Annotated in this window: 99 protein-coding genes, 2 pseudogenes and 1 riboswitch (1 of these 102 running past the window's edge); of the genes and pseudogenes, 31 read left to right on the top strand and 70 right to left on the bottom strand. The window is 65.9% G+C overall.

The window, feature by feature from the left end; all coding sequences use genetic code 11:
- The 5 genes and pseudogenes from ARC78_RS03285 to ARC78_RS03305 form a co-directional block, all read left to right on the top strand.
- A pseudogene (locus ARC78_RS03285) lies at window positions 1-485 on the top strand (TonB-dependent receptor); the annotation flags it as partial.
- Between the two features lie 113 nt (window positions 486-598).
- A complete protein-coding gene (locus tag ARC78_RS03290; protein WP_054658140.1) occupies window positions 599-2,908 on the top strand; it encodes a beta-N-acetylhexosaminidase in 2,310 nt (769 codons plus the stop codon).
- A 327-nt stretch (window positions 2,909-3,235) separates the two neighbouring features.
- Window positions 3,236-4,240: a glucokinase family protein gene (locus tag ARC78_RS03295; protein WP_057505771.1), complete on the top strand. Its 1,005-nt coding sequence runs from the start codon at window positions 3,236-3,238 to the stop codon at window positions 4,238-4,240.
- Window positions 4,241-4,357: 117 nt separating this feature from the next.
- Window positions 4,358-7,123 carry a TonB-dependent receptor gene (locus tag ARC78_RS03300; RefSeq protein WP_054658142.1) on the top strand — a complete coding sequence of 922 codons (2,766 nt, stop codon included), beginning with the start codon at window positions 4,358-4,360 and terminating at the stop codon, window positions 7,121-7,123.
- 112 nt (window positions 7,124-7,235) lie between these two features.
- Window positions 7,236-9,578 (top strand): beta-N-acetylhexosaminidase, encoded by a 2,343-nt coding sequence (locus ARC78_RS03305; RefSeq protein ID WP_054658144.1) that lies wholly within the window; start codon window positions 7,236-7,238, stop codon window positions 9,576-9,578.
- Window positions 9,579-9,803: 225 nt separating this feature from the next.
- Here the strand turns inward: ARC78_RS03305 and ARC78_RS03310 are convergent, their stop codons facing one another.
- Window positions 9,804-10,199: a VanZ family protein gene (locus ARC78_RS03310; protein ID WP_083468419.1), complete on the bottom strand. Its 396-nt coding sequence runs from the start codon at window positions 10,197-10,199 to the stop codon at window positions 9,804-9,806.
- Entirely contained in the window at window positions 10,187-11,371 is a 1,185-nt protein-coding gene (locus tag ARC78_RS03315) for a class I SAM-dependent methyltransferase (protein WP_057505735.1), read from the bottom strand. Before ARC78_RS03315 ends, ARC78_RS03310 begins: the two co-directional genes overlap by 13 nt.
- A 54-nt stretch (window positions 11,372-11,425) precedes the next feature.
- On the opposite strand from ARC78_RS03315, the gene ARC78_RS03320 reads away from it, so the two are divergent.
- Window positions 11,426-12,163: a pteridine reductase gene (locus ARC78_RS03320; protein WP_057505736.1), complete on the top strand. Its 738-nt coding sequence runs from the start codon at window positions 11,426-11,428 to the stop codon at window positions 12,161-12,163.
- Window positions 12,164-12,169: 6 nt separating this feature from the next.
- Here the strand turns inward: ARC78_RS03320 and folK are convergent, their stop codons facing one another.
- From folK to ARC78_RS03390, 14 genes are all read right to left on the bottom strand, one after another.
- Window positions 12,170-12,658, bottom strand: coding sequence for a 2-amino-4-hydroxy-6-hydroxymethyldihydropteridine diphosphokinase (gene folK / locus ARC78_RS03325; protein WP_054657850.1), 489 nt, complete (start codon window positions 12,656-12,658; stop codon window positions 12,170-12,172).
- Window positions 12,659-12,801: 143 nt separating this feature from the next.
- The gene (locus ARC78_RS03330) at window positions 12,802-14,325 is read right to left on the bottom strand and encodes a response regulator (protein WP_054657852.1); all 1,524 of its coding nucleotides are present in this window, start codon (window positions 14,323-14,325) and stop codon (window positions 12,802-12,804) included.
- Window positions 14,326-14,331: 6 nt separating this feature from the next.
- On the bottom strand, window positions 14,332-14,772 hold the full coding sequence (locus ARC78_RS03335) for a response regulator (RefSeq protein ID WP_057505737.1): 441 nt from the start codon (window positions 14,770-14,772) through the stop codon (window positions 14,332-14,334).
- A 10-nt stretch (window positions 14,773-14,782) separates the two neighbouring features.
- Window positions 14,783-16,588: a sensor histidine kinase gene (locus tag ARC78_RS03340; protein ID WP_054657868.1), complete on the bottom strand. Its 1,806-nt coding sequence runs from the start codon at window positions 16,586-16,588 to the stop codon at window positions 14,783-14,785.
- Window positions 16,589-16,741: 153 nt separating this feature from the next.
- On the bottom strand, window positions 16,742-17,098 hold the full coding sequence (locus tag ARC78_RS03345) for a BON domain-containing protein (protein WP_054657854.1): 357 nt from the start codon (window positions 17,096-17,098) through the stop codon (window positions 16,742-16,744).
- A 45-nt stretch (window positions 17,099-17,143) separates the two neighbouring features.
- Entirely contained in the window at window positions 17,144-18,052 is a 909-nt protein-coding gene (gnd, locus tag ARC78_RS03350; protein ID WP_054657870.1) for a phosphogluconate dehydrogenase (NAD(+)-dependent, decarboxylating), read from the bottom strand.
- 8 nt (window positions 18,053-18,060) lie between these two features.
- Complete coding sequence (locus tag ARC78_RS03355; RefSeq protein ID WP_057505772.1) at window positions 18,061-19,275, bottom strand: hypothetical protein; 1,215 nt, start codon at window positions 19,273-19,275, stop codon at window positions 18,061-18,063.
- Between the two features lie 47 nt (window positions 19,276-19,322).
- Entirely contained in the window at window positions 19,323-19,877 is a 555-nt protein-coding gene (locus tag ARC78_RS03360) for a DUF2242 domain-containing protein (RefSeq protein ID WP_054657858.1), read from the bottom strand.
- 113 nt (window positions 19,878-19,990) lie between these two features.
- Window positions 19,991-22,165, bottom strand: a complete 2,175-nt coding sequence (locus tag ARC78_RS03365) for a carboxy terminal-processing peptidase (RefSeq protein ID WP_054657860.1) — start codon at window positions 22,163-22,165, stop codon at window positions 19,991-19,993.
- A gap of 207 nt (window positions 22,166-22,372) precedes the next feature.
- Complete coding sequence (gene lipA, locus ARC78_RS03370) at window positions 22,373-23,383, bottom strand: lipoyl synthase (protein ID WP_054657862.1); 1,011 nt, start codon at window positions 23,381-23,383, stop codon at window positions 22,373-22,375.
- A 16-nt stretch (window positions 23,384-23,399) separates the two neighbouring features.
- Window positions 23,400-24,062 (bottom strand): lipoyl(octanoyl) transferase LipB, encoded by a 663-nt coding sequence (gene lipB / locus ARC78_RS03375; protein ID WP_089153131.1) that lies wholly within the window; start codon window positions 24,060-24,062, stop codon window positions 23,400-23,402.
- 26 nt (window positions 24,063-24,088) lie between these two features.
- Window positions 24,089-24,367: a DUF493 family protein gene (locus ARC78_RS03380; RefSeq protein WP_054657872.1), complete on the bottom strand. Its 279-nt coding sequence runs from the start codon at window positions 24,365-24,367 to the stop codon at window positions 24,089-24,091.
- Window positions 24,368-24,481: 114 nt separating this feature from the next.
- Window positions 24,482-25,459, bottom strand: coding sequence for a CsgG/HfaB family protein (locus ARC78_RS03385; RefSeq protein ID WP_054657866.1), 978 nt, complete (start codon window positions 25,457-25,459; stop codon window positions 24,482-24,484).
- A gap of 368 nt (window positions 25,460-25,827) precedes the next feature.
- Window positions 25,828-27,531, bottom strand: a complete 1,704-nt coding sequence (locus ARC78_RS03390; RefSeq protein ID WP_057505738.1) for a CsgG/HfaB family protein — start codon at window positions 27,529-27,531, stop codon at window positions 25,828-25,830.
- A 430-nt stretch (window positions 27,532-27,961) separates the two neighbouring features.
- Here ARC78_RS03390 and ARC78_RS03395 point away from each other — a divergent pair, with 430 nt between their 5' ends.
- A complete protein-coding gene (locus ARC78_RS03395) occupies window positions 27,962-29,014 on the top strand; it encodes a lipid A deacylase LpxR family protein (RefSeq protein ID WP_054659929.1) in 1,053 nt (350 codons plus the stop codon).
- A gap of 66 nt (window positions 29,015-29,080) precedes the next feature.
- On the opposite strand, the gene ARC78_RS03400 is transcribed toward ARC78_RS03395, so the two are convergent.
- The 8 genes from ARC78_RS03400 to ARC78_RS03435 form a co-directional block, all read right to left on the bottom strand.
- Entirely contained in the window at window positions 29,081-30,295 is a 1,215-nt protein-coding gene (locus tag ARC78_RS03400) for a D-alanyl-D-alanine carboxypeptidase family protein (protein ID WP_057505739.1), read from the bottom strand.
- A gap of 103 nt (window positions 30,296-30,398) precedes the next feature.
- Window positions 30,399-31,670, bottom strand: coding sequence for a septal ring lytic transglycosylase RlpA family protein (locus ARC78_RS03405; protein WP_057505740.1), 1,272 nt, complete (start codon window positions 31,668-31,670; stop codon window positions 30,399-30,401).
- Window positions 31,667-32,803 carry a lytic murein transglycosylase B gene (mltB, locus tag ARC78_RS03410; RefSeq protein ID WP_054660318.1) on the bottom strand — a complete coding sequence of 379 codons (1,137 nt, stop codon included), beginning with the start codon at window positions 32,801-32,803 and terminating at the stop codon, window positions 31,667-31,669. Before mltB ends, ARC78_RS03405 begins: the two co-directional genes overlap by 4 nt.
- Window positions 32,804-33,192: 389 nt before the next feature.
- Window positions 33,193-34,296, bottom strand: a complete 1,104-nt coding sequence (gene rodA / locus ARC78_RS03415) for a rod shape-determining protein RodA (protein WP_057505741.1) — start codon at window positions 34,294-34,296, stop codon at window positions 33,193-33,195.
- Complete coding sequence (gene mrdA / locus ARC78_RS03420) at window positions 34,293-36,347, bottom strand: penicillin-binding protein 2 (RefSeq protein ID WP_057505742.1); 2,055 nt, start codon at window positions 36,345-36,347, stop codon at window positions 34,293-34,295. Before mrdA ends, rodA begins: the two co-directional genes overlap by 4 nt.
- A gap of 2 nt (window positions 36,348-36,349) precedes the next feature.
- Window positions 36,350-36,835, bottom strand: a complete 486-nt coding sequence (gene mreD / locus ARC78_RS03425) for a rod shape-determining protein MreD (RefSeq protein WP_054660445.1) — start codon at window positions 36,833-36,835, stop codon at window positions 36,350-36,352.
- Window positions 36,832-37,923, bottom strand: a complete 1,092-nt coding sequence (mreC, locus tag ARC78_RS03430) for a rod shape-determining protein MreC (RefSeq protein WP_057505743.1) — start codon at window positions 37,921-37,923, stop codon at window positions 36,832-36,834. The genes mreD and mreC overlap by 4 nt, the downstream gene beginning before the upstream one ends.
- Window positions 37,924-38,049: 126 nt before the next feature.
- Window positions 38,050-39,096, bottom strand: coding sequence for a rod shape-determining protein (locus tag ARC78_RS03435; protein WP_005419402.1), 1,047 nt, complete (start codon window positions 39,094-39,096; stop codon window positions 38,050-38,052).
- A gap of 276 nt (window positions 39,097-39,372) precedes the next feature.
- Here ARC78_RS03435 and ARC78_RS03440 point away from each other — a divergent pair, with 276 nt between their 5' ends.
- Window positions 39,373-40,305 carry a carbohydrate kinase family protein gene (locus ARC78_RS03440; RefSeq protein ID WP_054658096.1) on the top strand — a complete coding sequence of 311 codons (933 nt, stop codon included), beginning with the start codon at window positions 39,373-39,375 and terminating at the stop codon, window positions 40,303-40,305.
- A 127-nt stretch (window positions 40,306-40,432) separates the two neighbouring features.
- Here the strand turns inward: ARC78_RS03440 and ARC78_RS03445 are convergent, their stop codons facing one another.
- From ARC78_RS03445 to ubiE, 4 genes are all read right to left on the bottom strand, one after another.
- Window positions 40,433-41,068, bottom strand: coding sequence for an HAD family hydrolase (locus tag ARC78_RS03445; protein WP_054658111.1), 636 nt, complete (start codon window positions 41,066-41,068; stop codon window positions 40,433-40,435).
- 9 nt (window positions 41,069-41,077) lie between these two features.
- Window positions 41,078-41,812, bottom strand: coding sequence for a hypothetical protein (locus ARC78_RS03450; RefSeq protein WP_054658098.1), 735 nt, complete (start codon window positions 41,810-41,812; stop codon window positions 41,078-41,080).
- Window positions 41,813-41,963: 151 nt separating this feature from the next.
- On the bottom strand, window positions 41,964-43,895 hold the full coding sequence (locus ARC78_RS03455) for a M1 family metallopeptidase (protein ID WP_054658100.1): 1,932 nt from the start codon (window positions 43,893-43,895) through the stop codon (window positions 41,964-41,966).
- 143 nt (window positions 43,896-44,038) lie between these two features.
- A complete protein-coding gene (ubiE, locus tag ARC78_RS03460; RefSeq protein WP_054658113.1) occupies window positions 44,039-44,803 on the bottom strand; it encodes a bifunctional demethylmenaquinone methyltransferase/2-methoxy-6-polyprenyl-1,4-benzoquinol methylase UbiE in 765 nt (254 codons plus the stop codon).
- 103 nt (window positions 44,804-44,906) lie between these two features.
- Here ubiE and ARC78_RS03465 point away from each other — a divergent pair, with 103 nt between their 5' ends.
- Window positions 44,907-45,359, top strand: a complete 453-nt coding sequence (locus tag ARC78_RS03465) for a nucleoside deaminase (RefSeq protein WP_054658102.1) — start codon at window positions 44,907-44,909, stop codon at window positions 45,357-45,359.
- A 122-nt stretch (window positions 45,360-45,481) separates the two neighbouring features.
- Window positions 45,482-45,730: a hypothetical protein gene (locus ARC78_RS03470; RefSeq protein ID WP_054658104.1), complete on the top strand. Its 249-nt coding sequence runs from the start codon at window positions 45,482-45,484 to the stop codon at window positions 45,728-45,730.
- Between the two features lie 69 nt (window positions 45,731-45,799).
- On the opposite strand, the gene smeE is transcribed toward ARC78_RS03470, so the two are convergent.
- Window positions 45,800-48,943, bottom strand: a complete 3,144-nt coding sequence (smeE, locus tag ARC78_RS03475; RefSeq protein ID WP_054658106.1) for a multidrug efflux RND transporter permease subunit SmeE — start codon at window positions 48,941-48,943, stop codon at window positions 45,800-45,802.
- A gap of 12 nt (window positions 48,944-48,955) precedes the next feature.
- Window positions 48,956-50,137: an efflux RND transporter periplasmic adaptor subunit gene (locus tag ARC78_RS03480; RefSeq protein ID WP_057505744.1), complete on the bottom strand. Its 1,182-nt coding sequence runs from the start codon at window positions 50,135-50,137 to the stop codon at window positions 48,956-48,958.
- Between the two features lie 225 nt (window positions 50,138-50,362).
- Between ARC78_RS03480 and ARC78_RS03485 the strand changes: the two genes are divergently transcribed.
- Complete coding sequence (locus ARC78_RS03485) at window positions 50,363-51,040, top strand: TetR family transcriptional regulator (protein WP_054658514.1); 678 nt, start codon at window positions 50,363-50,365, stop codon at window positions 51,038-51,040.
- 96 nt (window positions 51,041-51,136) lie between these two features.
- Here the strand turns inward: ARC78_RS03485 and hslU are convergent, their stop codons facing one another.
- The 9 genes from hslU to ARC78_RS03530 all read right to left on the bottom strand — a co-directional run bounded on the left by hslU (window position 51,137) and on the right by ARC78_RS03530 (window position 58,788).
- Window positions 51,137-52,510, bottom strand: a complete 1,374-nt coding sequence (hslU, locus tag ARC78_RS03490) for an ATP-dependent protease ATPase subunit HslU (RefSeq protein ID WP_054658512.1) — start codon at window positions 52,508-52,510, stop codon at window positions 51,137-51,139.
- Between the two features lie 29 nt (window positions 52,511-52,539).
- On the bottom strand, window positions 52,540-53,091 hold the full coding sequence (hslV, locus tag ARC78_RS03495; RefSeq protein WP_054658510.1) for an ATP-dependent protease subunit HslV: 552 nt from the start codon (window positions 53,089-53,091) through the stop codon (window positions 52,540-52,542).
- A gap of 101 nt (window positions 53,092-53,192) precedes the next feature.
- Window positions 53,193-53,405: a DUF3079 domain-containing protein gene (locus ARC78_RS03500; RefSeq protein WP_054658508.1), complete on the bottom strand. Its 213-nt coding sequence runs from the start codon at window positions 53,403-53,405 to the stop codon at window positions 53,193-53,195.
- Between the two features lie 126 nt (window positions 53,406-53,531).
- Window positions 53,532-54,410 (bottom strand): tyrosine recombinase XerC, encoded by an 879-nt coding sequence (gene xerC, locus ARC78_RS03505; protein WP_083468444.1) that lies wholly within the window; start codon window positions 54,408-54,410, stop codon window positions 53,532-53,534.
- 16 nt (window positions 54,411-54,426) lie between these two features.
- Window positions 54,427-55,104 carry a DUF484 family protein gene (locus ARC78_RS03510; RefSeq protein WP_057505745.1) on the bottom strand — a complete coding sequence of 226 codons (678 nt, stop codon included), beginning with the start codon at window positions 55,102-55,104 and terminating at the stop codon, window positions 54,427-54,429.
- Window positions 55,101-55,952 (bottom strand): diaminopimelate epimerase, encoded by an 852-nt coding sequence (dapF, locus tag ARC78_RS03515; protein ID WP_054658506.1) that lies wholly within the window; start codon window positions 55,950-55,952, stop codon window positions 55,101-55,103. The genes ARC78_RS03510 and dapF overlap by 4 nt, the downstream gene beginning before the upstream one ends.
- Entirely contained in the window at window positions 55,945-56,199 is a 255-nt protein-coding gene (gene lptM / locus ARC78_RS03520; protein WP_054658504.1) for an LPS translocon maturation chaperone LptM, read from the bottom strand. Before lptM ends, dapF begins: the two co-directional genes overlap by 8 nt.
- A 51-nt stretch (window positions 56,200-56,250) precedes the next feature.
- Window positions 56,251-56,658, bottom strand: coding sequence for a YbaN family protein (locus tag ARC78_RS03525; RefSeq protein ID WP_054658502.1), 408 nt, complete (start codon window positions 56,656-56,658; stop codon window positions 56,251-56,253).
- An 18-nt stretch (window positions 56,659-56,676) separates the two neighbouring features.
- The gene (locus ARC78_RS03530) at window positions 56,677-58,788 is read right to left on the bottom strand and encodes a S9 family peptidase (RefSeq protein WP_054658500.1); all 2,112 of its coding nucleotides are present in this window, start codon (window positions 58,786-58,788) and stop codon (window positions 56,677-56,679) included.
- A gap of 104 nt (window positions 58,789-58,892) precedes the next feature.
- Here ARC78_RS03530 and ARC78_RS03535 point away from each other — a divergent pair, with 104 nt between their 5' ends.
- The gene (locus tag ARC78_RS03535) at window positions 58,893-60,086 is read left to right on the top strand and encodes a pyridoxal phosphate-dependent aminotransferase (protein WP_096144893.1); all 1,194 of its coding nucleotides are present in this window, start codon (window positions 58,893-58,895) and stop codon (window positions 60,084-60,086) included.
- 75 nt (window positions 60,087-60,161) lie between these two features.
- On the opposite strand, the gene ARC78_RS03540 is transcribed toward ARC78_RS03535, so the two are convergent.
- Together ARC78_RS03540 and ARC78_RS03545 are read right to left on the bottom strand one after the other, a co-directional pair.
- The gene (locus ARC78_RS03540; RefSeq protein WP_054660102.1) at window positions 60,162-62,261 is read right to left on the bottom strand and encodes a prolyl oligopeptidase family serine peptidase; all 2,100 of its coding nucleotides are present in this window, start codon (window positions 62,259-62,261) and stop codon (window positions 60,162-60,164) included.
- 67 nt (window positions 62,262-62,328) lie between these two features.
- Window positions 62,329-62,649, bottom strand: a complete 321-nt coding sequence (locus ARC78_RS03545; protein ID WP_057505773.1) for a hypothetical protein — start codon at window positions 62,647-62,649, stop codon at window positions 62,329-62,331.
- A gap of 138 nt (window positions 62,650-62,787) precedes the next feature.
- On the opposite strand from ARC78_RS03545, the gene ARC78_RS03550 reads away from it, so the two are divergent.
- Complete coding sequence (locus ARC78_RS03550; RefSeq protein WP_054660165.1) at window positions 62,788-63,384, top strand: lipocalin family protein; 597 nt, start codon at window positions 62,788-62,790, stop codon at window positions 63,382-63,384.
- A gap of 96 nt (window positions 63,385-63,480) precedes the next feature.
- Here ARC78_RS03550 and ARC78_RS03555 read toward each other — a convergent pair whose 3' ends face one another.
- Window positions 63,481-64,446, bottom strand: a complete 966-nt coding sequence (locus ARC78_RS03555) for a helix-turn-helix transcriptional regulator (protein ID WP_054660163.1) — start codon at window positions 64,444-64,446, stop codon at window positions 63,481-63,483.
- A gap of 163 nt (window positions 64,447-64,609) precedes the next feature.
- Here ARC78_RS03555 and ARC78_RS03560 point away from each other — a divergent pair, with 163 nt between their 5' ends.
- Window positions 64,610-65,386: a DUF481 domain-containing protein gene (locus tag ARC78_RS03560; RefSeq protein ID WP_054660161.1), complete on the top strand. Its 777-nt coding sequence runs from the start codon at window positions 64,610-64,612 to the stop codon at window positions 65,384-65,386.
- Between the two features lie 103 nt (window positions 65,387-65,489).
- Here the strand turns inward: ARC78_RS03560 and hemC are convergent, their stop codons facing one another.
- The 6 genes from hemC to ARC78_RS03590 all read right to left on the bottom strand — a co-directional run bounded on the left by hemC (window position 65,490) and on the right by ARC78_RS03590 (window position 73,913).
- A complete protein-coding gene (gene hemC / locus ARC78_RS03565) occupies window positions 65,490-66,398 on the bottom strand; it encodes a hydroxymethylbilane synthase (protein ID WP_057505747.1) in 909 nt (302 codons plus the stop codon).
- A 30-nt stretch (window positions 66,399-66,428) separates the two neighbouring features.
- Window positions 66,429-67,157 (bottom strand): LytR/AlgR family response regulator transcription factor, encoded by a 729-nt coding sequence (locus ARC78_RS03570; protein WP_057505748.1) that lies wholly within the window; start codon window positions 67,155-67,157, stop codon window positions 66,429-66,431.
- A 100-nt stretch (window positions 67,158-67,257) separates the two neighbouring features.
- A complete protein-coding gene (locus ARC78_RS03575) occupies window positions 67,258-67,923 on the bottom strand; it encodes an alpha/beta hydrolase (RefSeq protein ID WP_057505749.1) in 666 nt (221 codons plus the stop codon).
- A gap of 51 nt (window positions 67,924-67,974) precedes the next feature.
- Window positions 67,975-69,930, bottom strand: a complete 1,956-nt coding sequence (gene mdoH / locus ARC78_RS03580; protein WP_425480551.1) for a glucans biosynthesis glucosyltransferase MdoH — start codon at window positions 69,928-69,930, stop codon at window positions 67,975-67,977.
- Window positions 69,931-70,829: 899 nt separating this feature from the next.
- On the bottom strand, window positions 70,830-71,153 hold the full coding sequence (locus ARC78_RS03585; protein ID WP_054657908.1) for a DUF3817 domain-containing protein: 324 nt from the start codon (window positions 71,151-71,153) through the stop codon (window positions 70,830-70,832).
- 165 nt (window positions 71,154-71,318) lie between these two features.
- A complete protein-coding gene (locus ARC78_RS03590; protein ID WP_241772650.1) occupies window positions 71,319-73,913 on the bottom strand; it encodes a bifunctional diguanylate cyclase/phosphodiesterase in 2,595 nt (864 codons plus the stop codon).
- Window positions 73,914-74,923: 1,010 nt separating this feature from the next.
- On the opposite strand from ARC78_RS03590, the gene ARC78_RS03595 reads away from it, so the two are divergent.
- The 4 genes from ARC78_RS03595 (at window position 74,924) to ARC78_RS03610 (ending at window position 80,871) form a co-directional block, all read left to right on the top strand.
- Complete coding sequence (locus ARC78_RS03595) at window positions 74,924-76,060, top strand: phosphotransferase enzyme family protein (protein WP_054657906.1); 1,137 nt, start codon at window positions 74,924-74,926, stop codon at window positions 76,058-76,060.
- Between the two features lie 42 nt (window positions 76,061-76,102).
- Window positions 76,103-76,198: riboswitch (TPP riboswitch) on the top strand.
- 70 nt (window positions 76,199-76,268) lie between these two features.
- Window positions 76,269-78,443, top strand: coding sequence for a TonB-dependent siderophore receptor (locus tag ARC78_RS03600; protein ID WP_054657904.1), 2,175 nt, complete (start codon window positions 76,269-76,271; stop codon window positions 78,441-78,443).
- Window positions 78,440-79,006 carry a nicotinamide riboside transporter PnuC gene (gene pnuC / locus ARC78_RS03605; RefSeq protein ID WP_054657902.1) on the top strand — a complete coding sequence of 189 codons (567 nt, stop codon included), beginning with the start codon at window positions 78,440-78,442 and terminating at the stop codon, window positions 79,004-79,006. The genes ARC78_RS03600 and pnuC overlap by 4 nt, the downstream gene beginning before the upstream one ends.
- 620 nt (window positions 79,007-79,626) lie before the next feature.
- Complete coding sequence (locus ARC78_RS03610; protein WP_241772651.1) at window positions 79,627-80,871, top strand: ferredoxin reductase family protein; 1,245 nt, start codon at window positions 79,627-79,629, stop codon at window positions 80,869-80,871.
- A gap of 195 nt (window positions 80,872-81,066) precedes the next feature.
- Here the strand turns inward: ARC78_RS03610 and ARC78_RS03615 are convergent, their stop codons facing one another.
- Genes ARC78_RS03615 through ARC78_RS03625 form a run of 3 tightly spaced genes read right to left on the bottom strand, consistent with a single transcriptional unit; the run spans window position 81,067 to window position 84,217 of the window.
- Window positions 81,067-81,780, bottom strand: a complete 714-nt coding sequence (locus ARC78_RS03615) for an ABC transporter ATP-binding protein (RefSeq protein WP_054657900.1) — start codon at window positions 81,778-81,780, stop codon at window positions 81,067-81,069.
- Window positions 81,773-82,975 (bottom strand): ABC transporter permease, encoded by a 1,203-nt coding sequence (locus ARC78_RS03620; protein WP_057505752.1) that lies wholly within the window; start codon window positions 82,973-82,975, stop codon window positions 81,773-81,775. The genes ARC78_RS03615 and ARC78_RS03620 overlap by 8 nt, the downstream gene beginning before the upstream one ends.
- A 3-nt stretch (window positions 82,976-82,978) precedes the next feature.
- Complete coding sequence (locus tag ARC78_RS03625; RefSeq protein ID WP_057505753.1) at window positions 82,979-84,217, bottom strand: efflux RND transporter periplasmic adaptor subunit; 1,239 nt, start codon at window positions 84,215-84,217, stop codon at window positions 82,979-82,981.
- A 288-nt stretch (window positions 84,218-84,505) separates the two neighbouring features.
- On the opposite strand from ARC78_RS03625, the gene ARC78_RS03630 reads away from it, so the two are divergent.
- Window positions 84,506-85,771: a serine hydrolase domain-containing protein gene (locus ARC78_RS03630; protein ID WP_057505754.1), complete on the top strand. Its 1,266-nt coding sequence runs from the start codon at window positions 84,506-84,508 to the stop codon at window positions 85,769-85,771.
- Between the two features lie 166 nt (window positions 85,772-85,937).
- Here ARC78_RS03630 and ARC78_RS16520 read toward each other — a convergent pair whose 3' ends face one another.
- The 3 genes from ARC78_RS16520 to ARC78_RS03635 all read right to left on the bottom strand — a co-directional run bounded on the left by ARC78_RS16520 (window position 85,938) and on the right by ARC78_RS03635 (window position 87,002).
- Window positions 85,938-86,255, bottom strand: coding sequence for a hypothetical protein (locus tag ARC78_RS16520; protein ID WP_145974269.1), 318 nt, complete (start codon window positions 86,253-86,255; stop codon window positions 85,938-85,940).
- Complete coding sequence (locus tag ARC78_RS16745; RefSeq protein WP_157723016.1) at window positions 86,256-86,423, bottom strand: hypothetical protein; 168 nt, start codon at window positions 86,421-86,423, stop codon at window positions 86,256-86,258.
- 93 nt (window positions 86,424-86,516) lie between these two features.
- The gene (locus ARC78_RS03635) at window positions 86,517-87,002 is read right to left on the bottom strand and encodes a hypothetical protein (protein WP_057505755.1); all 486 of its coding nucleotides are present in this window, start codon (window positions 87,000-87,002) and stop codon (window positions 86,517-86,519) included.
- Window positions 87,003-87,291: 289 nt separating this feature from the next.
- Here ARC78_RS03635 and ARC78_RS03640 point away from each other — a divergent pair, with 289 nt between their 5' ends.
- On the top strand, window positions 87,292-87,750 hold the full coding sequence (locus ARC78_RS03640) for a hypothetical protein (protein WP_054658651.1): 459 nt from the start codon (window positions 87,292-87,294) through the stop codon (window positions 87,748-87,750).
- A 382-nt stretch (window positions 87,751-88,132) separates the two neighbouring features.
- Here ARC78_RS03640 and ARC78_RS16525 read toward each other — a convergent pair whose 3' ends face one another.
- The 4 genes from ARC78_RS16525 to aceE all read right to left on the bottom strand — a co-directional run bounded on the left by ARC78_RS16525 (window position 88,133) and on the right by aceE (window position 94,726).
- On the bottom strand, window positions 88,133-89,077 hold the full coding sequence (locus tag ARC78_RS16525; RefSeq protein ID WP_338062219.1) for an O-methyltransferase: 945 nt from the start codon (window positions 89,075-89,077) through the stop codon (window positions 88,133-88,135).
- 1 nt (window position 89,078) lies between these two features.
- Window positions 89,079-90,407: an ATP-binding protein gene (locus tag ARC78_RS16240; RefSeq protein WP_083468450.1), complete on the bottom strand. Its 1,329-nt coding sequence runs from the start codon at window positions 90,405-90,407 to the stop codon at window positions 89,079-89,081.
- A gap of 10 nt (window positions 90,408-90,417) precedes the next feature.
- On the bottom strand, window positions 90,418-91,524 hold the full coding sequence (locus ARC78_RS16245) for a DNA cytosine methyltransferase (protein ID WP_083468451.1): 1,107 nt from the start codon (window positions 91,522-91,524) through the stop codon (window positions 90,418-90,420).
- Window positions 91,525-92,038: 514 nt separating this feature from the next.
- Complete coding sequence (gene aceE / locus ARC78_RS03655) at window positions 92,039-94,726, bottom strand: pyruvate dehydrogenase (acetyl-transferring), homodimeric type (protein WP_054658645.1); 2,688 nt, start codon at window positions 94,724-94,726, stop codon at window positions 92,039-92,041.
- A 400-nt stretch (window positions 94,727-95,126) separates the two neighbouring features.
- On the opposite strand from aceE, the gene ARC78_RS03660 reads away from it, so the two are divergent.
- Both ARC78_RS03660 and ARC78_RS03665 read left to right on the top strand, forming a co-directional pair.
- Window positions 95,127-95,648: a PadR family transcriptional regulator gene (locus ARC78_RS03660; protein ID WP_057505757.1), complete on the top strand. Its 522-nt coding sequence runs from the start codon at window positions 95,127-95,129 to the stop codon at window positions 95,646-95,648.
- A gap of 94 nt (window positions 95,649-95,742) precedes the next feature.
- Complete coding sequence (locus tag ARC78_RS03665) at window positions 95,743-96,534, top strand: siderophore-interacting protein (protein WP_057505758.1); 792 nt, start codon at window positions 95,743-95,745, stop codon at window positions 96,532-96,534.
- 142 nt (window positions 96,535-96,676) lie between these two features.
- Here the strand turns inward: ARC78_RS03665 and ARC78_RS03670 are convergent, their stop codons facing one another.
- Window positions 96,677-97,462, bottom strand: coding sequence for a porin family protein (locus ARC78_RS03670; RefSeq protein ID WP_054660540.1), 786 nt, complete (start codon window positions 97,460-97,462; stop codon window positions 96,677-96,679).
- Window positions 97,463-97,523: 61 nt separating this feature from the next.
- Window positions 97,524-98,588, bottom strand: coding sequence for a linear amide C-N hydrolase (locus ARC78_RS03675; RefSeq protein WP_054660538.1), 1,065 nt, complete (start codon window positions 98,586-98,588; stop codon window positions 97,524-97,526).
- A gap of 160 nt (window positions 98,589-98,748) precedes the next feature.
- Here ARC78_RS03675 and ARC78_RS03680 point away from each other — a divergent pair, with 160 nt between their 5' ends.
- Window positions 98,749-99,069: a hypothetical protein gene (locus ARC78_RS03680; RefSeq protein WP_057505774.1), complete on the top strand. Its 321-nt coding sequence runs from the start codon at window positions 98,749-98,751 to the stop codon at window positions 99,067-99,069.
- Between the two features lie 98 nt (window positions 99,070-99,167).
- Here ARC78_RS03680 and ARC78_RS03685 read toward each other — a convergent pair whose 3' ends face one another.
- Window positions 99,168-99,890 (bottom strand): YceI family protein, encoded by a 723-nt coding sequence (locus ARC78_RS03685; RefSeq protein WP_096144894.1) that lies wholly within the window; start codon window positions 99,888-99,890, stop codon window positions 99,168-99,170.
- Window positions 99,891-99,977: 87 nt separating this feature from the next.
- Window positions 99,978-100,568 (bottom strand): malonic semialdehyde reductase, encoded by a 591-nt coding sequence (locus ARC78_RS03690; RefSeq protein WP_057505759.1) that lies wholly within the window; start codon window positions 100,566-100,568, stop codon window positions 99,978-99,980.
- Window positions 100,569-100,696: 128 nt separating this feature from the next.
- Between ARC78_RS03690 and ARC78_RS03695 the strand changes: the two genes are divergently transcribed.
- From ARC78_RS03695 to ARC78_RS03710, 4 genes are all read left to right on the top strand, one after another.
- Window positions 100,697-101,668, top strand: coding sequence for a mitochondrial fission ELM1 family protein (locus ARC78_RS03695; protein WP_057505760.1), 972 nt, complete (start codon window positions 100,697-100,699; stop codon window positions 101,666-101,668).
- Window positions 101,669-101,704: 36 nt separating this feature from the next.
- Window positions 101,705-102,550 (top strand): DUF2145 domain-containing protein, encoded by an 846-nt coding sequence (locus ARC78_RS03700; RefSeq protein WP_057505761.1) that lies wholly within the window; start codon window positions 101,705-101,707, stop codon window positions 102,548-102,550.
- A 15-nt stretch (window positions 102,551-102,565) separates the two neighbouring features.
- Complete coding sequence (locus ARC78_RS03705) at window positions 102,566-103,084, top strand: hypothetical protein (protein WP_054660880.1); 519 nt, start codon at window positions 102,566-102,568, stop codon at window positions 103,082-103,084.
- Window positions 103,085-103,254: 170 nt separating this feature from the next.
- The gene (locus tag ARC78_RS03710; protein ID WP_057505762.1) at window positions 103,255-103,824 is read left to right on the top strand and encodes a queuosine precursor transporter; all 570 of its coding nucleotides are present in this window, start codon (window positions 103,255-103,257) and stop codon (window positions 103,822-103,824) included.
- Between the two features lie 40 nt (window positions 103,825-103,864).
- Here the strand turns inward: ARC78_RS03710 and glnE are convergent, their stop codons facing one another.
- Window positions 103,865-106,690, bottom strand: coding sequence for a bifunctional [glutamate--ammonia ligase]-adenylyl-L-tyrosine phosphorylase/[glutamate--ammonia-ligase] adenylyltransferase (glnE, locus tag ARC78_RS03715; RefSeq protein WP_057505763.1), 2,826 nt, complete (start codon window positions 106,688-106,690; stop codon window positions 103,865-103,867).
- A 281-nt stretch (window positions 106,691-106,971) separates the two neighbouring features.
- Between glnE and scpC the strand changes: the two genes are divergently transcribed.
- Window positions 106,972-108,486 carry a succinyl-CoA:acetate CoA-transferase ScpC gene (scpC, locus tag ARC78_RS03720; protein WP_057505764.1) on the top strand — a complete coding sequence of 505 codons (1,515 nt, stop codon included), beginning with the start codon at window positions 106,972-106,974 and terminating at the stop codon, window positions 108,484-108,486.
- A 78-nt stretch (window positions 108,487-108,564) separates the two neighbouring features.
- On the opposite strand, the gene ARC78_RS03725 is transcribed toward scpC, so the two are convergent.
- The 4 genes from ARC78_RS03725 to ARC78_RS03740 all read right to left on the bottom strand — a co-directional run bounded on the left by ARC78_RS03725 (window position 108,565) and on the right by ARC78_RS03740 (window position 110,980).
- Complete coding sequence (locus ARC78_RS03725; RefSeq protein ID WP_057505765.1) at window positions 108,565-108,903, bottom strand: YegP family protein; 339 nt, start codon at window positions 108,901-108,903, stop codon at window positions 108,565-108,567.
- 125 nt (window positions 108,904-109,028) lie between these two features.
- Window positions 109,029-109,289: a GIY-YIG nuclease family protein gene (locus tag ARC78_RS03730; protein WP_054658675.1), complete on the bottom strand. Its 261-nt coding sequence runs from the start codon at window positions 109,287-109,289 to the stop codon at window positions 109,029-109,031.
- 18 nt (window positions 109,290-109,307) lie between these two features.
- Window positions 109,308-109,754, bottom strand: coding sequence for a hypothetical protein (locus ARC78_RS03735; protein ID WP_145974271.1), 447 nt, complete (start codon window positions 109,752-109,754; stop codon window positions 109,308-109,310).
- A 152-nt stretch (window positions 109,755-109,906) separates the two neighbouring features.
- On the bottom strand, window positions 109,907-110,980 hold the full coding sequence (locus ARC78_RS03740; protein ID WP_054658671.1) for a 3-deoxy-7-phosphoheptulonate synthase: 1,074 nt from the start codon (window positions 110,978-110,980) through the stop codon (window positions 109,907-109,909).
- Between the two features lie 369 nt (window positions 110,981-111,349).
- Between ARC78_RS03740 and trxC the strand changes: the two genes are divergently transcribed.
- Window positions 111,350-111,802, top strand: coding sequence for a thioredoxin TrxC (gene trxC, locus ARC78_RS03745; protein ID WP_057505766.1), 453 nt, complete (start codon window positions 111,350-111,352; stop codon window positions 111,800-111,802).
- Window positions 111,803-111,892: 90 nt separating this feature from the next.
- On the opposite strand, the gene groL is transcribed toward trxC, so the two are convergent.
- From groL to ARC78_RS17005, 3 genes and pseudogenes are all read right to left on the bottom strand, one after another.
- Window positions 111,893-113,539 (bottom strand): chaperonin GroEL, encoded by a 1,647-nt coding sequence (groL, locus tag ARC78_RS03750; protein WP_057505767.1) that lies wholly within the window; start codon window positions 113,537-113,539, stop codon window positions 111,893-111,895.
- Window positions 113,540-113,598: 59 nt separating this feature from the next.
- Complete coding sequence (locus tag ARC78_RS03755; RefSeq protein WP_054658669.1) at window positions 113,599-113,886, bottom strand: co-chaperone GroES; 288 nt, start codon at window positions 113,884-113,886, stop codon at window positions 113,599-113,601.
- 347 nt (window positions 113,887-114,233) lie between these two features.
- Window positions 114,234-114,401 (bottom strand): annotated as a pseudogene (locus ARC78_RS17005) (type IV pilin protein); the annotation flags it as partial.
- Window positions 114,402-114,546: 145 nt separating this feature from the next.
- Here ARC78_RS17005 and cutA point away from each other — a divergent pair.
- Together cutA and ARC78_RS03765 are read left to right on the top strand one after the other, a co-directional pair.
- A complete protein-coding gene (cutA, locus tag ARC78_RS03760; RefSeq protein ID WP_054658667.1) occupies window positions 114,547-114,870 on the top strand; it encodes a divalent-cation tolerance protein CutA in 324 nt (107 codons plus the stop codon).
- Window positions 114,871-114,873: 3 nt separating this feature from the next.
- Window positions 114,874-115,343, top strand: partial view of a protein-disulfide reductase DsbD family protein gene (locus ARC78_RS03765; RefSeq protein WP_057505768.1) — the 5' portion only. 1,873 nt of this gene lie beyond the right edge of the window; the window shows 470 of its 2,343 coding nt (coding positions 1-470); it begins with the start codon at window positions 114,874-114,876; its stop codon lies off the right edge, out of view.

The following is a 115,343-nucleotide window of genomic DNA, read 5'->3' on the forward strand; positions in this document are numbered from 1 at the left end:
GGTTAATGGGGGGATTACCCTATGAGGTCGCCGTCCCGGTCAACTCCAACGGCAAGGTCACCGGCGTGGAAGTGGCGTACGAACAGCCGATCGGTGACAACTTCGGCGTCAATGCCAACTACACCTATGCCGATGGCAGCACGTCCCATGTATGGGAAGACGGCAGCAGCAACCTGCTGGGCACCTCGAAGAACACCTACAACGTGGGCGGTTACTTTGAAAATGACACGTTCGGTGCCCGCGTCAGCTATACCTATCGCTCGGCCTTCCTGATCGGCCTGAAGGGTGCCAGCCCGTACTACCAGGACGAGTTTGGCACCCTGTCGCTGTCGCTGAGCTACAAGGCAACCGATTGGCTGAGCGTGAGCTTCGATGCGCTCAATCTCAACAACCCGACGCTGAAGTACTACCAGAGCAGCAACATCCCGAGCGCGTTCTACGAGAACGGCCGCCAGTACTATCTGAACTTCCGTTTCAAGTACTGATCTATCCCGGCGCGCACCATCGCCGGTGAGTGTGATGCGCCGGGCCTGGATCATTCCGGGCCCGGCGTTTTTTGTTTAGTACCCTCTCGAACCACAAGAACGGAGCTCCGCCCATGACGAAGTCCCCTCCCGCGCGCAACCGCGCCCCCTGGCTTGGCAGCTGCGTATTGCTGGGCCTCACCGCGTTGCACGCGCATGCAGGCGACCTCGGCGCCCCGCTCCAGCTGATTCCGCTGCCCGCCAGCTACCAGGCGGTGGAAGGAAAAGACTTCGCCATCGGTCCTGCCACCCGCGTAGCCGGCAGCGATGCCACCTCGCGCCGCGTCGCCAGCCAGTTCATCAGCCTGCTGAAACAAAATGGCGGCCCCACGCTGGCCGTGAGCGACAAGGCCAACAAGGCACAGATCCGCTTCCATCTGGACGCTTCCGTGGCGACCGGAACCGAAGGCTATGCAGTGAAGGTGTCCAGCAATGGCATCGACGTCAGTGCGCGGGATGAGGCCGGGCTGTTCTACGGCGCGGTGACCGCCGCACAACTGCTGACCGGCGACAAGACCGGCCAGGTTGCCGCGGCCACCATCGAGGACGCGCCCCGCTTCGGCTGGCGCGGTTTCATGCTCGATTCGGCCCGCCACTTCCAGAGCATCGACGAGATCAAGAAGCTGCTCGATGCGATGGCCCAGCACAAGCTCAACACTTTCCACTGGCACCTCACCGATGACCAGGGCTGGCGCATGGAGATCAAGCGCTACCCGAAGCTGACCGAAGTGGGCAGCTGCCGCGTGCCGCTGGGCGATGCCGGCCGCAACGAGGAGACCGGTGAGCCGCGCACCTACTGCGGCTTCTACACCCAGGAGCAGATCCGCGAGATCGTCGCCTATGCCGCCGAGCGCCACATCCGGGTAATCCCGGAGGTCGACGTGCCGGGCCACGCCACGGCGGCCATCGCCGCTTATCCGGAGCTGGGCGTCACCGACCAGAAGCTGGTCATCGACAACCAGTGGGGCGTGTTCCCCAACCTGTTCAACACCGAAGAAAGCACCCTGCAGTTCCTGAAGAACGTGCTGCTGGAAGTGATCGGGATGTTCCCGGCCGAATACGTGCACGTCGGCGGCGACGAAGCGGTCAAGGACCAGTGGATCGCCTCCGCGCGCGTGCAGGCGGACATGCGCGAACTCGGCCTGAAGGACGAGATGGAAATGCAGAGCCACATGATCAAGCGTCTGGAGAAATTCCTGGAGCAGCATGACCGGCGCCTGATCGGCTGGGACGAGATCCTCGAAGGCGGCCTGCCGCCGGCAGCGACGGTGATGTCCTGGCGTGGCACCGAAGGCGGCCTGAAAGCGGCCAGCGAAGGCCATGACGTGGTGATGTCACCGGTCACCCATATGTACATGGACTACCTGCAGACCGAATCGCCGAACGAGCCGCCAGGCCGTCCGACCACAATCACCCTGCAGAAGGCCTACGAATTCGAACCGGTGCCGGCGGAACTGGCAGCCGACAAGCGCTCCCATATCCTCGGCCTGCAGGCCAACATGTTCAGCGAGCACACCCGCAACAGCCGGAATCTGGAACACAACCTGTTCCCGCGCCTGGCGGCAGTGGCCGAAACCGGCTGGAGTCCGCAGAACAAGCGCGACTTCGAAAGCTTCCGCGCCCGCCTGCCCCGTCAGCTGCAACGCTATCAGGCCATGGATATCGCCTATGCCAAGACGCCGTTCCAGGTGGACATGAGCAAGAAGGGCGACCGCATCGCCGGCACCGCCGAAGTGACTCTGGACAATCCCCTGGGTTATGCGGTGCGCTACACGCTCGATGGCAGCGAGGTCACCGCCAGCTCGCCCCTCTACAACCAGCCACTGCAACTGAAGCTGCCGACCGAGGTGCGCGTGGCCGCGTTCTTCGACGGCAAGCCACTGGCTGCGGAAAACCGCTTCCAGTTAACCCGCGATTCCCTGCGCATCCGCGAAGACACCCAGCTGGGCCTGTGCCCGAACGGTGGCAAGCTGTTGCTGCGACTGGAAGACGACGGCCCGGCCGAAGGGGAGCGCGCGATCTTCAACGTCAACATCTTCAACCCATGCTGGCTGTGGCCAAAAGCCGACCTGCGCGGCGTGCACAGGGTGAAGGTGCGGGCCGGCCGGATCCCCTACAACTTCCAGCTGGCCGGAGATGAGCCTGCCCGCAAGTTCGTACCGGCACGCAGCACGCATGGCGAGATGGACATCCTGGCCAACTGCGAAGGCAAGCCGCTGGCGAGCGTGCCCCTGCCGGCCAACCCCGCCGCCGACGGTTTCCTGGAGCTGGAAGCCCCGATTACCGGCACCGATACCCCCACCGACCTGTGCATCCGCTTCACCGGCGACACCCGCCCGAACATGTGGACACTGGATCGCGTGGAGCTGCAAATGGCGGACTGATCAACCCAGACCCCTGTAGACAGGCCGCTGTAAACAAAGGCCACCGGGGACGGTGGCCTTTTCTTTTGGGAGGACAAAAGGCATGCGAATAAATTTCACAGCCAAAGGCGTCACCCTCCACAAAACGGCTGAAACGTAAGCAAGGTTGCAGGTGAAAGTGAAATATCCCCGTAAATCATTGATATGAATGGGGCATGTACAACCTGATCAATATGAAAATTTTTTGCAACGCAGCTTGACATCGTTGTCACCCAACACGAAACTCCGGCTACCGCAGCGCCCAGACACGCCGCGCGAATCTCCGGGGAAAGTCCAGTGGCCGTCAGCATCCATCCAGCACACGATGTCTTCACCCCCCGCCCTGCCCCCTTGGTGGCCGCGGACGTGGGGGGAACACACGTGCGCGTGGGACTGATCCAAGCGGCTGATGGAGTGCCATCGAATCTGGATGTGCTGTCCTATCGCCAGTACCGCTGTGCCGATTACCCCAGCCTCAGCGCGATCCTTGCCGACTTCCGCAGCCAGGCACCGGGCGTGCGCGAATGCGCCATCGCCAGCGCCGGCTATGCACTGGAAGACGGCACGGTGATTTCGGCCAACCTGCCATGGGCGCTGAGCACCACACGCATCCGCGACGACCTTGGCTTCGAGGCGGTGCACCTGGTCAACGATTTTGAAGCCGTGGCACATGCGGCGGCCCATATCGATGCACGCCAGGTGTTGCAGCTGACCGGCCCGGCCGACGCAGCGTCGGGTCCGACCCTGATCGTTGGCCCCGGCACCGGCCTGGGTGCCGCGGTATGGATTCCCGGCCCGCGTCGCTCGGTGGTGTTGGCCACAGAAGCCGGCCAGGCGTCACTGCCGGCCACCACCGCACTGGAAACGGCGGTACTGCAGCAGATGCTGCGGGGTCGCTCGCATGTCTGTATCGAACAGGCCCTTTCTGGCCCCGGCCTGCTCAATCTCTACATCGCGCTGTGCGCCATCCGCGACGCCCGTCCTGTCCACGCCACCCCCGATGCCATCAGCACGGCCGCCCAGGGCAATGACGATCCGGTGGCGCGTGAAACCCTGCAGCTGTTCTGCGGAATCCTCGGCTCGACCATCGGCGACATGGCGCTGCTGTACGGCATCAAGGGCGGCATCTACCTGGCCGGCGGCATTCTGCCGAAGATCAGCCAGTTCCTTTTGAACAGCACCTTTGTCGAGCGCTTCCTCAACAAGGGGCCGATGACCACGGCGCTGCAAGGCATTCCCGTGAAGCTGGTAGAGCACGGGCAACTGGGCGTCATCGGCGCCGCAAGCTGGTATCTGGGCCGGAGGGACGTCTAACCCGGAGCACTTCCAACCGCAGTACCCCGGTGCATGTGTCGAATCAACCGCGCATGGACCCCCACTACGCAGTGTCCGGTGCACACCGGAAATCCAACAATGATGAGGAGAGACATCATGAGGTACCGCAAGTCCGTACTATCCGCCGCGATCGTCACCTGCCTGAGCTTCTCGGCCCACGCACAGGACGCCAGCCAGAGCGCGACCGACCTTGATCGCGTTGTTGTCACCGGCATCCGCGCCAGCCTGCAACAGTCGCTGGAAACCAAGCGCAATGCCGATGCCATCGTCGATGTGATCACCGCTGAAGACGTGGGCAAGTTCCCGGCGTCCAACGTTGCCGAAGCGATGACCCTCATTCCGGGCGTCACCATCGACAAGGCCTACGGCCAAGGCGAGAAGGTGTCGATCCTCGGTACCGATCCGGCATTGAACCGCACCCTGCTCAACGGCCAGTCCATCGCCTCGGGCGACTGGAACATGTCCGATTTCCCGACCCGCACCTTCAACTACTCGCTACTGGCACCGCAGCTGGTGGGCAAGGTGGAAGTGTTCAAGTCGCCGGAAGCCCGTCTGGAAGAAGGCTCGATCGGCGGCACCGTCATCATCACCACGCGCAAGCCGCTGGATATGCCGGAAAGCACCTCTATCACCGGCCAGGTCAGTTTCGCCCGCAATGACCGCGTCGAAAAGACCGATCCGCAGGCGTCGGTCGCCTTTGGCTGGAAGAACGCTGCTGAGAACTTCGGCGTGATGCTTTCGGCACAGTCCCAGCACGAAAGTATCCGCCGCGACGGCATCGAGGCCTATGGCCATGTGACCGGCAAGGATTACTACCAGGGTCAGGGCGGTGGCGGCTCGGTCATCAATCCGCCGATGGATTGGTCGATCGGTGCGCCGAAGGACCCGACCTGCGTGGGTACCTGCGCCGACACGCTGGCCAACAATCTGACCGCCATTGGCCCGAACTCGATCAGCGCGCACTTCTTCGAACAGGAGCGCAAGCGCAATACCTACTCCGCCACGCTGCAGTTCAAGCCGGTTGAGCAGCTGAGTATCGAAGTCAACGCACTGAAGATCGATGCCAACTTCGATCATATGGCGCAGTCCATGTTCGTGATGCCGGGCAATGCGTGGAACAGCCTGTTCACGATGACCGATGTGACCGTCAAGGACGGCCTGATCACCAGTGGCACCCACAAAAACGGCCTGGCGATTTTCGATCTGCAGAACCGCCGCGCCAAGGTCGAGTCGGAAACCTACGACGTCAAGATCGACTGGAACGATGAGCGCTGGTTCGCCTCAACCCATATCGGCACCACCAAGGCCGAAGGTGGCCCGGAGCAGGTATTCGGCGAGTTTCTGGCACGTACCGATTACACCTGGTCCATCGCTGGCGCACCGAAGAACCCCGGCAGCGTGACCTTCAACGGTGCCAACCCGTTCACCAATCCGGAAATGTTCCAGATGGACGGCGGCTGGGGTGCAGATCCAACCCAGCCGACATGGAATACCGGCTGGGGTGGCAACCTGGTCGAAAAGCCGACCGTGGATAAAGAAACCTACGGCCAGTTCGATTTCGGTCTGAAGCTGGACTCGCCGATCTACATGCTCCGCGCCGGCTACAAGCAGCGTGCGCACAAGACCAGCCAGATCCAGCGCGGCGTGGCTTTGGCGTCGGTTGCCGGTTACGGCGACGGTAACGCTGCAGATTTCGATCCGCGTCCGTTGCCGGGCAACTACCTCAACGGCTTCAGCGGCTACGGTGATCTGGGCAACCGCTTCACCATTGATGGCTGGAAGCTGGCCGACTTCATCTCCAGCGGCGACTGGCTGGCACCGTGGCAGACCATGCCGGAAGTGTCGACCTTCAATGCGGCCGAGTTCGTGCGTAACACCTGGGCGATCGACGAGGACACCAAGGCCGTTTACCTGCAGGCTGATTTCAGCTTCGATCGCCTTCGCGGTAACGTTGGTGTGCGCTATGTGCAGACCAACGTCGGCAGCGGCGCATGGGCCTGTTCGGTCAACGTAAGCTCCTGCCCGGTCGACAAGTACGAATGGCGCGTACAGAAGAGCAAGTACAACAACGCTCTGCCGAACCTGAACCTGGCATTCGACGCAACTGAAGATCTGGTGCTGCGCTTCTCGGCAGCCAAGACCATCGCCCGTCCGGGTTACGCTGACGTCTCCAGCTACCTGTGGCTGGCCGATCAGACCCTGACCGGTGGCGGCGGCAACCCGAACCTGAAGCCGTATCGTTCGACCAACCTCGACTTCTCGGCCGAGTGGTACTTCACCGAAGATGCAATCCTGGCTGGCTCGTTGTTCTATCGCGACGTGTCTGATTACATCCTGATGTCCTCGACCAGCGAGACGCATTGGAACCAGAACCAGAACATCGACACGGTGTATCAGGTTGACCGTCCGCAGAACGCAGGCGACGCCAAGATCAAGGGCGCTTCGCTGGCATGGCAGCAGAACTTCGGTGCAGGTTTCGGCATCGTGGCCAACTACACCTACTCCGATGGTGAAGCCACCGGCGCCAAGGGGGCGACGGACCGTCCGCTGCCGTACAACTCGAAGAACCAGTTCAACATCGCTCCGTTCTACGAGAACGAGAAGTTCGCCGCTCGCGTGACCTACAACTGGCGTGACAAGTACTTCACCAACGTCAGCGGTGGCCGTGACCTGTGGACCATGGACTACACCTCGGTTGACGCCTCGGTGTCCTACAAGGTCACCGACAACCTGACCGTTGCACTTGAAGGCATGAACCTGCTTGATGAGAAGTACCACTCCTATTCGGGCGTGGAACAACTCACCCGCGGTGCATACCTGAGCGGCCGCCGCTTCATGGGCTCGCTGCGCTTCGCCTTCTAATGCAAATCAAGTGATTCACCTGTTTTACTCGCTGTTTTTTCTCCTCCAACGGGCCTAGGGTTTCTAGGCCCGTTTTTTTTGAGATAACGGCACACTTCTTTACGGAGCAACTATGACCCGCCTGCCCACGAATCCTCCCGTCCGCAGCCTGTTGACCAGCTGCCTCCTGCTCAGCGCCAGCTTCACCGCGTTCGCCGCGGACCACGCGGCCCAATCGCTGGCGGTATCCGTGATACCTGCGCCACAGCACGTGCAGCCGAGCCGCTCCAGCGTTGCTGTCAACAACCTCACAGCCATCACTGCCAATGACGATGCCGCTGCAATCGTCGCTCAGCAATTCATCGAATTGCTTGAAAGAACCAGCCCTCTAAAGCTCAAGCAAGCTGACGGAAAGAAAATGAGAGCTGGCGGAATCCATTTCAAACTCGACACCGCTGCGCCAGCCGGTACGAAAGGCAGCTACACGCTGGAGGTGGACGCAAGCGGCATCATCCTGCGCTCCGACAGTTCTGCGGGTCTGTTCAATGGTGCAATGACACTGCTGCAGATACTCACCGCCGAACCGGGCCGCACGGAAGTCACTGTCCCCGCCGTCAGCATCAATGATGCCCCGCGCTTTTCCTGGCGTGGCTTCATGCTCGATTCGGCCCGCCACTTCCAGAGCGTGGAGCAGATCAAGCTGGTGCTCGACGCGATGGCATTGCACAAGCTCAACGTATTCCACTGGCATCTGACCGACGACCAGGGCTGGCGCATGGAGATCAAGCGCTATCCGAAGCTGACCGAAGTCGGCAGCTGCCGCGTGCCGGCCGGCGAGGCCGGCGTCAAGGCCGACGGTTCACCCAACCGGTATTGCGGCTACTACACACAGGACCAGATCCGCGATGTCGTGGCCTACGCTGCCGCCCGCCACATCACCGTGGTGCCGGAAATCGACGTACCAGGCCATGCCCAGGCCGCTGTCGCCGCCTACCCGGAACATGGGGTGGTCGACGGCCCGACCCAGACATCGCACAACTGGGGCGTGAATCCCTATCTGTTCAATCCGCGCGAGGAAACCCTGCAGTTCCTGGAGAACATCCTGAGCGAAGTGATCGGGATGTTCCCCGGCCAGTACGTGCATATCGGCGGCGACGAGGCGGTCAAATACCAGTGGCAGGACTCGCCACAGGTGCAGGCCTACATCCGCGAGCTGGGGTTGAAGGATGAGGAGGCGCTGCAGTCGCGTATGCTCAAGCGTCTGGAGAAGTTCCTGGAAAGCCACGGCCGCAAGCTCATCGGCTGGGACGAGATCATCGAAGGCGGTCTGCCACCCGAAGCGACGGTAATGTCCTGGCGTGGCATCGAGGGCGGCATCGAGGCAGCCACCCATGGCCACGATGTGGTGATGACACCGGGCAATACGCTGTATCTGGACTTCCTGCAGACCAACTCGCCGGATGAGCCGCCGGGCCGCCCGAAGTTCACCTCAATGCAGCGCATCTATGCCTTCGATCCGATCCCGGCCCAGTTGAATGCCGAACAGCGCAAGCATGTGCTGGGCGTTCAGGCCAACATGTGGACCGAGCACACCCGCACGTTCGAACGTCTGCAGCACAACCTGTTTCCACGCATGTCGGCGCTGGCCGAGATCGCCTGGACGCCGCTGGCGCGCAAGAGCTACGACGACTTCCTGGCCCGTCTGCCGGCACAGCTGCAACGCTACAAGGCGCTGGATATCGCCTATGGCCAGACCGCACTGGCCGTGGCAATGAAACGGCAGGACGACCGCGCCGGCAACAAGGTGACGGTAGAGCTGTCCAATCCACTGGGCTACCGCGACATCCGCTACACCACCGACGGCAGCCCGCCCACCGCGCAATCGCCGGCCTACCCCGGTGCGTTGACGCTCCCGGTGCCCACGGAATTGAAGGCGCTGACCTTCTTCAACGGCAAGCCCGTCGCCGATGCCCCCAGCAGCTGGACATTCGATGCCGCCTCGCTGTTGACCCGCACCGACAAGACCCTGGCGCAATGCCCGCAGGGCGGGCGCCTGCTGCTGCGCCTGGAAGACGACAATCCGCTGGAGGGCAGCGGGCGGGACAATTTCGATGTCAGCATCTTCAACCCGTGCTGGCTGTGGGAAGACGCACAGTTGCAGGACATCGCCGCGTTCAAGGTCCGCGCCGGTCGCATCCCCTACAACTTCGGCCTGCTGAAGGAAGAAGAGGCCCGCCGCGGCTACCGCAAGCCTGTGGCCAGGTACGGCGAGTTCGAGGTGCGCGCCGGTTGCGAAGGGCGCGTGCTGGCGTCGGTACCGCTGCCGCAACATCCGGACAAGGACGGCTTCATCGAACTGGAAGCACCGCTGCGCAAGGGCGCCGAACAGACCACCGATCTGTGCATGACCTTCAGTGGCGATACCCGCCCGCAGATGTGGGTGCTGGACCAGATCCAGCTGCAACCGGCCAAGTAATTACCCGGGAGGGCGCGGTGCGTTCCCCAGGGTCCTCTCCACCCTGCGGCCCGCACCGCGCCATCTTTTACAGCCGTCACCGGTGCCGCGCAGGGCCCCGGTGACCTGCCAACCGTAGCAGCCCGCCCGCGTGTGGAAAAGCCGGATAGTGAGCGACGGCACTTCGGCGGCGCACCGCACCCGCTGGTTGCAGCGGCAACCCGGATTCCAGACTGGAACCGCCGCTCAACGCGGCTGCAAACGCAGCAGCAGATCGCGCAGTGGTGTCAGGGTGGTCAGCATCCCCGCGACAACACCGCTGGTGTTGGCCAGCGCATCCATCGGATCGGCCATACGGGTGGCGGTCAGGGCACCTTGCGCCCACTCGATGCCAATCCCCATCAGCACCAGTCCCAGCGCAACCGCGCCCAGCACGCGACGTGTGGCGAACAGCTGCACGGCGCAGGCGGCCAGCACGAAATACGCGAGGAAGTGTTCGAGCTTGTCGCTGTTGGGCGGCAATGCCAGCGGCGGCGGTGGAATCAGACACACCGCAATCACACCCAGCAATGCTACGCACCACAATCCCAACCACAACCGCGCGTGCCGCAACGGTTTAAGCAACGTGCTCACAGGCGCCAAGTCAGATCGCCCATCAGAAAGGCCGCCGAGAAATCCACGTCGCGACTGAAGCCCATCACCTGGAAACGCTCGCCCATCTCGCTGGGCAAGGTCAGCTTCTTGAGCTGATTGCGCAGACCTACCCGCCCGCGTTCATCAGCGTCTTGCTCGGCCTGTTCCAGCAGCCGGGTAATACCGTTGCCGAGCAGGAAGCTGGCCTGGTTGCTGTAACCGGCAAGATCAAAACCGGCATGGGTACCGGCCTCGGCCAGCGCGGTGAAATCCACCGATGCGGTGATGTCCTGCAGGCCCGGCCACAGATACACCTCGTTGTGCGCGCGATGCCGGTAGAACGCGCGCAGCGTGCCATCGGTGCGGTCATGGCGGTAGAACTCCGCACGCGGGTAGCCGTAGTCGATGAACAACATCGCCCCACGCCGCAGGCCACCGGCGACGGCCTGTATCCAGTACGGCAGCTGCGGCAGCACCTCCGAACGGTAGCCGTGGGCGAAAGGCTCCTCCAGATACGCCTCGATGTGGCGGACCGATGCACGCAACAACGCATCGGCCGGCATCGCGCCGCGCACGAAGCGGCCTTGGCCATCCAGCTCCACGGTTTCTTCGTAGATCTCGCCGTCGCTGGCCAGAAAGCGCGGCGTCGGCAATGCATCGATCACCTCGTTGGCGAACACCACCCCGTCCCAGTCGTCATCGAACGGACGGTCCAGCCACTGGACCCGTGCGAACACCTCCGCGCGCAGCACCTTGGCCAGCCGCTCCCGCTGGCGCTCGCGCAGATCCGCACTGGGTTCGAGAATCGCATAGCGCGCAGGCAGTGCATCCAGTTCATGCAGACGCTTGAGCATGACCTCGGCGAATGCGCCACTGCCGCCCCCCAGCTCCAGCATCCGCGCCTGCGGACCCAGTTGCTGCAGCACCGGTGCCAAGGCGTTGGCGGTGGTTGCAGCAAACAACGACCCCATCTCCGGCGAGGTCACAAAATCGCCAGCAGCACCGAACTTGCTGGCGCCGGCACTGTAATAGCCCCAGCCCGGGGCATACAGCGCCAGCTCCATGAAACGTGAAAACGGCACCGCACCGCCCTGGGCGAAGATGTCGGCGCGCAGGTGGTCAGCCAGCTGCTGGCTGTGCGCAAGCGCTTCGGAGTCGGGCGTGGGCAGGTCGGCGTGCATGATGCGGCGGTTTACGGGGACAATGCACAGGATAGCCGAGTGAGGAAACCACAGATGACAGAATCCCAACGGGTGGCCCTGGTCACCGGCAGCGCGCGCCGGATCGGCGCCGGCATTGCGCGGCACCTGCATGCCCATGGTTATCGCATCGCCCTGCATGCCCACCAGTCCGGCGAGGAGCTGCAGTCACTGGCCTTCGATCTGGAAAGTGAACGGCCAGGCAGCGTGCTGGCGCTGGAAGCGGACCTGCGCGATGTTGCCTGCGTGCCGGATCTGGTGGAACAGGCCGTCAGCCACTTCGGGCGGCTGGATGCGCTGGTCAACAATGCCTCCAACTTCTTCCCGACCCCGTTCGGACAGGTGCAGCCGGAACAGTGGGACGAGCTGTTTGCGGTCAATGCCCGCGCGCCTTTCTTTCTCGCCCAGGCCGCCGCCCCACACCTGCGCCGCCAGCGCGGCGCCATCGTCAACCTGACCGATCTGCACGCCACCCAGCCGCTGCGCGACCACCCCGCCTACAGCGCGGCCAAGGCGGCACTGGAAATGACCACCCGCACGCTGGCGCTGGAACTGGCCCCGCACGTGCGGGTCAATGCGATCGCGCCCGGCGCCATCCTCTGGCCGGAACAGGGCAAGAGTGAGGCAGCCAAACAGAAGCTGATGGAGCGTACGCCGCTGGACCGTCTGGGCACGCCGCACGAAATCGCCTCGGCGGTGCGCTGGCTGCTCGACGATGCCGGTTACATCACCGGGCAGACCCTGCGACTGGATGGCGGCCGCACGCTGACCTGAGCCGGCTCAGGCTTCCAGTTCGACGACGTCGAAGGCCTGGCCGTATTGCGGGTGGGCCTGCCACATCTGACGCAGGGTCTGGTGGCGCACGGGATCAACGAAATCCGGGGCGATATCGGCCAACGGCTTGAGCACGAACGCGTGCTTGAGCTCGGGCCGCGGAATGCGCAGATGGCCCGGTCCTTCCACCACCAGATCGCCGTAATACACCACGTCGATATCCAGCGTACGGTCACTGAAGCGCGGGCCGCTGCGGTCACGCCCGTGGGCATCCTCCACCGCATGCAGCCACTGGTCCAGCTCCAACAAGGGCATCTGCGTTTCCAGCATAACCGCGTTGTTGAGGAAATCCGGCCCGTCAAAGCCGACCGCGGGGGTGCGATAGGCCGGGGACACGCGCAGCGGACTAAAACGCCCGCGCAGCACTTCCACCGCCAGATGCAGATAGTGTTGCGGCCGCAGATTGCTGCCCAGGCTCAAGAGCACGGTGGTCATCGGTTGTCACTTGCCTGCGGCACTGCCGTGGTGGTTGGCACCATCATCAAGGCCGCGTGGAATCGGAGCGCACATGATAGGGCAGCAGTGAAGCAATGCCGACGCTGGCGTCGGACAAATCATGGTACTGACGCCAGCAGAACTCAGCTGACGCCAAGGGCATCGGCCACCGCGCGGAACACCCGCTGCATTTCCAGCGGCTTGGGCAGGGTGTGCACCCGGATGCCCGGCGGCGGAGGTATCTGATCGAAAACCCGCTCACCGGCCTCTTCCAGCACGATGGCCGGGCCATGGAAACCCATGCCGTGCATTTCAGCCAGCAGCTGGCCGGCCGACAGCAGCGGGATGCCCGCATCGACCAGCAGCACATCCGGCAATCCTGCCTGCTGCAGGTGCCGCAGCGCCGCGGCGCCATCCGCGGCCAGACGCAAGCGGTAGCCCTGACTGGAAAGCGCGTTGCCCAGCAACGACAGCCGTACCGCTTCGTCATCAACGATCAGTACACGCTGCCCGCGTCCGCCCGGAATCGCGGCCGGCCGCTCCCCGTCATCGGCCGCCAGCTCCGCACTCAGCGGCAGCAGCAGATCAAAGCAAGTGCCCTGTCCGGGCACGCTCTGGACGCTGATCACGCCTCCCAGGCCCTCGACGATGCGCCGGCATGAAATCAGACCCAGGCCGGTGCCCGTGCTCTTGGTGGTGAAAAATGGAGTGAAAAGCCGTTGCAGCGTCGCTTCATCCATGCCCACGCCCTGGTCCTGCACGCGGATGCACAGTTGTTCGCCTGCCACCGGATCAAACGCGCGCTCGGCAACCAGCCGCAACTGCCCGCCATTGGGCATGGCCTGGATCGCGTTCAGACACAGATTGAGCAGCACCTGCTGCAGCTCCGTGTAGTTGGCCTCCACCGCCAGACGTTCGTCGGCCACCTCCAGATGCAGCTCGACCGACGCGGGAATATTGCTTTTGAGCAGCATTCCCACCGCCTGGAACAGGCGCGACATTCCGACCGATTCGCTGGGCTGCCGCGAACCGCGCACGAAAGACAGCATCGACTCGGCCATCTCATGACCGCGACGCCCGCATTCGGCGATCACATCCGCCAAGCGGATCACCTTGGGATCATCGCTGCGGTCACGGATCAGATCCGGCACGATCAGCAGCGGCTGCAGGATATTGCGCAGATCATGGCTCAAGCCCGCCGCCAGCAGCGCCAGGCTTTCCAGACGCTGCGCACGCATCAGCTCCTCCTCGACGCGCGCGCGCTCCTGCGCACTGCGCGCATCACGGATGGCGCGTGCGACCGCGGAAGGAAGCCGGGCCGGGAGGTGCTTGATGATGTAGTCGTTGGCGCCGTTATGCAGTGCTTCCACTGCGGTTTCCTCACCCATGGTGCCGGAAACAAAAATGAAGGGAGTCTGTGGATGCAGCTCACGCACGATCCGCAGCGCCTGATAGCCGGAAAAACCCGGCATGCTCAGATCCGACAGCACGATATCCGGCGCTTCCTCCGCCAACGCGTCCAGCAGATCCTGCTCGCTGTCAACGCGTTGGAAACGCGCCTCCAGCCCGGCGTCCAGAATCTGGTCGCACAGCAACTCTGCGTCTTCCTGCGAATCCTCCACCAGCAGGATCCGCAGCGGGCCCAACGGAGCTCCCATATTTGGCATCTGCCGTCACTCCAGCTCGGGGGCCTGGTTGATCACCGCCCAGAAGGTACCGATCGTCTTGACCGCGCTGAAGAACTGGTCGACGTCGACAGGCTTGACCATATAGGCGTTCACGCCCAGATCCCAGCTGCGGGCCAGATCACTTTCCTCGCGCGAGGACGAAAGGATCACCACCGGCAGCCGTTTCAGCTCTTCCTCGGCGCGGATGCGCTGCAGCACTTCCAGGCCATCCATACGCGGCATCTTGATATCCAGCAGCAACACCGCCGGCAATCCATCCTCGCGGCCCGCAAAGGCGCCACGGCGCAGCAGGAAATCCAGCGCTTCCACGCCGTCTTCCACATGGACGATGGGATTGGCCAGGCGCGCATCACGCAAAGCGTCGATCGCCATCTCGGCGTCAGCGGAACTGTCTTCGGCAATCAGGATCGTACGGAGTGGATTCATGTCACAACCTTCAACTGTGCGCCTCAGGCGCTTGCGGGGGAATAATGAAATGGAACGTTGCGCCCTTGTCGGTCTCGGCCTCGGCCCAGATGCGCCCGCCATGGCGCATCAGCACCCGGCGCACGCTGGCCAGCCCGATGCCGGTACCCGGGTAGTCGCTGGCCTTGTGCAGCCGCTGGAACACCCCGAACAGCTTGCCGGCGTACTGCATGTCGAAGCCGGTGCCATTATCACGCACGGAGAACTGCTGACCGCCGTCGGCAAGTGCCCGGGACGTCACCTCGATCACCGCTTTGTCGCGACCGGCAGTGTATTTGACCGCATTGCCCAGCAGGTTCAACCACACCTGCCGCATCATGTTCTCGTCGGCGATCAGCACCGGCAGCGGTCCGATCTTCCACTCGATCTCGCGGTGGGCACCATTCTCCGGCTCCTCGGCCTTGAGATTGGAATCCAGCAACGAGCGGGTATCGTCCACCAGCGACTGCATATCCACCGTCTGCATCCGCATCGCACCGCGCCCCAGGCGCGAGTAGACCAGGAGGTCATCGATCAGCGCCGCCATCCGTTGCGCCGAACCGGTGATCACCTCCAGATAGTGGCGCGTCTTCTCGTCGGCGCCGTCGCCCAGATGGCGTCCGAGCTTGTCGGCGAATCCGGCCACATGCCGCAACGGTGCACGCAGATCGTGTGATACCGAGTAGCTGAACGCCTCCAGCTCGCGATTGACCTCGGCCATCTGCTCGACCTTGCCTTCCAGCTGGCGGTTGAGCTCCTCCACCCGCACCTGCACGGCGCGCTGCAAGGTGATGTCACTGACGGTCATCAGCACCACTTCATCGTCCGCATCCGGCAAGGGCATGCGCCGGGCATTGATCAGCATGGTTCTCACCATGCCATCGATGCTGCGCTGCTCGTGCTCGAAATCCCACAACTCGCGTCCACGCAACAGCACGTCCGCCAACCGCTGGCGGATGATCGCATCGGCCCACACTCCATCTCCGATCGATTGCAGCGGCCGCTGGTTGATGTCCTCGTGGTTGACGCTGTACAGCTCTGAAAACGCGGTATTGTGCAGCACCACCCGCTGTTCGTGATCCAGCAGCACGATCGGCTCGCGGACGGTCTGCAGCACCGAGTTGGCGCGGGCGCTGGCCTTGATCAGGCGCAACTCCGCCTCGGCACGGCCGCCTATCTGGCGCTTGAGCAGCCACAACACCAGGCTCAGCAAAAGCAGCTGCACCACCAGCGCGCTCCACGAGACGATCGACGACACACGCTGCCGTCGTTCGGCGGTGGCGGCGCGGTCGGCCAGCAGTTTTTCCTCGTGCTGCTGCAGTTCCTCCACGAGCATGCGGATGGGATAGCGGAACGTCATCTCCTCGATCATCGCCCGCTGGTGCGGGGAATCAGGACTTTGTGCCACTTCCTTGGCCAGCTCCATGCGGCGCTCGAGCATCGACTCGATGCGGCCCATGCGTACCAGCTGTTCCGGACTGTCTTTGACCAGCTCGGCCAGCTCCTGCATGGTGGCCTGCATGCGGTCCATCCTCTGCAGACGCTCATCCAGGGCTGGAGACTGGATACCCTTGGACAGGGTCAGTGCCGCCGACTCCACATCGCGGATATCGGCCTGCAGGTTGTACAGGCGCGCGCCCACCGCCTGGGTATGGGCAACCCAGTTGGCGGCATTGACGCTTTCACGCGACAGCTGCCGCATGGTAAGTGCTGGAACCACGATGATCAGGAAGGCCGCCAGGCCCAGGCCGATCAATCGCCAGCGATCCCAACCATCATCGGTGAACCTTGACAGCATCATCTCCCCTTGCATTGCTGGCCGTTACAAACAGCCGGGTAGGTCTATCACCTGCGTGGAGCAGGCTTGAACTCTCCTGCCCCGGATACCTGCCGCCGAAGCATTGCATGATTTACCCGCGGAGTGAACGCCGCGTCCGGCTTCATGCGACGTTCAACGCGGCATGGCAAATCCCGTGATTTTCAGTGCGGAAGCATCGACCGTGGCAACGCCGCGGGTCTGCATGCACAACGCGATGATCTGCTGCCGGGTCAGCTCCCCTTCCACGGTTCCCGCCAGCACAACACGCCCCTGCGATACCTCGACCGCGATTTGGGCACGACGCTCACGCACCAGCGGGACCAGCGCGGCTTTGATCCGGGTGGAAATCCACGCATCACCCGATGCCGTGGATGCATCGGCCGGAGGCGTTGGCACGGCATCTGTCCCGCTGGCTGGCTGCGCGATCGCGGCATCCACCAGCAGTGTGCAGACAAGGCCCAGCACGAACCCCCGCGTTGTCTTGTTCATCGCAGCGCTGCTCCGCCGGCCTGTACCCATCTGATGCCCCCATCGCTATGCATCTGTCTTCCTGATCGCGTGACCACCGAACTGACGGCGCATCGTCGCCAGCATCCGGTCGGTGAAGGAATTGCGCTGACGTGAGCGCAAGCGCTCCTGCAACGACAGGGTGATCACCGGCGCCGGCACCTCCAGATCGATCGCCTCGGCCACTGCCCAACGGGCTTCCCCCGAATCCTCGACATAAGGGGCGATCCCCGCCAACGTGGGATTATCCCGCAGCGCGTCGGCACCGAGATCCAGCAACCAGGAGCGCACCACGCTGCCATGGCGCCACAGCTCGGTCACTTGGGCCAGATCCAGTTCGAACTCGGCCTTCTTTTCCATCAAGGCAAAGCCTTCGGCATAGGCCTGCATCATTCCGTACTCGATGCCGTTGTGGACCATCTTGCAGAAGTGTCCGGCACCCACCGGTCCAACGTGCGCCCAGCCCCGGTCCATGGCCGGCGCCAGCGCCCTGAAAAGTGGCGCCAGTCCGGCCACCGTGCCGACATCGCCGCCCACCATCAGGCAGTAGCCCTCCTCCCGCCCCCAGATGCCGCCGCTGGTGCCGCAATCGACGAAGGCGACCCCACGCTCACCGCAGCGGGCCGCGCGCGCTTGCGACTGCTTGTACCAGGAGTTGCCGCCATCGATCACCACGTCTCCGTTCGATAGCAGCGGCAATAACGCACCCAGCGTTGCATCCACCACCGTGGACGGCACCATCAGCCACAGCCGCCGGGGCGCGGGTATTGCGTGAACCAGATCCTGCAACGTGTCGCTGGTGGCAATACCGGCAGCCGATACCTGCTCCCGGGCTTGGGCCGCGGGATCAAAGCCCTGCACATGGATACCCGCGCGATGCAGCCGCTGCGCCATGTTGGCGCCCATGCGCCCCAGACCGATCATTCCCAGTTGCACGCCGCACCTCATCTTGTGCTGAAAGACATTTCATTGCCGCACTCGCGCAGCCGGGCGCCGATCCAGCGCTGATAGAGCGTGGAATGCACATTGTGCAATGCCAGATCGATGCTGAAAGGTGTACGTGGATTGCGATCCAGCAGGCGCACGATATGGTAGCCAAGCGGCTTGACGCCTTTGGGATGTACGTAGATCAGCAACTCCCGGTACACCGGATCGGCCAGCAGCGCATCGATCCGGGCCAGCACCGCCTGTTGTTCCGCCGGCAGCGCGGCACGCAGTGCCGGATCGCGCTCATGCAACAGACGTTCAAAACGACGCCACCCACTTCCCGGCATCTGTTGTGAAAGCTGCCATATCTGCCGGTTGACGCGGTCGTAGTGGGCAAATCCGCCATGCCGCGCCAGCGCCTGTGCGGCCGCTGCACTGAGATCGGTGATGATGAAGTTCTCGGCCTGGTTGTTGATGTCATCCAGAAACCTGCGCTCGAACACATGCTCGATGAACCCCGGCACCGCCATGAACGCCTGGCGCCCCCGCGCCGAGGTGCGCACCGCCTTGCCATCGGCGAACAGCTCGCCGGCACTGCTGCCGAGCAGGATGCTCTGCGTATCGTGCAAAGTCAGGAACGTGCCGATCGAAAGCTCCGCGGCCGTGAACTCGCGGTCGAACAATACATCGCCATACAACTCGCGCTGGGTGGCCAGCTGGGCGATCTGCCGCCCGACTCCGCATTCGGAACGCACGCTGCCGCGGTAGAAGGCATCCATCGCGCGCGCATTGCCGGCCACGGGTGCATACCCCCGGCCGAAGCTGCGGAAGCGCTGCCACCCCTGCGCCCGCGCGCCGCCCACCCCGAAGCCGATCCAGCCCAGCTGCAATGCGGAAAAGCGGTAGTTCGTATTGGCCTGCAGCCGTGTCGTGGCGGTGCGTGCCGCATCACCGAGCCGGAACGCATAGGCGCAGACGCTGGCGGGACTCTGCAGCAATCCCGCGGCGAACTGCTCGCGCTGGCTGGCACTGTAGCGGGCGGGAATATGTACCTGCAGATCGCCCAGGCGCTGCGCCTCCATCACCAATCCCCGCTCGCACGGTCGGCCAGCCAGCACCTGCGGCTCCGCTGCGGACGTCGGCGTGATCCGCCAGCCCAGCTCCTGCAGCAGCGCAATGCCGCAACCGGCACGCGCCTGTGCGGCGAGCGGCCAGCCAGACACGGCGCACAACACCAATCCGCACGCCGCGGCCTGCCATATCCGGCCGCGGTGATGGCTCACCGGGCCACCCCGTCGGGTATCTGTGGCGCGGCCACCTCCTCCACATACTGCTGCAGGCGGCCGAAGAAATTGCGATAGAACAGCGCATCCTGCACGGTGCGGCTGGCCACGCGCACCAGCGAATCGTCATTGCTGCCAAACGGCACGGACACCGAACCCACCGCACCGACACCGACGCTGGCCGAGGTCGGTGATTTCTTCAGCGCATAGCGCTCCTGCACCGCACTGGCGAATACTTGCGCGCGGCCATCGGCGCGGCCCACGCACGACACCCGCAGCAACAGCTGCTCGTGCACTTCGTCCTTGGGCTGGAAATTCTTGCTGCCTTCGACACTGCCCGCATCGGCGCGGGTGACCGCATAACCTTGGCTGAGCAGCGCGCGACGAGCAGCCTCGCAGGCCTGGGCCGGCGCCACCTCGAGATTGCGCGAATAGGTGTCACCCGAATCGAACGACTCGCGCAGCACCGTGCTGTCGGCAACCTTGCCGCCACATGCGGCAAACGCCAGCGAGACGGTTCCGACCAGCAGATGCAACCGGCAGCCAGGCATGGGCGCTCCTCGTTTACCGAAGGCACTCAGCATAACGCCGCCAACGTCGCAGGACGTTGACGGCGTCATTTACAGCGCACCGGTACTGGCACTGCGCCCGGCACACAGGAAGATCAGTCGGCCCAGCGTCCTGGGCCACTGGACTGCGGCAGCACCTGCGCCGACAGCGGACGGTCCTTTTCCAGGAGATTCAGGGCGTCGGCCAGGATCGCGGCCGACTCCCTCAGCAACGGATCCGGGCGCTTCTCGGCAGCCTTCTCGCGCTCAGCATCCTTGACGATGTCGCGCTCGTTGCCGGTCAGACCGTCATCGGTGCTGTCCTCGGCCAGCGGATCCAGCGGCAGGCCCAACTCCTTGCGGATCTGCTGGCGCTGCTTGCGCTGGGCATCCTGCTTTTCCCGCTCGGCGCGGCGCTCGGCCTCGTTGAGCGAGATGTACTTCTTGGCGGCCTCGGTGCGGAACTGCTGCACATCCTCTTCCCACCACTGGAACTCGCGGTCGCTACGCACGCGTTCGGCATGGCGGGTTTCCAGCCGCGGCAGGATCGGCGCGAAATTGCCGTACTGGGTGTGCGGCACCGCGGCGATGCGGGTCCAAGGCAGCGCGTTGTCGTAGGTGCTCTCGCCGAATTCGCTGGCATCGACACTGGCCGGGAACGCCAGGTCCGGCACCACACCCTTGTGCTGGGTGGAAGAGCCGCTGACACGGAAGAACTGGGCGATGGTCAGCTTGACCTGGCCGAAGCGCTCTTTCTCGCTGGCCGGCCAACGGTCCAGCGGCACCACGTTCTGCACGGTGCCCTTGCCGAAGGTGGTCTCACCGATCACCAGACCGCGGCCGTAATCCTGGATGGCACCGGCGAAAATCTCCGAGGCCGAGGCCGAGCCACGGTTGATCAGCACCGCCAGCGGGCCGTCCCAGGCCACCGCCGGGTTGCGGTCGCTGTTGACAGTGACGCGGCCGCCCGATTCACGCACCTGCACCACCGGGCCCTGTTCGATGAACAGACCGGTCAGTTCGATGGCCTCATCCAGCGAACCCCCGCCGTTGTTGCGCAGGTCCAGCACCACGCCATCGAGCTTGTCGGCCTTGAAACCGGCCAGCAGCTTGGCCACATCGCGCGTGGCCGAGGCGTAATCGGTCGCGTTGCGACGGCGGCCTTCGAAGTCCTGGTAGAACGTGGGCAGCTTGACGATGCCGATGCGACGCTCCGGCTCGCCGGCAGCGCCCGGAATGGTCATCGTCTCGCCCTTGGCGGCCTGTTCGGACAGGCGGATCTTCTGCCGGGTCAGCGTCACCATGCGGTGCTTGCCATCCAGTCCCTCGGCGGCGGGAATGTATTCCAGCCGTACCTGGGTGTCCTTGGCACCGCGGATCTTGGCCACCACGTCGTCGATGCGCCAGCCGATCACATCTTCCAGCGGGCCGGACTTGCCCTGGCCCACGCCGACGATGCGGTCACCGGGCTTGAGCGTGCCATCCATCGCCACCGGGCCACCGGGCACCACTTCGCGGATCACCACCACATCGTCCTGACGCTGCAGCTGCGCGCCGATGCCTTCCAGCGACAGCGACATGGCCTGGTTGAAGTTCTCCGCAGTGCGCGGGGTGAAGTAATCGGTATGCGGGTCCACCGCGCGGGTGTAGGCGTTGAGGTAGAGCGAGAACACGTCCTCGTTCTTCGACTCGTTGATGCCCTTGAGCAGCGTGGCGTAACGCTTGTCCAAGGTCTTGCGGATATCGGCGGCCGACTTGCCGGCCAGCTTCAGCCGCAGCCAGTCGTTCTTGACCGACTTGCGCCACAGCTCGTCCAGCTCCGCCGACGTGCTCCAGGGCACCTCCTTGCGGTCGTATTCAAAGCGCTCTTCCAGGGTGAAATCCGGCTCGCGCTTGAGCAGCCCGCGCGCGTAGGCCACGCGATCGGCCACCCGCTGGCGGTACACCGCGAACACCTGGAAGGCCGGGTCGAGCTCACCGCTGCGGATCGCCGTTCCCGTATTGGCAGCCAACGGCGCAAAGCGCTCCACGTCCTCGCGGGTGAAGAACTGCTTGCCCCCGTCCAGCGATTCCAGATAACGCTTGAACACGTCCTGCGAGGTCGCCGCATCCAGCGGACGCGGGCGATAGGCGTAGCGGCTGTCCGAGAGCAGTCCGTACACCAGCTTGGAGGTGGTCGCCTGATCGACGGTCGCCGTGGAAGGCAGCGCCGGCGTGTCGGCACGCGCCAGCAACGCGGCCGGCGCCGTCAGCGCCAAAGCCAGCAAAAAGGCGGGGACTCGATAGTTCATCTAGATACTCGTGACACCAGACGGTAGGGGGAGACTGCGCGCAGTTCGGACACCCGGACAGTGCCGAAAGTTTCTGCACTTGTCACCCTGCGCCGGATCAGACTAGCCGCTGCCCGGTAGCAGAATGTGAACCGTACCGGCACGCATGGCACAGGCACGGCGATCCCGCAGACGGCATGCCGCCGTCGCGGGATCATGGCGAGGCGATCAGACGCCGACGCCCGCCCCGGCCGCCTGCTGGTCGGCGTGGTAGGACGAACGCACCATCGGACCGGAAGCGACGTGGGTGAAGCCCAGTTCGTAGCCGTAGTCCTCGAACGCCTTGTATTCCTCCGGCGTCCAGTAACGCAGCACCGGGTGGTGATGCGCGGTCGGCTGCAGGTACTGGCCGATGGTGATCATCTCCACGTCGTGCGCGCGCAGGTCGCGCATCGTGGCCTGCACCTGCTCCAGGGTCTCGCCCAGGCCGAGCATGATGCCGGACTTGGTCGGCACATCCGGGTGCTGTGCCTTGAAGTTCTTCAGCAGGGTCAGCGACCACTGGTAATCCGCACCCGGACGCACGTTGCGGTACAGGTCCGGCACGGTCTCGATGTTGTGGTTGAACACGTCCGGCGGGTTCTGCGCCAGGATTTCCAGCGCGCGCTCCATCCGGCCCTTGCCACGGAAGTCCGGAGTCAGTACCTCGATACGGGTGCCCGGCGACTTGGCGCGGATCGCACTGATGCAGTCGACGAAGTGCTGGGCACCGCCGTCGCGCAGGTCGTCGCGGTCGACACTGGTCACCACCACGTACTTCAGGCCCATGTCGGCCACGGTCTGGCCCAGGCTGGCCGGTTCGCTGGCGTCCGGCGGCTTGGGCCGGCCGTGGGCCACATCGCAGAACGAGCAGCGGCGGGTACAGACTTCGCCCAGGATCATGAAGGTCGCGGTGCCATGGCCGAAGCATTCGTGGATGTTCGGGCAGCTGGCTTCCTCGCACACCGTCACCAGACGGTTCTCGCGCAGCTTGGCCTTGAGGTTGGCCACGGCATTGCCCGACGGAATGCGCACGCGGATCCAGGAAGGCTTGCGCAGCACCGGCGCATCGGCGAACTGCACCGGCGAGCGGCCGATCTTGTCGCCACCGAGCTGCTTGACGCCCGTTTGCAACGGCGCGGACGGAGTGTCGGCCTGCACGACCTGCAGGGGAATGGAGCGCGGAGTGGATTCAGTCATGGCGGTACCGGCGGCCTCAGGCCGCGAAGTTCAGATCGGGCAGTTCGGGAGTGGGCCGCAGCTCAAGACCGAACTGCTGGGCCAGATGGGATAGCAGCACCGGCTTGACCGGATCGATCCCGGACGGACCACCCAAGTCTAGCACCGAGGTCACCTGCATCCCGGCGTAACCACAGGGATTGATGCGGTGGAACGGCTCCAGATCCAGCGCGACATTCAGCGCCAGCCCGTGAAAACTGCAGCCACGGCGCACACGAATGCCGAGCGCGGCCACCTTGGCGCCGCCCACATACACGCCGGGCGCACCGTCCAGGCGTTCGGCACCGATATTCCATTCATCCAGCGTGTCGATGATGGCCTGCTCGATGCGGCACACGTAATCGCGCACCCCGATACCCAGCCGGCGCAAGTCCAGCAGCGGGTAGACCACGATCTGGCCGGGGCCGTGATAGGTCACCTGACCGCCCCGATCGACATGCAGCACCGGGATATCACCTGGCGCCAGAACGTGCTCGTCCTTGCCGGCCTGGCCCAGGGTGAACACCGGATCATGCTCGACCAGCCACAGCTCGTCGGTGGTGCTGTCGTCGCGGGCGTCGGTGAAGCGCTGCATCGCATGCCAGACCGGCTCATAGCCCTGCCGGCCCAGATCACGCAGCGTGGCCGTCCGCGCCGCCACGCGAGCCGCCGGCCCGGTGCCGCTGTTTACAGCGTCCACTTCACTTCCGGGTGGTTACGCAGCGCCTCATGCGCGGCATCGTACTGCTCGCGGCTTTCGGCCTTGAAGCTGATGCGCACGGATACATACTTGCCGTTGGAGGAATGCTTCCAGCTGATGCGCTCGCTGAGCACCTCGACGCCGTGTTGCTGCAGCAGCCGCGGCAGCTCGGTCTCCAGACCGGTATCGGCCGTGCCCATGGCACTGAGCTCAAAGGTGCCGGGGAACTGGAAGCCGTGTTCAGGGTTGTCGGATTTGATTTCCATGCCCGCCATTATCGGGGCGCCGGCGGTCAAACCCAAGGCCGGCTGCAGTCCGCCATCGCCCCTGAATGCGAAGGGCCGCTTGCGCGGCCCTTCGCTGTGTACAGCTTCAGACGCTTACCTGGACAGTTCCAGCATGGTGGAAGACACCCAGCCCTTGTTGCCCATTTCATCCTCCACTTCCCACATGACGCCTTCTTTCACCCCGGTGGGGTACAGCATCATGCCCGGCTCCAGCGAGCGCACCGCCGCGCCGGTGCCCTTGGCATTGGCCAGCAACCGGCCGGCGCGGGTGACCGTCACCGCCTGCTGCGCACCGGCCGCCGAAGCATTGTCCGGCAGCCCCCCCAGCTGGGCGATGATGTCCGTGTAGGCCTGCAGGTAGGCCATGGTGATCACCTGGCCGATCTCGGTGTTGGCGTAACCGCCCACCCCCGCCGCTCCCAGGCCACCACCACCGAACAGGCCGCCGCTGGCGCCGAAGCCCATGTCACTCTTGCGTGCGGAACCTTCGGCGATCGCCACCTGCTCGGAGGAGCGCACGTCGGTGACGGTCAGCACCACATCGGCGGTCTTGCTGGTGAAATTCAGGCCGCCGACGATCGCACCGGCCTTGCCTCCGATCAGCCCGCCCAGCAGGCCACCGATGGCGTTGCCGCCGGCATTGGTGTTCTGCGAGATCAGGTCCGGGATCATCACGTAATCGGCGGCACGGACCTGGCCCTTGCCGACGTTGGAACGGCCGCGCAGGTCGCCGCTGGCAGCCAGCTCGCGCTCGAACTGCCCGGCGGCCATGCCCGCACCACGGTCCACGAGGGTGAAACAGCGCGAACGGTTGACGAAGGCTTTGATCAGTCGCGACGGCGCAGGCAGCTGCTGGCCGGTCCACCAGTGGGTGGCGTCCTCCGGCTCGATCACCGACAAGGTGCCGATCGGGCGCGGACAGGTGGGAATCTGGGCGGCGGCAGCCTTGCGCTGCTCCTGCGCCTGGGTACCCTTCTGCTTGAAGGCGGCGTCAGCCGGCTGGCTGGTGAGAGCGGCGGCAATACCCGCCGTGAGAGCCGCTGCAACCAGCGGCGAAAAAACATTACGCATCTACGTGATTCCCCGTTACCTGCACCTTTCGAGGTGCGTTCCTTTGGTTTAGAAACCTTGCAACAACATCCTGTTCCTTGCTGATACGGGATCAGGCAAGTGCCGCAGGTCCGCCCGGATCGTAACCCAGCGCTTTTTCAGATTCCATCCAGCAAGCGGACATTCAGGGAACCGCGTCACTGAACGCCGCCGTGCTGACGGACGACAGGCCACCGTGCCACCGGCATGCGCCGGTGGAGCGGCTGTCCGGGCCGGTGCCGGATAGGCAGTCCGCCCCAGCCATGCCACGACATGGGTGAGGCGGCCGGTGTTTCCGGGAATCCGCAGCGCGACGATCAGCCGCCGCGACCGGTTCCCGGATCGTTTCATTACTGGTTGTGCGAAGGCTGTACCGTGCCACGCGTATTGGCCGGCACCCAGCCGTACACACCCGTCTGGTCGTGGGCTTCCAGCATCGCGCCCTGGGTACCGCCAGTCAGGATCAGGCTCATGCCCGGCTGCAGCGTCCGCAGTACCGCACCGCGCCCGGAATGGTCCTGCATCAGGTTGACCGGCTCATTGAGTACCAGTACCCGGCGCAGCGCCGCGGCGGCCTGCTGCTGCGAAGCAACCACCTGGGGAGCGTACTGCTGGGCCGCCGCCGTCAACCCGCTGGCCACCGCACCGGCGACACCCCCCTGCTGTATGCCATTGACCACCTGCCCGGCCAGTTGCGCCGCACCGGCCAGTTGCGCCGCACCGGCCAGCTGCGAAGCGCCGGCCTGCATCTGTGCCGGCACCAGCTGCTGCACCGCCGCCTGTGCCAATCCGCCGACAATGGCACCGGTACCGGCACCCTGCTGCATGCCGCCGACGACCTGGCCTGCCAACTGCGCCGCACCGGCCAGCTGCGAGGCACCGGCTTGCATCTGCTCCGGCACCAGCTGCTGTACCGCCGCCTGCGCCAATCCACCGACAATGGCACCGGCGCCCTGCTGCATGGCGCCGGCCGTCTGGCCTGCCAACGGCGCGGCACCGGCCTGCGCTGCCGCATAACCTTGCTGGTCATAGGGCGAAGGCTGCACCGGGAGCACCGCCACCGGCGGCGGCACCACCGGCATCTGCTGCTGTGCCAGATGCTGGGCCGCCTGCATCTGCTGCATCTGCAACTGCATCTGCTGGATCTGCAAGGCCTGCTGCGCGGCGATTGCGCTGGCCGGCATCGCCGAGGCCGTCGCGGTCGGATTGCCACCAGCCGGATAGGAGGTGGTGGCGGCACTGGCCAGCTGCGGCTTGGAGGTGGCAGTGGGCGCCGACCTCACCCGGGCGGCGAAATCGACCTTCTCCACCCGCTCAAGCAGCGCCTGGAACGCTTCGCCATAGGCTTCCTTGATCACCTTGCCGAACTCGGTGTTCTCGTAGGCACCGGCCGAAATTCCGCCATTGATCCCCTTGGCCGAGGCCGAGGCCATCAGGTTCCAGTCACGGTCGGTCAGCTTGGCCTCGCCGGAGGCGGTACCCAGCAGTTCGGCGGTGCGCGAATCGGTGATGGTCAAGATCACCTCGGCGGTCTGCTTGCGCGAGCTCATGCCGCCGGCGATCTTGCCCGCCACGCCGAGCGTGGCCACGTTGGCCAGGCCACCGATCAGGCCGCGTTTTTTATCGGTACCGGCACCACCACCGACGTTGGAACCGCCGGCATTGGGATTTTGCGAGACCAGGTCGGGAATCAGAATGAAGTCGGCGGCCAGCATCTGCCCTCCGCCCAGATTCGCGCCTTCCTGGATATGACCGCCGGCCACCAGTTCACGCTCGGCCTGCGCGGCGGCAAAACCCACGCCACGGTCCAGGATCGTGAAGCAATTGGAATCGGTCACCATCACCCGCAACATGCGCGTCGGCGCCGGCAGGCCATGGCTGGCCCACAGCGCCTGCCCGTCATCGGGTTCGACGATACGGATCGTGCCTTCGGGTTTCTTGCACTTCAGGCCACCGCGGAGACTCATTTTGAAATCCAGCGCCTGGGCGGCCGGTGCGAACAGAGCCAACGCCAGTGCTGCACCCAGAACCGGCGCTGCAGAATACTTTTTCATGTTTTCCCCTGTGGCCGTCGCCTGCATGCCGGCCTGGTTGTATCGCGTGTGAAAGTGATGCCCGCACTCCCTCACAGGGCATGCAGGTCCCTGCTTTGGCAAAGTGGCTTCAGATGAAATATACATTACTGAATAGGCGCAATCTCCTGGGCATCCGCCGCCCGCAATCCCCCGCCCCGCGGTCACTTACGTTTTGCGCAGTGTCGGCGCCGCGACAGGATATGCGCCAGATGTCCCCTGTCCGGTGCAATGGAACGCGGATTTCCAGCCGGTCGCGCTGCTGGGGTTCCAGTACCGGCACCGCCGCGCTCGGATACCCGTGCGCGCATCCGGGACGCTGCAACGATCTGATCCAGCCGGCGGGATATGGCAGTTTCCAGTACTCCCCTAAGCTGCCCGGCCTTCCCTTGGCAGATCAGATCCGATCCCGATGAAAGCCCACCTATGGCTCGGCTTGGCACTGGCAGCGTTCGGACTCAGCGCTGCGGGCAACGCCTCCGCCACCACCTGCACCGCCAGCGCATTGCTTGAACAGCCGCCGGCGCTCAACTTCCGCGTGGACAACGACCTGTTCGGCGGCGCCCAGCAGGACCAGGGCTATACCAATGGCGCGCTGCTGACGCTGGTCTCGCCCAACCTGCGCGATTACACCGACGACCCCTGCCTGCCACGGCCGGCGCGCTGGGTGAACCAGTATCTGGAGCACCTGTATCCGGGCCGGTTCGAGCAGCAGAACATGATCTTCAGTGTCGGCCAGGGCCTGTTCACCCCGACCGATCACACCCGCAGCGACCTGATCGGCGATGACCGTCCGTATGCTGCGGTGCTGTTGGCCACCTTCGGCTTCAATGCCCGTCACCGGAACCACCTGCGCACCACCCAGCTGGCCCTGGGCATGGTCGGTCCGTCGGCACAGGGCAAACAGGTGCAGGACGGCGTACACGGCCTGCTCGGCGACGAAAAGTTCAGGGGCTGGGGACACCAGCTGAAGGACGAACCGGTGTTCAAGCTACTGCACGAACGCCTGCAGCGCTGGCCGGCCGAAGGCGAGGCGCACGGCTGGGGCTGGGATGTGATCAGCCACGGGGGCGGCGCCCTGGGCAACCTGGCCACCTATGCCAATGGCGGCGGCGAGATCCGCTTCGGCTGGAAACTGCCCGACGACTTCGGCAGCTCGCCGCTGCGCCCGGCCGGCGAGAACACCGCCCCCACCCGTCGCAGCCGTGCCGAGGGCTGGTCCGGCCACCTGTTCATGACCGCCGATGCGCGCTGGGTGCTGCGCGACATCACCCTGGACGGCAACACCTTCCGCCGCAGCCATCGCGTGGACAAGCGCCCGCTGGTCGGGGAACTCGGCTACGGGCTGGCGGTGATGCGCGGCAAGTGGAAGTTCGCACTGGCGCGCTACCACCGCAGCCGCGAATTTGAAGGCCAGCGGCAGACACCGGTGTTCGGCAGCTTCACTGTCAGCCGCACCCTGTAGCGGGCCACTGCGGAAAACAAAAAAGCCGGCGCGGGCGCCGGCTTTTCGCTGCGGTGTGGCGGGTCCTTACTCGGACTTCCACCACATCATGAAGGCGTCCCACAGGCGCTTGAAGAAGCCACCCTCCTCCACCGCCTGCACCGCCACCAGCGGCGCTTCGGCCACCACCTTGCCGTCCAGCGAGACCTTGACCGTGCCGATCTGCTGACCGGCGGCGATCGGCGCCACCAGCTGCTTGGGCACATCCATCGACGGCTTCAGATCGTTGTAACGGCCACGCGGCACGCTCACCAGCATCGGCTGGGCCACGCCCAGCTGCACTTCATCGGCCTTGCCCTTCCAAACATGCTGCGCGGTCACCGCCTTGCCCGGCTCGTACAGCCGGTGGGTCTCGAAGAAGCGGAAACCCCAGTTCAGCAGCGCCAGGCTGTCATCGGCGCGCTGTTTTTCCGAGGCGCCGCCCAGCACCACCGCGATCAAGCGCTGGTCGCCGCGCTGGGCCGAGCTCAGCAGGCAGTAACCGGCCGCCGAGGTGTGGCCGGTCTTGATGCCGTCCACGCTGGCATCGCGCCACAGCAGCAGGTTGCGGTTGGGCTGGGTGATCTTGCCTACGGTGAATTCCTTGATCTTGTTGTAGGCGTAGGTTTCCGGATAGTCGCGCACGAACGCGCGGCCCAGCAGCGCCAGATCGTAGGCGCTGGACTGGTGGCCCTCGGCGGTGAGGCCGTGGGCATTGACGAAGTGCGAGTCCTTCATGCCGATCTTGGCGGCGTAGCTGTTCATCAGCGCGGCGAAGGCCTCCTGGCTGCCGGCGGCGTGTTCGGCCAGTGCGATCGCCGCGTCGTTGCCGGACTGGACGGCCATGCCTTTTTCCATGTCTTCCAGCCGTGCGGTCTGGTTGACCGGGAAGCCGCTGTAGCTGCCATCGGTGCCGGCACCGCCTTCACGCCAGGCGCGCTCGCTCATCATCACCTGGTCGTCGGGCTTGATCTTGCCGTTCTTCATTTCCGCGGCAAGCACATAGGACGTCATCACCTTGGTGATGCTGGCCGGCGGCAGCGGGGTGTGGATGTTCTCGCCGGCCAGCACCTGCCCGGTGGCGTAGTCCATCAGCACCCAGGCACTGGCGGTGGTTGGCACGGGCGCCGGCGGCGTGGCCACCTGCACCGGGGCGGCCGCAGCGGCAGGTGCCGGTGCCGGCATGGGCGTGGGGGTCTGGGCGGAGGCCAGACCGACAGCGAGCGTCGTGGCCAGTGCAGCGGCGGCGAAACGGAATTTCATCGGAAAACGGTTCCTGATGGACGAGGAAAAAAGCGGGGGGCCATTGTAGGGCGCTGGCACTGCGGCTGCGGCACCGGCATATGGCCGGGGTTAATGGCCCGGCTCAATCGCGGACCAGCTGCGGCCGGCCGAAACCCAGTCCGGCGATACGCCCGGCCAGCTCGGCCGCGCTGTCATGGTCGCGGGCCGGCACGCGCAGGCGCCACAGGGTCCGGCCGCCACTGACGATATCGCTCAGGCTGGCACCGGCGATTCCGGCCGAGGACAGCTGGCCCAGCGCCCGGGCGGCGTTGTCGCGGCTGGAGAAACTGGCCACCTGCAGCAGGATAGTGCCCAGCGCGCGCGCGGCAGCATCGGCCTTGTCCGGTGCCGGAATGACCGGCGTTGCAGCGGCCGCAGGTGCACCCGTGGCAACCGGCGGCGCCAGCGCCTGCACCCTGGCCGCCGCCGGCGCGTCGCCGGCCGCGGTGGTGATGGCCGGACGACCGGTCGCCACACGCGCACCGTTGTCCTTCATCCAGGTATCGAAATGCTCGGCGCTGGCCGCGACCGGACGCGCCGGCGTGACGGGCGGCAGTTTCTCCACCAGCTGGTCCATGCGGCTGGTCGCTGCTGCCCGGCGCGCCGGTGCGCTGGCCACGGCGGCGGTGCGCTCGCGGCGGGCGCGGCGGCTGTCGCCGGAAACAACGGTGTTGTCGCCGGGGGTCAGTGCGCGCACTTCCACCCGGCCGGTACCCCGCTGGGTGATGCCCAGCTTCACCGCCGCGGCATAACTGAGGTCGATCACCCGGCCCTCGTGGAACGGGCCACGGTCATTGACCCGCACCACCACCGATTCACCGTTGTCCAGATTGGTCACGCGGGCGAAGCTGGGCAGCGGCAGGGTCTTGTGCGCGGCGCTGAAGGTGTACATGTCGTAGACCTCGCGGTTGGAGGTCAGGCGGCCGTGGAACTTCTGTCCGTAGTAGGAGGCGGTGCCCTGCTCGACGTAGTCATCGACCCGGTCCATCACCCGGTAGGACTTGCCCAGCACCGAATACGGCGACTTGTTGCCCACCGGCGAGCGCGGCTCGCTGACCACCTCCGGCTCGGGAATGCAGGCCACGTTGGGCACATAGGTCGGCGTGCTGTCGCTGACCCCGGGCTTGTACAGGCCGCCGGCGGTGTAGTTGCCGCGCGTGGACAGGTCTTCCTGTGCCTTGGCATAGGGCGAACCGTCCGGGCACTGGCCGCCCGCGCTGCCTGTGCCCAGCACCACGGTGGCCGGGCGCTGGGCGCTGGAGCCGCTGGCACCGGCGGCGGATTTCTTCGGCGCGCTGCTGCAGGCGGCCAGCCCGAGCACGATCAACGCAGGGACCAGCCACTTGCTGTTCATGCCGGCGGAAGCTCCTTGCCGGCGATGGCCTGGGACAGCTGGAACACCGCCATCGCGTACATCTTGGAGATGTTGTAACGGGTGATCGCGTAGTAGTTCTGGAAGCCCAGCCAGTACTGCTTGCCGTCACTGCCTTCCAGGGTGACCGGGGTGGCCTTGGCATTGACCGCCAGCACCGGCGTGACCGGGCGGTAACCACGGGCCGCAAGCTCGGTCACTGTCAGGCTCGGCGTCCAGTCGGCCGGATTGAGCTCGGCGAACCCCGCCTGCAGCGTGGCCGGTACCGCCACCGTGCCGCCGCGGATCCAGCCGCCCTTCTTCACGAAATAGTTGGCGATGGAGGAGAACACGTCGTCGTAGTTGTTGAACAGGTCGCGACGGCCATCGCCATTGCCGTCCACCGCAAAGTCCAGATAGCTGGACGGCATGAACTGGCCCATGCCCATCGCCCCGGCATAGCTGCCCTTGAGAGCGGTGATGTCGAGCTGTTCCAGCTTGCCCAGCTCAAACAGCTTGGCCAGCTCGTCACGGAAGAACAGCTCGCGGCGCACCTCGCGCTCGAGCTTGGCCGGGTCGCCGCTGCGCGGGTAGTTGAAGGCCAGCGTGTACAGCGCATCGAGCACGCGGTGGTTGCCGGCGTTCTTGCCGTAGCTGGTTTCCACACCGATGATCGCCACGATCACCTCGGCCGGCACGCCGGTGCGTTCCTGCACCCGCAACAGCTCGTCGCGATGGTCGGCGAAGAACTGCCTGCCACCGTCGATCCGCGCCTGGCTGATGAACATCGGCCGGTATTCGTTCCAGGGTTTGACCCGCTCGGCCGGACGCGACATCGCCGCGATGATCGGCTGACGCACCTGCGCCTGGGCCAGTGTGGCCTCGATGTAGCCCGGCTCGATGCCGTAGCGGGCGGCGGTGTCGCGGATGAAATTGGCGCGGGCGGTCTCGAACGGCACCGGGGTCAGGTCCACCGGCGGCAGATCGGCCTTGGCCTCGGGGACCGCCTCGGCCGGGCCGGTGCCCGGCGTGATCGGCGTTCCCACCGGGGTGGCGGGAGGAACGGGGACCTGCGGCGGGGTCGCACAGGCGACCAGACCCAGGGTGATGCAGCAGATCAAAGCGCGTCGAATCATCAGGCGAGGTTAGCAGGTCAAAGATGAATTTCCATCAATAAGACCATGAATCCCAAGCAGATTGAAGCGCGGAAACGATGGCGGAAATTGCCGTTGCAGGACCGGAAATGGTCCCCTCGCCGCTGAATACGGCAATGCCTCCGCACCCGCCGCGCAAAAAAAAGCGCCGGCCGCGCCCCCATCCCCGCAGGCACAACCGGCGCTCAGGCCGGACTCCAATCGTGGAAGCGTGACATCTCCCCATGTCATGCCCTTGGATCCGACCAGTCGACGTGCCCGGAGCACCTGCCGACCATCGCGGCGCGACAGCGTCCGGCGACGGTCATTATTGTGAAGCGAAAGTTAAATCCAGTATTTGATCTGGATCAAAGCTTGCACATCCTGCCCATTCAACCGTGCACCGGACGATGCTCGCGCACCGCCATCACCAGCCCGAAGCCGGCCAGCAGCGACACCGCCGAGGTGCCGCCGTAGCTGATCAGCGGCATCGGCACGCCCACCACCGGCAACAATCCGGAGATCATGCCGCCGTTGACCAGGATGTAGACAAAGAACGCCAGGCCGGTGGACCCGGCCAGCAGCCGCGAGTAGCCGTCGCGCGATTCCACCGCGATCCACAGGCAGCGGCCGATCACGAACAGATACAGCGCCAGCACCACGGCCACGCCGATCCAGCCGAACTCCTCGCTCAGCACCGAGAAGGCGAAGTCGGTGGTCTGCTCGGGAATGAAATTCAGATGCGACTGCGAGCCCAGGCCCCAGCCCTTGCCGGTCAGCCCGCCGGAGCCAATGGCGATCTTGGACTGGATGATGTTCCAGCCCGCGCCCAGCGCATCGCTCTCCGGGTCCAGGAACATCAGGATGCGGTCCTTCTGGTAGGGCATCAGCAGCCAGAACCAGGCCACCGGCGCGGCCGCGGCCACGCCGCCGACCCCCACGCCGACCCACCACCACGGCAGACCGGCCAGCAGCAGCACGAAGGCGCCGCTGGCGGCGATCAGCACGCCGGTGCCGAAGTCCGGCTGCAGCATCACCAGTCCGGTCGGTACGCCGATGATCACCGCCGCCACCAGCACCACCGGGACGCGGGGCGGCAACGGCATCCGGTTGAGGTACCAGGCCACCATCATCGGCAGGCTGACCTTGAGCAGTTCAGCCGGCTGCAGGTAGAAAAAGCCCAGGTTCAACCACTGCCGGCCGTACTTGCCGGTCCCCAGCACGAACACCGCCAGCAGCGGCAGCATCGAGATCGCGTAGATCGCCGGGGTCCAGGCGCGGATGCGCAGGATCGAGGTCCGCGCGATCGCCCACATCGCCAGCAGGCCGACCGCGAACCGGGCCCCCTGGGCCATCACCAGCCCCGATCCGCCGGCGCTGTCGAGCACCGCCAGGCCGATCACCATCAGTGCCAGCAGCGCCATCAACAGCGGCCAGTCCAGGCCGCGGGTCAGCCGCTGGCCCATCTCCAGCGCCCAGCGCAGGAAATCCCTCATCGACGTTCTCCCGTGGCCGGTGCCGGAAGCGCCGCCGGCGGTGGCGGGGTTTGCGGCGACGGCGGCGCCACCGGCGCGCCGACCAGGAACGGCAGCTCCTCCAGCGCCAGCGCGGCCTGTTCGCCACGGGCCAAAAGCGCCGGATCTTCGGTATCGAAACCGGTCACCCCCAGCGCCACGGTGCCGCGCTCGGCATCCAGCGGCTGCAGGCCCTCGGGCATCTCGCCGAGGAGCCAGGCATCAAACACCTTGCGCGCGATCGGCGCCGCGGCCGAGCCACCGTAACCGCCGCCCTCCACCGCGATGGCAATGGCGATCACCGGATCTTCGGCCGGGGCGAAGCCGACAAACAGCGCGCGATGGCGCAGGTGCATCGGCAGGCTCTTGGGATTGACCGCAGCCGTCCCCTTGCGACTGACCACCTGCGCGGTACCGGTCTTGCCGGCCATGCGGTATTGCGCCCCGGCAGCCACTCGCCAGCCGCTGCCGCCGGGCTGCATCGTGGCCATCATGCCTTCGCGCACCGCCTGCAGATTGGCCGGGTTGGGGGTGATCGGCTTGCCTGCCGGTTGCGGCAACGGTGCCCAGTCGTGATCGAAGCCGGCGCGCTGTTCGGTCACCAGGTGCGGCCGGCGCAGTTGTCCACTGGCCAGCCCGCCAATTCCACGTACCAGCTGCAACGGCGTCACTTTCCACAGGCCCTGGCCGATGCTGGCGTTGACCGTATCGCCCGGATACCAGCGCTCCTTGCGCGCCTTGAGCTTGGCCTGCGGCGAGGGCAGGATGCCGTCGATCTCGCCGGCCAGATCGATGCCGGTGTGCTGGCCGAAGCCATAGCTGCCCAGATACTGGTCAAAACGCTCGATGCCCAGGTCGATACCGAGCTGGTAGTAATAGGTGTTGACCGACTGCGCGATGGATTTGCGCAGGTCCGTCCAGCCATGGCCGCCGCGGTTGGCATCGCCCCAGCCGCGGCTCACGCCGGGCAGGTAGAACATGCCGCGCGAGAGGATCTTGTCCTCCGGCCGGCGCACGCCGCTGTCCAGCCCGGCCAGACCGACAAACGGCTTGATCGTGGAGCCTGGCGCCACACCGCCGAGCACCAGCCGGTTGAACTGCGGCCGCGAGGGATTTTCGTTCAGGCGCTTGAAATCGGCATGCGAGATGCCGTTGACGAACAGGTTCGGGTCGTACGAGGGCAGGCTGACCATGGCCAGGATCTCGCCGGTACGCGGATCGATCGCCACCGCCGAGCCCTCCTGCTCGCCGAACGCGGCCACCATCGCCCGCTGCAGGTCGGCATCGATGGACAGCCGCAGGTCGGTCCCCGACTGCGCCGGCACCCGGCCGATGGTGCGGATCGCCCGCCCCTGCACATTGGTCTCGACCTGCTCGTAGCCGATCTTGCCGCGCAGCTGCGCTTCGTAGAACCGCTCCAGCCCGGATTTGCCGATATGGCTCAGCGCCGCGTTGCCCTCGCCCAGCTCCTCCAGGTCCTTGTCATCGACCCGGCCGACGTAACCGATGATGTGGCCGAACAGGTCGCCGTAGGGATAGCGCCGGGTCAGGTACGGCTCCAGCTCCACCCCGGGAAAGCGCCAGCGGTCCACCGCGAAACGCGCCATCTCCTCGTCGCTGACCCGCAGTTTCAGGGTCACCGGCATGAAGCTGCGGCGCGCCTTGCGCGACTGCCGGAAGCGTTCGATGTCCTCGTCGCTCAGCGCGAAGATTTTCTGCAGGCCGGCCAGGGTGGCCTCCATGTCCTGCACCTTGTCCGGGGTCACATCCAGACGGAAGGCCGGCACATTCTCGGCCAGCAGGCGGCCGTTGCGGTCGTAGATCAGTCCACGCCCCGGCACCACCGGCCGCGCCTTGATGCGGTTGGCTTCCGAGCGGGTGGCGTAGATCTCGTGATCGAGCACCTGCAGCTTGAAATACCAGCCGCCGAGGAAGCCCAGGGTCAGCAGCACCCCGGCAAAGCCCAGCGCCGCGCGCCGCCGGAACTGCTCGGTTTCGGCATGCAGGTTCTTGGACGGTCGGCGACGGTACATGCTCAGCGCCCGCGCTTGCCCAGCCGCACCGCATCCAGCGCCACATACAGCGGCAGCCACAGCGCCATGCCCAGCAGCGGCGCCCACCAGTAGCTCCAGCGCAACAGCGGCTCGCCGACCAGCAGGTGGAGCGCCGCATCGATGACCCGGTCATTGAGCAGCAACCCGCCGATGGCCAAGGCCTGCTGCGACAGCGGGAAGAACCGGATGCGCGCGCGGAAGCGCTGCAGGATGAAGGCCATCACCACCAGACGCAGCGCCTGCTCGCCCAGAATGCCGCCGAACATCAGATCGGCCAGCAGCCCGATGCAGAACGCAAAGCCCAGCCCGACCCGGTCCGGGGTTTCAATCACCCAGTACGCCAGCACCAGCGCCAGCCAGTACGGCCGCAGCGGCAGCAGCAGCTCCGGCAAGGGCACCAGCCCCAGCAGCAGCGCCAGCCCGAAACTCAGCGGCGGCACCCAGCCCTTGTTGCGCAACCGGCTCATGGGCGCACCTGTGCCGGCGCGGTCGCCGGAGAGGGAGGATCAGCGGCCGGCCCAGTCGCGGGCGCGGAGCTGGCTGGCGCCGCTGCCGGCGGCGCGGCCGGTCCGGCAGTGGCCGTGTTTAGCGCAGGCGCGACCGAGCTCGCGGCAGCCCCGCCCGATTGCGCGGTGACAGCGGCGGGCGACAGGCCCGGCGCCGGCCCGGCGCTCGTGGCTGGCAGCTCCAGCCCATCAGTCACCGGCCGTCGCGCAATCGTCGGCACCGAGCGCAGCAGCAGCACATCACGGCCGCGATCGAGCTTGGCCGCCGGCTCCAGTTCGCCCACCAGGAAGGCGTGGGTATCGTCGGGCCGCAGTTTCATGATCTTGCCCACCGGAAAACCGGACGGGAACCGCCCGCCGAGTCCGGAGGTGACGATCTCATCGCCCACCTCGACCCCGGCGCTGAGCGGGATATCGCGCAATTCCAGGGTGTCGCCGCGGCCATAGGCGATCAGGCGCACGCCGTTGCGGGCCACAGTCACCGGCACCGCATGATCCGGATCGGTCAGCAGCAGAACGGTCGAATGGGCCGGCGTCACCGCGATCACCTGGCCCATCAGCCCACCGGCGTCGATCACCGCCTGGCCCACATGCACGCCCTCGCGGCGGCCGGCATCGAGCACCAGCCGCTGCCTCACCGGGTCCAGGTCGATATCCAGGATCGGCGCCAGCTGCACGTCCAGCCCGCTGCGTTCGGCCACATTGAGCAGTTCGCGCAGCTGCGCGTTGTCCAGCGCCGCGGTCTGCAGCCGGGTCAGCCGCGCATTGGCCAGCAGCAGCTGGTTGCGCAGTTCGCGGTTCTCGGCCACCAGCTGATTGTGGCTGGCGGCATTGTCGCGGACCGAGGCGCCCACGCGCCCGGGTACGCCGGCCAGCGCCCACACCGGTTGCACCAGCACGTTGGCCTGCTGGCGCAGGCGCGACAGCCAGCCGCCCTGGTCATCGAGCACGATCAGGGTGATGGCCAGCGCCAGATAGGCCAGCAGGCGCAACGGACTGCTGGCATCGCCCTGGCGGGAGGCTACGGGAGGACCGGCGTAGGGCGGCACGTCAGGCTTCGACTGGAAAAATGCGGAAAAAGGATGCGACGACGCCCCGGCGGTGGGCTGCACGGGGCGTGTGCGGACGGCCGCTCACGCCGTTCGGGCGTGGCCGCGATACGCGACCGGAACGGCTTATTCCGGCGCAAAGAACTCGTTGCCGTGCATGTCCACCAACTCCAGCGCACGACCGCCACCGCGGGCCACGCAGGTCAACGGATCATCGGCCACCTGCACATGCAGACCGGTTTCCTCGGAGATCAGACGGTCCAGGTCGCGCAGCAGCGCGCCACCGCCGGTCAGCACGATGCCGCGCTCGGCCACGTCGGCGCACAGTTCCGGCGGGGTCTGCTCCAGCGCCAGCTTGACCGCCGAGACAATCCCCGACAACGGCTCGTGCAGCGCTTCGAGCACCTCGTTGGAGCTGATCTTGATCATCTTCGGCACGCCCTCGGCGAGGTTGCGGCCGGAGATCTCCATCTCGATCACTTCCGCCTGCGGGTAGGCGCAGCCCAGCTCCACCTTGATGCGCTCGGCGGTGGCTTCACCGATCAGCATGCCGTGGTTGCGGCGCACGTAATTGGTGATCGACTCGTCGAAACGGTCGCCACCGATACGCACCGAGGCCGAATAGACGATGCCGTTGAGCGAGATCACCGCCACCTCGGTGGTGCCGCCGCCGATGTCGATGACCATCGAGCCACGGGCTTCGGTGACCGGCATGCCGGCGCCGATCGCCGCGGCCATCGGCTCTTCGATCAGGAACACATCACGCGCACCGGCCTCTTCGGCCGATTCCTTGATGGCGCGGCGTTCGACCTGGGTCGAGCCGGCCGGCACGCAGACCAGCACGCGCGGACTCGGGCGCAGCACGCGCGATTTGTGCACTTTCTTTATGAAGTGCTTGAGCATCGCCTCGGTGTAGGTGAAGTCGGCGATGACACCATCCTTCATCGGGCGGATGGTGGTGATATGGCCCGGGGTACGGCCGAGCATCTGCTTGGCTTCGGCGCCGACGGCAGCCACCGAGCGGGTACCGCCGATGGCACGGTCCTGACGCACCGCCACGACCGACGGCTCGTTGAGCACGATGCCCTGGCCGCGCACATAGATCAGGGTGTTGGCCGTGCCCAGGTCGATGGACAGGTCATTGGAGAACATGCCACGCAGCTTCTTGAACATCTGGGAAGTGATCCTGAGGGGTGTCGTGCCCACGCCGATTGGCGAAAAAATGGGCAGAAAATGAGGTCCGCTAGCCTATCAATCCCCCCCGGTGCGGGCAAGGACAATCCATTGTGAATCGGGGCTTTGGCCCGATTCGGCGCCCCTCCGGACATCTGCGGTTCTGGTCGTGCGTCGCCGCAGCCGGTACCCTTACGCACTTTGGCGCCACGATCGCGCCGACCCGCGTGCGCCTGCATGGCGGGATTTCCCCTTTTCCGTATAGGTCTGTTCCCGATGTCCGCTCTGATCTGTGGTTCCCTTGCTTTCGACACCATCATGGTGTTTCCGGACCAGTTCAAGAACCACATCCTGCCGGACAAGGTGCACATCCTGAACGTGTCGTTCCTGGTGCCGCGGATGCGCCGGGAGCTGGGCGGCTGCGCCGGCAACATCGCCTACAACCTGAAGCTGCTGGGCGGCAGCCCGATCCCGATGGGCACCGTGGGCCAAGACTTCGGCCCGTACCGCGAGCACTTCGAGCGCATGGGCATCGACCTGAGCCAGGTGCGGGTGCTGGAAGACATGTTCACCCCGCAGTGTTTCATCACCACCGACCACGACAACAACCAGATCACCGCCTTCCATCCGGGCGCGATGATGCGTTCGCACGACAACCACGTGCGCGACGTGCCGGGCGTGAGCTTCGGCATCGTGGCGCCGGACGGCCGCGAAGGCATGATCCAGAACGCGGCCGAGTTCGTGGAATGCGGCATCCCCTTCATCTTCGATCCCGGCCAGGCGCTGCCGCTGTTCAACGGTCCGGAGCTGCGCACCTTCATCGAGCAGGCCGACTACGTGGTGGTCAACGACTACGAGTCCAATCTGCTGCAGCAGCGCACCGGCTGGGACGAGAAAGACATCGTCAGCCGGGTCAAGGCCTACATCACCACCCAGGGCCCGCGCGGCGCGATCATCCACACCCCGGAAAAGAGCTTCGACATCCCGCCGGCGCACGAGCGCCGCGTGGTCGACCCGACCGGCTGCGGCGATGCGTTCCGTGCCGGCCTGATCTTCGGCATCGAGAAGGGCTATGACTGGCTGACCATCGGCCGCATGGGCAACCTGATGGGTGCGCTGAAGGTCGAACACCCCGGCACCCAGAACCAGCGCTTCGATTTCGCCGAGTTCAACGACCAGTTCAAGCAGCAGTTCGGCTACAGCCTCTAGGAAAAACGGCGCCTCGGCGCCGTTTTTTTTGCGTGCCACTACCGGCCCTGCCTATGGCAAACGCCAGGGTCAGGCCCTGCCGGGCACTGCCGCCGACGGCAATGCGACCGCCAGGCCCTGCGCGCCGCTATCCCGACGCCGCGGCGCGCCAGTGCTGCAGCAACTGCGCGCAATCACGCAGCTGCCACTGTGCCATGCCTGGCCAGGGATCATCCGGCACATTGATAAGAATTCCCGGCACACCCGCCGCTTGGGCGGTGGCCAGATCGTAGTAATGGTCCCCCACCATCCGCATCCGCGCCGGCGGTACCTGCCAGCGCGCGGCAAAGAACTGCAAGCCGGCCGGTGACGGCTTGGGCTCCGCTTCCCGGCGGCCGATGATTTCGTCAGCGGCAAAACAATCCGCCACCCCGATCACCGCCAACGTCACTTCCGCCAGCTCACGCGCATTGCGGGTAAGGATGCCCAGCCGGCAACCGTCAGCATGCAGCGCGCGGATCAATGCCACCGCACCGGGTGCCGCCACGGAAGCCTCGGCCAGTTCCCGCTCGTGCCGCATCAACCAGGCATGGCTGGCGGCCGCCTGCTGGACTGGCAGGCTGGCCAGATGTTCAAGAATGTCCGCACCGGCTGGAATCTGCAGCTCACGCCGGATCAACTCGAAATCATGCAGCGGCTGCGTCAGCGTGCCATCCATGTCGAACACCCAATGGCGGCTGTCCACCACGCCTGGCACCGACGCCAGCGGCGGCGATCCGACAATACCCACGCCTCAATCCCAGCCCGGCAGCTGGCTGCCATCGAGCCCGCCGACTTCGAACACCGCGCTGCGGCTGTCACCGGCTTTCACCGGAAATTCGATCTGGATGACTTTCGCCTTGCGCGCCAGCCGCCACAGGCCGCGGTTGTCGGTGATGAACATGGCGATGGCCTCGTCGGTATCCGGCCGGTGCGCGGCCATCCGGCGCGGCGCCTGGTCATCCACCGTCACCGTGACCTGGCAGCTGGCATAGCAGGCCTTGGCGAAATCGCTGGCCTGCAGCACCAGATAGGCATGGCGCTTCCACTCGGGATGGTCGCGGAACACCAGCTGCACCGGCTTGGCGCCGCTGCCATCCACGTCCACGCGCTCCTTGCTGTAGATCATCGCCGACCGCTGCACGCCGCCCTTGGCCGGCACCTGGTTGTAGTTCCACAGCGCCTGCATGCGCCGCAGCTCACGCGCGGCCTCGGCCTTTTGCTTCACCTCGGCCAGGCCCGGTTCGATCCGGCGGGCGGTGTCCGAATCCGGATACTGGTCCAGCAGTGCCACGCCGTGGACACGTGCCTTCTCCCATTCCGAAGCGGTGACGGCACTGTCGTACTGCTTGCCAATGGCCTCGGCGGCCTGCTCCTGGCGCGCGCGTTCCTGCGCCGCGGCCGCTTCCTGCTTCTGCCGCTCGACCTCCGGATCGGTACAGCCGGCCAGGGCGAAGGCGCACAGCGCGCCGAAGATCAAAGGTTTCATCAAGCCACTCCGTTGTCGGGCAGGAACAGGCCGGCGCGAACGCCGGATGGGGCTACTTTAAACATCCGCCGGCTGCCGTGACCACGCACGCCAACGGGAAACGGCGGGCCGAAGCCCGCCGTTCCGGTGACACAACCGCTTGCGCAAGCGGTTACTGCTTCGGCGCCGCCTCGGCCTTGGCGATCATGTCCTCCACCGAGGCGGTGGTGATCGGGTGGTAACCGGGCTTGGCGCGGGCGAACACGTCCTTGGCGAAGGCCAGGCCTTCGGGCGTTTTCACCAGCTCGGCGTAGACCGGCAGGATCAGCTTGCGACGGCCCACGCGCTGGATGAACTCGCCGGCTGCGGCCTGCGCCTCGCCATAGCCGCTGCGGATGGCCAGCGGATACCAGCGCATGGCGATCTCGCCATTGGGGGTGCCGGTGAAGTGGTAGGCCGCATCCAGCTGCGCCAGTTTCTCCAGCGGCTGCTTCTGCCCCAGACCATCGATGAAACGCACCCATTCCTGGGTACCCCACTGGCTGGTGACCTGGTTGCTGGGCACCTTGTCGCTGCCCAGGTAGGCGATACGCGCGGTATCGACCACGGCGAAGTTGCGCGCGCGGGCCTTGATCGCGAACGCCGGAATGCCCGGCTCGTCCAGCCACGCGGTCAGCTCGGCCTCGGTCACCGCGGTCGGGTTCTTGGGCAGCAGGTTCTTCTTCATGTAGGCGACGAACTGGTCGGTATTCGCGCTCTGGAAGGCGTGGTCGTTGAACCAGCCGCGCAGGAACGGATCGAATACGGCGCGACCGAAACGCTGCTCCAGGAACTGCAGGAACCAGGCGCCCTTGACGTAGGCGACGTTGCTCAGCGCCTCGTCCGGATCACGCTCGGTCAGCGGCGGCAGCGCCAGCGCCTGGTCGGCCGGGCTCATGCCCTTCACTTCGGCCAGCAGATCGCTCTGGTCGATCTCGCGCTCCATCTCGGCCATTTCCGGGCCGTACAGCGCCTCGGTGATGCGGCCCTGCACGTAGGTGGTGAAGCCTTCGTTGAGCCAGATGTCCTTCCAGCTGGCGTTGGTCACCAGGTTGCCGGACCAGCTGTGCGCCAGCTCGTGGGCGATCAGCGACACCAGCGACTTGTCGCCCACGATCACGGTCGGGGTGGCGAAGGTCAGGCGCGGGTTCTCCATGCCCCCGAACGGGAACGACGGCGGCAGCACCAGCATGTCGTAGCGGCCCCAGCGGTATTCGCCGTACAGGTTCTCGGCGGCGCCGATCATCTTCTCGGTGTCTTCGAACTCCTTGGCGGCCTTGCTGACCATGGCCGGCTCGGCCCACACGCCCGAACGCTGCGAGATCGGCTCGAACACCAGGTCACCGGCGGCGATGGCCAGCAGGTAGGACGGAATCGGCTGCGGCATCTTGAAGCTGTAGTCGCCGTCACGCGCGGCCTTGGGATCGTTGTCGGCGCTCATCAGCACCATCACGTCCGGGCGGCTGGCCACGTGCGCGCTGTAGGTGAAGCGCACGCTCGGGGTGTCCTGCAGCGGCACCCACGACCGGGCGTGGATGGCCTGCGACTGGCTGAACATGAAGGGCAGCTGCTTGCCCTCGGTCATCGACGGCTCCAGCCACTGCAGGCCCGAGGCGGTCGGCGCGGTGTGGTAGGTGATCGCGATGGTGGCCGGCTGCTGCGGAGCCTCGATGCTGAGCTTGCTGCCGAACACCTTGTCGGCCGGGGCCAGCGTGAACTGCAGCGGCGATGCGGCGCCATCGGCGGCGATCGCCTCGACTTTCTCGATGCTCAGCTCGCGGGTATCGAGCAGCAGCTGCGTGGCGGCCTTGTCCTTCCACTCCAGCGTGTAGGTGGCGGTGCCGCCGATCTGCCGGGTATCGAAATCCAGCTTCAGGTCCAGCGCCAGATCCTTGATGACGACCTTGTCCGGCTCGGCGTAGGAGCTTTCATCATGGCTGCGGTTGACGGTGCTCACGGCGGCGGGCTTCTCGGCGACGGGGTCGGCAACAGGCGTGGCGGGTTCTTTGGCACAGCCGGCGACGAGCGCGACGGCCAGCGGCAGCATCAGGAACGGAGAACGCATGGATCAGCAACCGGTTCAGGGAATAATCCCGAAGTTTAAACCGATTGCGGCGCGCCGAGGCCGCACGTCCCAGGGCACAGTCGCCGGCCCGGAAACGCAAAGAGCGGCTTGCGCCGCTCCCTGTCCAGCCCCGTCGCCCGGGGTTACAGCTTGTAGCCGGAGTGGATCGAAACGATGCCGGCGCTGAGGTTCTTGTAGTGGCAGCGGCCAAAACCGGCCTCGGTCATCATCGCCTTGAGTTCTTCCTGCGGCGGATGCTTGCGGATGCTTTCGGCCAGGTACTGGTAGCTGTCGGCATCGCCGCGGGCGAACAGCTTGCCCAGCTTCGGCAGCACCTTGAACGAGTGGAAGTCGTAGACCGGTTTGAACCAGTCCACCGTCACTTCCGAGAACTCCAGCACCCGCGCCTGCCCGCCGACTTTCAGCACGCGGTACATCTCGCTCAGCGCCGCGTCCTTGTCGGTGACATTGCGCAGGCCGAAGGAGATGGTCACCAGATCGAAGCTCTGGTCCGGGAACGGCAATGCCTCGGCGTTGAGCTGCACCCACTCGAAGCCCGAGACCTGGCCGCGGTTGGTCAGCCGGTCGCGGCCCACCGACAGCATGCCGGCGTTGATGTCGCCCAGTACCACGCTGCCCTCGGCGCCGATGCGCTCCTTGAGCAGCACCGCGATATCGCCGGTACCGCCGGCCAGATCCAGCACGCGGTCGCCCGGCTTCACCTGCGCGGTGGCCACGAAGTAGCGCTTCCACAACCGGTGGATGCCCAGGCTCATCAGGTCGTTCATCAGGTCGTAGTTGTCGGCCACGGAGGTGAACACCTGGCCGACAAGCTTCTGCTTGTCCTTGGCCGGTACGTCGCGGAAGCCGAAGTGGGTGGTGCCGGTCTTATAGGGGGATTCGCTCATGTGGGCGATTATCGCACCGCCGCCGCCCCACGTCCCTGCCGGCGGGCTGAACACGACCGCTATCATGGTCCTCTGCCGGCGCAGTTGCGCCATGAGGAGTTCCATGATCACCACCCCCGACTACCGTGCCCTGCTGGAAACCGCCATCGCCGAAGCCCGCCAGGGGCTGGCCGAGGGCGGCATTCCGATTGGTGCCGCGCTCTACCACAACGACGGCCGGCTGCTGGGTTGCGGCCACAACCGCCGTATCCAGGAGGACGATCCGTCCATCCACGGCGAAACCGACGCCTTCCGCAAGGCCGGGCGCCAGCGCGGCTACCGCGACACCATCATGGTCACCACGCTGGCGCCGTGCTGGTACTGCAGCGGGCTGGTGCGCCAGTTCAACATCGGCACCGTGGTGGTCGGTGAATCGGTCAGTTTCCCCGGCGGTATCGATTGGCTGCGCGAGAACGGGGTCAAGGTCATCGACCTGAACGATGCGGGCTGCATCGAGATGATGGGCCGCTATATCGCCGAGCACCCGGATGTCTGGAACGAAGACATCGGCGAGTGACACCGGCCCGCCGTTGACCGCTCGTGCGGTTCATATGCTGAATTGAGACTACGGGCGTGGGCAGCGCACGGATTCAGGACTATGCTGCAGCCACAGGGGGCAGAGCCATTAAAGGTAACGCCATGGACGCGCCCGTTTTACCCCACCGCAGTCACCACTCATTCCAGCTGGCGGGCGAGCGCCTGCGCGCCCACTACGCGCGCCATCAAAGCACCGCTGCGTTCTGGGATGCCTATCAGCAGATCCAGGCTGAACTGACCGCCGAGTTCCCCGAGTTGCGCACCGAGCTGTGCAACCGCTTGGCCGTGCTCGCCCAAGGCCTGGGCGCAGTGGAACAAGCCCAGCTGCTGGACCCGCTGGAGATCAGCTGACAGGACCGGTCCCGCCCTATCCAGAAACGCCGGGCATTGCCCGGCGTTTCCAGCGATCTACACAGCGCGTTACCGCTGCAGATCTCTATCGGCGGCCAGCTGCTTGCGGTTGACCAGTCGCTGCACCACCACGAAGAACAGCGGTATGAAGAACAGGCCCAGCAGGGTGCCGACGATCATGCCGCCGAGCACACCGGTACCGATCGCACGCTGCGCACCGGAACCGGCACCGGAAGCGATGGCCAGCGGCAGCACACCCAGACCGAACGCCAGCGAGGTCATGATGATCGGACGCAGACGGTCACGCACGGCGTGCATCGTCGCCTCGATCACCCCGGCGCCCTTCTCCAGGTGCTCCTTGGCGAACTCGACGATCAGGATCGCGTTCTTCGAGGTCAGGCCCACCGTGGTCAGCATCGCCACCTGGAAGTACACGTCGCGCTCCATGCCGCGCAGGGTGTTGGCCAGCACCGCACCGAGGATGCCCAGCGGCGCGACCATCAGCACCGCGGTCGGCACCGACCAGCTTTCATACAGCGCGGCCAGACACAGGAACACAATCAGCAGCGACAGCGTGTACAGCAGCGGCGTCTGCGAACCGGCCTCGCGCTCCTGGTAGGAGACGGCGGTCCATTCGATGCTGAAGCCCGGCGGCAGCTGCTTGGACAGCTTTTCCACTTCCAGCATCGCATCGCCCGAAGCCACGCCCGGCGCGGCCTCACCCTGGATTTCCAGCGCCGAGACACCGTTGTAGCGTTCCAGACGCGGCGAGCCGTAATCCCAGCGCTGGCTGGCGAAGGCCGAGAACGGCACCATCTCGCCGGCACTGTTCTTCACCGTCCACAGGTTGAAGTCCTCCGGGTTCATGCGGAAGCTGTCGTCGGCCTGCATGTAGACGCGCTTGACCCGGCCGCGGTCGATGAAGTCATCGACGTAGCTCGACCCCCAGGCGGTGGCCAGCGTGGAGTTGATCGCATCCAGCGACAGCCCGTGCGCACCGGCCTTGGCCACGTCGATGTCCAGACGCAGCTGCGGGGTGTCATCCAGCCCGTTCGGGCGCACGTTGGCCAGCTTGTCACTCTGCCCGGCCATGCCCAGCAGCTGGTTGCGCGCGTTGACCAGCGCCTCATGGCCCTGTCCGGCGTTGTCTTTCAGGAAGAAGCTGTAGCCCGAGGCGATACCCAGCTCCGGCATCGCCGGCGGCGGGAACGCGAAGATGAAGGCGTCCTTGATCTGACCCAGTGCCCCCATCGCGCGGCCGGTGATGGGGCCCACGCCCTGGTCCGGGGTGCGCTCGCCCCAGTCCTTGAGCTTGACGAAGGCCATGCCCGAGTTCTGGCCCATGCCGGAGAAGCTGAAGCCCTGCACCGAGAACACCGATTCCACGGCGTCCTTCTCGTTTTTCAGGAAGTGGTCTTCGAGCTTGTAGATCGACTCCAGCGTGCGCTCCTGGGTGGCACCAACCGGCGCCTGCACAAGCGCCATCAGGATGCCCTGGTCCTCATTGGGCAGGAACGAGCTGGGCAGCCGGGCGAACAGCAGGCCCATCACCACCGTCAGCGCGACAAACACCGCCATGAAACGGCCCGGACGGGCGAGGATGCCCCGCACGCCACGCTGGTAGGTGCCGCTGGTGCGGTCAAAGCCCTGGTTGAACCAGTTGAAGAAGCGGCCCGACAGCCCCGTGGGGGCGACGTGGTGCTCGCCCTTCTTCAGCGGCTTGAGCATGGTCGCGCACAGCGCCGGGGTCAGCACGATCGCCACCAGCACCGACAGCGCCATCGCCGAGACGATCGTGGCCGAGAACTGGCGATAGATGACGCCGGTGGAGCCGCTCATGAAGGCCATCGGCACGAACACCGCCGACAGCACCAGACCGATACCGACCAGCGCACCGGTGATCTGGCTCATCGACTTGCGGGTGGCTTCCAGCGGCGAGAGCCCTTCCTCGGCCATGATCCGCTCGACGTTCTCCACCACCACGATGGCGTCATCCACCAATAGGCCGATTGCCAGCACCATCGCGAACATGGTCAGCATGTTGATGGAGAAACCCAGCACCGCCAGGATGCCGAACGTGCCCAGCAGCACCACCGGCACGGCGATGGTCGGAATCAGCGTGGCGCGGAAGTTCTGCAGGAACAGGTACATCACCAGGAACACCAGCACGATCGCCTCGATCAGGGTCTTGACCACGCCCTTGATCGACACCCGCACGAACGGGGTGGTGTCATATGGAATCACCGCGGTCATGCCGCGCGGGAAGCTGGCTTCCAGTTCGCTCAACGCCTTGCGCACGCCCTCGGCCGTTTCCAGCGCGTTGGCGCCGGTGGCCAGGGTGATCGCCAGGCCCGAAGCCGGCTTGCCGTTGTAGCGGGTGACGAAATCGTAGGTTTCCGCGCCCAGCTCGATCCGGGCCACATCACCGAGCTTCAAGGTGGAGCCGTCGGCCTCGGTGCGCAGCACGATGTTGCGGAACTGCTCGGGCGTCTGCAGGCGGTCCTGCGCGTTGATGGTGGCGTTGAGCTGCTGGCCCTTCACCGCCGGCGCACCGCCCAGCTGGCCCACGGCCACCTGCGCGTTCTGCGCGCGCACCGCGCCGGTGACCTCGTCCACCGAGACCTTGTAGGTCTGCAGCTTGTTCGGATCCAGCCAGATGCGCATGGCGTACTTGCCGCCGAACACCTGGATCGAGCCCACACCCGGCACGCGGCTGAGCGGATCAACCACGTTGGAGCCGACATAGTCGGAGATGTCGTTCTCGTCCATGCTGCCGTCTTCGGAGACGAAGCCCAGCACGTTGAGGAAGCCGGAGCTGGACTTGGCCACGTTGATGCCCTGGCGCTGCACTTCCTGCGGCAGCAGCGGCATGGCCAGCTGCAGCTTGTTCTGCACCTGGACCTGGGCGATATCCGGATTGGTCCCGCTCTCGAAGGTCAGGGTGATGCTGGCCTGGCCGTTGGAGGAGCTGTTGGAGGAGAAGTAGATCAGCCCGTCCAGGCCTTTCATGTTCTGCTCGATGATCTGCGTCACCGAGTCTTCCACCACCTTGGCAGAAGCGCCCGGGTAGTTGGCCGAGATCGACACCGCCGGCGGGGCGACCTCCGGATACATCGAGATCGGCAGTTTGATCATCGCCAGCGCGCCGGCCAGCATGATGATGATGGCGATGACCCACGCGAAAATGGGCCGGTCGATAAAGAAGCGAGCCATATGGTTCTCCGCTTACTGCTTGGCAGCCGGCGCCGCGGCAGGCGCGGCGGCGGGCTGGGCGGCTTCGGCACCCTTCTCGGTGGCCTGCACCGGCATCCCCGGGCCGATCTTCTGCAGGCCCTCGACGATGACCTTGTCACCGGCCTTCAGGCCGTCTTCCACCAGCCACTTGTCACCGACCGTGCGGCTGACGGTGACCGGGCGCAGCGCGACCTTGCCCTCGCCATCGACCACCATCGCGGTGGTATTGCCCTTGGGATCGCGGGCGATGCCCTGCATCGGTACCAGCAGCGCATCGGGACGCACGCCGCTGGCCAGCACCGCGCGCACGAACATGCCCGGCATCAGCACCTGCTCGGGGTTGTCCACGCGCACGCGCAGGCCATAGCTGCCGGTGGCGGGATCGACGCTGACCTCGGAGAACTCCAGCTTGCCCTTGTGGGCGAAGGTGCTGCCATCTTCCAGCAAGATCTCCACCGGCAGCTCGGACGCGCCTTCCAGGCGCCCGGCGGCCAGTTCGCGGCGCAGCTGCAGCAGCTCGGCCGAGGACTGGCTGACATCGATGTAGATCGGGTCGAGCTGGTTGATGGTGGCCAGCGCGGCGACCTGGCCGGCGCTGACCAGCGCGCCTTCGGTGACCGAGGATTTGCCGATCTGGCCGCTGATCGGTGCGGTGATGCGGGCATAGCCCAGCGTCACATTGGCCGCATCCAGCGCCGCGCGCGCGGCACCCACATCGGCCTCGGCCTGCTTCCAGGCAGCCTGCGCGTTCTCGTCATCCTGCACGCTGATGACTTTGCTCTTGACCAGCTCGGCGCTGCGCCGGGCGGCCAGACGCGCGGCGTTGGCGCTGGCTTCGGCCCGGGCCAGCTGGGCGCGGGCACTGTTGGCCTGGGCGCGGTAGGCGGCATCGTCGAGCTGGTACAGCGGCTGGCCTTCCTTGACCAGGCTGCCTTCGGTGAACAGGCGCTTGGCGATGATGCCACTGACCTGCGGACGCACTTCGGCGACCTGGTAGCCGGTGGCGCGGCCGGCCAGCTCGCGGGTCAGGGTGACCGGTTCGGCCTTGAGCGTGACCACCGTGACCTGGCCAGGACCTTGCGGCGGCGGCGCCTCGCCCCCTTTGCAGGCGGCCAGCGTGAGGGTGAGTGCGAGCGAGAGCGCGAGGAGACGGCAGCGGCTGATGGCGTGCATGAAGAGAGAGACTCAATAGGGAAAATAGCGCTTGAGGATCCGGCGGCACCTGGCAGCAGCTGGCGCAACCGCTGGCGCATACGGTACGGGCGCAGCCGGGGCGGCGGCTACCCGGCGCAGATCACCGCCATCCTGCAAAGCAAGCGGCGGAAATATACATACATGCATGACTGTTTGTAAACGGATACAGTTCAGTCTGGCGTCATCCCACCTGTGCACCGCGCAATGGCCAGAAAAACCAAAGAAGAGGCGCAAGCCACCCGCGAAGGCATCCTCGATGCAGCGTTGGCCTGCTTCCACGAGAACGGTGTGGCCGGCACTTCGCTGGCCGCCATCGGCGAGCGCGCCGGCTGCTCACGCGGCGCGGTGTACTGGCACTTCAAGAACAAGACCGAAGTGCTGGAGGCGATGATCGGCCGTGAGCGCGTCCCCTTCATCAAACGCCTGCGTCGCACCTATTCACCGCATCGCAACACGCCCATCCTCGACCTGCGCTCGGCGATGCTGATCTCGGTGGGCGAGCTGGCCAACGATCCGCGCCTGCGCGATCTGATGGAGATCATGCTGCGCAATGACCTTTCGGCCGAAAGCCAGGCCATGCAGCAGCTGCAGCACGACAGCATCGAGGAGGAGATGGCGATCTTCCGCCGCGCCCTCGAACGCGCCGGCGCACTCAGCCAGCTGCGCGAAGGTGTGGATGCCGCCGTGGTCTCGCGCATCCTGCATGCCGGCCTCACTGGGGTGCTGTACAGCGCGATGCTGCAACCGCAGCGGTTCGACCTGGAACGCGACAGTCGCGAAACGATGGATGCGCTGCTGTCGTACTACGTGCAACCGGGCGTATTCACACCGGGCGCGGCGCCACTGCCGCTGCCTGAACTCGATCCGGACGAGCTGGACTGACGCCAGGCCGCCGCCGCTCCCGCCCAGAACACCCGCAAACAGAAACGGCAGCACCAAGGGGGCTGCCGTTCCATCTACGCCCGTAAGGGATAGCGGTTACAGGATGTAGCGGCTCAGGTCCGGATCCTGCACCAGCTCACCCAGGTGCTTGTCGACGTAGCCGCGATCAATCACGACCTTGTCGCCATCACGATCCGGCGCTTCGTAGCTGAGCGTATCGAGCAGCCGCTCCAGCACCGTGTGCAGCCGGCGGGCACCGATGTTCTCCTGCCGCTCGTTGACCTGCGCGGCGATCTCGGCCAAGCGGTCGACGGCATCAACGGTGAAATCGACCTCGACGCCTTCGGTGGCCAGCAGGGCTTCGTACTGTTTGGTCAGCGCCGCCTTCGGCTCGGTGAGGATGCGCACGAAATCATCCTTGCTCAACGCCCCCAGCTCGACGCGGATCGGGAAGCGGCCCTGCAATTCGGGAATCAGATCCGAGGGCTTGGCCAGATGGAAGGCACCCGATGCGATGAACAGGATGTGGTCGGTCTTGATCGTGCCGTACTTGGTCGACACGTTGGAACCTTCCACCAGCGGCAGCAGGTCGCGCTGCACGCCCTCGCGCGAAACATCGCCGCCACCGACGTTGTCGCCGCGCTTGGCGACCTTGTCGATCTCGTCGATGAAGACGATGCCGTGCTGTTCGCAGGCCTCGATCGCCGCCGCGCGGATATCGTCCTCGTTGACCAGCTTGCCGGCCTCCTCCTCGATCAGCAGCGGACGGGCCGCCTTGATCGTCAAGGTGCGCTTGTTCGCCTTGGCACCGCCGAGATTGGCGAACATGGACCTGAGCTGCTGGCCCATTTCCTCCATGCCCGGTGGGGTCATGATGTCCATGCTGAGGTTGGCGCTGAACTCCAGCTCGATCTCGCGCTCGTCCAGTTCCCCGGCGCGCAGCATGCGCCGGAACTTGATGCGGGTTTCATTGTCCTGCGCCGAGGGCTCGTTGCGCGCGGCTTCGGCGTCGAAACCGATGCCGACACTGCGGCGCGGCAACAGCGCGTCGAGAATCCGGTCTTCGGCCTTCTCCTCGGCCTGCATGCGTACGCGCACCTTGGCCTGTTCGCGGTACAGCTTGACCGCGGTATCGGCCAGATCGCGGATGATCTGTTCCACGTCCTTGCCGACGTAGCCGACCTCGGTGAAACGGGTCGCCTCCACCTTCACGAACGGCGCATTGGCCAGCGTCGCCAGGCGGCGTGCGATCTCGGTCTTGCCGACACCGGTCGGGCCGATCATCAGGATGTTCTTCGGCATCACTTCGTTGCGCAGATCAGCCGGCAACTGCATGCGCCGCCAGCGGTTGCGCAGGGCGATGGCCACCGCACGCTTGGCGTCGTGCTGGCCGACGATGTGCCGGTCCAGTTCCTGCACGATCTCGCGCGGCGTCATGGTGGCGGAGGAAACTTCGATCTTGTGGTTCATGGGGTACTCGCAATCGTTGGCGGAAGGGCTCAGAGCTCTTCAACCACCACGTTGGTATTGGTGTAGATGCAGATGCCGCCGGCGATATGGATCGCCTCGGTCGCCACAGCCTTGGCATCCATCTGGGTGTGGGCCAGCAGCGCGCGTGCCGCGCTCAGGGCATAGGAGCCGCCCGAGCCGATGGCGATGATGCCGTCCTCCGGCTCGATCACATCACCGGTGCCGCTGATGATCAGCGAGGTTTCCCGGTCGGCCACCGCCAGCAGCGCTTCCAGCTTGCCCAGACGGCGCTCGGTGCGCCAGTCCTTGGCCAGTTCCACCGCCGCGCGGGTCAGCTGGCCGTGCTTCTCGAGCTTGGCTTCAAACAGTTCGAACAGGGTGAACGCATCGGCCGCGGCACCGGCAAAGCCGGCCAGCACCTGGCCGTCACGACCGAGCCGGCGCACCTTGCGCGCGTTGCCCTTCATCACCGTGTGTCCCAAGGTGACCTGACCATCGCCAGCGATCGCCACATGCGCGCCGCGGCGGACGCAGCAGATGGTGGTGGCGTGAAAAACATTCGGGTTCTGACTGGGGTCCATACGGCCTCCGGGATACTGTTCCACGGACATGGGGACAGTTTCCGCAGCGATCAAGCCTGGCCGCCACCGTGCCGCGACAGTCGGCATTCAGCCGCGCGGACTCACCAAGGTTGCTGCTTGCGGGCCTGATGGGGACGCCCGGGTTCCGGCTCGATACCCCAGGCCACGTACCAGTCCTCGCCCTGGGTTTCGATCGGATGTTGCGTGCGCCCGGAGCCATTGCCACAGGCCAGCGTATCAGCGGCGCAATAGCGGTCGCAGCCCCAGCAGATGCGCTCGGGGTGCTTGGGTTTGAGCGGAAACGGCTTGGCCATGTCGATCTCTCCACGGGTCCTGCCCACAATGGGCAGATGCCATCGCTGGCGCCCTGACACAAGTCAAACAAGGTGCAATCAGGCAGCGCCGATTCAGCCCGGCGGACCCGCCGGTGGCGATGCGGATCAGGACTTGCGCCGGGCGCGTGGATGGGAGGCGTCGTAGACCTTGGCCAGGTGCTGGAAATCCAGATGCGTGTAGATCTGGGTGGTGGCGATGTCGGCGTGGCCGAGCAGCTCCTGCACACCGCGCAGGTCGCCGGACGACTCCAGGATGTGACTGGCAAAACTGTGCCGCAGCATGTGCGGATGCACGTGCTTGAACAGCCCCTGGCGCTGCGCCAGCTGCTTGATGCGGATCTGCACCGCACGCGGGGTGATCGGGCCGCCACCGCGTCCGGGGAATACCGGTTTTTCCGCAGTACCGGCACTGTCGCACCGCCACTGCTGCAATGCCGCCAAGGCATGCGAGCCGACGGGCACCGCGCGCTCGCGATTGCCCTTGCCATGCACCAGCACCAGCCCGCTGGCGACGTCCAGATCGCGCCAGCGCAACGCGCACAGCTCACTCAGGCGCAGCCCGGAGGAATAGAACAGCTCCAGCAGCGCGCGATCACGCAACCCCAGCGGCGCATCGGTGGGCAGTTCGACCAGCTGCACCGCCTCATCGGCATCGAGCACCTGCGGCAGCTTGCGCGGCGCCTTGGGCGCACGCAGGCCGGCAGCCGGACTGGTGGCGATGGCACGGTTCTTCAGCAGCCAGGTATAGAAACTGCGGCACGCCGACAGCCGCCGCTGCAGGCTTTTGGCCGCCAGTCCACGCCGGTGCTCGGCAGCGATGAATTCGCGCAGCCGGTCGCCCGACAATGCCTGCGGATCGCCCAGATCCTGGGCTTCGCACCACTGCGACAACGCCGCCAGATCGCGCTGGTAGGCATCGAGCGTATGCGCCGACATGCGCCGCTCGATCCGCAGATACGACAGGAAGGCCTGCACGGCGCTCATCGCCGCATCCCTGCCATCAGACGCTGCGGAAGCGCTGCAACCCCACCGCCAGCGCCTCGCCCATCATGCGCAGGAACAGCGTGCCCATGCCCGGGTAGAAGCGGTTGGGATCATGGCTGCCCACCGCGATCAGGCCCACACCCGGCAACGGCAGCAGCGCGGTGGACGCGACCTCGCCCACGCGTTCGCGATACAGCACCTGGTTCTTTTCCTGCTGCAGACGACCGCAGATGGGCTCGCCGTCGAGCAGGCAATCGTGGAACGGTGCCAGCGCCGGATCGTCGTGGGCGAGCACCTGCAACCACGGCGCCTGTTCCAGTTCGGGCACCGCATCAAACACGATGAGGCTGACCAGATCGCCGGCGAAATCCTCTTCCAGCGAGGCGGCCATCGCCTTGAGCGTGGCGGCGGCGCTGGTCTGGCGCATCAGCGCCAGGGTCAGCTGGTGGGTGCGCACGGCCAGCCGCTCGTTGATCTGCGCGTTGCTGCCCAGGTCGGCCAGCCGCCGCGACAGTTCGCGGTTCTTGTCGCGCAGCACTTCCAGCTGGTAGCTGGCCAGCGAGGCGGTGGGGCCGTCATCGCGCGGCACCACCATGGTCAGCGCCAGATCGGGGAACTGCTTGAGGAAGCTGGGGTGACGCCGCAGCCAGGCGGCGACTTCGTGGGCACCGATTTTCTCGACCGTGTCGTTCATCCCGTCCATTCTCCGTCGAATACGAATGCCGCCGGACCGGACATCACCACTTCCGCGTCGTCGGCCGGCCACTGGATACGCAGATCCCCTCCAGGCAATGACATCACCGCATCGCGCCGCAGACGGCCCCGCTGCATCAGCACCACCGCCGCGGCGCAGGCGCCACTGCCACAGGCCAATGTCTCGCCGACACCGCGTTCGTACACGCGCAGCCGCGCATGCCCGGCATCCATGACCTGGGCAAAACCCACATTCACCGACTCCGGGAACGAGGCGTGCTGCTGCAGCAGCGGCCCGATCCGCTCCAGCGGCGCGGCGTCGATCAGGCCCACTTCCAGCACCGCATGCGGGTTGCCCATCGACACCGTACCGAAGCGGACATTCTCGCCCTGCAAGGACAGCACATATTCCTCCCGCGCGCGCGGGAAACCCAGCAACGGGATCTGTGCCGGTGCGAACACCGGACGCCCCATCGCCACCGCATACTGGTCCGGACCCAGCCGCTGCACGGTGTGGCTGCGGGTCGGGCTGTCGATGATGAATTCATCGCCCTGCGCCACACCCGCACGCACCAGCCAGGCCGCGACACAGCGCGCGCCGTTGCCGCATTGCTGCGAGCTGGAACCGTCGGAATTCCAGATCCGGTACGACGCCACCGCGCCGTCGCTGCGCGCCGGTTCGATGGTCAATATCTGGTCGCAACCCACGCCGCGATGCCGGTCGGCCAACCGGGCCGCCAATGCCGTATCCGGCGGCGGGCTGCCGTCACGCAGGTCCAGCACCACGAAATCGTTGCCGGCGCCATGCATCTTGGTGAAGCGAAGGCGCCCTGAAACCGGCTTACTCATTGGGGGTGTCAGCACTTTCTGCCGGCTTGATCCCCGCATCGTCGCCGCTGTCGACCGGCTCTGGTTCCGCCTGGTCGGTCGGCGTGTCGGAAGCGGCCGCGTCCACATCGTCCGGGACGACTTCCTGCTCCTCGATCGGCACCGGCTTCTGTGGCATCACCAGTGGGCCCTTGTTGCCGCAAGCGGCCAAGGCAAGCAGCAGGAGGGTGGCGGGGATGGAAATCAGGCAACGGGACGTCTTGTTCATGGCGCCGAGTATAGCGATTGGACCATGAAATCCGGATGGCGCCGCGAGCGCTCAGTCATCGCCCGGCGGCAAAGGCCGCCGCCACAACCACAGGCAGACGCAGGCCATGATGCTGATCGAGGTCCACTTCACCCACGCCAGCGGTACGCACCACAGGGTGATCAGCGCGCAGACCAGCATGGTGGCGCTGGCCATCCATTTGCCCTTGCGGCTGACCGCGCCGTGCGCCCGCCAGTCCCTGATGGCCGGGCCGAAGCGCGGGTGATCGAGCAGCCAGCGGTGCAGGCGCTCGGAACCATGGGAAGCGGCCCAGGCCGAAATCAGCACGAAGACGGTGGTCGGCAGGCCCGGCACGAAGATGCCGACAATGCCCACCCCCAGGCTGACGTAGGCCAGCAGCCACCACGCCCAGCGCAGGCGTGGTGGGCGGGGCTCATCTGGCGGTGGTGTATCAGACATCGCGGGAAGCCGGCGGCATCAATCGGCCAGGCCCAGCTGCCACAGCACGAAGGCAAAGGACTCGGCCTGTTCCTTGTACCGCTGGAAGCGGCCGGACTTGCCACCGTGCCCGGCTTCCATGTTGGTACGGAACACGATCGGCGCGGTGCCGGTATTGACGTCACGCAACTTGGCCACCCACTTGGCCGGCTCCCAGTACTGCACCTGCGAATCCCACAGGCCGGTGCCGACGAACAGCGACGGGTACGCCTGTGCGCGCACGTTGTCGTAAGGCGAGTACTTGAGCATGTAGTCGTAGTAAGGCTTCTGCTCCGGGTTGCCCCACTCGTCGTACTCGTTGGTGGTCAGCGGGATGCTGGCATCGAGCATGGTGGTGACCACATCGACGAAGGGCACCTGCGCCACCATCACCTTGTAGTCGCCCGGGGCCTGGTTGGCCACCGCGCCCATCAGCAGGCCACCGGCGCTGCCACCGGAGGCGGCGACGCGGTCCTTGGCCGCATACCCCTGGGCCACCAGCGCGCGGGTGACATCGATGAAATCGTTGAAGGTGTTCTGCTTGTGCAGCAGCTTGCCGTTCTCGTACCAGCTGCGACCCATTTCCTCACCGCCGCGGATATGGGCGATGGCGTAGACCACGCCGCGATCGAGCAGGCTCACCACACTCTGGTTGAACCCCGGATCCATCGACATGCCGTAGCTGCCGTAGGCGTACTGGTACAGCGCGGCGGTGCCGTCCTTCTTGAAGCCCTTCCTGTAGACCAGTGACACCGGCACCTGGGCGCCATCGCGCGCGGTCACCCAGACGCGCTCGGTCTGGTAAAGCGACGGGTCATAGCCGATCACCGGCTGCTGCTTGAGCAGGCGGCGCTCGCCGGTGCTCACGTTGAGCTCGTAGGTGGTGGCCGGCGTGGTCAGCGAGGTGTAGCTGTAGCGTAGCCAATCGGTGTCCGGCTCGGCATTGACCGACAGGCCCATCGAGTAGGCCGGCTCGTCGGCCTTGACGAACTGCCTACGGCCATCGGCGAACAGCAGGCGCACGCGTTCCAGCGCTTCGGCGCGCTCGGCGATGGCGGTGTAGCCGTCGAACAGCTCGAAGCCTTCGATCAGCACCTGCGGATCGTGCTTGACCCAGTCCTGCCACTGCGTGCGGCTGGTGGCGCCTTCCGGCGCGGTGACCAGCTTGAAGTTGGTGGCGCCGTCGGCATTGGTGCGGATCACCCAGCGGCCGTCATAGTGGTCGGCGTCATATTCGACATCACGCGCGCGCGGCGCCAGCACGGTGAACTCGCCCGGCGTGGCGGCCGAGGTGTAGCGCAGCTCCGAAGACACCGTGCTGTCCACGCCGATGACGATGTAACGGTCGTCGCGGGTACGGCCGATGCGCATGTAGAAGCTGTCGTCGTGCTCCTCGTAGACCAGCGCATCACTGCTGGCCGGGGTGCCGAGCACGTGCTTCCTCACCCGTACGGTGAGCAGGGTTTCCGGGTCGTTCTCGACATAGAACAGGGTCTTGCTGTCATCAGCCCAGACCACGTTGGGCGAGACGCCCTGGATCACATCGGGCAGGATCTGGCCGGTGGCCAGGTCCTTGAAGCGGATCGTGTACTGACGGCGGCCGACATCGTCCTCGGCCCAGGCCAGCAGGCGGTTGTCCTGGCTGACCTGCATGTCACCAACGGAGAAATAGCCCTTGCCCTCGGCCATCGGGTTCAGGTCGAGCAGGACCTGCTCGACCGCCTCCATGCTGCCCTCGCGGCGGGCGTAGACCGGGTAGTCCTTGCCGGTCTCATAGCGGGTGTAATACCAGTAACCGCGCTCGCGGTACGGCACGCTGGCGTCATCCTGCTTGATGCGGCCGACGATCTCGCCGTAGAGCTTCTCCTCCAGCGGCTTGAGCGGTGCCATCAGGGCGTCGGTATAGGCATTCTCGGCATTGAGGTAAGCCAGCATCGCCGGATCTTCGCGGCTGTCATCGCGCAGCCAGTAGTACTCGTCCTGGCGCTGCGCACCGAACGGCGTGGTGACGGTATGCGGGCGTTTTTCCACATCCGGCGGCGAAGGCGGGGAGACAGCAGCGGCGGTATTGATCATCAGGCTTGCAACCAACAGGCAAAGGGCGGATTTCATCAGGCGCTCCAGCGGGCTGGCTCCGGGCCGCCCGCGCAACGGGCCACAGTGTGCCACGGCCCACCGTTGGCCCGATGCCGGGGACCCCGCCTATCATGACGGCGATGAAAACATCCGACCCCACTCCTTCCGGCTACAGCCGTCGCAGTCACGAGATCGCCCCGTTCCATGTCATGTCGCTGCTGGCCCGCGCCAACGCACTGGAGCAGGCCGGCCACGATGTGATCCATCTGGAAATCGGCGAGCCGGACTTCACCACCGCCGCGCCGGTCATCGCCGCCGGCCAGGCCGCGCTGGCCGCCGGCCATACCCGCTACACCGCCGCCCGCGGCCTGCCGGCTCTGCGCCAGGCCATTGCCGGCTTCTACCACGACCGCTACCGGCTGGACATCGACCCCGAGCGCATCCTCATCACGCCCGGCGGCTCCGGCGCCCTGCTGCTGGCCTCCAGCCTGCTGGTCGATCCCGGCCGGCATTGGCTGCTGGCCGACCCGGGCTATCCCTGCAACCGGCATTTCCTGCGTCTGGTCGAAGGCGCCGCGCAACTGGTGCCGGCGGGGCCCGCCACCGGCTACCAGCTCACCCCGGAGCTGATCGACGCGCACTGGAATCGCGACAGCGTCGGTGCCCTGCTCGCCTCGCCGGCCAACCCCACCGGCACCACCCTGGACAAGGCGCAGCTGGCGGCGCTGGCCGGCGCGGTGAAGGCGCGCGGGGGACATCTGGTGGTCGACGAGATCTACCACGGCCTGACCTACGGCTTCGACGCGCCCAGCGTGCTGGAAGTCGATGACGGCGCCTTCGTGCTGAACAGCTTCTCCAAGTACTTCGGCATGACCGGCTGGCGGCTGGGTTGGCTGGTGGCGCCGCCGCAGGCGGTCCCCGAGCTGGAGAAGCTGGCCCAGAACCTGTACATCAGCGCGCCGTCGATGGCCCAGCATGCGGCGCTGGCGTGTTTCCAGCCCGAGACCATCGCCCTCTTCGAGCAGCGTCGCGAACAGTTCCGCCAGCGCCGCGACTACCTGCTGCCGGCCCTGCGCGAGCTGGGCTTCCGCATCGACGTGGAACCGCAGGGCGCGTTCTATCTGTATTGCGATGTCAGCGCGTTCACCGACGATGCGCAGGCCTTCTGCGCGCACTTTCTGGAAACCGAACATGTGGCGTTCACGCCGGGGCTGGATTTCGGCCAGCACCGCGCCCATCAGCACGTGCGCATCGCCTACACCCAGGACGTGCCGCGGTTGCAGCAGGCGGTGGAGCGTATCGGCCGCGGCCTGCGCCGCTGGCAGCAACGCTGATCCACTCCACGCCGCCCTGAACAAAAAAACGCCACCGGAAGGTGGCGTTTTTCCTGCATCACTTGCCGTCGGACATCACTTCCCGCCCAGCTGCTCCCACAGGAAGCTGTAGGCCAGCGCCTGCATGTGCGCGGCCTGCGCGTTGTTGGCCGCACCGCCGTGGCCGCCTTCGATGTTCTCGTAGTAGGTCACGTCCTTGCCGGCCTCGATCATCTTCGCGGCCATCTTGCGGGCGTGGCCCGGGTGCACGCGGTCATCGCGGGTGGAGGTGGTGAACAGTACCGGCGGGTAGCTCTTGGCCGGATCGAACAGGTGGTACGGGGAGAAGGTCTTGATGTAGTCCCAATCGGCCGTATCCGGGTTGCCGTACTCGGCCATCCACGAGGCGCCAGCCAGCAGGTGGCTGTAGCGCTTCATGTCCAGTAGCGGCACCTGCACGACCACCGCGCCGAACAGCTCCGGGTACTGGGTCAGCATGTTGCCGGTGAGCAGGCCGCCGTTGCTGCCGCCTTGCACGCCCAGGTGCCTGGCCGAGGTGATCTTGCGGCTGACCAGGTCCTGCGCCACCGCGGCGAAGTCCTCATAGGCCTTGTGCCGGTTCTGCTTCAGCGCCGCCTGGTGCCAGCGCGGACCGTACTCGCCACCGCCACGGATGTTGGCCACGACATACACGCCGCCTTTGTCCAGCCAGGAACGGCCCATGCCGCCGGAATAGCCGGGGGTCAGCGAGATCTCGAAGCCGCCATAGCCGTACAGCAGGGTCGGGTTGGAGCCGTCCAGCTTCATCGCCTTGTCATGCACGACGAAGTACGGCACGCGGGTGCCATCCTTGCTGGTGGCGAAGTGCTGCTCGATCACCTTGCCGCTGGCGTCGAAGAACGCCGGCATGGTCTTGAGCACTTCCGGCGGCTGGCCGATTTCGGCCAGGGCCAGCGCGGTCGGGGTCAGATAGTCGGTCACGGTCATCCAAACCGCATCGCTTTCATCCGCATCCACCGCGCCGACACCAATCGTGCCGAACGCCGGTGCGCCGGTGAAATCGCTGGACACCCAGCCGTCCTGGCCATGGGTGAGGACCTTCAGGCGGTTCTTGACGTCGTCGAGCACGTTCAGCACCACGTGCGACCGGGTCCACACCGCACTGGCCAGCGACGTGGTGTCCGTCGGCGCGAACAGCACGTCGAACGTGCGCTTGCCGGCCATGAAATCGTCGAACCTTGTCGCCAGCAGCGAACCGGCGGCGTAGGTCTTGCCGCCCACCGTCCACGGCTCACGCAGTTCAAGCGTCAGCCATTCGCGACGCACGCTCTTCTCGGCAGAGTTCGGCGCATCCACCTTGACCAGCTTGCCGTCGGCGCCGACCAGGAACAGTTCGTTGTTGTAGAAAGCGATCGTGCGGTTGACAAAATTGCGCTCGAAACCGGGCGTATCGTCATGCATCGCCGAGATGTACATGTCCTCGGGCTTGCCTTCGTACACGGTCGTGGCCGCGCTGATCGGGGTACCGCGGCGCCACTGCTTGACCACGCGCGGGTAGCCGGAGGTGGTCATCGAGCCGTCGCCGAAATCGGTGTAGACGAACACGTTGTCCTGGTCGATCCAGGCCAGGCCGCCCTTGGCTTCGGGACGGAAGAAACCGTCCTGGATCCAGTCCTTCTTGACCAGATCGAACTCGCGGGTGACATCGGCATCGGCGCCGCCGCGCGACAGCGCGATCAGGCAGCGGGTGTACTGCGGACGCAGGCAGTTGGCGCCATGCCATACCCAGTTCTCGCCCTCGGCCTTGTTCAGCGCATCCAGATCCAGAATGGTTTCCCACAGCGGCTCGGCCTTGCGGTACTCCACCAGCGTGGTACGGCGCCACACGCCACGCTCGTGCTGCTTGTCCTTCCAGAAGTTGTAGTAATAGTCGCCGATCTTCTCCACGCCCGGGATCTTGGCGTCCGAATCGAGCACCTCGCGGATGCCGGCTTCCATCTGCTTGAACTGCGGGGTCTGCGCCAGCTTGGCTTCCGCCTGCGCGTTCTGGGCCTTGACCCAGGTCAGCGGCTTGTCACCGGCAACCTCTTCCAGCCAGGCGTACTTGTCCTGGGATTCGTCAGCGGCCATGGCGGCTCCGGTCAGGCCGGTGGAAATAAGGCCTGCGACAAGGCAGGCGGAAGTGAGTCGGGACATGCGGGCTCCATGCGGTCATAAGGCGCGAACGCTAGCACGCTCGCTGCCACGCGCCCCGTGTCGAAGGTCAGGCCGCCTTCCGCGTCCTGGCCGCCGCCGGACGGCAGAAGCGCCGTGCCTGTGGCCGGCGACGGCGAACGCGGCGATCCCCCTCGGCACGCCAGGCGGCCGGCAGGCGGAACCGGTACAGCGCCCACCAGGCCACCAGCGGCATGCCCACCAGCCACAGCGGCAACCAGCCGATCCAGCTGCTGTAGCCGCGGGCCGCCGGCCATACCAGCACCAGTGCCAGCCCCGCCAGCGCCCACTGCCTGACCCCACGCAGTACCCGCCGATCGGGCTCATGCGATTCATTACGACGATAGGACGATGCGGACGACTGCGACATGACGTTCTCCGACTGCATGACGGGGTGGGAGTGCATGCTCGGCGGCGGCCATCTCACCGGCTGCGACCTGCCATTGACGCGCCCCTCGCCACCGGTCGAACATGCAGGCGTGACTCCCCAATGGCGCTCGACTCCGTAATGCGATCACTTCCAGTGTTTCTGTCCGCCCTCCTGTTGAGTCTGGCCCTGCCGCAGGCCCCGCTGCATGCACAGGACGCGCCGACGCCGGTGACGGCGGCCGGTGATGTGAACGGTCCGATCGACCTGCAGCGCTTCATGGGCCGCTGGTATGTGATTGGCCGGGTCCCCAATTTCATCGAGCGTGGCCACGTGGCCAGCGTCAACACCTACACTCTGCGCGAGGACGACAAGGTCGCCATCCGCTACCAGTTCCGCGAGGGCTTCAGCCAGCCACTGGAGGAGATCAACATCCGCGCCAAGGTCGACCCGGACAGCGGCAACCGCCGCTGGCGCACCTGGTTCTACAAGATCGTGCCCACCCACACGCGCATCCTGGAGGTGGCGCCGGACTACTCCTGGGCGCTGATCGGCTACCCGGGCCGGGAGATGGCGTGGATCTTTGCCCGCGAACCGGATATGGACATCACCCTGTACCGGCGGCTTGCGCAGCGCCTGCGTGACACCTACGAGGTCAACACCGACAAGCTCAAGCGCGTGCCGCAGCATCCGGAGCAGGTGGACAAGCTGGGCTTCGAGGTTCCCAACCAGAAATAAGCGGTCGGTGGCACCTCTGCGCTGACCGGTCGCGGCGATTGAAAAAGCCCGATGCCAAAGCACCGGGCTTTTTCATGTCGGCCTGTCGTCAGCGGCTCAGTCGTAGTTGCTCAGCGCCAATGCAAGCAAGGCTTTGGCCTGTTCACGCAGCGACTGCGGTTCGACGATCTCCGCATCGGAGCCGTAATGCAGCACATCCATCAGCAACTCGCGTGAAACGCTGTAGGGCACCTTCAACTCGTAGCGGCCATCGGCCAGAAAGCGCCCCTGCTGCTTGGAATGCCAGTGCTCGTCGGCGACCCAGCGCGCGGCCTTGGCGCTGAACACGATCGTCGCCCAGCCCTTGGGCGCGCCGGAGAAAATGCCGTAGCTGGCGGCCAGTTGTTCGTCCAGCTCGGTATCGGGCACATCGCGGGCCGGCTGGTCCAGCAATCGCGCCTGGTGGATGCGGTCCACCGCGAAACTGCGCACCGCCTCGCGGCTGTGGTCCCAGGCATCCAGATACCAGTTGTCGCGGTAATGGGTGATCCGCTGCGGCGACACCGTGCGTCGGGTGGCCTCATCGGTCGAACGCGCGCGGTATTCGAAGGACAGCTGCTTGCGCTCCAGCACCCCGGACGCCACCGTGCGGAAGCTGGCCTCGTCCAGCTTGCGACCGCGGTGCGGGATGACCCGCACCCGCTCCACCGGCCAGTTCGACGCCCCGGCCTGGGCCGCCAGCAGCCCCTCGATCCGCTGTTGCAGCGGCGCCAGCACCGAGGACAGCACGCCACCGCCGGTCCGCGACAACAGGTGCTGGGATGCCAGCAAGGCATGCAGCTCCTCGGAGCTGAGCCACAGCCCGGGCAGCTCGAAACGCTCGCTTTCGCCCGTCTGGTAGCGGAACCCGGCTTCGCCGTCGCCTTCCACCGGCGCCATCAGCGCATCGCGCAGGAAGGCCAGATCCCGGTACACGGTGGCTCTGGAACAGCTCAACTCCTCTTGCAGCCGTGCCACCGTGACCGGATAGCGGGCCGACTTGAGAAGACGATGCAGCGCGTTGATACGTTCATAGCGGTCCATGAGCCCGATTATGTCCGAGTCCGCGCTGCAATGGAGCAGCGGCCCTGGCCGGACAATCTTCAACCGCGACTAAAGCGCCGCGCCGCACTGAACCGGGGGGTAGCAGGGCTTCCGGTATCATCAAACCGTCCGTTTTCCCCCCTTGTGCCCCGGAGACTGCTTGATGTCCCTGCGTGTTTCACTGATTTTCCCGCTGCTGCTGTGTGCTCCGCTGGCCTGGGCCGACAGCGGCTCCGATCCTGCCGCGATGAGCTCTCCCTGGAGTGGCAGTGGCGGTGAACTGGGCTTCGCCTCGGCCCACGGCAACAGCAGCACCGAAAGCTTCAACGGCCGCCTGAAGCTGCGTTACAGCGATGACGACTGGGTCCACAGCATGGACCTGTTCGGCCTGCGTTCCAGCGCCGAATACACCGTCACCGCCGACGACGGCAGCACCTCGCGCAAGCGCCAGACCACCTCCAACCGCTACACCGCCGGTGCCGGCAGCGCGCTGCAACTGGGCGAGCACCGCCAGCTGACCGCGACGGTGCGCTATGAAAATGACGATTTCGCCACCTACGACCGCCAGGGCAGCTTCGGTCTGGGTTACGGCACGCGCCTGATCGATGCCGAGCGGGTGACGCTGGATACGCAGATCGGCCCGGGTGTGCGCCGCTCGCACAATTCGGAAACCGACGAGAACCGCACCGACCTGATCGGCCGTGGCCTGTTCGACCTGAAATATTCCATCACCGACAACACCGATCTGGTCAACACCCTGCTGGTGGAATCAGGCTCGTACAACACCTTCGCGCAGAACGACTTCGGTGTGTCGGTGAGCATGAACAAGCATTTTGCGCTGAAAGCCGGCTGGCAGGCCCGCCACAACAGCGACGTGGCCGAGGACAAGCGCAAGACCGATACGCTGACCACGATGAACGTGGTGTACAGCTTCAAATAAGCGAGCACGTTCACCATACAAAAAAGCCGGCGCGAGCCGGCTTTTTTGTGTCCATGCAACCGGGCGCTTCTGCAACGGACGGACCCGCCCCTACGGTCGTGGCTCAGCGCAGCAGGTCGGCGGCACCGGCCTGCAGCAGCTGCGCGGCAACCCGCCGGCCCAGCGCTTCCGGATCCGCGGCCGGGCCCAGCGCCTCGGTCCGCACGATGCGGCCATCGGCCACCCCGCCAACCAGCCCCTGCAACCACAGGTCCTGCCCCTGCCATTGCGCCAGGCCGGCCACCGGCACGTGACAGCTGCCCTCCAGCGCCCGGTTCATTGCCCGCTCGGCCTCCACGCAGGTGCGCGTGGCGGCATCATCCAGCGTCGCGACCCGCGCGATCACCTCGGTCGCATCGGCGCGACATTCGATGGCCACGGCGGCCTGCGCCGGTGCCGGCAGCCATTGCGGCTCAACCAGCCGGCTGCGGATGCGCCCGCCCAGCTGCAGACGTTCCAGCCCGGCGCAGGCCAGGATGATCGCGTCGTAGTCGCCGGCGTCGAGCTTGGCCAGACGCGTGTTGACGTTGCCGCGCAGGTCGCGCGACTGCAGATCCGGCCGCAGCGCGCGCAGCTGGGCCTGCCGGCGCAGCGACGAAGTACCCACCACCGCGCCGTGCGGCAGCTGGTCCAGCGTGGCGTAGTGGTTGGAAACGAAGGCATCGGCCGGGTCGGCGCGGGTCAGAATGGCCGGCAACACGAACGGTGCCTCCAGTTCCATCGGCACATCCTTGAGCGAATGCACCGCGCAGTCGGCTTCGCCGCGCAGCATCGCCAGCTCCAGTTCCTTCAGGAACAGGCCCTTGCCGCCGATGGCCGCCAGCGAACGGTCCAGCACCTCGTCGCCGCGCGTGCTCATCGGCACCAGGGTCACCTCCAGCCCCGGATGGGCCTGGCGCAGGCGGTCGGCGACGTGTTCGCTCTGCCACAGGGCAAGCGGGCTCTTTCGGGTGGCAATACGCAAGGTAGTCATGTGCCCATTATCGCCGCAGCGGCGCGGCGGTCACAGCTGCGGCAACGCCTGCTTCAGGCTGGCCACGCAGCGGCGGCTGATTTCCAGTGGCTCGGGTACATCGCGCAACACCGCATGCACCTGCCCGGCCGGGGCACGCCGCAACTCGACCAGCCGCGCACGCGCGACCAGGCAATTGCGGTGGATGCGGATGAAACGCGCCGGGAACTCCTCTTCCAGCGAGCGCAACGATTCCTCGATCAGGTCCTGCCCGCGGGTGTGGTGCACCACCACGTATTTCTCGTCGGCCTGCAGATACAGGATGTCTTCCACCGGAATCAGCCGCAGGCTGCCGCGCAGCCGTGCGCACAGCACCCGCCGTGCCTGCGCGGCTGCGGCGACCGGGGCATGGTCACGCCCGGCGACAAAGGTGCGCGCCCGCTCCAGCGCCGAGGCCAGCCGCTCGGCGCGCACGGGCTTCATCAGATAGTCGATCGCCGCCGCCTCGAACGCCGACAGCGCATGGGCGTCGTAGGCGGTGCAGAACACCACCGCCGGGCGTGGCTCGAACTGCGCCAGGTGGCGCGCCGCCTCCAGCCCGTCGACGCCGGGCATGGCGATATCCAGCAGCACCACATCCGGCTTGAACTCGGCGCAGGCATGCAGGGCCTCCACGCCGTTGGCCGCCTCGGCGACCACTTCCACCTCCGCGTGCTCGGCCAGCAGCGCGCGCAACCGCTCGCGGGCGAAGGGCTCGTCATCGGCAATGACCACTTTCATGTCATCTCCCCAAAACCATCAATCTGCCACCGGATCGGCGTGCTCCCCGGCCCGCGACTGCTGTGCGGACCACACGCCAACCATGCTGCCAATACTCACATCATGCGTGCGCGAAACGAAGCTGCAGCCATTCAGCCAGCGCGTGGATCTCCTCGGCGCAGACCTGGTGGGCCATCGGATAGCGGTGCCATTCCAGCGCGAAACCCAGCTGCCTGAGCACCTGCGCGCTGTGCTCGGCGATCTGCAGCGGAATCACCGGATCGCCACTGCCATGGGCCATGAACACCGGCTGGGCGGTGGCGCCTTCCACCAGCTGGCGGGCGGCGGCATCGACTTCGGGCAGGTAGGTGGACAACGCGATCAGGCCGGCCAGCGGCTCACGCCGGGTCAGGCCGGTGGCCAGGGTGATGGCGCCGCCCTGCGAGAAACCGGCCAGCAGGATGCGGTCGAGCGGAATGCCGCGCTCCTGTTCGCGTGCGATCAGCTCCTCGACCTGCGCCACCGACTCGGCCACGCCAGCGGTATCGGCGCGGCTGCGGAAATCCATGCTGACGATGTCGTACCAGGCCCGCATCGGCATGCCACCGTTGATGCTGACCGGGCGCTTGGGCGCATGCGGAAACACGAAGCGGATCGCCGGCCAGTGCGGGCGCACCAGTTCAGGCACGATCGGTGCGAAGTCATGGCCATCGGCGCCCAGGCCGTGCAACCAGATCACCGACCATTCCGGCACTGCGCCGGTTTGCTGTTCCACTGTTTCCAGCATTTCCACGACTCCCAAAGACAGGCCCGCATTATGCCTGCCCCGGGCCCCGGCTCAGTCCTGCAGGGGCTCGCGCAGTGCCGCAGCTCTCAGTTCGGCCGCGCGCACCAGCACGGCCGGCGGTGCACTCTCCTCGGGAATGGACAGCAGGCCATGGCGCCGCAGCCAGTCGCCGGCGCTGCGCGAGGACGTCAGCGCCACCACCGGTACCGCCAGCGCCATGCCGATCACCACTGGCGCCATCCATGCCGCCAGCGGCGGCGAAACCGCATAGGCCATGCCGCCGACCAGCAGTCCGAACACACTCAGGCCACCATAGCGGCGCAGCAGTTCCGGCCACGACACGCTGCCATCGTCACGCTGCTGCGCATCCCACCCCGAATCCTTGCCGGCCAGCACTTCGGCCACACCCCGCGACTGCACGTACATCACCACCGGCGCCATCAGCGCCGCCAGCACGGTTTCCAGCAGCACCGAGACCAGCGCTCGCAGCGCGCCACCGCAGCCGAGGCGTTCGTTGCGCGAGGTGAGCATGGCGACATAGCCCATCGCCTTGGGCGCCAGCAACACCGCCATGGTCAGCACGAACACCCACACCACACCGTCCTGGTCCAGCCCGCGCCAGTACTGCGCGGGGGCCAGCTGCAGGTGCAGCTCCTGCGCCACATCGATCCCGCCGTGGATCAGTGGAATGGCCACCCCGATCAGCATCAGCATCGCCCACATCGGCGCGGTGAAGTAATGGCCAATGCCGATCAGCATGTGCACCCGGCTGATCCAGTGCAGCCCGCTGGCACTGACAACCTTGGCGTGCTGCAGGTTGCCCTGGCACCAGCGGCGATCCCGGATCAGCAGATCGGTCAGTGTCGGCGGGCCTTCCTCGTAGCTGCCGTGCAGGTACGGCACCATGTGGCAGGCCCAGCCGCCGCGACGGATCAGCGCCGCCTCGACGAAATCGTGGCTGAGCACATGTCCGCCAAACGGCTTGCGGCCGGGCAGCTCGGGCAACCCCGCCTGCTCGGCGAAGGCCCGGGTGCGGATCACCGCGTTATGGCCCCAGTAATTGCTCTCGGCCCCGTGCCACCAGGCCACGCCATAGGCCATCACCGGCCCATACACCCGGCCGCCAAACTGCTGCATGCGGGCAAACGCGGTACGGCCGTTGACGACGGCCGGCAATGACTGGATCAGGCCGACCGTGGGATGATTTTCCATCGCCGACACAAGCCGCACGATCACCTCACCGGTCATCAGGCTGTCTGCATCCAGGATCAGCATCTGCGGGTAGGCACCGCCGAAGCGGCGCACCCAGTCGGCGATGTTGCCGGCCTTGCGCCCGACATTGCTGGCACGGCGCCGGTAGAACAGGCGCCCGGCGCCGCCGGTGGCCTGCACCAGTCGTGCGAACACCTGTTCCTCGGCGCGACCGGTCGCCTCGCGGGTGGTGTCGCTGAGCACGAAGAAATCGAAGTGATCCAGCTGCCCGGTGGCCGCAACCGATTCGTAGATCGCCTGCAGGCCGGCCATCATCCGCCGCGGGTCCTCGTTGTAGGTGGGCATCAGCAGCGCAGTGCGCTCACGCAACGCCGGCAGCGGCGTATCGGGATAGATGCCCAATTTCCGCCGCCCGCGGAGCAGCGCCTGCAGCCCCGCCAGGCTGCCGACGAACGACAGGGCGACCCACGCGAACAGCAGCACGAACAGCGCCAGCAGGCAGACCTCCAGCACATTGATGCCGCCACTGGCCAGCACCCGGGCCATCATCGCGCTGGCTGCCAGCGTCATCAGCGCGGTCGTGCCGAACACATACAGCCGCCGCAAACCGATATTGGCCGGCGCGGTGAGCTGCCGCGGCGCATGCAGATAGCCGTCGCGCAAAGACTGCTCGGGCATTGCCAGGGGATGCTCGGCCGGCAGCACCGCCATACCGGCATCCCGTAGCGGAGGACCGGAAATATCGGACGTCACGCGCGGCGCCCCACGACGAAGGACAGGAGAAAACCGCGGCAATCGGGAAGATGACCGCGGCTTGGGCTGGGATGAACGCTGCTTCCGTGATGCACCAGAATTCCTCGATGGGACGGCGTGATAGGCGGAAAACGTTAGACGGTTCAACTTAAACCTGCGGCAAACGCCAAGCCGCCGGCGCGGTGCCCTTTCCCCCAAACCGATCAATGCGGGAGCCCCCTCCACCGCATCGCCGTACCGGCATCCTCAACGCCAGGTCTACCTCATGACGGAGCCCGCACCTGGGCGCAGGACGGCCCCATTATCAATGAACCTCCGGACGGCCACCACTTTGCTGCGGGCCGCCCCCGCAATCCGCCCCCATGGCGTCGCCCAAACGCCCCGACGCCTCACCGCAGCACCGGCGCCCGCCGCTCCGCATTTCCGGGATGTCCTGGCGCGTGACCTGAAGACCGGCACCGCTGGCAGCAGCAGGCGCCGGTCCCGACCCCGAAGAAACCGCCCACCGGTGGGCGGGATGCCTCACAGGGGCCCGCTCGCCTGCCGCCGCGCACCGGCGTCACGAAAACCAGCGCACGTTCGACAGAACCCGAAATGAACACGCGCCGGCTGCAACGCCGCGAAACCTCCGGCCCAACTGCCCGAAGGCGTGCTCCGCGCAGGCGGCCGGCATATGCATCGCTGCAGACCTCTGCAGCAGACCGTTCGTGCAGCACCGCCATGTTGAAGGCACCCGGCACGAGGCAAGGAATGCCATCAAACAAACCGCCGGAAAGATCACCGGCAAAAAATTGCGGGAAACGGCAGGCACGATGCAAACCTTGGCTGGCTGGCATGACACAAGGGGCCAGGGGCAAGGCCGCCGACAGCCGCAGAAAACACCCCGACCGGACCGTACAGCGCCCCCGGCATGAGCATCCGGGCCGTTGAAGCGCGGCCGATCAGGCCGGACGGTGGGACAACAGTCCGATACGGCGGAACCACATCTCCACCGGCACAGTGACCAGTGGCGGCACCGCGGCCACCAGCGCCACCAGCATCGCCCACAGCGGCCAGCGCAACCTGCCCCACGCATACAGGCTGACCACCACGTAGAACAGGAACGCCGCACCATGCAGCGGTCCGAAGATCCTCACCCCCAGCGTGGTGGTTTCCGTGCCGTACTTGAGCAGCATGCCGACCAGCAACCCGGCCCAGGTGACACCTTCGATAAACGCGGCCGCGGCAAACAGCTTGCCTGCGGGAGAGAGCGGTTTGGCAGACATCAAAAACCCGTGCTTGTGCAGAAAGGCCGGAAATTGTAGGCCAACCGCGCTGCTCACCCTGGATCAGCGCCGCTTTGCGCGACAGGCAGATCACATCCGTGCCGAAAGTCATGGCCGACTGCGCCAGGCAACGGCACGTAGGGACCATTTTTACCGCAGTCTTATTCAACCGACCCGGACGTTAGCTTTTTCACGCTGGAACAGCACCCGCTCGGGGCGGTGCAGCAGGAAACCCTGGGCGTAGTCCACGCCGAGCTCGCGCAATACAGACAGCACGTTTTCGTCATCCACCCATTCGGCGACGACCTTCAGTTTCCGCTCGTGGCCAATCCGGGTCACGGCATCAATGATGATGCGGCTGACCGGCTCTCGCCCAAGGTCGCGCACGAAGCTGCCGTCGATCTTGATGCTGTCCACCGGCAGGTTCTTCAGATAGCCGAAGGAGGACATGCCGGCACCGAAATCATCCAGCGCGATCCGGCATCCGGACGCGCGCAGGCGCTCGATCACACGTGCCACGCGTTGCAGGTCGCGCACAGCCACCGTTTCGGTGATTTCAAAACACAGCCGCTCCGGCGGCACCCTGAACGTGGTGATCGCATCGAGGATGAAATCCGCCAAACCGTCATCCTCGAGGCTGGCGCCAGACAGGTTGATGGAACAGCTGTGCAGCTGGACACCGCACGGATGGATCCGGGAGAAGTTGGCCAACGCGGTACGGATCACCCAACGGTCCACCGCCGGCATCAGCCCGTAGCGCTCGCCGGCGCTGAGGAAGGCACCGGGCATGACCTCACGGCCGGTGTGATCGCGCATGCGCAGCAGCAGCTCCACATGCACCGCATCACCCGCCGCCGGGTCAAGCGCCACCAGCTCCTGGTAGTCCAGCAGAAGCTGGCCCTGCTCCAGCGCCCCGCGTAGGCGGTTGGCCCACTCCATCTCGCCGATACGCTGGGTGCTGGCGGCATCCTCGCGATAGGTGCAGACACGGTTGCGGCCATTTTCCTTGGCTTGGTAGCAGGCGCTGTCGGCCCAGGCCAGCAGGTCCTTGAGCGTGCTGCCTTCGCGCTCGACCATGACCAGGCCAATGCTGGCGCTGACGGTATAAGTACGCTCCTGCCAGTGGAAAATATGGCTCTCGATGCAGCGCCGGATGCGCTCGGCCAGCGCTTCGGCCTGCACCAGGTCCACATCGAACGCCAGCAGGGCGAACTCGTCCCCGCCGAGCCGGCCGAGAATCGTGTTGCGGCCCAACACGGCGCGCATCGCCCGCGCCAGCTGCACCAGCAACTGGTCACCGGCCGCATGGCCGGACAGATCGTTGATCAGCTTGAACTGGTCCAGGTCGAAGTACAGCAGCGCGAACGGCGCAGCCAGTGCAGTACCGTCATCCCCGGCCAGCGCTTCGCGCAGCAGCCGCTCGAACTCGCGACGATTACGCAGTCCGGTCAATTCATCGTGCGTGGCCTGGTAATGCAGGCGCTCGGTCATCGCCCGCTGCGCACTGGTATCGGTGGCCACCATCAGCAAATGCGGCAGTGCCTCCACTTCCACTTGGGCCAGCGAGGCATTGATCCAGAAAGCCGCGCCGCCGGCCGGGGTCAGCATCACCTCCTGGCTGCGCCACCCACCGCCACTCACCGCCATGGCAATCGCGCGCTCGCAGGCATGGCTATCGGCGAACAGCGAGCACAGCGGTGACCCGACCACGTCACCCAGCAACTGCCGCGCCGCCTGGTTGGCGTAGGTAATGCGGCTGCCGTCACCATTGGCCAGCAACACCAGCGCCGGCAGCAGTTCGTTGAGAGTGCGGAAGCGTGCCTCGCTTTCACCGAAGCGCACGCTCATGCGCCGCCCCAGATCAACCGCGCGGCGCCGGGTCGTCATCTGCGACCACACCAGCAGTGCCAGCAGGGTACTGATCGCGGTGCCGCCGATAAGGATCGCGCGCAGTTGCCCCCATTCGAACAGGTCAGCGCGCGGCCACAGACGCATCTCCCAACGGCGGCCGCCAAAATCCAGTTGCCGCACTTGCTGGGGAACTTCGGCGACCGGCGTGGCTGACGCAAATACCAGGTCCTGCCCGGCAGGCGCATCCAGATCGCGAATCTGCACGTGCATGTATTCCAGCACGCGCCCCTGCAGTGCCTGGGTGATCATCGGCTCCAGTCGCATGCTGACCGCCAGCGCTCCGATCTCGCGCTGACGACGTTCAGGCACCGTCAGCGGAACCGCACCGGGAGAATAGACCGGCAGGCGCACGGTGACGCCGGTGGCACTGGCCGCCGCGTCCTGGAACTGCACCAAGGGAAACGGCGCTGACGCGGTGGGCATATCGCGGTCCCGCGCCAGCTGCAATGCCCGTAGATTATCCGGCTGCCGGGTGATGTCGAAACCGACCAGCACCTCGTTGCCCTGCAGCGGCGCCACAAACTGGTAGCGGTAAGCCACCTGACCGGGATCGGTGGCACTGGTTTCGGCGCGCGCGAAGCCGGTGAGTACATAACCTTGCGCCAGCTCCTGCGGACGCAGGTTCTTCTGGTATTGGGAGAACTCTTTCTGGTCCATTCCATCGCTGGAAAGGAACACCGTCTGCATCGAGCGCAGCACCATAGCCGCCCCCTTCAGCGGCTCGCGCATGCGCGACTGCGCCGCATTGGCCAGCGAGCCCTGCAAGGATTCAGTGCGCTGCTGCTGGTAGACCCACTCATGGTGCGCCAGAGCCGCCGTGCACACCAGGCCCAGCAACAATACCGCCAAAGCCCAGAACGGAGAGGTGGGTACCAATCCGCGCGTAATCGCATTGCCCGTACCCGTTTCCTCCGGTGTCCTCCCTGCCTCCCGTACTGGCATGAATCCGGCTCCCTGAAGATGACAACGACAATAATGCTCCCCCCCACCCGTCGCGCAGTGAAAGCGGCGTGGTCTATACACACATCGTCCGTGCCGCAGCAGCAGGCCGACTGTCGCCAATCAATAACCCTATCGGGTGATGAAAGGAATTCTTGAACGCAAACCCGGGACCGCAATCCATTTCTGAAACGGCGTGCCGGGTTTCACTTTTGACCACCATCGCCGCGCCGCTTCATCCATGGAGCCGCCTCGGCCGGCCGGTTCCACGGTAAGCGGGACCGATGCCAAAACACACATCCCTGCCGTGGCCGCCTTCGCAATCCGCTGTCCCGCCAATCAAGTGAACTTGAGCAGGTCAGCTCCGGGCACCCTGCGGAGCTGAACGCGTTGTTGAATCCGACACGCCCTGTTCAACGAACGTGATGTGTCGAAGCCCATTCCGGCGTTGTGGTGATAGAGGCGCGGACCACAGCTTGGCTTGGCTCACCGCACAGCACCGGTACGACGCCGGCGGCACGGGTCTCATCACGTTGCGGTAGACCCGCCAGTGGCGAGGTGCATCTTCCCGCTCACCTTGCGACGAGCACGCTTGACACGACACTGCCCGGTGGCATTTCCAGACCCGCGCAACGATCCGTGGTTGCTACGACGAAACCTGGATTGGTACGTGGCCGGATTGCCCCGCTTTGAGAGAAGCGAAGTGGAAGCCTGCGCGACACAACGCGTGCGGCCAAAGTCGCTGCGGTGGGAGCAGCTGCGGCAGCCGTATCCCGGCCACACCAAATTTCCAGGAACAGCGTTTACGGTTGGCGCGGGGTTGCCTGGTTCAACTGCGCTTCCTCCACCTGTGTGGCCTTCGGCAACGCACGCGCTACCCTGCTGCTCCCGCCCCCCTTGCACTTCACCAGCGTCTTCCCATGAACAACACCGATCACCGCGTCCAGGGCCTCAACAACGATGAGGTGGCGGCCGACTGGCCTGCGATCAGCGCGCGCGAGATCGCATGGCTGAGCGGGCGTTTCCCGCAACTGGAAGGTGCCGGTGCGGTGTTGTGGCACAGCCCGCGGCCGATGTCGGCGGCGGCCATTGTCGAGGGCCGACACGGACAGGTGTTCATCAAGCGCCATCACCACAGCGTCCGCACCGCGGCCAGCCTGGGCGAGGAACACCGCTTCATCGCCCATCTCGCCGCTGCCGGGGTACCGGTGGTGCAGGTAATGGGTGATCGCGATGGCGCCACCGCCATTGAACATGGCCACTGGACCTATGAGCTGCATGCGCTGGCCGCCGGTCAGGACCTCTACCGCGACGCACCGTCATGGACACCGCCGCTCGATCCCGGACACGCGCGGGCCGCCGGCGCGATGCTGGCCATCCTGCACAACGCCGCTGCGGGCTACCACGCCCCGCAGCGCAGTACGCACATGCTGGTCGCACGCGATGACCTGATCCGCGCGGCCGATCCCATCGCGCAACTGCAGCGCGATCTGGTCGAGCGACCGGCACTGGCCGACTATCTGGCGCGCAAACCGTGGCAACACGACCTGCAGCAGACCGTGCTGCCGTGGCACCGCGCGCTGGGTGAGCGCCTGCACCGCGAACCGCGGCTGTGGGCACACAACGACTGGCACGTCTCCAACCTGCTGTGGCGCGACACCGGCAATACCCCGAGGGTGGCCTCGGTACTCGACTTCGGTCTCGCCTCGCCTACCAGCGCGCTGTTCGATCTGGCCACCGCGATCGAGCGCAACGCGGTGGCGTGGCTGGAACTGGAGCGCGGCGAACAGGCGGTGCATACCGGTATCGCGCTGGCCCTGCTCGACGGCTACCGCCGCGTCCGCCCGCTGAGCGCGGCGCACGTACAGCTGCTGGCCGACCTGCTGCCCATCGTCCACTTCGATTTCGCGCTGTCGGAAGTGGAGTATTTCCACGGCGCCACCGGCTCCACCGCCAACGCCGACATCGCCTGGCACACCTTCCTGCTCGGCCACGCACAGTGGTTCACCCGCAACCCGGGACAGGCGCTGCTGGCCGCGCTGCGCGCCGCCGCCTGAACCGGCGCACGGGCCAAATCCATCCGGTTGTGGTCAAATACGCCCCTGAAGCGGGGGTGCCTGGCGTGATCAGGCTGAGAGAGTCCCTTGGAACCTGATCCGGTTTGCACCGGCGTAGGGAGCTTTGAGCAGCACCCGAATCCCCTCTTTGGCGGGGTTCGTGCGCGCGCCTTCGCTTCGTCTCCCCTCCTGGCTGATGACGAACCGAATGAACCGCTGCTACCGAATCTCGCTGTTGACTGCCGCCATGGGCGCGGCGCTGCCGCTGTACGCCAGCAACGTTGAAACCGAGGCCGCCGACCGCTCGCCCACCGAGCTGGCCGCCGTGCGCGTGCAGGCCAAACAGGACGCCGCACCGCAGACCACCCAGTCCGGCAGCTTCGGCGGCGGCGACTGGAAGAACACCCCGGCCGCGGTCAGCGTGCTTGATCGCGCCCTGCTCGACAGCCGCCAGGTGCGCACGCTCTCCGAGCTGGCGCACAACGATGCCTCGCTCGGCGACAGCTACGCGCCGGTCGGCTACTACCAGAACATCGCCATCCGCGGCTTCGCGCTGGATACCGCCACCGGCTACCGCTTCAACGGCCTGAGCATTGCCGGCGAACAGCGCCTGGCGCTGGAACACATCGCGCAGGTGGAAGTGCTCAAGGGCGAGGCCGGACTGGCCGCCGGCGTGATGGCACCGGGCGGCATCATCAACTACGTCGGCAAGCGCCCGACCGACGTCCGCAACCTCACCCTGGCCACCGATGCCGAAGGCAGCCGCTACGCCGCCATCGACGTGGGCCACTGGCTGAGCCCGCGCTTCGGGGTGCGCTTCAATGCCGCCTGGGACGACAGCAACTCGTACATCGAGCACGCCGATGGCCGCCGCAACTTCTATGCGCTGGCCACCGACTGGCGGATCAGCGAACGCGCCAAGCTCGAGGTGGATGCCAACTACCAGACCAGCGCGCAGCGCTCGGCTTCGGCCTACCAGCTGCTCGGCGCCAGCGCGCTGCCGGGCGAAGTGAACCGGGAGCACATGCTCGGCTACCAGGCCTGGCAACGGCCGGTGGGCATCGACAGCACCAACATCACCGCACTGCACACCTGGGACTTCAGCCCGAACTGGCAGTCACGCGTGTCGGCCAGCCACAGCCGCACGGTGATCGATGACAACGTCGCCTTCGCCTATGGCTGCTACTACGCCGCGCAATGCGCCGACGGCAGCGTGCCGGGCAACTTCTTCGCGCCCAACGGCGACTACGACATCTACGACTACCGCAGCCCGGACGACACCCGCCGCAACCAGGAGCTGCGCGCCGAACTGCATGGCCGCTTCAGCACCGGCAACATCGGCCACCAGCTCACGCTCGGCATGGACGGCTTCCACCGCACCGTGGACAAGCGCCGCAACGTCAACGAGTACGTCGGCACCGGCAACATCCACGACGCGGAGGTACCGCAGTTCGCGCCTTCGCCGCTGCAGCCGGGCCCTTCGGTGCGCCGCCTGGACAGCAGGCAGAACGCGCTGTTCGTGCTCGATCGCATGGATCTCGGTGCCGACTGGCAGTGGCTAGCCGGCGGTCGCTTCGTGCGGCTGGAGGAGACCGCGCGCAACAAGCGCGGCGCGCTGGAACGCGAAAGCCGCCTCTCACGCTTCCTGCCGCAGAGCGCGCTGATCTGGCGCGCGAACGATCAGCTCAATGTCTACGCCAGCTATGTCGAAGGCATCGCGCTGGGTCAGGAAGCGCCGTTCTGGACCGTCAACGACGGCGAATTCCTGCCCGCGGTGCGCTCGCGCCAGACCGAGGTCGGCGTGAAATTCGCGCCCTCCGATGCGCTGGCGCTGGGCGCGGCGCTGTTCCGCACCACCCAGCCGTTCCAGTACGCGCAGCCCGATGCCAGCGACGCCGGTTACACCTTCGGCGAGCGCGGCCAGCAGGCCCACACCGGTCTGGAACTGACTGCGCGCGGGCACGTCAGCGAGCACCTGCAGCTGACCGCCAGCGCCAGCGTGCTGCAGGCCGAAGCTCGTCGCAGCGGTACGCCGGCCTACGAAGGCCACCAGCTGATCAACGTCCCGAAGCGTCGCGCCAGCCTGCACGCCGATTACGCGCTGCCGTTCGTTGACGGCCTGGGTATCACCGGCGGCTGGCGCTATGCCTCGGCCAACGTCGCCACCGCCGATGGCCGCGTGCGCGCACCGGGCTACAGCGTGGTCGATGCCGGTCTGCGCTTCCAGCACCGCCTGCACGCGCGCCCGGTGACCTGGAACCTGTCGGTGGACAACCTGTTCAACCGTTTCTACTGGCGCGATACCGGCAGCAGTTCCGGTGACTACTACCTGTTCCCCGGCGCACCGCGTCAGGCCCGCCTGTCGGTCAGCTTCGCGCTATGAATCCGGTGCTGCTGGAATGGTCGGCGGTAGGCTTCAGTGTCCTCGGCGTATGGCTGATGGCGCAGCGGCGGATGCTGGCCTGGCCGGTCGGGCTGGTTTCGGTCGGCCTGTACGCGCTGGTGTTCGTGCAGGTCAGGCTGTACTCCGATGCCCTGCTGCAGGGCGCGTTCGCCGGGTTCCTGCTGTATGGCTGGCTCACCTGGCGCCGGCAGCTGCAGCACGACGGCCGGATCGTGATCGCGCCATTGGCCTCCTGTCAGTGGTCGCGTGACCTCGGCATCGGCCTGGCCTTCGGCCTGGCCCTGGGTGCGGCGATGCACAGTTTCACCAACGCCGCATTGCCGTGGCTGGACGCCATGCTCGCCGCGCTCAGCCTGGTCGCGCAGTGGTGGCAGGCACGCCGGCATGTCGCCGCGTGGTGGCTGTGGATCGTGGTGGACGTGGTCTACATCGGCATGTATTTGTTCAAATCGCTCCACCTCACCGCCGCGCTGTACCTGCTGTTCGTCGGTCTGGCGGTGATCGGCCTGCGGGCATGGAGCAGGGCGGCCAGGACGGCCTGAAAACCACGGGCAGCACCGGGCTTCGATACTTGCCGGTCGAAGCCCGGCTTGCTGCAATCTCGCCCACTTCTTTGGAGTGCGCCATGCAGGACATCGGGGCGTAGTTGCTGGTAAATCCGGCTCGGGCAATGGTGGGGTGTCGTTGTGCGTCACCCTGCTGATGCAGCTGCGCAGCATCGCTGTGGTGACATGCGGCGCCGCGCGGATTGTTGTCGCTCTGCACATACGCGTCAGCTGACCGGAAACCTTTCACGAAATACGGGTCACTCCACTCTGATCCCTGTTTCTATCTGTTCCTGCTTTTTCAGCCCGCTCGGCTGCCGATGATCTACCCGCAGGTGCGGTGGACACGGGAAAAAAGCGTGGATGAAGGACGAATCGAAGAGGCCCCGCTGCGGAGGACAGGCGCAATCCTCACCGGGGCGTTGTCTGCACCTACCGCGTCCATGCCGGTCGTGGCCTGAGGCGTGTGCGGCGGCGCGTCGAGGGAAGTCAATGCGGCCAAACAGCCTGACGGCGGCACTGTGCCGCCCCTGCCTGTCACTGCCATACTGCGTACGCGCCTGAACGGCATAGGCGCCCCAAACAGGCCAACCGCCATGCGCTTGAAGACCGCCCCCGTGTTGATCGGATTGTCTGCGCTGAGTTTTGCGCTGGTTTTTGTCGATCTGCCGGCGGGAACCCGCGGCAGCATGGCGGCCGTCAGCCTGGCCTCGGGCGTGGCGGCGCTGGTGATGATGGCCTGCGCCGCCTTGCTGGGTGCGCGCTGGAAAGTGGTGGAGTCGGCATTCGGGGGACTGGACCGGGTCTATGAAACCCATAAATGGCTGGGGGTCTGGGCGCTGGTCTTCGCCTCGGTGCACCTGGCATTCAAGGCGGGCATGCCGGGCTGGGAGACCGCCGCAATCATCGAACTGCCTGCGCCGGTGACGCGCCTGGTACGGCAGCTGTCCTACATCGCGCTGATGCTGATCGTGCTGCTCGCACTGAACCGCAAAATTCCGTACCGCACCTGGCGCTGGTGGCACAAGTTGTCCGGCCCGCTGTTCCTGATCGTGGTCCTGCACTGGCTCAGCTTCAAGTCACCGGTCGCGCTGCTGTCCCCGGCCGGTGTCTGGCTGACCATCGCCGCGGCGCTGGGTGCCGCCGGCGCCTTCTACAAACTGTTGCTCTATCCCTTTGTATCCAACCGCGCCGAATACCAGGTCACCGGCGTGGTATCCGGCCCTTCCGCGGTGCGGCTGGTGCTGTCGCCGCTGGGCCACGGCATTGAATACCGGGCGGGCCAGTTCGCCTTTGTGTCCTTCAGTGCGCCCGGGCTGCACGAGCCCCATCCGTTCACCATCGCCAGTGCGGGGACGCGCGACGAGCCGGTGCAGTTCGTCATCCGCGCCCTGGGCGATTACACGCAGCGTCTGGTCCGGGAGGTTTCCATCGGGATGACCGCCGAAGTACACGCGCCGTTTGGGCGATTCATGCGGCCGGCGCAGGCGACCGCCGAGGTATGGATCGCCGGCGGCGTGGGCATCTCGCCGTTCCTGGCCTGGCTGGATGACCCGGCCGCGCGCGGATTGGAACGCATCACCCTGTTCAATTTCCAGACACCGGGCCGCGCGTTTCCCGCCGCCGAAGAGTTGGCCCCGCTCGCACAGCAGCGCGGCGTGGACTACGTGCCGATACTGGCGGGCGTGGAGACCCCCGCCTTCCAGGAGAAATTCGCCGCGCGGGTGGCCGAAGCGGGCCCCTCCCATCTCCAGGTCTGCTTCTGCGGCCCGGCCGGCCTGCTCGAGGAGGTCCGCAAGATCATGGCCGCCCATGGCGTGCCCAACGCCAACCTCTCGCACGAACTGTTCGACTTCCGCTGACGCGGCCCCACGGCCGCCGTCATCCAGACGGTGCTGCAGGCATGGGCGTACCCGGTGCCTGCTGCCTGCCGCATCGGCGTCCGGTGTCGGCGCGAATCCGGCGAGGGCCAAGCCAAGGCCACCGGGCTGGCGCCGCCCGGGTCCGGAACCGCCCTGAACCACGCATGGGGCGAGCGGGTGTTCCGCCCGCGGGGTTTACCGGTCGCCCCGCATCCCTTCGTCGGAGACGATGCGGCCATCCACCAGCGTGATCTTGCGGTCGCAGGTTTCCGCCAGGCGCGGGTCGTGGGTCACCACCAGCACCGCGCAGCCGAACTGTTCGTTGAAACGGCGCAGCAACTGGAACACGTCCGCCGCGGTCCGGGTATCCAGGTTGCCGGTGGGCTCATCGGCCAGCAGCAGGGAGGGACGGGTCATCAGCGCCCGGGCGATGGCCACGCGTTGCTGCTGGCCACCGGAAAGCTGATCGGGAAGACGGTCGGCGAACTTCTCCAGGCCCACGTCGGCCAACAGGCCGCGGGCGATATCCAGCGTCTCGCGTGACGGCCGGCCCTGGGCGACCAGCACCGGCATCAGCACGTTCTCCAGCGCGGTGAACGCGCCAATCAGGTGGTGGAACTGGAACACGAAACCGATCTGGCTGCCGCGCAGCGCGGTGCGGGCTTCGTCGTCCATCGTGCGGGTGGGCCGGCCGCCCAGATAGAGCTCGCCGCCAGTAGGGGAATCCAGCAGGCCGATCATGTTCAGCAGCGTGCTCTTGCCCGAACCGGAGGGGCCGACCAGCGCGGCGAAGTCGGCGCTGTCCAGCCTCAGGTCCACCCCGTGCAGCACTTCCACCTCGTTGGGCTGGCCCATGTTGTAGGACTTGCGCAGCCCCTCCAGGCGCAGCACCTCGCGGACCTCAGACATGGCGGATGGCCTCCACCGGATCCAGCCGCGATGCGCGCCAGGCCGGCACCAGCGCCGCGCCCATGCCGGACAACGTGGCCAGCGCCATCGCCGCCAGAACCAGCGCCGGCGGCAGCACGATGGTGAACAGTTTCGGCCCGAAGCTGTTGAACGCGCCCACCAGCCCCCAGCCGGCCAAGGCCCCCACCGCCGAACCGACCAGGCCCAGCACCGCGCCCTGGATCAGAAACACCTGCAGCATCTGCCGCCGGCGCGTTCCCATCGCACGCAGGATGCCGATCTCGCGGGTGCGCTGGGCCACGCTCACCGCCAGCACGCTGGCGATGCCCAGTGCCACCGAGATGGCCACGAAGAAACTGATCATGCGCGTGGACATGCTCTGCGAGGTCAGCGCGTTCATCAGCTGGGCATTGCTCTCCATCCAGCTCTCGGCCTTGAGCCCGGTGAGCCCGCGCAGGCGCGCGGAGGTCTGGTCGGCGGCGAACACGTCCTGCACGGTCACATCGATCACGCTGATGCCGCCGGGCAGCGCCAGCAGCGACTGCGCCTGTTTCAGATCCAGATACACGTAGCGCGCATCCAGCTCGCGCACGCCCAGCTCGAAGATCCCGGCCACGTTGATGACCGCCTCGCGGCCATCGCCGGCGTCCAGGCGCAGCTTGCCACCGGTGCGCAGTCCCAGGTCCTCGGCCAGCTGGCGGCCGACCAGCCCGTTGCCCGAGCCCACCTCCAGCCGGCCCTCCACCAGGTTCTCCTGCAACGGGATCACCCGCACGTAGCGTGGAAGGTCGATGCCGACCAGGGCCACCGAGGCGGTCGCATCGCCGCGACGCCCGAACGCCGGACCGGACACCACCGGCGAGACCGCGCTGACCCCGGGCAGACGCTCGATCACCTCCAGCACCTGCTGCCAGTTGTCGATGGGGCGCAGCGACTGCGGGCGCGGCTCCTCCAGCACCAGCTGCAGGGTGCCCGGTGCCGCCGGCACGATCTGGTTGACCTCGCGCGGCGCCTCCACCCGGACATGCGCCTGGGTACCGAGCGTGCGTTCAATCAGGTTCTGCTGCAGACCGGCGATCAGCGCGGTGACGAACACGATCACCGACACGCCCACCGCGATACCGAACAGGATCAGCAGCGACTGCGCCCGGCCCTGCCGCAGAAAGCGCATCGCGATGGTGAACTCGATCCACATGGCTCAGCCGGCGTCGCCGGCATCGGCCGCGACGGCCGTTTGCGCCACCGGCGGCGGCTGCAGGCGCAGGCGCACGCGGGCACCGTCGGCCGGACGCCCGGTGACACCCAGGGCGCCCGCCGCCACGATCTCGTCGCCTTCCTCCAGGCCCTCGACGATCTCGGTCATCGCCAGCCCGCGCAGCCCCAGGCGCACCGCCACGGGCACTGCGCGACCATCGCGCACGCGCAGGATCTGCGCGCGGTCCGAGCCCGGATCGGCAGCGATCAGCGCGTCGTTGGGCACGGCCAGGGCACGCGGGCGCTGGCCGGTGAGCAGGGTCGCGGTGACGGTCATGTCCTGACGCACGAAGTCGACCGGCGGATCGATGCGAAGCCGCACATCGACCGTGCCACGCGCCGGGTCGATCGACGGGGCGATGTGGTACACGGTGGCGGCAAACGGGCGGCCGGGCCAGGCGTCGGCCACGCAGGTCGCCGGCTGCCCGACCTCGAGCAGGGCCAGGTTCTTCTCGTCCAGCGGCAGCAGGATTTCGCCGGGCGCATCGCGGGCGATCTCCAGCAGCACCTTCCCGGCACTGACCGTATCGCCGGGCTCCACCTGGCGGGTCAGCACGGTGCCGGCGACGGTCGCCCGGATGACCGCGCGCTCCAGCTCGGCGTCGGCCGCGCGCAGGCGTTCAACCGCCTGGGCTTCGCGCGCACCGCCGGTCACCGCTTCAACCGCCACCTGCGCCTGATCGGCCACCGCGCGTGCGGCGACCACCGCCTGCCGCGCCTGCTCCACGCTCTCGCGCGACACCAGCTGCCGCTGGCCCAGCGCGGCGCGGCGGGCGGCCTCGCGCTCGGCCTGGGCCAGGTCCGCGCGGGCCTGGCGCAACCGCGCCTGGGCGTCGGGTCGCTCGGCCTGGCGCAGCGCCGCCAGCGCCGCGCGTGCCTCGTCGCGGCGCGCTTCCAGGTCGGCGGCGCGCAGCACCACCAGCACGTCGCCCGGTGCGACCCGGTCGCCGTCCATCACCCGGCGCTCCAGCACCAGACCGGAGATCTCGGTCCCCACTTCCACCCGGGACAGCGCCGCGACGCGACCGGTAGCGACCACGTTCTGCACCAGCGGACCGGCGCTCACCACGTAGCCCGGCAGCAGCGGACCGCGCCAGCGGACACTGCCCCAATACAGCACGGCCAGCGCCAGCACGACGGCACCGGCGATGATCCATTTCCGCCGAGCGGAGGCGTGTGGCATGGGTGGGGCACTCTGGAAACCAGTGCGTATCTTCACCTGTCCATCGTCAGGGCGACAACGGCGGGTAGAACCCGGGCGACCGGGACCGGGGTCACGGTCCAGTTCCGACTCTCGCATCAGCCTTATTCCGATAGGCCGCGCCACGCGCACGCCCTGCCGTCGAGAGCAACGGACAAGGGAGCAGGTGAGAACCGGGGTCGGACTCCAGTTCCTCCCACCTGGCCCTGATAGCTGAGTGGCGCCGGGCAGCCGCTTGCCAGCCCTTCCCCCAGCCTATCCAATGCGGTGATGCCTACTCGTGCGCCTCTCCGTCTGGACCGTCGCCGCTTCCTCGCGCTGGGGGCCGGCTCACTGGCGGCAATCGGCGCGGCGCCGCTGGCCGCCGGCGCGCAGTGCCGGGCCGACACGGGGCCGTGGATTCCTTCCGATGAGTTCCTGGCGGCGCTGCCGCGCCTGATGGCCGCGTTCGCGGTGCCCGGGCTCGGCATTGCCGTTATCGAAGGGGGCAAACCGGTCTGGAGCCGCACGCTGGGCGTGACCCATGCCCTGACGCAGGCGCCGGTCACCGCCGAGACCCTGTTCGAGAACGCCTCGCTCAGCAAGCCGGTATTCGCCTATCTGGTGCTGCAGCTGTCCGATCAGGGGCTGATCGATCTCGACCGGCCGCTGGTGCAGTACCGCCGGCCGGACTATCTGTCCGATTCGCCGTGGGTCGCGCTGATCACCGCGCGCGATGTGCTGCGCCACTCCAGCGGCCTGCCCAACTGGCGCACACGGCCGGCGCAGCAAACACTGACACCCGCCTTCAAGCCGGGCACGCGCATCGGCTACTCGGGCGAGGCGTTCTTCTGGCTGCAACTGGTGGTGGAGACGCTGACCGGGGAAAGCCTGGACGAATCGATGCAGGCGCGCCTGTTCGGACCGGCCGGCATGACCGCCAGCAGCTACGGCTGGGATGCCGCTCTCGCCGCGCGCTCGGTCTACGGCCACCGCGCCCATGACCGGCCCGGCACCGGCATGCCCCGGCAGTTGCTGCGCGAGCAATGGAGCGCGGCGCAGCCGGTCGCCGAACGCTGGAGCAAGCCGCTGTCGGCGTGGAAGTACAACGATGCGGTGCGCGCCCTGCCCGACGTGCTGGCCAGCGCGCCGCCCGGGCTGGTGCAGTGGCAGGGCGACATCATGGCCAATGCCGCCGCCAGCCTGCGCACGACGCTGCGCGACTACGCCACCTTCATGACCTTGATGATGCCGCGTACAACGCGGGCCGCGTGGGAGATCAGGGAAACCACCCGCCAGGCGATGCTCACGCCGCAACTGGTCCTGCCCGGCCGCTGGACCGACAAGGGATTGGGCTGGAACCTGGAAGACACGCGCAGCGGGCCGGTGTTCTATCACGCCGGCAGCAACGCCGACATCTTGAAGAACTTCGCGCTGGGCGATGCCGCGCGGCAACGCGCGATCGTGCTGCTGACCAATGGCGGCAGCGGCAACCTGCTCTACCGGCGCATCGTCCGCCACGCCAGCGGTCACGACCTGCTGGGTTTCGATCTCTGACAGTCGGGCAAACCCTCAGGTTCGACACGACGGGAAACAGGCGCAGGGTGGACGGCCCCAGCGGCTCCCGCTGCTCCTGGCCGTCCGCCGCAGAGAGGCGCCAGAGCGTGAACCCGGCGCTCGCCCTGTCTTGCAGGGTTGCTGAAGCCAACCTGCCCTGCGGTCCTTACTGGTGAGACAAAGGCGCAATGGCCGCCGCTTGCGCACGGTGCCGTGCGGTGCATCGGTTGTCCGTGCGCCCCGGAAGTGGCTTCATCGGTATAGAAGGGGCGCTGCGCGGCCAGGCGTCGGCGGTTTTGCGACGGCTGTGACGCTTTGACGGAGGGCGCCGGGCGATTGTGGGGGCGCAGGCAGGCGTTTTCCACGCGGCGGTGACCGGTTTTCGGCCGATGCCGACCGATTTCTGCTCGTGCGCGACCATTTTTCGGTCGACGCCGAGCGATTTATGGTCGATGCCGAGCGATTTATGGTCGATGCCGACCATTTATTGGTCGCGCGCGAGCGATTTCCGGTCGACGCCGACCATTTTTTGCTCGTGCACGACCGATTTATGGTCGACGTCGACCATTTTTCGGTCGCAGTCGAGCGATTTTCGTTCGGCGCCGACCGATTTTTGGTCGATTGTCCTGAAAACGGATGCAATGGCGCCCATGGCGCGCCGGGCGGTAAGGGATGGCCGGTAGCAGCGGCACAAACGACAACGCCGGCACGGGGCCGGCGTTGTCGGAGGGATCGCTGCGGCGGGTCAGCCGGCGCCGGCTACCTCGGCCTGAACTGCTGGGGCGGCGGTGCGGGTGCCGCGGAAGCGGCTGCCCAGCTGGCGGCGCAGGTCTTCCAGGCCATGGTCGTTGCCGGAGACCTTGATATGGCCGTAGGCGTCCAGCGCGGTGCTCATCAGGTCGCTGCCCAGTGCGTTGACGGTGTCCTGCACGCGGCTGGTGAGGTATTGCAGGCGTTCGAGCAGCGGCACCAGCTGGTCGTAGGCGAGCAGGTCGGCCTGCGCGGCGGGAATATCCAAGCTGGCCGGCACCACGTGCGGGTGTTCCTCCACCACACGCAGGGTGCGGCGCACGAACGGGCCGGAGCGCTCGCCCATGAACACCAGCCCGCGCGCGTCCTCGGCCGGCAGGGAAATCAGCCCGGGCAACGCACTTTCAATCTGCTTCAAACCGGTGGTGGCGGCGGCCACCTGCGCGTCGCTGAGGACGAGGGAAACCACATTCTGGGTCACAGCCTGCTCCTTGCTTATGCGTATCCAACCCGGCACGTCCGGGGTCCGTGCCCCGCCATCGCCGGTGACATTGCATCACCACGGCGGGCGGAGCACGGCGACGTTGCGCCCGTGCCACAGCCCACGTCAGTCGGTGGAACACGCGTTGCGCGGTAGGAAAAGGACTACAGAGCCGTTAGCGTGAGCGCCGCTTCCGCAAAACCGACACTGCCTCATCGTTTTCGAGGCGCTTATTTCCCATGAGCCAGATGCGATAGGCTCGATGCGGCGTACGGCGGAGGGCGATGGAATGCGTTACCGGCTTTCGGGAAAACTGATCCTGTTCCTACATGTTGTGGCAATGGTACCGATCAGCATCGCGTACGGTGCGATCGACGGCGGCACCTGGCTGCCGCCCATCCTGTATGTCGGAGCAATGATTTGCATGTGGGGACTGACGCTGCCCGGTGCCAAACGCGGATTGGTCTTTGAAGTGCTGGGTTTCTATTACCAATTCAAGATGTTCCGCGAAAACGGATTCAAGCACTTCGGTCACGCACGCCGCGAGGATTGGGACAGGTATGGACGGACTTCACGCGTACTGCTCCACGCGCTCGCACTGATTACGATCCTGGCATTCATGTCCGGTGGAAAGATAGGAAGCGATTGGTTCTGGCAGTGCGCGCTGCTCGGCACATCGTTCGCCATTGGAATCGAATCGGGCACCGTCATATTCAGGTCCGGTGAGGCCCCGAGGCGCCGAAACTGACAAGGTACCGGCAAGTGCTGGGAGCACTTTTTACAGCAAGCAGGCTGGATCGTTGATACTCAGTCAGCCCGCGGGCCTTGGAACCCTCGAGGCGATTCTTTTTGAAAGATCAAGAGCTTTCGTGCACCTGCGGTGCGCGAGTCACTTTTCTTTGCTTGTGCAAAGAAAAGTAACCAAAAGAAACACACCCGGGACGCATGCCCGCGCGTTGCGCGGGTTCGCCACTGCCCGGCGCATTTTTCGACGGCACATCCGTGTACCGGCGAAAAACGACGCGCTCCTGCGCGTCGCCCTGCGGGTATCCGCGCCGGCCATTGGCCATGCTCTACGGGGTGAAGGTCAAGTGCAAAAGCAAAAGCTGAAAATCGAATATCCTACGGCGCTAGCTGATTTCTGCCTCAACAAACCGAGGAAAGTATCGATAGAACTGGCTGTATTTCTCGATGTCCGAGGTAGGCAACGGCAAACCGCAAGCCACCTTAGTTCTATCCACGTCAATCTGACGCATTTCCGCGTAGGTCAAGAGCGGGGGATCTATAAGATAGGCTGAATCATCGAAGCGACAGAAATCGAATTGCTCGAAGTTACACGCCTGATAATTTCCCGCATGGGACGCACTAACCAGCACCCCACCAATTGTAATCATCTTCACCCCATCAGCATACCTAAAATAATATATTGGCTTAAATTCAAATTCTGACCACGCCCCGCCTTTCGCGGACCTAGCCTTGAGCGCTGACTTAATAGCTTCAAACACAATACGGCGATATATATCACCCACACCCCAGCCAGACAGCCCCCTACTCTCGACGTCAGCCGGAACATTATCCTTACCTACCGCCGCCTGTAGAGCCTCCAGCGGCTTAACACCTTCGCCCCCACCAATATTTCCGGCATTAAAGCTTAAAACTATTACAGAGCCAGATGAAGCATTTCTCGAAAAGTATTCCACATCATCAAGACATGATTTTACCAGCGCACCATCATAGTCCAACCAGCATATAGTCGGCTGATCCCAAGAAAGTTTCTGAAGAACCGCGGTCGATGTGCCGAACATCATCCGCACGTTACCGTAAGGCACATTAAGGCGAAATCTGGATTGGACCGTAGAATCTGTGGCGTTCTCGATGCTAATCATCTCCTCAACACCCAGAGATCTATGCACCAATGAAAAGTCACTAAAATAAACGGAGCCCAACCCTATGTAGCGATAATGCTCCACAGAACCAAATGATTTTAAGGAGCGAAATGATTCGACGAGCATCTTCCTTTCGATGCTTTTCGCGGGCCGAACACGATAGTCAATCCTGGAATAGCTCCCTGCCATCTCAATGCTCCCTTTCCCATACGTATTCGAAGCAAAGCTCCCCTACTCGCCGGGCAGTTTTAACTCCGAAGTACTCCTTCGCCCATTCCACATCCTCTAACGCTCGATCAAATTGTACCTTGACTGTCTTCGGCACGACACCAACCGTCTGAGCAGGGTAGGTAAATGAACGCGACAACGGCAAAATCGAAAGCTTTGCCGGCGAAGCCTTTTTAACCAGGGTCTCCAGATGATCACTATCGGTGTCCATCTCCGCATCGAGTGCGTTGAGAAAATCAACCACTTGGCGCAGCGCCGCCACCATCTCGCCTTTGGCATATTGATACACAAGGCTGTCTGTATCTACGCCACTTTTCTGCGTGTTCCATGGCAAAGACTGAGCATCATCGCTTTCAAAGAATACATAGCCCCTAAAGCGAGCAAACTGTCCATGAGCCTTGGGCGTGGCCACTCCCCCCTCAATTTCCGACCCCCATCCAGTCAGGGCCGTCTTATCAGCCCTGACGATTTGCCTGCCATTGCAGATTACGTACCAACCGGCGTCCTCCAGATTCGATTCTGATATTCCGGCATACAAGGTAAGTTTGACGGAACTTCTAATACCGTCATCCGGCCGGGCCGCAAAGTCCTCGACGATTTTAATGGGCCTTAATTGCGCACTCGAAAGGAGATCAGCAACGCGATGCCTAAGTTGATGGCTATTTACGGTCACTTCGAGTCCGGCATCTAGACTCCGCGCATGGGCTTCTTGAATTCCGCGAATCAATGCCGATTTAAAACGCTCCGACCCCAGCTCCAGCTTGATTGCTGGATGAATATCACTAACTTCCAAGACGGTTTCGCACTCCTCTGAACCCCGACTTTGACCTTCAGCTACAGAAGAAAAATCAAAAGTCCAGTCTTCCTTTCCTTCAGAGTCTTTCTTGGACCTCCACTCGTGAACGTTTACGCTGAGGGTAAACTCTGAGTCTTCAGATTTAGATGAGATATCAAAATGATTCCCCATCTTGAAGAGTGCGCGCTTCATTCCGACGCCAAATTGTCCGATTGAACCTTGTGTAGAGGGAGCGGACAAAGGACGCCCAAATCTAAACGCGTAATCTCTCGCAACACTCACAGGTATACCGCCGCAATTGTCGGCAATCACGAAGTGTTCACTTGCCATCTCGATAGAGATATGGAGCCCCTCGTAAGGCCCCTCCCCCCGGAGTCGCCTCGCGCCATCGATGCAGTTATCCACGAGATCCTTAACCGCATCTTGAAGCGATATATCTCGCGTGATGATCGATATGAAAAAATCCTTCGTCGGCGATGCATCTATGACACCCATGTCCCCTCCATTAAATTAGATTCGCAATCCTTCCTAGAACATGCTCTGCGACTATAGGACTGACACTGTTTCCTATTTGACGAAATGCGTGCCACTTAGTGGGATGAAACACAAACCAATCTGGAAATCCTTGTAGCCTGGCTGCCTCCCTAGGCGTAATTACTCTGGGCTTCGTAGGATGAATCGGGCGGACCGCCTGAAAGCTTCCTTTGTCAGAATTAGTTCCTGCCCTCAACGTCGGACAAAGACCGTTAAAATCCAATCTCGGCGATCTATAAACCCTGTCGACCTCACCAGGAGCAAGCTGACTAAACCTAAGCACAGTTTCGGGCGCGTGCAGAGTACCCAAGAAGCCGGACACGATCCTTTGAGAGGCGAGATCAATGGCCTGGGGGTCACCGACACCTTCCGGGATATGACCCTTAATTCGCGCCGCGAAAGCGTCGTCCCCTACCGCTTTAACTTTTCGCCAGCTTTGGCTTTCGCTTTGCCAATCCGCCCTTACATCCGGCAACCCTTTAAGTGCATCCCTTACATTGACCTTACTTATCGTTGCATCTAAGAAGGTCGTTCCATCGATATTACCAACTCTCGATGGATCATATCCAATGAAAAAAACTCGCGTGCGTGTGGTCGGGGCTCCATAGTCACTGGCCTTTATTTTTATTGGCGCCAGCACCTTATATTTTGACGGCAGACACTCAAGTGCATCCTGAACTATCTTCGCATTGCCAGCGCGAAGAATGCCAAGCACATTTTCAGCAACAAAGAAAGCCGGATCCATTTCTGCGACCAGCTGGAAAAATCTTCCAAAGAGGAGATTCCTCGGATCGCCGCTGTTCTTCTTGCCTATCACGCTAAAGCCTTGGCAGGGCGGGCCACCAATAAGGCCCCCTAACGAACCCTCCTTAACCCCACATGCCCTAAGAAGCTCCCTTCCATCAAGGTCACCAACATCCTGTTGAATGTGGTGCGTACTTGGGAAGTTGAGAGCGTGGTAAGCAGCGGCGATCGGGTCAATTTCGACGCTGCCCGCGACTCGAAAGCCGGCTCGCGCAGCACCAAGGCTCAATCCCCCGACACCAGAAAAAAGATCGATCACAGTCGGACGTTTCATCGCCATAGTCTAGACGGTGAACTCTCAATGTGTCGATCGTCATCGCTGAATATAAGCGGGCACCAGAGATCCCCACTTTTATGTCGCACCGGATGAGGATGGACTAGCTTATACGGCGCTTCGAGCGCAAGAGTGCCCCTCCAACCCACGGGAAACGCCGGCCCGGAATTCACCTACTAGGCTCCTGTCGATGGAGCCCAAAGTGCGAGGCTGGACTTTCGGAGACAAACCCAGCCTTCGATTCCTCACCGAACGTCCAGCTCAGTGTCCCAACGATAAGAAAGGGGCAGCCTATGGCCTCCCCTTTTTCTTTAAACCCCCACAGGGTTCGCCTTCTCCGGATCAATCCCGTACTGCTTGATGGCCAGGGCGACATCCTTGGCGGTCATCTTGCCGTCCTTCGCCAGTGCGGCGATGGCCGGCGTGGGCGATAGACGGTAACGGGGTCAAGTTTAATTAGCGCAGAAAAAAGGCGGCCATCAGGCCGCCTTTTTCATTTCAGCTTTACCGGACATCAAACCCCCACAGGGTTCGCCTTCTCCGGATCAATCCCGTACTGCTTGATGGCCCGGGCGACATCCTTGGCGGTCATCTTGCCGTCCTTCGCCAGGGCGGCGATGGCGGCGTGGGCGATGTAGTACCGGTCCACTTCGAAGAAACGGCGCAGGTTGGCGCGGGTGTCGGAGCGGCCGAAGCCGTCGGTACCCAGGACCGAGTAGGTCATCGGCACGAAGGCGCGGATCTGGTCGGCATAGGCGCGGACATAGTCGGTGGCGGCAATAGCCGGGCCCTGTCGGCCTTCCAGCAGCTGGGTGACGTACGGCTTGCGCTGTTCGGCTTCCGGATGCAGGCGGTTCCAGCGCTCGGCGTCGAAACCGTCGCGACGCAGTTCGTTGAAGCTGGGGCAGGACCAGATGTCGGCGGTGACGCCGAAGTCCTTGTCCAGCAGCTCGGCCGCGGCGATGGCTTCACGCAGGATGGTGCCGCTGCCCAGCAGCTGCACGCGCAGCTCGCCCTTCTTCGGCTTGCCGGCGTCGGTGAGCAGGTACATGCCCTTGATGATGCCCTCGGCTGCACCCTCGGGCATGCCCGGGTGGGTGTAGTTCTCGTTCATCAGGGTGATGTAGTAGTACTCGTCCACCTGGTCTTCCATCATGGCCTTGGTGCCGTGCTGGAGGATGACGGTGACTTCGTAACCGAAGGTGGGGTCGTAGCTGCGCACGTTGGGGATGCCGCCGGCGACGATGTGGCTGAAGCCGTCTTCGTGCTGCAGGCCTTCGCCGTTGAGCGTGGTGCGGCCGGCGGTGCCGCCGAGCAGGAAGCCGCGGGTACGCATGTCCGCCGCCTGCCAGGCGAGGTCACCCACGCGCTGGAAGCCGAACATCGAGTAGTAGATGTAGAACGGCAGCATCGGCACGTTGGAGACCGAGTAGCTGGTGCCGGCGGCCATCCACGAGGCGATGGCGCCCGGCTCGCTGATGCCCTGCTGCAGCACCTGGCCGGACTGGTCTTCGCGGTAGTACATCAGCTGGTCGGCATCGACCGGCTTGTACTTCTGGCCGTACGGGGCGTAGATGCCGATCTGGCGGAACAGGCCTTCCATACCGAAGGTGCGCGCTTCGTCGGCGACGATCGGCACCAGGTGCGGGCCCAGCTCCTTGTCGCGCAGGCTGATGTTGAGCGTCTGCACGAAGGCCATGGTGGTGGAGTAGCTGCGCTCGCCCGAATCCTTGAGCAGGCGCTCGTAGGTTTCCAGCTTCGGCGCGGTGAAGGACTTGCTGGCCTTCTGCCGGCGCTGCGGCAGGTAGCCGCCCAGGGCGGCGCGACGCTCCTGCAGGTACTTCACTTCCGGCGAATCCGGGCCCGGGTGGTAGAACGGCACCTGGCCGTCCTTGAGCTGCTCGTCGGTGACCGGGATGTTGAAACGGTCGCGGAAGTGGCGGACCGCCTCGTCGTCCAGCTTCTTGGTCTGGTGGGTCGGGTTGAGCGACTCGCCGGCGCTGCCCATGCCGTAGCCCTTGACCGTCTTGGCCAGGATCACGGTCGGCATGCCCTTGGTATTCACGGCCTGGTGGTAGGCGGCGTACACCTTGTGCGGATCGTGGCCGCCACGGTTCAGGCGCCAGATGTCGTCGTCGGACAGGCCGGCGACCATCGCCGCGGTCTCCGGGTACTTGCCGAAGAAATGCTCGCGGGTATACGCGCCGCCGAAGGCCTTGCAGTTCTGGTATTCGCCGTCGACGGTTTCCATCATCAGCTTCTTCAGGACGCCGTTGGTGTCCTTGGCCAGCAGGGCATCCCAGTAACCGCCCCACAGCAGCTTGATCACGTTCCAGCCGCCGCCACGGAACACGCCTTCCAGTTCCTGGATGATCTTGCCGTTGCCGCGCACCGGGCCGTCCAGGCGCTGCAGGTTGCAGTTGACCACGAAGATCAGGTTGTCCAGGCCTTCGCGGCCGGCCAGCGCGATCGCGCCCAGGGTTTCCGGCTCGTCCGACTCGCCGTCACCGATGAAGCACCACACCTTGCGGTCGGACTTCTCGATCAGGCCGCGGTTCTCTAGGTACTTCATGAACTGCGCCTGGTAGATCGCCGCCAGCGGGCCCAGGCCCATCGACACGGTCGGGGTCTGCCAGAAGTCCGGCATCAGCCACGGGTGCGGGTAGGAGGACAGGCCGCCGCCATCGACTTCCATGCGGAACTTGTCCAGCTGCTGCTCGTCGATGCGGCCTTCCAGGAAGGCGCGGGCGTAGATGCCCGGGGCGCTGTGGCCCTGGATGAACAGCAGGTCGCCCGGGTGGTTCTCGCTGGGCGCGCGCCAGAAGTGGTTGAAGCCCACGTCATAGAGCGTGGCGCCGGAGGCGAAGGAGGCGATGTGGCCGCCCAGATCGCCTGGCTTGCGGTTGGCGCGGACCACGGTGGCCATCGCGTTCCAGCGGATGATCGAGCGGATGCGCCATTCCAGCTCCGCGTTGCCCGGGCTCTTGGCCTCCAGGTGCGGGGCGATGGTGTTGACGTATTCGGTGGTGGGAGAGAACGGCAGGAACGCGCCCGAACGACGGGTCAGTTCCACCATGCCTTCCAGCAACTGATGCGCGCGCTCGGGGCCCTCGACATCGATAACGGCCTTCAACGACTCGATCCACTCCTGTGTTTCCACCGGGTTGGGGTCGTTGTTCAGCACTTCATTCAACCAGTTCATTGGCGCTCCCAGGTACTGCACGCACGCGCGCGCTTGTTTTTAATTTTGAGCCCTGAAGTGTAGCGCACCGCGCCCCTGACGAAGCTGGCTACGCATACGTATGGCGTTGATTCCACTACTGTCCGCAAGACATCCGGCGACATCGATGGCCCCCGGACGTAGACACGGCAGGACACCTCGTCCGCAGCGCCGTCGCATGGCGACCAGCGCCATGTGGGCCCGAAGCCGCGAGCCGCCCGGGTCAGCAAGGTGACAACGGGAGCCACGCTGCGATGCAGCAGAAAACCGGCCAGCGGAATCGCCCGGTCGCACCCGTATCACCTGCCCGGCCGGATCGTCGCCGGCGCTTGCCGGCCGGGGCTTTTCGATATATCGTCTTTGCCACTTCCGATATATCGAAATGAAGACCGAAGCCGTGACCACCGATACCCGCAGCCGCGCCACGGCCCGTCCACTGGGCCGCGGTGACCTGCGCCTGCTGCTGCTGTGGCTGCTGGGCCAGGCGCCGCGCCACGGCTACGAACTGATCCAGCAGGTCAGCGAGATGTTCGTGCGCACCTATACGCCCAGCGCCGGCTCGGTCTATCCGCTGCTGGCCGACTTTGAGAAGCAGCACTGGGTCAGCGTCGAGGAGGAGGGCGGCCGCAAGCGCTACCACATCACCCGGATCGGCCAGGCGCAGCTCGCCGCGCGCGATGCCGAGGTGCAGGCCGCCTTGCTGCGTGCCCGGCACAGCGCGCGCACGATGGCCAAGGCCAAGCTGCCGCCGCCGTTGCGCGAGGCGATGGGCCAGCTCACCCGGGCGCTGATGCTGCACGACCGCCGCTGGCGCGACGCCGACGTGGCCCACATCACCGCGCTGCTGGCCCAGGCCACGGCGCGGGTGCGGCACGCGGCACAGGACGGCGACGATGCCGGCTGAGCCGCACCGCCCTCTTTCTTCCCACGACCCAGCCAGAGCGATCCAGCCAGGTCACCCCGGCGCACCGCGCCTTTGACCGAATCCAGGTACCCCCATGTCTTTGCATGAATCCCGACTCGTCCGCCGCGCCATCCAGTTCCGCCCGCTGCAGGTGCTGCACAGCCAGCGCCTGACCCCGAACATGCAACGCGTCATTGTCGGTGGCGATGCGCTGGCCGGCTTCGAAAGCGCCGCGCCCGACGACCACGTCAAGCTGTTCTTCCCCAATGCCGAAGGCGCCTTCGTGCTGCCGGAGCTGACCGAGCACGGCCCGCGCTATCTGGAAGGCCAGCTGCCCTCGCCGGCACGCGACTACACACCGCGCTTCTTTGACGCGCAGGCCGGCGAGCTGGTGCTGGATTTCGTGCTGCACGGCGATGGCCCGGCGGCGAACTGGGCGGCCAGCGCGCAACCGGGCGATGCGCTGGTGGTGGCCGGCCCGCGCGGCTCGCATGTGATCGCCGACGACTTCGACAGTTATGTGCTGATCGGCGATGAAACCGCGTTGCCGGCCATCGCCCGGCGGCTGGAGGAGCTGCCCGAACACGCCGTGGCCGAGGTGTTCATCGAGATCCCCGAGGAAGCCGACCGCCAGCCGCTGGACAGCGATGCGCAGGTGACCGTGCACTGGTTCGAACGCAACGGCTTCGCTGCGGCCAGCAGCACCCTGCTGGAGGACGCGCTGGTGGATTTCGAACAGCCCGATGGCGATGCGTTCTACTGGATCGCCGCCGAATCACGGCGCGCGCGGATGATGCGCAAGTTCATCGAAGGCCACCTGCAGGTGCCCAAGGAATGGATCCGCGCCACCGGCTACTGGAAGGCGGACCCCGACGAGGCGGAGTGATCGCAGCTGTCGCCTCCCCGAGGCGACGCACGAGGGAGGCCGTGCGCGAACGCGCGGCGGCGTGGACAGCGGGGAACAGCCGCCGCGCTCGCCACCGCCTGCACGGCGGTGCGCGGCGCCTCGCCTTTTCGGGGCGCGTGCGTTACAGCGGCGCGCTTCGGCCCGCGCCGAACCGGTAGGTCACCCCCAGCATCGGTCCGGACAGGGCCACGTCCAGACGCTTGCCCTGGTCGCGGTAGTCCAGGCGCTGGTGGCGGTAACCCATCGACACGAACCACTGCTCGGTCGCCTGGTAGTTGGCCAGCGCCAGCACCTGCCAGGTGGCATCCGAGCCCAGTCCGAACCCACCGACATCCGCATAGGCCACGCTGCTCCAGCGCGGCGAGAGCATCTGGCGCCAGCGCACGCCGGCGATCGGGTCGACGAACGACGAATCCGAACGCGCCGAGAGCAGGCCCGGCACCTGCACCGCGGCGTTGATATCCCAGTAGCGGATGCCGGCCAGCAGATCGATGCCGGTACGCTCATCGGCCCTGACGGCATAGCCGGCGGTCAGCGTGGCCGAGGTCTGTCGCACCTTGACGTTGGCCGCCAGGCCCAGCGGCAGCGGCGTTGAATCGGAGGTGGCGGCATGGGTGAGATCGGCCTGCAGCACGACGTTGCCGCGGCGCGCGGTGCCGGTGATAAACGCGGCGGCGTCCAGGCTGTCCATCAGCTCGGAAAAGGACTTGTCCACCTCGGCCGTCGGCGCGCTGCGGAACGGGCGCACCTGGCCTTCCATGCCGCTCATCCACACATACGGGGTGGCCTGGAAACGCCAGCGGTCATCACCGGACGTCTCGGCCTGGGCCAGCGGCACAACGGCCGTCGTCAGCACGACCATTGCCAGCGACGCCGGCAGGTACTTGGGGTTGAATCGCGTGTGCATGGGAGCTCCGGGTGATGCCTGCCCGCGTGCCGGGCAGACGATCGATGTAGGCAAGCGGCGCTCAGACGCCGAGGAAACGGAACGGCTTGGTTTCCTTGAACTGCGCGTTGGCCTCGCCGGCATACAGGGTGCGTGCCTGCTGCCCCAGATCCAGCCGCCTGACCTTGCCGGTGCGCTCGTTGAAATCGATCTTCTTCAGATCCACCCAGAACACGTTGGGCGCCAGCGCGGACTCGAAGTAGTACAGCTTGCGGGTCTGGTCGGCCACGGTGCGCCAGCGCGTGGAGGAGATGTTGGGCTGGTCCGGCGTGGTGATGCCATAGGGCACCGAGACGTTGCGGATCACACTGAAAACGCTGGCGGTGGATTCCACCGGATCGGTGGATTTGGGAATGGCGTCGATATAGAACGCCGCACGCGCGAAGCGGTCCGCCGCGCGGTTGGTGCCCGGCAACATCACCGTACCGCCGATCTGCCGCCAGTAGCTTTCCAGCGCCAGCTGCTGCTCGAAGACCGGCGAGTTGGTCATCACCGTGTAGTCGCGGCTGTGGTGGATGACCTGCTTGCCCTTGATGTACTCGATGATGGCGCTGTCGCCACTGGCATCGGACAGTGACAGGTGCAGCGTGGCCAGGCGCTGCTCGCCGGGGGCGGCATCGCTGACCAGGGTGAACGGCTCGTCGGCCAGCGCCTTGACCGCTTCTTCCACGGTGGCGAAGTTGTCGAGCATGTACTGGGTCCACACCGAGATGCTCAGGCCGGGCTTGCCGCTGTCGCGCGCGGGGTATTCGGATTCGGCCAGCCACAGCAGGTTGGCGACCAGGCCCGCCTCGTTCATGCCGTCGGTGGTGGCGAAGTCGTAGGCGCTGGCGATGACGCTGCCGTGGCGCGAGGTCCACGTGAGCGTATTGGCGCCGGTCTCGCCGTTGCGCTGCATGCCGCGCGGAAACATCCACAGATGGGTGCCGGTATCGACCTTGTAGTCCATCGACCGGCCGGTGAAGACCTCATCGCCGGCACCGTGGTAGACGAAGCGGGTGCAGGCCGTTGCGGGGGGCGCCATGCCCAGCACGCCGACAACGAGCGTGGCACAGGCTGCCACGAGGGATCGCTTGACTGACTTCATGGACAGAGACTCCCTTTTTTGACCGTTGTGTTGACAGCAGACGGACAGATCCTAGCAACACTCCCCGGCAGCCCGAGAACACCGTTGGCAGCACCTTGCAGCAGCTGCGCCGCTGCTATGCTCGGCGCAGCCACGCCCGGCCGCCGATGTGATCGATCCCATGTCCGAATTTTCCGCCGCCTCCCCGACACTGCGCCTGCCGGCGTTCGCCCTGCTGCTGGCCGTGGGCCTGGCCGCCTGCCAGAGCGCGCCGCCTGCCGCTGCCGACCCCGACTTCGGGCTGTGCCGGGATGCCACGCTGCAGTGGGCCGTGGGCAAGGTCAACGACGAGCCGACCATCCGCCGGCTCAAGCGCGAAAGCGGCGCCGGGCTGGTCAATCCGATCGGCCCGGCCAGCATCACCACCCGCGACATCCGCAAAGACCGCCTGCGCGTGTTCGTCGATGCCAACAACGTCATCACCGCGGTGCGCTGCGAGTAACCGCACAGCTTTGCGGTGGTGCATGAAAACAGAAGGCCCGCCATCACTGGCGGGCCTTCTTGTTGCAGCCGCTGGGCGCAGCGGTCAACCCGCCCCGGTTACTGGGCCTTGGCTTCTTCAGCCTTGGCTTCTTCAGCCTTGGCTTCTTCGGCCTTGGCCTGGCTGGCCTCGGTGGTGATGCGGACCTTGACCTCATCGCTGACGGCCGGGGCGTAGGCGCCCACGCCGAAGTCGCTGCGCTTGAGGGTGGTGGTGGCATCAAAGCCGACCGACGGCACCTTCATCATCGGGTGCTCGCCGGCACCGTTGACGGTCACGTCCAGCACCACCGGCTTGGTGACGCCCTTGATGGTCAGGTCACCGGTCACGGTCAGCTTGTTGGTGCCGGCCGCCTCCACCTTGCTGCTCTTGAACGTGGCGGTCGGGAACTTGGCGGCGTCGAAGAAATCGGCGCTGCGCAGGTGCTCGTCGAACTTGGCGGTGAAGCTGTTCAGGCCCGACAGCGGCAGGGTGACTTCCACGGTCGACTTGCTCACGTCGGCGGCGTCGTACACCAGGGTGCCGTCGGCATTGCCGAAGTGTGCGGTCGGGTTGGAGAAGCCCATGTGGTTCCACTGCACCAGCACATCGGTATGGCTCGGATCGAGCTTGTAGGTACCCGACGCGACCTGGATGGCCGCCACTTCCGGGGCAGCGGCTTCGGCCGGCGCGGCGGTTTCCGTCGGAGTCGCGGCCGGGGCGGCCTGTTCGGCCGGCTTGGAGCAGGCGCTGATGGCGGCGGCCAGGGCCAGCGGGAGCAGCAGTTTGGAGAGCGTGGACATGGGAGTTTCCTTGAGGAAGAGAGAGGAACGGAGGCAGTTTCAACACGCCGGCGTCAGCGGATGTGATGACCGCCGGCGATGGAACACTTACTCGATGCGCGCGGCTTCATCGAAGGACAGGCGCGGCAAACGCGGGAACAGCCCGGACGGATCGCCATAGCCCAGGTTGACCAGGAAGTTGGACTTGATCGCGGTGCCGGCAAAGAACGCCTCATCGACCTTGGCGTTGTCGAAGCCGGACATCGGACCGGCATCCAGGCCCAGCGCGCGCGCGGCCAGGATCAGGTAGGCGCCCTGCAGGCTGCCGTTGCGGAACGCGGCCTCGTGGCGACCCTCACGCGGGCCATCGAACCAGCTCTTGGCATCGGTGTGCGGAAACAGGTACGGCAGCTTCTCGTGGAAATCCAGGTCAAACCCGATGATCGCCGTGACCGGCGCGGCCAGGGTCTTGGCCAGATTGCCTTCGGACAGCGCCGGCGCCAGCTTCTGCTTGGCCTCGGCGGATTTGACGAACACAAAGCGTGCCGGGCTGGCGTTGGCCGAGGTCGGCGCCCACTTCACCAGGTCGTACAGCGCGCGCAGCTGGCTGTCTTCAACCGGGCGGTCCTGGAACGTGTTCTGGGTGCGGGCGGTGCGGAACAGCTGGTCGAGCGCGGCATCGTTGAAGATGTCGGACATGGAAACTCCGTGGTGAATTGGCTACGGTCGTGGCGCTGGGCCGGAAAGGCCCGGACAATGACACGACGAGTGGACGCAGTGTAGAGCGCCACGACTGATGCAACACCCGGCCTTACTGAAACGAATTGATGCCAAACGCGAAACGATCGACGCTTCCCTGGACGATCACCGACGGCCGCGCCGGCAACGTCCGCCAAGCGGTCGCGTTGGCATCGGCGTTGCGTCTGGGCGGCCAGCAACGGCTGCAGCTGGAACCGCGGGCACCGTGGCGCTGGCTGGCACCGCGCTTGCTGCCCGGCGCCACGGGCGGCTTTGGTGCAGGCTTCGAGCGGATGGCCGCCGCGCAACCCGGACTGGCGATCGGCTGCGGCCGCCAGGCGGCCGGCGCGCTGCGGGTGTTGGGCCGGAATGGCACGCGCACGGTGCAGATCCTCGATCCGCGTATCCACCCGCGCCACTGGGATCTGGTGATCACCCCGGACCACGACCGCCTGCGCGGCGACAACGTGCTGACCCTGCTGGGCAGCCTGAACCCGGTCACCGACGACTGGCTGGCCTGCGGCCGCGCGGCCTTCTCCAGTTTCGAACACCTGCCCGGGCCGCGCACCGCGCTGCTGGTCGGCGGCCCCACCGACCACGCGCCGTGGCAGCAGCGCGAGATCGTGCCGCTGTTCCAGGCGCTGGCCGCGCAGGTGCGCGCCGAGGGCGGCAGCGTGCTGGCCACCACCTCGCGGCGTACCCCGCGCGCGGTGACCCAAGCGCTGCTGCACGCTTTCGACGATGTGCCGGGGGTGATCTGGAGCGATGGCGGTGACGGTTCCAATCCGTACGCCGGGCTGCTGGGCTGGGCCGACCGCGTGGTCTGCACGCCGGACTCGGTGAACCTGCTGTCCGAGGCCTGCGCCACCCGGGTGCCGGTGGGCGTGCTGCTGGGCCGGCGCGCGCAGGGACGGATGGCACGGTTCCAGCAATCGCTGGTCGAACGCGGCCGGCTGCTGGAGGGTCTGGCCGCGCTGGACGCCGACCCGGCAGACCCGATCGAACCCTTGCGCGAAACCCCGCGCATCGCCGCCGAGGTCAAGGCCCGCCTCGGCCTGTAACGGTCTTTTACAGTTTGCCTGCAAGGATGCCCCCCGATGAACCACCGTTTCCCCCTAGTGCTGGCGCTGGGTATCGCCACGCTGGCCCCAGTGGCGAACGCACAGCCGCCGACCTGCACCCCGCGCTACCCGCCGCCGACCACGATCGCGGCGATGTTCGACATGGCCGCCATCACCGCCGACACCCTCGATGCGCTGCCCGGGGTGGAGGTGGCCATCGCCGCGCGCGGCGGCCAGGACCTGCGCAGGTACGGCCTGCGCCACAGCCATCTGGCGTTTCTGGTCCGCAACGAAGCCGGGAGCTGGGATGTGCTGCACCTGCTGAACCGCTGCAAATCCGGCTCGTCGGACCTGTACCGCGAAGGGCTGGTCAATCTGCTCGGTGAAAGTGCGATCAGCACCGACCTGCGCGTGGGCATTCCCAAGCCGGCCGTGCAGGCCGCGCTCAGGCAGCTGCTGGCCGGCGAAGCCGCAGCGGCCCGCGCCCTGCACCAGCCGCGCTACAGCATGCTGGCCTGGCCCGGCGGCAGCGACTACCAGAACTCCAACCAGTGGATTCTGGAAGTGACCGCCGCGGCGATGGCGCAGGTCGAAGACGGCCGCACGCTGGGCAACCGCGACGCCGCACTGGCCTGGCTCAAGCACAAGGACTTCAGGCCCTCACGCCTGCATATCGGTCTGGGCAAACGGCTGGGGGCGCGCCTGTTCGCCGACAACGTGGCCGTCACCGATCATCCGGCCAGCGAACGCGTTTCCGGCAACTATTCGGTGGTGACGGTGGAATCGGTGTTCGATTTCCTGCACCAACACGGCGCGCTGGAGCGCGAGCTGAGCATCGCCCACCAGCGCATCGCTGCACCCGCCGCATCTTCTTCCCCGTAACCCCAGGAGAACCGCATGAAATCCCTGCTTGCCGCTACCGCCCTGACCTGCGCCCTGGCCCTGGCGCTTCCCGCATCTCCGGCGCAGGCCGGCGACGACATGACCGGCTCGCAGGCCTCGGTGCTGATCACCGGCGTGAGCGCGATGATGGTGGTGTCCGGGCCGTTGTACCTGTCGGTCACCGGCGTGCGCAGCGTGGCCGACCTGTCCAAGGCCTCCAGCAAACCGCACGAGGGCAAGCGCCGGACCAGCGCCGGGCCGCTGCCGGACATGCAGGTGAAGGACATCGCCCAGACCGCCGACGGTGGCCGCAGCGTTTCCCTGCAAGACCCGGCCAATCCGGAAAACACCGCCCTTCTGCAATGGCCGCAGCGGCAGGACAACCCGGCGGCCAACTTCGTGCCCGGCCAGACCGTGGCCTTCACCCCGAGTCCGCAGGGCGCGGGCTGGATGCTGCGCGCCGAGGACGGCGCGGTGCTGACCTTCGTGCCGACCATCGAGGCGGCCGGGGACAGCCGTACCACGACGCTGTAAGCCTCCAGGCCGGGCCACACAGCCCGGCCGGGGAAGCGGACCGCTGCGGTGAAGAGCGGTAAAGGCCGGACCGGTACAATGGCCGCCCCCTTGCGCCCGCCGGCTCCGGCGCGGCCACTCTTCCTTTCCTGTTCCGCGGCGCCTTGCGGCGTTGCCGCCTGCGCTCTGCCATGTCCCCGAATCCGCCGATCCGCTTCGCCCCGTTAACCCTCCCCTCGCTGCTGCTGGCCGTGCTGGCCATGGGCATCGTCGTGCTCGGCTCGAACGTGCTGGTGCAGTACCCGATCAACGACTGGCTGACCTGGGGCGCGTTCAGCTATCCGGTCGCGTTCCTGGTCAGCAACCTGATCAACCGCCGCTTCGGCCCGCGCGCCGCGCGCCGCGTGGCGTGGGCCGGGTTCGCGGTGGCGGTGCTGCTGTCGATCTGGATCGCCACGCCGCGCATCGCGGTGGCCTCGTGCTCGGCGTTCATCGTCGCCCAGCTGCTGGACATCACCGTGTTCGACCGGCTGCGCGCCGGCAACTGGTGGCGGGCGCCGATGGTGGCCACCACCTGCAGCGCCACGGTGGATACGGCGATCTTCTGGTCGATCGCCTTCGCCGGCTCGCAGCTGCCGTGGGTCAGCTGGGCGGCCGGTGACCTGGCGGTGAAGCTGGCCATCGGCGTGTGCCTGCTGGCCCCGTTCCGCGCCCTGCTGTGGAAGATGGCGCCGCTGCGCGGCCAGCCCGGCACCCGCTGAGCCGACCGCCCGGCAGCACCACCGGGCCAAGGAGTGAGACCTACAGCGCGGCTTTGCCCGGTTCGAACGGCAAGCCCTGGGCGATGGCCGCGGCGGTGATCGCCGCGCACGCCGCTTCGATTTCCGGGGTAGGCGCGGTGATGCGCGGCCGCCGGTCCAGCGTGCAGCGCAGCCCGGCATCGAGCAACGTGGCATGGGCGTCGTGCAGCGCCACCGCGGTAGTGCCGGGCAGCCAGCCGGCCGCGGCCAGTGCCGCGATCAGGAACGGGGTCTCGCGCGGCTCGTACAGCGCCGGATGGCCGGCCGCCTGCGCCAGCACCCCGGTCTGCAGCACGAACTCCAGATCCACCAGCCCGCCGGCGCCCTGCTTCAGATCCAGCCGCGCCGCGTCGCTGCGGTCCAGCTCGGTACGCATGCGCGCGCGCATCTTCAGCACATCGGCAAACAGCATGTCGTGGTCGCGCACCCGGCCCAGCGTGGCCGCGCGCACCTGTTCGAAATCGGCCAGCAGCGAGGGCTCGCCGGCGATCGCGCGGGCGCGCACCAGCGCCTGGTGCTCCCAGGTCCAGGCGCGCTCGCGCTGGTAGTCGGTGTAGCTGGCCAGCGAGGACACCAGCGCGCCCTTGCCGCCATCCGGGCGCAGCCGCACGTCGATGTCGTACAGGCGGCCGGCGGCGGTGACCGCGGCCAGCAGCGCCATCACCTTCTGCGCCAGCCGCGCGAACCAGCGCCCGCTTTCCAGCGGCCGGCCGCCATCACTGGCATCCACCCCGGCCGGGTGGTCGTACAGGAACACCAGATCCAGATCCGAGCCGAAGCCCAGCTCCAGCCCGCCGAGGCTGCCGTAACCGATGATCGCAAAGCGCCCGCCGGGCACTTCGCCATGCGTGGCGACCAGGTCGGCGCGGGCCATTTCCAGCACCGTCACCACCACCGCGTCGGCCAGCTGCGCCAGCTGCCGGGTGCAGTCCACCGCCGGCTGGCGGCCATCGTGGAAGGCCAGCGCCATGCGGAAGCTCAACGCCAGCCGCACCTCGTTGAGCATGCGCAGCGCCGCTTCCGGATCGTCGAGGGTCAGCGCCTGCGCGCAGGCGTCGTGCATGTCCTGCAGCTGTGGCATCGGCCCTGCCACGCGGGTATCGAGCAGCTCGTCCAGCAGCAGCGGGAAACCCACCAGACGCTCGGACAGCAGCGCGCTGCGCGCCAGCACGTTGACCAGCCGTTCCAGCGCGCTGGGCTGCTCGTCCAGCAGCGCCAGATAGCTGGTGCGGCGCAGGATCGCCTGCAGCAGGCCGAGCACGCGGCGCAGCGCGGCATCGGGCTGCGGCGAGCGGGTGGCGGCGTGCAGCAGCGCCGGCAGCACCCGGTCCAGCCGCGCCCGCGCCGCGTCGGACAGCGACTTCACCCCCAGCGACTGGGCGAACTCGCGCAAGGACTGGTCCGCGCCGGTGGCATCGGCGAAGCCGGCGTCGGCCAACACCTCGGCACTGCCGCCGCCGGGCAGCACCCGCCAGTAGCTGGCCAGCGCATCGGGCGCAGCCTGGCCCTGGCGCGGCGCCAGCAGCGCGTCGAACTCGGTGGCTACCCGCTGCCGCTGTCCGTCCAGATCGCGCAGCAGCGCCTCCCAACCGGCATAGCCCAGACCCAGCGCGATGCGTTCGCGGTCCAGCGGATCGACCGGCAGCGCGTGGGTCTGCGCGTCGCGCAGCATCTGCAGGCGGTTCTCCAGCCGCCGCAGGAAGCGGTAGGCGTCGATCAGGTCCTGGCCATCGCCGGCAGCCATCTGCCCGGCCTCGACCAGCGCGCGCAGCGCCGGCAGCAGGCGCCGTTCGCGCAGTGCCGCTTCGCGGCCACCACGGATCAGCTGCAGCGCCTGGGCCAGGAACTCGATCTCGCGGATGCCGCCCGGGCCGCGCTTGATGTCGTCCAGCCGGTCCTTGCGCGCGACCTCGGCGGTGATCGCGGCCTTCATCTCGCGCAGGCCGTCGAGCGCGGTGAAATCCAGATAGCGGCGATAGACGAACGGCCGCAGCGTCTGCAGCCACGCCTCGCCGGCGGCGATATCGCCGGCCACCGCGCGCGCCTTGATCCACGCATAGCGCTCCCAGTCGCGGCCCTCGCGCTGGAAATACTGGTCCATCGCGGCAAATGACAACGCCACCCGTCCGGCGCTGCCGAACGGGCGCAGGCGCAGATCGACGCGATGGCAGAAGCCTTCGGCGGTGGTTTCATCCAGCAGCCGTGCCAGCCGCTGGCCGAGCCGGGCGAAATACTCCTCGGCCGCCAGCGGGCGGGCGCCATCAGACTCGCCTCCTTCCGGGTAGGCATAGACCAGATCGATATCGGAGGAGAAATTCAGCTCGCCGCCACCGAGCTTGCCCAGCCCGAACACCACCAGCCGCTGCACGCTGCCATCGGCGGCACGGACCACGCCATGGCGCTGGGCGAACTCCTGCTCCAGCGCGGCCAGTGCCAGCTGCAGGCAGTCCTCGGCCAGCGCGGTGGCACCGGCCAGCGTCGCCTCCACCTCGTCCAGACCGAGCAGATCGCGCCAGACCAGGGCGGTGGAAACCGCCGCGCGGTAGCGGCGCAGCCGGGTCGGCCAGGCGCTGGACTGCAGCGGGTCCAGCACCGGTGGCGGCAGCGGCACAGCGGCGCCGTCGGCCAGCCAGCGCAGCAGTTCCGGCTGCCGGCACAGGGTGTCGATGGCGAAATCGCTGGCCACCGCCAGCTGTCGCAGGCCGGCGTCGAAGGCGGCCGAGGGCGGCCAATGCGACGGATCAGGGACAGCCAGCCGCAGGCGGGCCAGGGCGCGGTCGACGACCGGAAGGACGGATTCAGGCAATGCGGGGGCGATTGGACTCATGCGCCAATTCTGGCATCCGCTGCCAACTGCGGTCGCGATCTGCCGCGAAAAGACAATAAAAAAGCCCGCTGGCAGCGAACTGCCAGCGGGCTTTGCTCCCTCCCCCACGTCGGGATGCAGGGCGATCGTGCGGGGATCGGAAGCAACTTGCACGCTGCAGTGCAAAACAATACCCGGCAGTACAGAAGCATTCCGGCGGCCCGCGCCATCCCACCAAGGTCGGACAACATCCCCGCGTCCGATCCGCGATAATCCCGTGTCCCCTACGAAAACTTGTCGTCATGTCTGTCGAACGTATTCTCGACGCGCGTCTGCGTGACCGCGTGGTTTCTGCCGAAGCCGCTGCCGCCCTGATCCAGCCGGGCGAAACTGTTGCCATGAGCGGTTTCACCGGCTCCGGCTATCCCAAGGCCGTGCCGCTGGCGCTGGCCAAGCGCATCGAACAGGTGCATGCCGACGGCCTGCCGTTCCAGATCAAGCTGCTGACCGGCGCCTCGACCGCACCGGAGCTGGATGGCGCGCTGGCCAAGGCCGACGGCATCGCCATGCGCATGCCGTTCCAGAGCGATCCCGATGCCCGCACGCGCATCAACGAAGGCAAGCTCGACTACATCGACATCCACCTCAGCCACGTCGCCCAGCATGTCTGGTTCGGCTTCTATGGCGAGATCGACACCGCGGTGATCGAGGTCTCGGCGATCCGCGAGGACGGCTCGCTGGTGCCGTCCACCTCGGTGGGCAACAACAAGACCTGGCTGGACCTGGCCAAGAAGGTGATCATCGAGGTCAACGACTGGCAGCCGGCCGGCGTCGATGGCATGCACGACATCTACTACGGCACCGCGCTGCCGCCGCACCGCAAGCCGATCCCGCTGGTCAGCGCCAACGACCGCATCGGCGACACCTCGCTGCACTGCGATCCGGACAAGATCGTCGCGGTGGTGCGTACCCACGGCCCGGACCGCAACAGCCCGTTCAGCCCGATCGATGCCACCAGCGAGATGATCGCCGCGCACCTGATCGACTTCCTCAAGCACGAGGTCAAGCAGGGCCGGTTGCCGGCCAACCTGCTGCCGCTGCAGTCCGGCGTGGGCAACATCCCCAACGCGGTGCTGGCCGGGCTGGCCAAGAGCGGTTTCCGCGACCTGGCCGCCTTCACCGAGGTGATCCAGGACGGCATGCTCGACCTGCTCAAGTCCGGCGTGCTCAGTTACGCCTCGTGCACCGGCTTCGCGCTGAGCCCGGAAGCCAACGAGGAGTTCAAGCGCAACATCGATTTCTACCGCCAGCGCATCATCATGCGCACACAGGAGATCTCCAACCATCCGGAACTGGTGCGCCGCCTGGGCTGCATCGGCATGAACGGCATGATCGAGGTGGACATCTACGGCAACGTGAATTCCACCCACGTGATGGGCAGCCGCATCATGAACGGCATCGGCGGCTCCGGCGACTTCGCCCGCAACGGCTTCCTGTCCACGTTCCTGAGCCCGTCCACGGCCAAGAACGGCACCATCTCGGCGATCGTGCCGATGGCCAGTCACGTCGACCACACCGAGCACGACGTGTCGATCATCGTCACCGAACAGGGCCTGGCCGACCTGCGCGGCCTGACCCCGCGCAAGCGCGCCCGCGTGCTGATCGACAACTGCGCGCATCCGGATTTCCGCGACCAGCTCAACGATTATTTCGACCGCGCCAGCCGCGACAGCTACGGCAAGCACACTCCGCACCTGCTGCCCGAAGCCTTGTCCTGGCACCAGCGCTGGCTCGACACCGGCAGCATGAAGGGCTGAGTCCTTTCAGCGCGCTTCAACTAAAAAGCCCGGCGCAACGCCGGGCTTTTCGTTTCTGGCAAAGACCGCAGATCGCGCTCAGACCGCCGTTCTGTCCTTGATGGTAGTGCTGGGGCCATTGCCCTTGACGCTGGTGATGCCCGCTTCGCGTGCCGCCTGCGAGGCATACAGCTGGCTGCTGCCGATCACCTGGTGATTGGCGGCCTTGAGATTGAAGTGGTAGCGCCCGTCGCTGGCGGTCTTGCGCTCGTAGCGCGCCTCGTCGGGGCTGTTGTGCTGCACCGAGGCGATACCGTTCTCGGCCGCGGTCCGCGTGCTGTAGCGCTCGCTGGTGAGGATCACCTCGGCGTTGCCCGCCTTGAGCACGAAATAGAACTGGCCGTCACTGCTCTTGTCCAACTCGTACCAACCTGCCATCGCAATTCCCCCGCGTTGAGGATGAGGCCGGCTCCCGGCCCCCGCGCTGCCGCAGGCAGGGCGGAAGGTCCGGACAACCGGACACGGCGGCGATCAGCCACCGCCACCGCGCAGCCGACTCTACCTCAATCCTCCTGCCGCTCCAGCCAGGCCAGCTTGCGCTCGCGCGGCAACTGTTTGATCTGCCATTCCGCGCGCGAGGCGGCGGAGCGGTCGGCATAGGGGCGGCTGGCCAGGATCCGCAGCGGTGGATGCGCGCGGGTGTAACGCGCGCCCTTGCCGGCGCGGTGCGCCTGGAAGCGCGCCTCCACATCGGTGCTGATACCCGCGTAGTAGCTGCCGTCACGGCATTCGAGCAGATACAGGAACCAGCTGGCGGTGCGCACAGGCGTTGCAGGCCTACATCACAGGCTGGCGGCGTCGGCGATCTTGCACATGCCCGCGCCCACGGCCTTGTTCGAGGTCATCTGCCCGCCCTTGGTGCTGAATCGCACTTCCACGCGCACGCTGCCATCGTCCTGGCGGCGCACGGTGGTGCGCAGTGGCACGGTGGCGCCGCCCCCGCCGGTGACCGGATTTTCCGCGGCGATATAGCCGGTGCGCTCGTTCGGGTAGATGCCGACCATGCCTTCGGCCTCGATCGCGGCCACCGTCTTGGCGAAGACTTCCGCATAGCCCAGGCCTTCGTGGTCGGTCGAGGCCAGGAACTGCTTGCCGGAGCTGAAACCGCCGGTCACCGACAGGTTCTGCAGGCAACCACTGCCCGAATCCTCGACCGGCTTCCTGGCGGCCACCGCCATCGCCGGAACCAGCGCCATTGCCAACACCACACTGCACATACGGGTACGCATCACTTCCTTCTCCCTGGAACGGTGAACTGATCGGCTTCCTGCCGGGGGAGGTCCGTTGTCCCATCGCCACAGCAGACCGGAAGCCTCGCGCCTCCGGCTGCGTAAACTACTGCGGCAGGCTCCCGTGCACCAGTAGGGACGTCACACAAGGCTCAGGCCGCCGCCTCCAGCTGCACGCGCCGGCGCGCACGCACCGCCTCGGCCAGACGCTCCAGCACCTGCACGGTGCTGTCCCAGTCGATGCAGCCATCGGTGATGCTCTGCCCATAGACCAGCGGCTGGCCTTCGATAAGCTCCTGGCGCCCGGCAACCAGATGGCTTTCGATCATCACCCCGACGATGCGCTGCTCGCCCGCTTCCACCTGCATCGCGACGTCATCGATCACCTTGGGCTGGTTCTCCGGCTTCTTGCTGCTGTTGGCATGGCTGGCATCGATCATCAACCGCGCCGGCAGCTGCGACTTGGCCAGCACGTCGCCGGCGGCCTGCACACTGGCGGCGTCGTAGTTCGGGGCCTTGCCGCCGCGCAGGATCACATGGCAGTCCGGGTTGCCCTGGGTGGCGACGATGGCGGTGCCGCCCTCCTTGGTCACCGACAGGAAGTGGTGCGGGTGCGAGGCCGCGCCGACCGCATCGGCAGCGATCTTCACATCACCGGTGGTGCCGTTCTTGAAACCCACCGGGCACGACAGCCCCGAGGCCAGCTCGCGGTGCACCTGGCTTTCGGTGGTGCGCGCGCCGATCGCGCCCCACGCCACCAGATCGGCGATGTACTGCGGCGAGATCACGTCCAAAAACTCCACGCCGGCCGGCAGACCAAGGCGGTTGATATCACGCAGCAGGCCGCGCGCCACGCGCAGGCCCTTGTTGATGTTGAAGCTGCCATCCAGGTCCGGATCGTTGATCAGGCCCTTCCAGCCCACCGTGGTACGCGGCTTTTCGAAGTACACGCGCATGACGATCTCGAGTTCACCACTGAGCGCATCGCGCAGCGGACGCAGGCGCTGGGCGTATTCCATTGCCGCCACCGGATCGTGGATCGAGCAGGGGCCCACCACCACCGCGAGCCGGTCGTCCTGGCCGTGCAGGATGCGGTGCAGCGCGGCGCGGGCATCGGCCACGGTCTGCGAGGCCTGTTCATCGCAGGGCAGCAACGCCAGCAACTGCGCCGGCGAGGTCAGCGGTTCAAGTTTGCGGATGCGAAGATCGTCGGTGTGGGGGGGCATGGGGGTCTCCAGTTCAATACGAGTGAATGGTTCTGCCCCAGCGTGGCGGCATGAAAAAAGCCGCCAGGTTCGCTGGCGGCTTTTCGGGAATGCATCTGAAAGTTTCTTCAGGGTGAGCGCAGTCCTTCCTCCGCCAGCGGCTTGGGAAAGTAATACCAGAAGTAAAAGCTGGCGCGGGCTGCGTTCATGGGGAGCATTGATAACACGGTTTTTTGTGCGATGCGACAGTTTCAGGGGCAACGGACACCTTGGGTCCGGCACCATCGTGTTCTTCTCCGCAGGATCTATCTTCATAAAGCAGCAGCGATAAGAAGTTCACCGCAACGGGGGCATACTGCACCGCCGCTCACCGCGTTCCTGACCGCTGCGATGAACAACGACACCACGGGATTGCTGCAGATCGCCTGCCCGCACTGCCATGCCATCAACCGCGTCCCCGGCGCGCGCCTGGGACAGGCACCGGCCTGCGGGCGATGCCACCGGCCGCTGTTCACCGCCACGCCGCTGGCGTTGAACAGCGCCGCGTTCGAGGCCCATGCCAGCCGCTCGCAGATTCCGCTGCTGGTGGATTTCTGGGCGGGCTGGTGCGGCCCGTGCCGGCAGATGGCGCCGGAGTTCACCAAGGCGGCCGCGCAGCTGGAACCACGCATGCGCCTGGGCAAAGTCGATACCGAGGCCGAACCGGCGATCGCCTCCCGCTTCGGCATCCGCAGCATCCCGACCATGGTGTTGATCCAGGGCGGTCACGAGATCGCACGCCAGTCCGGCGCGATGCCCGCCAGCAGCATCGTGCAATGGGCCAGCGCGCAGCTGCGCGGCTGACGCGGCGGCAACCGCACAGCGCAGACAAAACAAAACCCCGCCTCGCGGCGGGGTTTTGCGTACATCAGCAGCGGTGAGGCTGCGGCGGACTTAGAAGTCCATACCGCCCATGCCACCCATGCCGCCCATGCCACCGGCGCCCATGGCCGGCTCGTCCTTCTTCGGCGCCTCGGCCACCATCGCTTCGGTGGTGATCATCAGGCCGGCGATCGAGGCGGCGTTCTGCAGGGCCGAACGGGTCACCTTGGTCGGATCCAGGATGCCGAACTCGATCATGTCGCCAAACTCGCCGTTGGCGGCGTTGTAACCGAAGTTGCCCTTGCCTTCCTTGACCTTGTTGACGATCACGGACGGCTCTTCACCGGCGTTGGCGACGATTTCGCGCAGCGGCGCTTCCATCGCACGCAGCGCGATCTGGATGCCGTGGTTCTGGTCTTCGTTGTTGCCCTTCAGACCGGCCAGCGCGGCAACCGCACGCACCAGCGCCACACCGCCGCCCGGGACCACACCTTCTTCCACCGCCGCACGGGTCGCGTGCAGGGCGTCATCGACGCGGTCCTTCTTTTCCTTCATTTCGATTTCGGTCGAGGCACCGACCTTGATCACGGCCACGCCGCCGGCCAGCTTGGCCACGCGTTCCTGCAGCTTCTCGCGGTCGTAATCGGAGGAGGTGTCCTCGATCTGGGTCTTAATCTGGCCAACACGGGCCTCGATGGCGGCGACATCACCGGCGCCGTCGATGATCGTGGTGTTCTCCTTGGAGACCTGCACCTTCTTGGCGCGGCCCAGGTCCTTGATCGTGGCCTTGTCCAGCGACAGGCCCACTTCCTCGGAGATCACGGTGCCGCCGGTCAGCACGGCCATGTCTTCCAGCATCGCCTTGCGACGGTCGCCGAAGCCCGGGGCCTTGACGGCCACGACCTTGACGATGCCGCGGATGGTGTTGACCACCAGGGTCGCCAGCGCTTCGCCTTCGATGTCCTCGGCGATGATCAGCAGCGGCTTGCCGGCCTTGGCGACGCCTTCCAGCACCGGCAGCAGGTCACGCACGTTGGAGATCTTCTTGTCGTGCAGCAGCACGAACGGATCGTCCAGATCGGCGGTCTGCGCCTGCTGGTTGTTGATGAAGTACGGCGACAGGTAGCCGCGGTCGAACTGCATGCCTTCCACCACGTCCAGCTCGTTCTCCAGACCCGAGCCTTCCTCGACGGTGATCACGCCTTCCTTGCCGACCTTCTTCATCGCTTCGGCGATGATGTTGCCGATCGACTCGTCCGAGTTGGCCGAGATGGTACCGACCTGGGCGATGGCCTTGTCGTCAGCGGTCGGCTTGGAGATGTTCTTCAGCTCGGCGACGGCGGCAACCACGGCCTTGTCGATACCGCGCTTGAGGTCCATCGGGTTCATGCCGGCGGCCACAGCCTTGGCGCCTTCACGGATCAGGGCCTGGGCCAGCACGGTGGCGGTGGTGGTGCCGTCACCGGCATCGTCGTTGGTGCGGGAAGCGACTTCCTTCACCATCTGCGCGCCCATGTTCTCGAACTTGTCAGCCAGTTCGATCTCCTTGGCCACGGACACACCGTCCTTGGTGATGGTCGGGGCGCCGAAGCTCTTTTCGAGCACGACATTGCGGCCCTTCGGGCCCAGGGTGGCCTTGACGGCATTGGCGAGCGTGTTGACGCCGCGCACCATGCGCGAACGGGCGTCTTCACCGAAACGGATGTCTTTAGCTGCCATGTGCTGTTACCTCAGTAAATATAAGAGTGTCTGGGGGTGGATCAGGTGGGAAGACGCGCTCAGCCGACGATGGCGAGGATGTCGTCTTCGCGCAGGACCTTGTACTCGACGCCATCGGCCTTGTAGGTCGAACCGGCGTACTGGCCGTAGATGACCTTGTCACCAACCTTCAGCGACGGCGCACGCACCGAGCCGTTGTCCAGCGGCTTGCCCGGGCCCACGGCCACGACTTCACCCTTGGTGGACTTTTCCTTGGCCGAATCCGGGATCAGGATGCCGCCGGCGGAAACTTCCTCGGCTTCGATCGGCTTGACCACAACGCGGTCGTGAAGCGGCTTGATGCTCATGAAAAGACCTCTTAAGTTATTGATTGGCCTGAAAACTTCGGCGGAACCCGACCGCTTTGCCGGCGATATAGGTGCCACGCGTAAAAACGCCCGTCGAACGGGCATGACTGCGAGATGGGGCCCGCCCGGAGGCTTTCAAGGGCTGCAAGAAAAAAATGGCGCGGCCCGGGGGACAAGCGGGCCACGCCATAGCAAGAGAGAAATCGCCGCCCGGCCGCAGGGCTGGACTGCTTCTTGAATATCAGGGGTAGCGGGACCCGTGGACCGAACCGTGGGTCACGCCCGCCGGCGACACTGCATCACAGCAGATGGCAGGACGCACAGCCCCTGGCACTTTCCGCCCTGCGGATTTTGCTGCGCAGTACAGGGTTCGGATAGGCCGGCAGCGCGATGGCCGCGAGGATGGTAAGGATCGCCACCACCATCAACTCGATCAGCGTGAATCCCCGTGCGGTGCGTCGTTTCCGGAAGCCGCCTCCTGTTGCGTGCCAACCAGCGGTGCATACGTCACCCAACGGCGCCAGTCGCCAGTGATCCGGCCTTTCATCGCAGGTGAAACACGCCTACAGAAACTGTGACTTGCCGCAACATGCAAGCGGTGACAACGGTATTGGAACTCCTCTTTGAAAGTGGGGGCGACGCTTCTGCGACAATGCCCGCATGGACGTAAGACTGGTCTTTTGCACCTGCCCGGACACTGTGACTGCGCAATCGCTGGCCCGCCACCTGGTGGAGCAGCGGCTGGCCGCCTGCGTGAACTTGTTGCCGCCGATGCAGTCTGTGTACCGCTGGCAGGGACAGATCGAGCAGGCGCAGGAGGTGCAGCTGCTGATCAAGACCTGCGCCGAGCGGCTGGACGCCCTGTCCGCTGCTATCGTCCAGCAGCACCCCTATGAATTGCCGGAGATCCTGGTGGTCTCCCCGGACGCCGGCCTGCCGGCGTATCTGGACTGGATCCGGGCCCAGACCCGGGAGGAAACCTGATCGATGATGTTGTTCCAACGTTTGACCGCGCTGTGCCTGCTGTCCCTGTGCGCCCTGCCCGCCCTGGCCCTGGATGAAAAGGACCTGCTGCCGGTCGACCAGGCCTTCGTCCTGAAGGCCGAGGCCGGCAGCCGCGAGCGGATCGAGCTGCGCTGGGACATCGCCCCGGGCTACTACCTCTACCGCCACCGCACCAGCGTCAAGGCCGGCCCCGGCTTTACCGCCGGCGCCTTGCAGATGCCCGCCGGCGAGAAGAAGTACGACCAGTTCTTCGGCGATGTGGAGACCTACCACCGGCAGCTGCGGGCCACCCTGCCGGGCACGGCCGAGTCCGGCGCGGACAGCGTGACCCTGGAAGTGCGCTACCAGGGCTGCGCCGATGCCGGGGTGTGCTATCCACCGCAGAAACGCAGCATCGAGGTGAAACTGCCCGGCGCCGCCGCATCCAGCGCCGCTGCCGGGTCCGGCGCGCC

It is taken from the genome of Stenotrophomonas pictorum JCM 9942, from assembly GCF_001431585.1.
GTDB lineage: Bacteria > Pseudomonadota > Gammaproteobacteria > Xanthomonadales > Xanthomonadaceae > Stenotrophomonas > Stenotrophomonas pictorum.

Excerpts from the sequence above, each read along its gene's own strand:
- mreD (WP_054660445.1), bottom strand. The coding sequence starts at position 36,835 with ATGAGCCGGTTGCGCAACAAGGGCTGGGTGCCGCCGCTGAGTTTCGGG.
- ubiE (WP_054658113.1), bottom strand. The coding sequence starts at position 44,803 with ATGAGCGAATCCCCCTATAAGACCGGCACCACCCACTTCGGCTTCCGC.
- ARC78_RS03630 (WP_057505754.1), top strand. The coding sequence starts at position 84,506 with ATGCCTACTCGTGCGCCTCTCCGTCTGGACCGTCGCCGCTTCCTCGCG.
- ARC78_RS03290 (WP_054658140.1), top strand. The coding sequence starts at position 599 with ATGACGAAGTCCCCTCCCGCGCGCAACCGCGCCCCCTGGCTTGGCAGC.
- ARC78_RS03530 (WP_054658500.1), bottom strand. The coding sequence starts at position 58,788 with ATGAAATCCGCCCTTTGCCTGTTGGTTGCAAGCCTGATGATCAATACC.
- aceE (WP_054658645.1), bottom strand. The coding sequence starts at position 94,726 with ATGAACTGGTTGAATGAAGTGCTGAACAACGACCCCAACCCGGTGGAA.
- ARC78_RS03500 (WP_054658508.1), bottom strand. The coding sequence starts at position 53,405 with ATGGCCAAGCCGTTTCCGCTCAAACCCAAGCACCCCGAGCGCATCTGC.
- ARC78_RS03385 (WP_054657866.1), bottom strand. The coding sequence starts at position 25,459 with ATGCGTAATGTTTTTTCGCCGCTGGTTGCAGCGGCTCTCACGGCGGGT.
- ARC78_RS03705 (WP_054660880.1), top strand. The coding sequence starts at position 102,566 with ATGAAATCCCTGCTTGCCGCTACCGCCCTGACCTGCGCCCTGGCCCTG.
- ARC78_RS03555 (WP_054660163.1), bottom strand. The coding sequence starts at position 64,446 with ATGGACCGCTATGAACGTATCAACGCGCTGCATCGTCTTCTCAAGTCG.
- glnE (WP_057505763.1), bottom strand. The coding sequence starts at position 106,690 with ATGAGTCCAATCGCCCCCGCATTGCCTGAATCCGTCCTTCCGGTCGTC.
- ARC78_RS16245 (WP_083468451.1), bottom strand. The coding sequence starts at position 91,524 with ATGAAACGTCCGACTGTGATCGATCTTTTTTCTGGTGTCGGGGGATTG.
- ARC78_RS03380 (WP_054657872.1), bottom strand. The coding sequence starts at position 24,367 with ATGGAAATCAAATCCGACAACCCTGAACACGGCTTCCAGTTCCCCGGC.
- ARC78_RS03435 (WP_005419402.1), bottom strand. The coding sequence starts at position 39,096 with ATGTTCAAGAAGCTGCGTGGCATGTTCTCCAATGACCTGTCCATCGAC.
- ARC78_RS03620 (WP_057505752.1), bottom strand. The coding sequence starts at position 82,975 with ATGTGGATCGAGTTCACCATCGCGATGCGCTTTCTGCGGCAGGGCCGG.
- ARC78_RS03625 (WP_057505753.1), bottom strand. The coding sequence starts at position 84,217 with ATGCCACACGCCTCCGCTCGGCGGAAATGGATCATCGCCGGTGCCGTC.
- ARC78_RS03755 (WP_054658669.1), bottom strand. The coding sequence starts at position 113,886 with ATGAGCATCAAGCCGCTTCACGACCGCGTTGTGGTCAAGCCGATCGAA.
- ARC78_RS03360 (WP_054657858.1), bottom strand. The coding sequence starts at position 19,877 with ATGCCTGGCTGCCGGTTGCATCTGCTGGTCGGAACCGTCTCGCTGGCG.
- ARC78_RS16525 (WP_338062219.1), bottom strand. The coding sequence starts at position 89,077 with ATGGCAGGGAGCTATTCCAGGATTGACTATCGTGTTCGGCCCGCGAAA.
- mltB (WP_054660318.1), bottom strand. The coding sequence starts at position 32,803 with ATGATTCGACGCGCTTTGATCTGCTGCATCACCCTGGGTCTGGTCGCC.
- ARC78_RS03465 (WP_054658102.1), top strand. The coding sequence starts at position 44,907 with ATGATCACCACCCCCGACTACCGTGCCCTGCTGGAAACCGCCATCGCC.
- ARC78_RS03320 (WP_057505736.1), top strand. The coding sequence starts at position 11,426 with ATGACAGAATCCCAACGGGTGGCCCTGGTCACCGGCAGCGCGCGCCGG.
- rodA (WP_057505741.1), bottom strand. The coding sequence starts at position 34,296 with ATGAGGGATTTCCTGCGCTGGGCGCTGGAGATGGGCCAGCGGCTGACC.
- ARC78_RS03585 (WP_054657908.1), bottom strand. The coding sequence starts at position 71,153 with ATGTCTGCCAAACCGCTCTCTCCCGCAGGCAAGCTGTTTGCCGCGGCC.
- ARC78_RS03600 (WP_054657904.1), top strand. The coding sequence starts at position 76,269 with ATGAACCGCTGCTACCGAATCTCGCTGTTGACTGCCGCCATGGGCGCG.
- dapF (WP_054658506.1), bottom strand. The coding sequence starts at position 55,952 with ATGAGTAAGCCGGTTTCAGGGCGCCTTCGCTTCACCAAGATGCATGGC.
- ARC78_RS03595 (WP_054657906.1), top strand. The coding sequence starts at position 74,924 with ATGAACAACACCGATCACCGCGTCCAGGGCCTCAACAACGATGAGGTG.
- scpC (WP_057505764.1), top strand. The coding sequence starts at position 106,972 with ATGTCTGTCGAACGTATTCTCGACGCGCGTCTGCGTGACCGCGTGGTT.
- ARC78_RS03540 (WP_054660102.1), bottom strand. The coding sequence starts at position 62,261 with ATGTCCCGACTCACTTCCGCCTGCCTTGTCGCAGGCCTTATTTCCACC.
- ARC78_RS03550 (WP_054660165.1), top strand. The coding sequence starts at position 62,788 with ATGCGATCACTTCCAGTGTTTCTGTCCGCCCTCCTGTTGAGTCTGGCC.
- ARC78_RS03405 (WP_057505740.1), bottom strand. The coding sequence starts at position 31,670 with ATGAACAGCAAGTGGCTGGTCCCTGCGTTGATCGTGCTCGGGCTGGCC.
- ARC78_RS03305 (WP_054658144.1), top strand. The coding sequence starts at position 7,236 with ATGACCCGCCTGCCCACGAATCCTCCCGTCCGCAGCCTGTTGACCAGC.
- lipA (WP_054657862.1), bottom strand. The coding sequence starts at position 23,383 with ATGACTGAATCCACTCCGCGCTCCATTCCCCTGCAGGTCGTGCAGGCC.
- ARC78_RS03365 (WP_054657860.1), bottom strand. The coding sequence starts at position 22,165 with ATGAACTATCGAGTCCCCGCCTTTTTGCTGGCTTTGGCGCTGACGGCG.
- mrdA (WP_057505742.1), bottom strand. The coding sequence starts at position 36,347 with ATGTACCGTCGCCGACCGTCCAAGAACCTGCATGCCGAAACCGAGCAG.
- ARC78_RS03710 (WP_057505762.1), top strand. The coding sequence starts at position 103,255 with ATGTCCCCGAATCCGCCGATCCGCTTCGCCCCGTTAACCCTCCCCTCG.
- ARC78_RS16520 (WP_145974269.1), bottom strand. The coding sequence starts at position 86,255 with ATGGTCGGCATCGACCATAAATCGCTCGGCATCGACCATAAATCGCTC.
- ARC78_RS03740 (WP_054658671.1), bottom strand. The coding sequence starts at position 110,980 with ATGCCCCCCCACACCGACGATCTTCGCATCCGCAAACTTGAACCGCTG.
- ARC78_RS03660 (WP_057505757.1), top strand. The coding sequence starts at position 95,127 with ATGAAGACCGAAGCCGTGACCACCGATACCCGCAGCCGCGCCACGGCC.
- groL (WP_057505767.1), bottom strand. The coding sequence starts at position 113,539 with ATGGCAGCTAAAGACATCCGTTTCGGTGAAGACGCCCGTTCGCGCATG.
- ARC78_RS16745 (WP_157723016.1), bottom strand. The coding sequence starts at position 86,423 with ATGGGCGCCATTGCATCCGTTTTCAGGACAATCGACCAAAAATCGGTC.
- ARC78_RS03525 (WP_054658502.1), bottom strand. The coding sequence starts at position 56,658 with ATGTCTGATACACCACCGCCAGATGAGCCCCGCCCACCACGCCTGCGC.
- ARC78_RS03315 (WP_057505735.1), bottom strand. The coding sequence starts at position 11,371 with ATGCACGCCGACCTGCCCACGCCCGACTCCGAAGCGCTTGCGCACAGC.
- ARC78_RS03440 (WP_054658096.1), top strand. The coding sequence starts at position 39,373 with ATGTCCGCTCTGATCTGTGGTTCCCTTGCTTTCGACACCATCATGGTG.
- ARC78_RS03690 (WP_057505759.1), bottom strand. The coding sequence starts at position 100,568 with ATGTCCGACATCTTCAACGATGCCGCGCTCGACCAGCTGTTCCGCACC.
- ARC78_RS03485 (WP_054658514.1), top strand. The coding sequence starts at position 50,363 with ATGGCCAGAAAAACCAAAGAAGAGGCGCAAGCCACCCGCGAAGGCATC.
- ARC78_RS03700 (WP_057505761.1), top strand. The coding sequence starts at position 101,705 with ATGAACCACCGTTTCCCCCTAGTGCTGGCGCTGGGTATCGCCACGCTG.
- ARC78_RS03455 (WP_054658100.1), bottom strand. The coding sequence starts at position 43,895 with ATGCGTTCTCCGTTCCTGATGCTGCCGCTGGCCGTCGCGCTCGTCGCC.
- ARC78_RS16240 (WP_083468450.1), bottom strand. The coding sequence starts at position 90,407 with ATGGGTGTCATAGATGCATCGCCGACGAAGGATTTTTTCATATCGATC.
- lptM (WP_054658504.1), bottom strand. The coding sequence starts at position 56,199 with ATGAACAAGACGTCCCGTTGCCTGATTTCCATCCCCGCCACCCTCCTG.
- cutA (WP_054658667.1), top strand. The coding sequence starts at position 114,547 with ATGGACGTAAGACTGGTCTTTTGCACCTGCCCGGACACTGTGACTGCG.
- ARC78_RS03640 (WP_054658651.1), top strand. The coding sequence starts at position 87,292 with ATGCGTTACCGGCTTTCGGGAAAACTGATCCTGTTCCTACATGTTGTG.
- ARC78_RS03695 (WP_057505760.1), top strand. The coding sequence starts at position 100,697 with ATGCCAAACGCGAAACGATCGACGCTTCCCTGGACGATCACCGACGGC.
- ARC78_RS03535 (WP_096144893.1), top strand. The coding sequence starts at position 58,893 with ATGAAAACATCCGACCCCACTCCTTCCGGCTACAGCCGTCGCAGTCAC.
- hslV (WP_054658510.1), bottom strand. The coding sequence starts at position 53,091 with ATGGACCCCAGTCAGAACCCGAATGTTTTTCACGCCACCACCATCTGC.
- pnuC (WP_054657902.1), top strand. The coding sequence starts at position 78,440 with ATGAATCCGGTGCTGCTGGAATGGTCGGCGGTAGGCTTCAGTGTCCTC.
- ARC78_RS03725 (WP_057505765.1), bottom strand. The coding sequence starts at position 108,903 with ATGGCAGGTTGGTACGAGTTGGACAAGAGCAGTGACGGCCAGTTCTAT.
- ARC78_RS03480 (WP_057505744.1), bottom strand. The coding sequence starts at position 50,137 with ATGCACGCCATCAGCCGCTGCCGTCTCCTCGCGCTCTCGCTCGCACTC.
- ARC78_RS03575 (WP_057505749.1), bottom strand. The coding sequence starts at position 67,923 with ATGCTGGAAACAGTGGAACAGCAAACCGGCGCAGTGCCGGAATGGTCG.
- ARC78_RS03340 (WP_054657868.1), bottom strand. The coding sequence starts at position 16,588 with ATGCTGTCAAGGTTCACCGATGATGGTTGGGATCGCTGGCGATTGATC.
- trxC (WP_057505766.1), top strand. The coding sequence starts at position 111,350 with ATGAACAACGACACCACGGGATTGCTGCAGATCGCCTGCCCGCACTGC.
- ARC78_RS03450 (WP_054658098.1), bottom strand. The coding sequence starts at position 41,812 with ATGAAACCTTTGATCTTCGGCGCGCTGTGCGCCTTCGCCCTGGCCGGC.
- ARC78_RS03665 (WP_057505758.1), top strand. The coding sequence starts at position 95,743 with ATGTCTTTGCATGAATCCCGACTCGTCCGCCGCGCCATCCAGTTCCGC.
- ARC78_RS03345 (WP_054657854.1), bottom strand. The coding sequence starts at position 17,098 with ATGAACAAGACAACGCGGGGGTTCGTGCTGGGCCTTGTCTGCACACTG.
- ARC78_RS03510 (WP_057505745.1), bottom strand. The coding sequence starts at position 55,104 with ATGAACGACACGGTCGAGAAAATCGGTGCCCACGAAGTCGCCGCCTGG.
- ARC78_RS03390 (WP_057505738.1), bottom strand. The coding sequence starts at position 27,531 with ATGAAAAAGTATTCTGCAGCGCCGGTTCTGGGTGCAGCACTGGCGTTG.
- ARC78_RS03300 (WP_054658142.1), top strand. The coding sequence starts at position 4,358 with ATGAGGTACCGCAAGTCCGTACTATCCGCCGCGATCGTCACCTGCCTG.
- ARC78_RS03335 (WP_057505737.1), bottom strand. The coding sequence starts at position 14,772 with ATGAATCCACTCCGTACGATCCTGATTGCCGAAGACAGTTCCGCTGAC.
- ARC78_RS03470 (WP_054658104.1), top strand. The coding sequence starts at position 45,482 with ATGGACGCGCCCGTTTTACCCCACCGCAGTCACCACTCATTCCAGCTG.
- xerC (WP_083468444.1), bottom strand. The coding sequence starts at position 54,410 with ATGAGCGCCGTGCAGGCCTTCCTGTCGTATCTGCGGATCGAGCGGCGC.
- ARC78_RS03570 (WP_057505748.1), bottom strand. The coding sequence starts at position 67,157 with ATGAAAGTGGTCATTGCCGATGACGAGCCCTTCGCCCGCGAGCGGTTG.
- ARC78_RS03400 (WP_057505739.1), bottom strand. The coding sequence starts at position 30,295 with ATGAAATTCCGTTTCGCCGCCGCTGCACTGGCCACGACGCTCGCTGTC.
- hslU (WP_054658512.1), bottom strand. The coding sequence starts at position 52,510 with ATGAACCACAAGATCGAAGTTTCCTCCGCCACCATGACGCCGCGCGAG.
- ARC78_RS03545 (WP_057505773.1), bottom strand. The coding sequence starts at position 62,649 with ATGTCGCAGTCGTCCGCATCGTCCTATCGTCGTAATGAATCGCATGAG.
- ARC78_RS03670 (WP_054660540.1), bottom strand. The coding sequence starts at position 97,462 with ATGCACACGCGATTCAACCCCAAGTACCTGCCGGCGTCGCTGGCAATG.
- ARC78_RS03615 (WP_054657900.1), bottom strand. The coding sequence starts at position 81,780 with ATGTCTGAGGTCCGCGAGGTGCTGCGCCTGGAGGGGCTGCGCAAGTCC.
- ARC78_RS03560 (WP_054660161.1), top strand. The coding sequence starts at position 64,610 with ATGTCCCTGCGTGTTTCACTGATTTTCCCGCTGCTGCTGTGTGCTCCG.
- folK (WP_054657850.1), bottom strand. The coding sequence starts at position 12,658 with ATGACCACCGTGCTCTTGAGCCTGGGCAGCAATCTGCGGCCGCAACAC.
- smeE (WP_054658106.1), bottom strand. The coding sequence starts at position 48,943 with ATGGCTCGCTTCTTTATCGACCGGCCCATTTTCGCGTGGGTCATCGCC.
- ARC78_RS03395 (WP_054659929.1), top strand. The coding sequence starts at position 27,962 with ATGAAAGCCCACCTATGGCTCGGCTTGGCACTGGCAGCGTTCGGACTC.
- ARC78_RS03680 (WP_057505774.1), top strand. The coding sequence starts at position 98,749 with ATGTCCGAATTTTCCGCCGCCTCCCCGACACTGCGCCTGCCGGCGTTC.
- hemC (WP_057505747.1), bottom strand. The coding sequence starts at position 66,398 with ATGACTACCTTGCGTATTGCCACCCGAAAGAGCCCGCTTGCCCTGTGG.
- ARC78_RS03675 (WP_054660538.1), bottom strand. The coding sequence starts at position 98,588 with ATGAAGTCAGTCAAGCGATCCCTCGTGGCAGCCTGTGCCACGCTCGTT.
- ARC78_RS03685 (WP_096144894.1), bottom strand. The coding sequence starts at position 99,890 with ATGTCCACGCTCTCCAAACTGCTGCTCCCGCTGGCCCTGGCCGCCGCC.
- ARC78_RS03330 (WP_054657852.1), bottom strand. The coding sequence starts at position 14,325 with ATGCCAAATATGGGAGCTCCGTTGGGCCCGCTGCGGATCCTGCTGGTG.
- ARC78_RS03735 (WP_145974271.1), bottom strand. The coding sequence starts at position 109,754 with ATGCGTACCCGTATGTGCAGTGTGGTGTTGGCAATGGCGCTGGTTCCG.